Annotated in this window: 76 protein-coding genes, 6 tRNA genes, 1 other RNA gene and 1 pseudogene (1 of these 84 only partly in view); 44 read left to right on the forward strand and 40 right to left on the reverse strand. The window is 29.5% G+C overall.

Annotated features, from left to right (window positions below; translation table 11 throughout):
• Positions 1-417: 417 nt before the first annotated feature.
• On the reverse strand, positions 418-1,008 hold the full coding sequence (locus tag BMSBPS_RS01830) for a Yip1 family protein (RefSeq protein WP_022564724.1): 591 nt from the start codon (positions 1,006-1,008) through the stop codon (positions 418-420).
• Positions 1,009-1,166: 158 nt separating this feature from the next.
• Between BMSBPS_RS01830 and BMSBPS_RS01835 the strand changes: the two genes are divergently transcribed.
• On the forward strand, positions 1,167-1,742 hold the full coding sequence (locus BMSBPS_RS01835) for a DedA family protein (protein WP_046201123.1): 576 nt from the start codon (positions 1,167-1,169) through the stop codon (positions 1,740-1,742).
• Between the two features lie 364 nt (positions 1,743-2,106).
• On the opposite strand, the gene BMSBPS_RS01840 is transcribed toward BMSBPS_RS01835, so the two are convergent.
• The 4 genes from BMSBPS_RS01840 to uvrB form a co-directional block, all read right to left on the reverse strand.
• On the reverse strand, positions 2,107-2,493 hold the full coding sequence (locus BMSBPS_RS01840) for a YbhQ family protein (RefSeq protein WP_022564726.1): 387 nt from the start codon (positions 2,491-2,493) through the stop codon (positions 2,107-2,109).
• A 540-nt stretch (positions 2,494-3,033) separates the two neighbouring features.
• Positions 3,034-3,489 (reverse strand): molybdopterin synthase catalytic subunit MoaE, encoded by a 456-nt coding sequence (gene moaE / locus BMSBPS_RS01845; protein WP_022564727.1) that lies wholly within the window; start codon positions 3,487-3,489, stop codon positions 3,034-3,036.
• Between the two features lie 2 nt (positions 3,490-3,491).
• Complete coding sequence (gene moaD / locus BMSBPS_RS01850; RefSeq protein ID WP_022564728.1) at positions 3,492-3,737, reverse strand: molybdopterin synthase sulfur carrier subunit; 246 nt, start codon at positions 3,735-3,737, stop codon at positions 3,492-3,494.
• 1,528 nt (positions 3,738-5,265) lie between these two features.
• Positions 5,266-7,287 (reverse strand): excinuclease ABC subunit UvrB, encoded by a 2,022-nt coding sequence (gene uvrB / locus BMSBPS_RS01855; protein ID WP_022564729.1) that lies wholly within the window; start codon positions 7,285-7,287, stop codon positions 5,266-5,268.
• A gap of 3,118 nt (positions 7,288-10,405) precedes the next feature.
• Here uvrB and BMSBPS_RS01860 point away from each other — a divergent pair.
• Complete coding sequence (locus BMSBPS_RS01860; RefSeq protein ID WP_044170029.1) at positions 10,406-10,882, forward strand: kinase inhibitor; 477 nt, start codon at positions 10,406-10,408, stop codon at positions 10,880-10,882.
• Positions 10,883-10,894: 12 nt separating this feature from the next.
• On the opposite strand, the gene pgl is transcribed toward BMSBPS_RS01860, so the two are convergent.
• Complete coding sequence (pgl, locus tag BMSBPS_RS01865; RefSeq protein ID WP_022564732.1) at positions 10,895-11,902, reverse strand: 6-phosphogluconolactonase; 1,008 nt, start codon at positions 11,900-11,902, stop codon at positions 10,895-10,897.
• A 129-nt stretch (positions 11,903-12,031) separates the two neighbouring features.
• On the opposite strand from pgl, the gene gpmA reads away from it, so the two are divergent.
• A complete protein-coding gene (gene gpmA / locus BMSBPS_RS01870) occupies positions 12,032-12,736 on the forward strand; it encodes a 2,3-diphosphoglycerate-dependent phosphoglycerate mutase (protein ID WP_022564733.1) in 705 nt (234 codons plus the stop codon).
• 281 nt (positions 12,737-13,017) lie between these two features.
• Here the strand turns inward: gpmA and nadA are convergent, their stop codons facing one another.
• From nadA to sdhC, 12 genes are all read right to left on the reverse strand, one after another.
• Positions 13,018-14,064: a quinolinate synthase NadA gene (gene nadA, locus BMSBPS_RS01875; protein ID WP_022564734.1), complete on the reverse strand. Its 1,047-nt coding sequence runs from the start codon at positions 14,062-14,064 to the stop codon at positions 13,018-13,020.
• A 696-nt stretch (positions 14,065-14,760) separates the two neighbouring features.
• Positions 14,761-14,833, reverse strand: a tRNA-Lys gene (locus tag BMSBPS_RS01880).
• Positions 14,834-14,986: 153 nt separating this feature from the next.
• Positions 14,987-15,241, reverse strand: a complete 255-nt coding sequence (locus BMSBPS_RS04805) for a tetratricopeptide repeat protein (RefSeq protein WP_022564735.1) — start codon at positions 15,239-15,241, stop codon at positions 14,987-14,989.
• 90 nt (positions 15,242-15,331) lie between these two features.
• Positions 15,332-15,769 carry a tol-pal system YbgF family protein gene (locus tag BMSBPS_RS01890; protein WP_044170033.1) on the reverse strand — a complete coding sequence of 146 codons (438 nt, stop codon included), beginning with the start codon at positions 15,767-15,769 and terminating at the stop codon, positions 15,332-15,334.
• A gap of 4,232 nt (positions 15,770-20,001) precedes the next feature.
• Positions 20,002-20,892, reverse strand: coding sequence for a succinate--CoA ligase subunit alpha (sucD, locus tag BMSBPS_RS01895; RefSeq protein ID WP_022564738.1), 891 nt, complete (start codon positions 20,890-20,892; stop codon positions 20,002-20,004).
• A complete protein-coding gene (gene sucC, locus BMSBPS_RS01900; RefSeq protein WP_022564739.1) occupies positions 20,892-22,064 on the reverse strand; it encodes an ADP-forming succinate--CoA ligase subunit beta in 1,173 nt (390 codons plus the stop codon). The genes sucD and sucC overlap by 1 nt, the downstream gene beginning before the upstream one ends.
• 72 nt (positions 22,065-22,136) lie before the next feature.
• Positions 22,137-23,375, reverse strand: coding sequence for a 2-oxoglutarate dehydrogenase complex dihydrolipoyllysine-residue succinyltransferase (gene odhB, locus BMSBPS_RS01905; RefSeq protein ID WP_022564740.1), 1,239 nt, complete (start codon positions 23,373-23,375; stop codon positions 22,137-22,139).
• Between the two features lie 15 nt (positions 23,376-23,390).
• The gene (sucA, locus tag BMSBPS_RS01910) at positions 23,391-26,201 is read right to left on the reverse strand and encodes a 2-oxoglutarate dehydrogenase E1 component (protein ID WP_046201124.1); all 2,811 of its coding nucleotides are present in this window, start codon (positions 26,199-26,201) and stop codon (positions 23,391-23,393) included.
• A gap of 220 nt (positions 26,202-26,421) precedes the next feature.
• Positions 26,422-27,141, reverse strand: coding sequence for a succinate dehydrogenase iron-sulfur subunit (locus tag BMSBPS_RS01915; RefSeq protein WP_022564742.1), 720 nt, complete (start codon positions 27,139-27,141; stop codon positions 26,422-26,424).
• 18 nt (positions 27,142-27,159) lie between these two features.
• A complete protein-coding gene (gene sdhA / locus BMSBPS_RS01920) occupies positions 27,160-28,929 on the reverse strand; it encodes a succinate dehydrogenase flavoprotein subunit (RefSeq protein ID WP_046201125.1) in 1,770 nt (589 codons plus the stop codon).
• The gene (sdhD, locus tag BMSBPS_RS01925; protein ID WP_022564744.1) at positions 28,929-29,279 is read right to left on the reverse strand and encodes a succinate dehydrogenase, hydrophobic membrane anchor protein; all 351 of its coding nucleotides are present in this window, start codon (positions 29,277-29,279) and stop codon (positions 28,929-28,931) included. The genes sdhA and sdhD overlap by 1 nt, the downstream gene beginning before the upstream one ends.
• Positions 29,273-29,668: a succinate dehydrogenase cytochrome b556 subunit gene (gene sdhC, locus BMSBPS_RS01930; protein ID WP_070097430.1), complete on the reverse strand. Its 396-nt coding sequence runs from the start codon at positions 29,666-29,668 to the stop codon at positions 29,273-29,275. The genes sdhD and sdhC overlap by 7 nt, the downstream gene beginning before the upstream one ends.
• A 621-nt stretch (positions 29,669-30,289) precedes the next feature.
• Between sdhC and BMSBPS_RS01935 the strand changes: the two genes are divergently transcribed.
• Complete coding sequence (locus tag BMSBPS_RS01935; protein ID WP_022564746.1) at positions 30,290-31,576, forward strand: citrate synthase; 1,287 nt, start codon at positions 30,290-30,292, stop codon at positions 31,574-31,576.
• A gap of 462 nt (positions 31,577-32,038) precedes the next feature.
• Here BMSBPS_RS01935 and BMSBPS_RS01940 read toward each other — a convergent pair whose 3' ends face one another.
• Together BMSBPS_RS01940 and pgm are read right to left on the reverse strand one after the other, a co-directional pair.
• Positions 32,039-32,782, reverse strand: a complete 744-nt coding sequence (locus tag BMSBPS_RS01940) for a type 2 GTP cyclohydrolase I (protein WP_022564747.1) — start codon at positions 32,780-32,782, stop codon at positions 32,039-32,041.
• A gap of 1,130 nt (positions 32,783-33,912) precedes the next feature.
• The gene (pgm, locus tag BMSBPS_RS01945) at positions 33,913-35,556 is read right to left on the reverse strand and encodes a phosphoglucomutase (alpha-D-glucose-1,6-bisphosphate-dependent) (protein WP_022564748.1); all 1,644 of its coding nucleotides are present in this window, start codon (positions 35,554-35,556) and stop codon (positions 33,913-33,915) included.
• An 891-nt stretch (positions 35,557-36,447) separates the two neighbouring features.
• Here pgm and fldA point away from each other — a divergent pair.
• Positions 36,448-36,957, forward strand: a complete 510-nt coding sequence (fldA, locus tag BMSBPS_RS01950; RefSeq protein ID WP_046201126.1) for a flavodoxin FldA — start codon at positions 36,448-36,450, stop codon at positions 36,955-36,957.
• 259 nt (positions 36,958-37,216) lie between these two features.
• On the opposite strand, the gene glnS is transcribed toward fldA, so the two are convergent.
• Positions 37,217-38,878, reverse strand: coding sequence for a glutamine--tRNA ligase (gene glnS, locus BMSBPS_RS01955; protein WP_046201127.1), 1,662 nt, complete (start codon positions 38,876-38,878; stop codon positions 37,217-37,219).
• 2,181 nt (positions 38,879-41,059) lie between these two features.
• On the opposite strand from glnS, the gene asnB reads away from it, so the two are divergent.
• The 17 genes from asnB (at position 41,060) to lipA (ending at position 60,843) form a co-directional block, all read left to right on the forward strand.
• Positions 41,060-42,727 carry an asparagine synthase B gene (asnB, locus tag BMSBPS_RS01960; protein WP_046201128.1) on the forward strand — a complete coding sequence of 556 codons (1,668 nt, stop codon included), beginning with the start codon at positions 41,060-41,062 and terminating at the stop codon, positions 42,725-42,727.
• Positions 42,728-42,903: 176 nt separating this feature from the next.
• A tRNA-Met gene (locus tag BMSBPS_RS01965) sits at positions 42,904-42,977 on the forward strand.
• A 10-nt stretch (positions 42,978-42,987) separates the two neighbouring features.
• Positions 42,988-43,069 (forward strand) — tRNA-Leu (locus BMSBPS_RS01970).
• Between the two features lie 48 nt (positions 43,070-43,117).
• A tRNA-Gln gene (locus BMSBPS_RS01975) sits at positions 43,118-43,192 on the forward strand.
• 87 nt (positions 43,193-43,279) lie between these two features.
• A tRNA-Gln gene (locus BMSBPS_RS01980) sits at positions 43,280-43,351 on the forward strand.
• 604 nt (positions 43,352-43,955) lie between these two features.
• On the forward strand, positions 43,956-45,323 hold the full coding sequence (gene miaB, locus BMSBPS_RS01985; RefSeq protein WP_044170035.1) for a tRNA (N6-isopentenyl adenosine(37)-C2)-methylthiotransferase MiaB: 1,368 nt from the start codon (positions 43,956-43,958) through the stop codon (positions 45,321-45,323).
• Positions 45,324-45,801: 478 nt separating this feature from the next.
• Positions 45,802-46,263 (forward strand): rRNA maturation RNase YbeY, encoded by a 462-nt coding sequence (ybeY, locus tag BMSBPS_RS01990; protein WP_046201129.1) that lies wholly within the window; start codon positions 45,802-45,804, stop codon positions 46,261-46,263.
• 208 nt (positions 46,264-46,471) lie between these two features.
• A complete protein-coding gene (gene lnt, locus BMSBPS_RS01995) occupies positions 46,472-47,995 on the forward strand; it encodes an apolipoprotein N-acyltransferase (RefSeq protein ID WP_044170123.1) in 1,524 nt (507 codons plus the stop codon).
• Between the two features lie 574 nt (positions 47,996-48,569).
• Positions 48,570-51,164, forward strand: a complete 2,595-nt coding sequence (leuS, locus tag BMSBPS_RS02000; protein WP_046201130.1) for a leucine--tRNA ligase — start codon at positions 48,570-48,572, stop codon at positions 51,162-51,164.
• 15 nt (positions 51,165-51,179) lie between these two features.
• A complete protein-coding gene (gene lptE, locus BMSBPS_RS02005) occupies positions 51,180-51,698 on the forward strand; it encodes an LPS assembly lipoprotein LptE (protein ID WP_052331680.1) in 519 nt (172 codons plus the stop codon).
• Between the two features lie 101 nt (positions 51,699-51,799).
• Complete coding sequence (holA, locus tag BMSBPS_RS02010) at positions 51,800-52,831, forward strand: DNA polymerase III subunit delta (protein ID WP_046201131.1); 1,032 nt, start codon at positions 51,800-51,802, stop codon at positions 52,829-52,831.
• On the forward strand, positions 52,824-53,480 hold the full coding sequence (gene nadD / locus BMSBPS_RS02015; protein ID WP_022564760.1) for a nicotinate-nucleotide adenylyltransferase: 657 nt from the start codon (positions 52,824-52,826) through the stop codon (positions 53,478-53,480). The genes holA and nadD overlap by 8 nt, the downstream gene beginning before the upstream one ends.
• Positions 53,481-54,122: 642 nt before the next feature.
• Entirely contained in the window at positions 54,123-55,982 is a 1,860-nt protein-coding gene (gene mrdA / locus BMSBPS_RS02020) for a peptidoglycan DD-transpeptidase MrdA (RefSeq protein ID WP_046201132.1), read from the forward strand.
• 79 nt (positions 55,983-56,061) lie between these two features.
• Positions 56,062-57,177: a peptidoglycan glycosyltransferase MrdB gene (gene mrdB / locus BMSBPS_RS02025; RefSeq protein ID WP_022564763.1), complete on the forward strand. Its 1,116-nt coding sequence runs from the start codon at positions 56,062-56,064 to the stop codon at positions 57,175-57,177.
• A gap of 406 nt (positions 57,178-57,583) precedes the next feature.
• The gene (locus BMSBPS_RS02030) at positions 57,584-58,801 is read left to right on the forward strand and encodes a serine hydrolase (protein ID WP_022564764.1); all 1,218 of its coding nucleotides are present in this window, start codon (positions 57,584-57,586) and stop codon (positions 58,799-58,801) included.
• 305 nt (positions 58,802-59,106) lie between these two features.
• Positions 59,107-59,757 (forward strand): lipoyl(octanoyl) transferase LipB, encoded by a 651-nt coding sequence (gene lipB, locus BMSBPS_RS02035; RefSeq protein ID WP_046201133.1) that lies wholly within the window; start codon positions 59,107-59,109, stop codon positions 59,755-59,757.
• Positions 59,758-59,877: 120 nt separating this feature from the next.
• Positions 59,878-60,843, forward strand: a complete 966-nt coding sequence (lipA, locus tag BMSBPS_RS02040; RefSeq protein ID WP_046201134.1) for a lipoyl synthase — start codon at positions 59,878-59,880, stop codon at positions 60,841-60,843.
• A gap of 167 nt (positions 60,844-61,010) precedes the next feature.
• On the opposite strand, the gene cspE is transcribed toward lipA, so the two are convergent.
• Both cspE and BMSBPS_RS02050 read right to left on the reverse strand, forming a co-directional pair.
• The gene (cspE, locus tag BMSBPS_RS02045; RefSeq protein WP_022564767.1) at positions 61,011-61,220 is read right to left on the reverse strand and encodes a transcription antiterminator/RNA stability regulator CspE; all 210 of its coding nucleotides are present in this window, start codon (positions 61,218-61,220) and stop codon (positions 61,011-61,013) included.
• An 859-nt stretch (positions 61,221-62,079) separates the two neighbouring features.
• Positions 62,080-62,153, reverse strand: a tRNA-Arg gene (locus tag BMSBPS_RS02050).
• Positions 62,154-62,630: 477 nt separating this feature from the next.
• On the opposite strand from BMSBPS_RS02050, the gene folD reads away from it, so the two are divergent.
• Positions 62,631-63,494 carry a bifunctional methylenetetrahydrofolate dehydrogenase/methenyltetrahydrofolate cyclohydrolase FolD gene (gene folD / locus BMSBPS_RS02055; protein ID WP_022564768.1) on the forward strand — a complete coding sequence of 288 codons (864 nt, stop codon included), beginning with the start codon at positions 62,631-62,633 and terminating at the stop codon, positions 63,492-63,494.
• Between the two features lie 149 nt (positions 63,495-63,643).
• Here the strand turns inward: folD and cysS are convergent, their stop codons facing one another.
• A complete protein-coding gene (gene cysS / locus BMSBPS_RS02060) occupies positions 63,644-65,050 on the reverse strand; it encodes a cysteine--tRNA ligase (RefSeq protein WP_022564769.1) in 1,407 nt (468 codons plus the stop codon).
• An 829-nt stretch (positions 65,051-65,879) separates the two neighbouring features.
• On the opposite strand from cysS, the gene BMSBPS_RS02070 reads away from it, so the two are divergent.
• The gene (locus BMSBPS_RS02070; RefSeq protein WP_022564770.1) at positions 65,880-66,596 is read left to right on the forward strand and encodes a UDP-2,3-diacylglucosamine diphosphatase; all 717 of its coding nucleotides are present in this window, start codon (positions 65,880-65,882) and stop codon (positions 66,594-66,596) included.
• A gap of 1,434 nt (positions 66,597-68,030) precedes the next feature.
• Here the strand turns inward: BMSBPS_RS02070 and adk are convergent.
• The 4 genes from adk to dnaX all read right to left on the reverse strand — a co-directional run bounded on the left by adk (position 68,031) and on the right by dnaX (position 73,901).
• Positions 68,031-68,681 carry an adenylate kinase gene (gene adk, locus BMSBPS_RS02075; RefSeq protein ID WP_022564771.1) on the reverse strand — a complete coding sequence of 217 codons (651 nt, stop codon included), beginning with the start codon at positions 68,679-68,681 and terminating at the stop codon, positions 68,031-68,033.
• Between the two features lie 414 nt (positions 68,682-69,095).
• The gene (htpG, locus tag BMSBPS_RS02080) at positions 69,096-70,982 is read right to left on the reverse strand and encodes a molecular chaperone HtpG (protein WP_044170040.1); all 1,887 of its coding nucleotides are present in this window, start codon (positions 70,980-70,982) and stop codon (positions 69,096-69,098) included.
• Positions 70,983-71,597: 615 nt separating this feature from the next.
• Complete coding sequence (locus tag BMSBPS_RS02085; protein WP_022564773.1) at positions 71,598-71,903, reverse strand: YbaB/EbfC family nucleoid-associated protein; 306 nt, start codon at positions 71,901-71,903, stop codon at positions 71,598-71,600.
• An 81-nt stretch (positions 71,904-71,984) separates the two neighbouring features.
• The gene (gene dnaX / locus BMSBPS_RS02090) at positions 71,985-73,901 is read right to left on the reverse strand and encodes a DNA polymerase III subunit gamma/tau (protein WP_044170127.1); all 1,917 of its coding nucleotides are present in this window, start codon (positions 73,899-73,901) and stop codon (positions 71,985-71,987) included.
• A 1,522-nt stretch (positions 73,902-75,423) separates the two neighbouring features.
• On the opposite strand from dnaX, the gene ffs reads away from it, so the two are divergent.
• An RNA gene (gene ffs / locus BMSBPS_RS04535) (signal recognition particle sRNA small type) lies at positions 75,424-75,518 on the forward strand.
• Between the two features lie 45 nt (positions 75,519-75,563).
• On the opposite strand, the gene tomB is transcribed toward ffs, so the two are convergent.
• Entirely contained in the window at positions 75,564-75,905 is a 342-nt protein-coding gene (tomB, locus tag BMSBPS_RS02095) for an Hha toxicity modulator TomB (protein WP_022564775.1), read from the reverse strand.
• 1,186 nt (positions 75,906-77,091) lie between these two features.
• Here tomB and queC point away from each other — a divergent pair.
• Positions 77,092-77,817 carry a 7-cyano-7-deazaguanine synthase QueC gene (queC, locus tag BMSBPS_RS02100; RefSeq protein ID WP_022564776.1) on the forward strand — a complete coding sequence of 242 codons (726 nt, stop codon included), beginning with the start codon at positions 77,092-77,094 and terminating at the stop codon, positions 77,815-77,817.
• Positions 77,818-78,075: 258 nt separating this feature from the next.
• Here queC and lon read toward each other — a convergent pair whose 3' ends face one another.
• The 4 genes from lon to tig all read right to left on the reverse strand — a co-directional run bounded on the left by lon (position 78,076) and on the right by tig (position 84,306).
• Complete coding sequence (gene lon / locus BMSBPS_RS02105) at positions 78,076-80,412, reverse strand: endopeptidase La (RefSeq protein ID WP_022564777.1); 2,337 nt, start codon at positions 80,410-80,412, stop codon at positions 78,076-78,078.
• 182 nt (positions 80,413-80,594) lie between these two features.
• Positions 80,595-81,881 (reverse strand): ATP-dependent Clp protease ATP-binding subunit ClpX, encoded by a 1,287-nt coding sequence (gene clpX / locus BMSBPS_RS02110; RefSeq protein ID WP_022564778.1) that lies wholly within the window; start codon positions 81,879-81,881, stop codon positions 80,595-80,597.
• Positions 81,882-82,029: 148 nt separating this feature from the next.
• Complete coding sequence (gene clpP, locus BMSBPS_RS02115; RefSeq protein ID WP_022564779.1) at positions 82,030-82,653, reverse strand: ATP-dependent Clp endopeptidase proteolytic subunit ClpP; 624 nt, start codon at positions 82,651-82,653, stop codon at positions 82,030-82,032.
• Between the two features lie 321 nt (positions 82,654-82,974).
• The gene (gene tig / locus BMSBPS_RS02120; protein WP_046201135.1) at positions 82,975-84,306 is read right to left on the reverse strand and encodes a trigger factor; all 1,332 of its coding nucleotides are present in this window, start codon (positions 84,304-84,306) and stop codon (positions 82,975-82,977) included.
• 2,295 nt (positions 84,307-86,601) lie between these two features.
• Between tig and cyoA the strand changes: the two genes are divergently transcribed.
• The 6 genes from cyoA (at position 86,602) to BMSBPS_RS02150 (ending at position 92,837) form a co-directional block, all read left to right on the forward strand.
• Complete coding sequence (cyoA, locus tag BMSBPS_RS02125; RefSeq protein ID WP_022564782.1) at positions 86,602-87,459, forward strand: ubiquinol oxidase subunit II; 858 nt, start codon at positions 86,602-86,604, stop codon at positions 87,457-87,459.
• A gap of 76 nt (positions 87,460-87,535) precedes the next feature.
• Positions 87,536-89,518 carry a cytochrome o ubiquinol oxidase subunit I gene (gene cyoB / locus BMSBPS_RS02130; RefSeq protein WP_022564783.1) on the forward strand — a complete coding sequence of 661 codons (1,983 nt, stop codon included), beginning with the start codon at positions 87,536-87,538 and terminating at the stop codon, positions 89,516-89,518.
• Positions 89,518-90,114: a cytochrome o ubiquinol oxidase subunit III gene (gene cyoC / locus BMSBPS_RS02135; protein WP_022564784.1), complete on the forward strand. Its 597-nt coding sequence runs from the start codon at positions 89,518-89,520 to the stop codon at positions 90,112-90,114. The genes cyoB and cyoC overlap by 1 nt, the downstream gene beginning before the upstream one ends.
• Positions 90,111-90,440, forward strand: a complete 330-nt coding sequence (cyoD, locus tag BMSBPS_RS02140; RefSeq protein WP_022564785.1) for a cytochrome o ubiquinol oxidase subunit IV — start codon at positions 90,111-90,113, stop codon at positions 90,438-90,440. The genes cyoC and cyoD overlap by 4 nt, the downstream gene beginning before the upstream one ends.
• A 13-nt stretch (positions 90,441-90,453) precedes the next feature.
• Complete coding sequence (gene cyoE / locus BMSBPS_RS02145; RefSeq protein WP_022564786.1) at positions 90,454-91,347, forward strand: heme o synthase; 894 nt, start codon at positions 90,454-90,456, stop codon at positions 91,345-91,347.
• A 113-nt stretch (positions 91,348-91,460) separates the two neighbouring features.
• Positions 91,461-92,837, forward strand: coding sequence for an MFS transporter (locus BMSBPS_RS02150; protein WP_046201136.1), 1,377 nt, complete (start codon positions 91,461-91,463; stop codon positions 92,835-92,837).
• A gap of 507 nt (positions 92,838-93,344) precedes the next feature.
• Here BMSBPS_RS02150 and BMSBPS_RS02155 read toward each other — a convergent pair.
• Positions 93,345-93,836: a YajQ family cyclic di-GMP-binding protein gene (locus BMSBPS_RS02155; protein WP_022564788.1), complete on the reverse strand. Its 492-nt coding sequence runs from the start codon at positions 93,834-93,836 to the stop codon at positions 93,345-93,347.
• Positions 93,837-94,667: 831 nt separating this feature from the next.
• Here BMSBPS_RS02155 and brnQ point away from each other — a divergent pair.
• From brnQ to pgpA, 11 genes and pseudogenes are all read left to right on the forward strand, one after another.
• Positions 94,668-95,963, forward strand: coding sequence for a branched-chain amino acid transport system II carrier protein (gene brnQ / locus BMSBPS_RS02160; protein ID WP_022564789.1), 1,296 nt, complete (start codon positions 94,668-94,670; stop codon positions 95,961-95,963).
• A 359-nt stretch (positions 95,964-96,322) separates the two neighbouring features.
• Positions 96,323-97,390, forward strand: coding sequence for a tRNA preQ1(34) S-adenosylmethionine ribosyltransferase-isomerase QueA (queA, locus tag BMSBPS_RS02165; protein ID WP_022564790.1), 1,068 nt, complete (start codon positions 96,323-96,325; stop codon positions 97,388-97,390).
• A gap of 85 nt (positions 97,391-97,475) precedes the next feature.
• On the forward strand, positions 97,476-98,618 hold the full coding sequence (tgt, locus tag BMSBPS_RS02170; protein WP_022564791.1) for a tRNA guanosine(34) transglycosylase Tgt: 1,143 nt from the start codon (positions 97,476-97,478) through the stop codon (positions 98,616-98,618).
• 25 nt (positions 98,619-98,643) lie between these two features.
• Positions 98,644-98,976, forward strand: a complete 333-nt coding sequence (gene yajC / locus BMSBPS_RS02175; protein WP_022564792.1) for a preprotein translocase subunit YajC — start codon at positions 98,644-98,646, stop codon at positions 98,974-98,976.
• Positions 98,977-98,998: 22 nt separating this feature from the next.
• Positions 98,999-100,855 carry a protein translocase subunit SecD gene (secD, locus tag BMSBPS_RS02180; protein WP_022564793.1) on the forward strand — a complete coding sequence of 619 codons (1,857 nt, stop codon included), beginning with the start codon at positions 98,999-99,001 and terminating at the stop codon, positions 100,853-100,855.
• A gap of 19 nt (positions 100,856-100,874) precedes the next feature.
• A complete protein-coding gene (gene secF / locus BMSBPS_RS02185; RefSeq protein WP_022564794.1) occupies positions 100,875-101,828 on the forward strand; it encodes a protein translocase subunit SecF in 954 nt (317 codons plus the stop codon).
• A gap of 364 nt (positions 101,829-102,192) precedes the next feature.
• On the forward strand, positions 102,193-103,296 hold the full coding sequence (ribD, locus tag BMSBPS_RS02190) for a bifunctional diaminohydroxyphosphoribosylaminopyrimidine deaminase/5-amino-6-(5-phosphoribosylamino)uracil reductase RibD (RefSeq protein ID WP_022564795.1): 1,104 nt from the start codon (positions 102,193-102,195) through the stop codon (positions 103,294-103,296).
• 74 nt (positions 103,297-103,370) lie between these two features.
• Complete coding sequence (gene ribH, locus BMSBPS_RS02195) at positions 103,371-103,841, forward strand: 6,7-dimethyl-8-ribityllumazine synthase (protein WP_022564796.1); 471 nt, start codon at positions 103,371-103,373, stop codon at positions 103,839-103,841.
• Positions 103,842-103,867: 26 nt separating this feature from the next.
• Positions 103,868-104,285, forward strand: a pseudogene (gene nusB / locus BMSBPS_RS04690) (transcription antitermination protein NusB); the annotation flags it as partial.
• Between the two features lie 12 nt (positions 104,286-104,297).
• The gene (thiL, locus tag BMSBPS_RS02200; RefSeq protein WP_022564797.1) at positions 104,298-105,272 is read left to right on the forward strand and encodes a thiamine-phosphate kinase; all 975 of its coding nucleotides are present in this window, start codon (positions 104,298-104,300) and stop codon (positions 105,270-105,272) included.
• The gene (pgpA, locus tag BMSBPS_RS02205; protein WP_071880133.1) at positions 105,253-105,768 is read left to right on the forward strand and encodes a phosphatidylglycerophosphatase A; all 516 of its coding nucleotides are present in this window, start codon (positions 105,253-105,255) and stop codon (positions 105,766-105,768) included. Before thiL ends, pgpA begins: the two co-directional genes overlap by 20 nt.
• Positions 105,769-105,783: 15 nt before the next feature.
• On the opposite strand, the gene dxs is transcribed toward pgpA, so the two are convergent.
• The 3 genes from dxs to aroL form a co-directional block, all read right to left on the reverse strand.
• Positions 105,784-107,652, reverse strand: a complete 1,869-nt coding sequence (gene dxs, locus BMSBPS_RS02210) for a 1-deoxy-D-xylulose-5-phosphate synthase (protein ID WP_022564799.1) — start codon at positions 107,650-107,652, stop codon at positions 105,784-105,786.
• A gap of 21 nt (positions 107,653-107,673) precedes the next feature.
• On the reverse strand, positions 107,674-108,573 hold the full coding sequence (gene ispA / locus BMSBPS_RS02215; RefSeq protein ID WP_022564800.1) for a (2E,6E)-farnesyl diphosphate synthase: 900 nt from the start codon (positions 108,571-108,573) through the stop codon (positions 107,674-107,676).
• 1,271 nt (positions 108,574-109,844) lie between these two features.
• Positions 109,845-110,372: a shikimate kinase AroL gene (aroL, locus tag BMSBPS_RS02220; RefSeq protein ID WP_022564801.1), complete on the reverse strand. Its 528-nt coding sequence runs from the start codon at positions 110,370-110,372 to the stop codon at positions 109,845-109,847.
• 587 nt (positions 110,373-110,959) lie between these two features.
• Between aroL and proC the strand changes: the two genes are divergently transcribed.
• Positions 110,960-111,769: a pyrroline-5-carboxylate reductase gene (gene proC / locus BMSBPS_RS02225; protein ID WP_022564802.1), complete on the forward strand. Its 810-nt coding sequence runs from the start codon at positions 110,960-110,962 to the stop codon at positions 111,767-111,769.
• 586 nt (positions 111,770-112,355) lie between these two features.
• Here proC and crl read toward each other — a convergent pair.
• The 3 genes from crl to hpxK all read right to left on the reverse strand — a co-directional run.
• A complete protein-coding gene (gene crl / locus BMSBPS_RS02230; protein ID WP_022564803.1) occupies positions 112,356-112,751 on the reverse strand; it encodes a sigma factor-binding protein Crl in 396 nt (131 codons plus the stop codon).
• A gap of 1,033 nt (positions 112,752-113,784) precedes the next feature.
• Entirely contained in the window at positions 113,785-114,366 is a 582-nt protein-coding gene (gene lpcA, locus BMSBPS_RS02235) for a D-sedoheptulose 7-phosphate isomerase (protein ID WP_022564804.1), read from the reverse strand.
• A gap of 453 nt (positions 114,367-114,819) precedes the next feature.
• Positions 114,820-115,343, reverse strand: partial view of an allantoate amidohydrolase gene (gene hpxK / locus BMSBPS_RS02240; protein WP_046201138.1) — the final stretch only. 745 nt of this gene lie beyond the right edge of the window; only the last 524 of its 1,269 coding nucleotides appear in the window; the start codon falls outside the window, past its right edge; the stop codon is at positions 114,820-114,822.

Genomic DNA, 115,343 nt, shown 5'->3' on the forward strand with positions numbered 1-115,343 from the left:
TATTACATACATTAACAAATATATATCTTTGCTTAAGACAATATCTATAATTTTGCTTTTGAAACATATGAAAATAACAAGCATATCTAACATAACATGGTATAAATGCTATTTTAAATAGTTTATATTTTTAATATTTATCTAATAATCACAATTTTTATATATCAATTCTTGCTTATTAACATAAAGCAACATACCGATTTAGTGTGTAATTTTATAAATATTAAAGGAAACAATATGTTATTCTTTTATATAAGAATAACTATAATATTTTATCAAGGTATTATATCATGTAATACTTTCATAAAATCTTGAATAAGAAAATTTTTTTAAACTCAAAATTTACACTTTAGAAATTTAATCAATAAATAGAGTAAATTTTATTCGTTTTAAAAACTCAGTCATTAAAGTTATTACTCAAAATAATTTAGGTCCATATCCCCATAATAAAATAGTTAAACCTAGCAATATTTCAAGTATCAAAATTCCAATAGCTAACGTAGAACCAGAAAAACGTAAACTTTCTACACGATCAATGTTTAAAAATATTGGAATGCCAATATATAATAAATACCCAGTATGTACTAGACCTATTGACCCCACTAATAAACATAACCATACTAAAGGATATAAGGCTATTAATCCACTAAGCAATAACGGTGTAGCCACATAGCTTATAAATATATTGCATTGTTGCAATTTAGGAGGATTAGGATAATATTTTAATGCCATGCGGTAAATTAGTTGACCCATTAAAGCGATACCACCTAAAATGATTAGGTAAAAAATTATTCCTAAAATAAGAGCAGTTATCAATGCAATTTTTACATATTGTCCATCTGCTAAACTCCAACCATACTGTGTTGTACCAATAAAAGTACAAATTACCGGTATCGCTGCCATTAATAACATACAATAAGTATAATGATGCATAACACTTTCGTTTATTTGCTTAATTTCCCGTATTTTTTTAGTAGGATGTACGAATAAATTCCATATATAATGCATATAATCACTCCTAAATAAATATGCTATGTAAGCTAGTAAGATAAAAGATGACTAATACAGGTGACTTCTACTAAGATTAGAAGAGATTTATTATTTTTTTTGAGATATTAATTTAAAAAAACCCGCTATGTTGCGACTATCATATGGAGAAAAATGAGTTGCACCTTTATTTAAATGGACTAATAAGCCATTACGGTTATTTGTCACTCTTAATTGGATGCATTACCGAAGGGGAGACTTTCCTACTATTAGGTGGTTTGGCCGTACATGAAGGTCTGCTGCGCTTTAAAGGTGTTGTGTTAGCTGCAATGATTGGTGGGATTATTGGTGATCAACTGCTATTTTGGCTTGGTTATCGTTTCGGTACATGCATTTTACGCCGTTTTAGCAAATATCATCATACTATAACTAAAGTAAACGGGCTTATTCGAAAATGGCCGAGTCTTTTTATTATTGGTGTGCGTTTTATGTATGGATTTCGGATATTGGGACCAATTATTATTGGCACTAGCCGACTTAAACCATTGCGATTTTTTATACTTAATGTAATTGGTGCAGCATTATGGTCATTGATTTTTGTTACACTAGGATATTTTTCTGGAGAACTGATATTACCTTACTTATATAAGTTAGATAAACATTTTAACTACTTTCTTTGGCTAGGTATAGGGATAATAATTTTTTTGATAATACGCTATATTATTCGTTATTGTAATCATCACTATAATCGCTAAATAATTCGTTATGTGTTTCAGCACATTATTTATTATGATGCTTACTTTTTTAACAGCTAATTTAAATAAATTTAAAATTTAATATATTTAGATAGTTATATATAATTACTATTATTATATATAACTATCTTTCCTAAAAAGCAGTTGTTCATATAGAAAGGTAATAAATTATTTAAAATAAATAATATTTATGATGTGTGTTATATAAATGTAATAGCAATAAAAGCAAATCAAATTTTAAACTATTATTTAAATTTCTCATTTACAATTACTGAAATTAAAAAAGAAACTTCCATAAATTGATCTAGAATAAACCGTTAAACTAATTTTCGGTATATTCTTACAAGAATTTTTATTCTCTTTTTTAATGGTGTTCAATATATGAATTGGTTGTTTTAACAAAAATTGAAAACAAAGTTGGTCCTAGTAACATGACTAATCCAAAGAAAGAAATCAGTGCATAGTTGTGAATAAAACGAGATATCAAGAATAATATTAACATAGCTGTACTAAAATAGTAATTAGTAGTGACTTCTTCTAAAGAATCATTAATGCGACGAAGACGGATATTGTATTGTGAAATAATCATAATTATAAAAACTATAATATATGTTAATACTAATGTAATACCTACCTCAAATAGCAAATTATTTTTCCAACCTATAATAAATGCTATAATTACCGATAAACGAATTGACAAATATAAACAAGTTTTTCCTGTAATAATATAAATTAAATTAAACCATTTCACTTTATTTTCCTATTATATTCAATAATGAATGAGATGTTTTATGAAAAAACTTTTACCAGATTTGTCGTATAATTATACATCTATAATTTTATATTACAGATTTTTGACCTTTTATCAAAATATTTATTGATTTAAATGGTTAAATAATTTCCGACCTATATGATTTAATTTGATAATTTCGTACAGTATGAGAAAACGAATAAAATTTTAAATATATTATATATAGTTACTTTATATGTGTAGATATACAACATGTTAAATTAGCTAGAGAATATGCTACTATATCGATCATATTACTTTCTATAAACAGTAGCATATCGTGATTTCTTATATTCCTTTTATATACTATAAAATATATATCAAAAATAAGTAGTGTTTTATTAATATATAACTCAACTGCATTAGTTAATAATCATTTTGAAATCATAATCATCAAAACTTATCTTTAAGATAATCACACAGTGATTTGTAATGAAAATACAACAGTGTTTTAGAAAAAACAATTTAAATATTAATTAATCACAGTATTATATTAATATATTATTGCTGCCAACGTTCTAAAGATTGCTGATCGCTATGATTTACATCAAGCCAACGACCGCCGTCAACGGTTGTTTCATATTTCCAAAATGGCGCATACATTTTAAGATAATCAACAATAAATTGAATAGCTATAAAAGCACTACTTCGATGAGCGCTACTTAAACCAACAAATAAGATATCATCACCAGGAATAAACTTTCCAATTCTATGAATTACTGTAACTTTTTTCAATGTCCATCGCTTGCGTGCATTTGCTACTATTGATTCCAGTTCTTTCTCTGCCATTGATGCATAATGTTCTAGGGTTAAGGTGAAAACACTACTACCTAAATTGTAGCTACGTACTTTACCAATAAAAGTTACTACCGCACCATCGCTATTATTAGATGATAATAGTTTATATTCTTGAGAGATATTAAACGGTTCAGAACTAATCCAAATACGCGTGTCCATATTTAACCCCCAGTTACTGGCGGAAAAAATGCTATTTCATCACCTTCTTGAAGAGGATGGCACATTGGTACAAGTGTCTGATTGACGGATACTAGTACTTCGCTAGCTTCCAAAGCTATAGCCCAATTTTTACTTTTTTGAGATAACGCTTTTCTTAACTCAATAACATTATTATATTCTAGTGCTATGTCTAAAATACTGACACCAGTTAATTCGCGCACACGTGAGAAAAAAAGTACTCTAATCATATTATTGCTCCCTTTACATCTGTTAATTTACTAATATTTTTTACAAATCCAGTTTATCATATTGTCTTTTGGTAAATAAGCTTATGAATGAAATATTCATCGAATAATATTCTGAATTATTATGTAAATAATTGACAAAAATTATACTTTGATATTGTTTTTCGTTTATTTCTGTTAATTTAGAAAAGTTAATTATAGGATAAATAATTTCCACTTTAATTTTATAAAAAGTAAGAATTAGTAAAATAGATAAATTTTTTGTCTATCCAATTTTCTATTTAAGATAATCTAATCATGTTTTAATTTTAAAATATTTACGTTGAATACTATGTTATGTTTATTAACCAATATATATGTTAACAACACCACATATATCTCTATAACTTTTTATTAATTGTAATCTAATCAAATAACATTCATTTTTATATACAAAAAATTATTTTAAAATTTACAATCAAAAATCATCTTTACAACTTTGAAAATTGTTTATTTTAATAATAATTAATTAGATAACATTATTTAATTAGCCAAATAGCCTTAGATGATTTTCATTTAAAGTGATAGATCTTATCCATAACCTGTTGAAAATTATAATTCACTACCGACTATATTAGTAGAATAAATTAATTAGCTAGTACAAATGAATATAATATTATTTGTATTATATAAATTGTAAATCGATAAAATAATAATATTATAGTAAAAATTAGTATTATATCTCAATGTATAACTTCAATGTACAGCATGAAATACAACAGAGCATTAGAATCTAATTTTTAGGAAAATAAAATTTTTACATTTTTTCTGAATTATGTATGTTATTTCACGAAAATAAATACATATATAACGTATATGCTGTAGTTAATCAATTTTAGTAAAAATATTTTTTGTAACGTTTATAAACGAAATTATTAAAATCAGGGCCGTTTTTTTTAAATTTTAAGAAATAAATCGTATGTATAATATATCCATCATAAAGATACATTTCATATATGATAAAATTACAATATGTATGCTAAAGAGAAATGATGATTGAAAGCTTAAAGTATAGGAAACATGCGTTCTGTAGTACTGAGTAGTCACAATTTACTCGAATACATTATGTCTGCAATAGTATGATTATAATGACATCTAATTAGGTAGGCAACTATCACTTATAATTGAAGTTATACTGGCATAATTAGACGTTCAGAAAAAAATATTAACTAAAATGATTTGTAAACTTCATTAACTTTTTAATTATTTAATTAAATATTGATTATATTATTTGAAAATTTTTTTTGATAGAGCTAGTTTATTATAATTTAGATAACTTAATTTTGAAAAATTGAATTATCTTAGTAAGAATCTACTCAAATCAATCAATGTCATAAATAATTTAATAAGAGTAAATACATCATTAATTCTAATATCAGAATATCTTTCAATTAAAGAGTACCAAACGATAAATTCAAATTCAAATTATCAATGTAATTTGAATTTGAATTTATCGGAAAAAATTTTTACTACTGCTATAGTTATAAAATTTTTAAGTATTTTGAATCATAGTGCTACGTAACTTATACAATTGATCACGAATTCGTGCTGCTTCTTCAAATTCTAAATTTTTCGCATGTTTTTGCATTTTTTGTTCTAATTGGCGAATTTTTTTTTGTATTACCTGTGGTGTAAATGTTAGATAATTAATTGCTGTTTCTGGCATATCGAATAAGCACTGTATTCTCTTAGTGCGTGATTTTATTATATTATTACCGCACTTAAGAATATCAGTAATGTTTTTTTTAATACCTTTTGGTATTAGACCATGTTTTTGGTTATATTGTTTCTGTTTTTTTCGACGTCGTTCAGTTTCTGAAATAGCACGAAACATGGATGGTGTAACGCTATCCGCATAAAGAATAGCCTTTCCCTTTACATTACGTGCTGCACGACCAATTGTTTGAATCAAAGAACGCTCAGATCTCAAAAAACCTTCTTTGTCTGCATCTAATATTGCTACTAGTGAAACTTCTGGTATATCTAAACCTTCACGAAGAAGGTTAATTCCTACTAATACATCAAATTTACCTATACGAAAATCTCGAATTATCTCTACACGTTCTACAGTATCAATATCTGAATGTAAATAACGTACTTTTTTACCATTTTCTTCAAGATATTCAGTAAGATTTTCAGCCATACGTTTGGTCATGGTAGTTACTAATATACGTTCATTAAATTGAACTCGTTCACTAATTTCTGAAATTAAATCGTCTACCTGTGTTAAAATTGGACGAATTTCTAAAATAGGATCGAGCAGTCCTGTAGGACGTACAATTTGATTAATTACTTGACCATCAGATTTTTTAAGTTCATAATTGCCCGGTGTAGCAGAAATATAAATAGTTTGTAGCGATAATGCTTCAAATTCTTCAAATCGCAAAGGACGGTTATCTAATGCTGATGGTAAACGAAAACCATGTTCTACTAATGTTTCTTTACGTGCACGATCGCCACGATACATGCCAAAAATTTGTGGAATTGTAACATGTGATTCATCTATTACTAAAAGACCATCAGACGGTAAATAATCTAATAAAGTTGGTGGTGGTTGATTAGCGTGCCGTTTAGAAAAATAACAAGAATAATTTTCAATGCCTGAGCAATAACCAATTTCTTGCATCATTTCTAAATCGAATTGTGTGCGTTGTTTGATACGCTGGGCTTCTAAAAACTTATTACTTTTTCTAAATTCATCGCAACGTATTTGAAGATCTTCTTTGATTTTTTGTATTGCTTGTAACATATATACCCGCGGTGTTACATAATTATTTTTAGGATAAATAGTAAAACGTGCAATCAATGATTTTAACTGACCCGTGAAGGGATCGAATAATGATAAACGTTGTACCTGATCATCAAATAATTCAATACGCAATGCAACTGCATCTAATTCGGCAGGAAAAATATCAATCACTTCCCCACGTACACGAAACATACCTCGTTTGAAAGATTGATCATTGCGCACATATTGCAATTCAGCTAAATGGCCTAAAATGGTACGTTGATCAATAATCATACCATGCGATAGATGTAGGATCATCTTAAAATAAAGTTTTGGATCACCTAGACCATAAATTGCTGAAACAGATGCTATTATAATAACGTCACGACGTTCGAGTATTGCTTTAGTAGCTGACAAACGCATTTGCTCAATATGTTCGTTAACGGCAGTATCTTTTTCAATAAAAGTGTCGGAACTTGGAAGATATGCTTCAGGTTGATAGTAATCATAATAAGAAACAAAAAATTCTACTGCATTTTCTGGAAAAAATTCTTTCATTTCACCATACAACTGTGCTGCTAATGTTTTATTTGGTGCTATCAGTATTGCCGGCCTGTTAAGATCTGCAATAACATTAGCGATGGTAAAAGTCTTGCCGGATCCAGTAACTCCTAATAATGTTAGATGAGATACTCCATGTTTCAATTTTTCTTTCAAAGTGTTAATAGCTTTAGGTTGGTCTCCTGCAGGTTGGAAAGAGGAATTGAGTTTAAAAACTTTACTCATGATTTTACTGTTCCTCCTGAAGAAATTGTCAGGTTACATCTTTGATAATTATTTACTGTACTAATATTTTTATTATGATGGTTTACTGTTAACTAAATTTTCTAATGACAAGATAATCGTTTCATTCTGTAAAATATTTAATACATTAATAATCGCATAATTATAAGTATTTACAATATATAAAATTTTAATAACTTTTTATTTTAAAACAATAAATTTTATATACTTAGAATAAGTATAGCGTGAATAATTGTGATATCAAGTTATAAATTTATTATAAAGAAATGTAATTATACTACATCATAGTAATAAGAAATCGAAATAATAAGCTTCTAAGTGATCAATGTGCTATGGAATAATCTTAGTAAAATAAATTTTGATGATAAAATTCTGTTGATTGATGTGATAGGACTTACATATAAATTTTTTTAAAGAAAACTTAAGTGTATACATTACATATATGCAAGAATTTAGATATCCATTTTAAGATAGTAAATATGATTTATTTGACTTGTATGTTTATAAAACATACAGCGTTATATAATATGATTTCTTGTCTGAAAAGAGATAGTTCATTAACTAATTAGAGATCTAGTGAGTAAAGTGAATCGATATTATTATAGTAATTTAATATATGTCTGCATTTTTAAAATTGAATTTGTTCGGTGAGATAAGCAATGCTACTTAAAAAAGTATATAGATGAATGAATGTGCTTTACAATATGGGCTAAATGAAATTATGAAGCTGCTTATAAATATAATGGTATTTTTGTATAGTTTGAGAAATTAGCATAGTATGATATGATTAATACAGTCTAGTTTTAGCCATTTAACCGCTGTAGTACTAAAAACCGAGACTATCAGAATAATCTGAGCTGCATATTAGCTTTTAATGCATTTCCTTTACATGGATTGATAATTTTAATATATTGATTTCATGAAAGTATAATCATCGCTATAATATTGTAATATTGCTTTGCTGCTAAGGTAATTTTATAAAGTCAAGTTGACATAAACAGTGCTAATATAACGCATATTAATCATCAGTTCAATAGTCTAGTTTATTTAAGTTCTTTAGTATCATAAATAATCTTCTTAATTGGTAGAAAATAAAATAATTAGCTGTGCACATGGTAATTTTATTAGGTTTGTTTACAGTTAGTAATTTGTGATTGTAAAAATAGAGTTTGCAAAGGCAATAAAATACATTATTTACATTAATTCAACTATTTTATCAAGACTAGTAGAAAAATGGAACTTAGTTAGAGATCATGCATAAAAGTGTTATTATTATGATAAGATCAAATAGTTAAATGTCAATTTCATTCAAAACGGAGCATTGTTAATATTTACCAACATATTCATTAGTATATTTCTAGAATATATAAGTAAATTAGCTAATTGTACTAAATTTTTTGCATGGTATTGCATTATTTAAGTCAAACCAATTGTTACTTATACAACAAATATTGATTCCTACTTTAGGTAATTTATACAAGGTATCATATTATGTTTAGCTAAATTTTGCCATATTGAACGAACCTATACAAAAACTGCTTCTATCATCCATTGTGAACCTTTATAGTGCTGCTGCTTCTACTCACATATATTTCTCCATCTGAATATTGGTAAAATAACGAATTTTTTTGGAATATATTTATCTTTTTCAAGACCGACTTTTTTTATTTAAAATAACGTATTCATGTGTAGTTTACAATACAAAAATATTGGCAATATCTTTAAACATTCATTTAATAAAAGATTTATTAATTAACTTTTAGATTTATTCTATGTCCAAAATATGATTGATAGACTTATTCGATGAAAAAAGATTTATTATAACAGTAAATACCATTATAATGGTAACTCAATAATTTTAATAAAGATATTAATGTTTATTAAAATGATCTATAATTTAATCATGAGTAGATCTGACATACTATATACTTTCGCACATACTGCACAATCATTTTATGCTTTAGTAGCATCTAATAGAGATAGACTACGACTAGTACAGGAACGTGAATTTATACATAGTATGTTATGATAATAGGCTGAGCTATATATGGTAATAATTACTCTTGTCTAAATGCAGCACTGCAATTATCATTAACAAAATGTGCATATAATGTTTGAAGGTATTACATCCATGAGCAGTATCTTTAAGCTGTAAGTTTTTTACAATCACACTGAAATGTTTGAAAGCAGTATTTCTTTATAACTGTGATTCAATTGCATTTGAAGTGTCTATAAAAATTATATTATAACATTTGGTTATCAAGATTTTGTAAATGAAATAGAAATATTTGACATTCAGATCTTCAGATATAATAGTTATTCTGTTTCAGCAGTATAAATCAGTAATTTTAAAAATCTATGCATAACCATTGCTGTTATGTACCTGAATATTGTTTTGTCAACACATTACAAACGGTGCATTCAATGACATGTGGAATGAGAACAACTTTTCTTATTTAGGCGAAGAGTACTATTTTAGTAGCAGTATACTCTTTCTTAGAGCCGATTGTATAAAAGGCCAAATTGCTACTGTTCTATGATTTACATGATTTAAAATTAGCGCGAGCACGCTGCTATCATTGTAGTTTTTAATGATTATCAACAAAATAACACTAGCTTTATTTGAAATTATAGTAACACATCAGAGTTTTATCAATAATCCTCTAGTGTGTTTCAGAAATCATAGAAACCTAACCATTATTAATGAAGCATATTATTTAAAATCAGTTTTTCGCATTGAACATCAATTTTACAATGATTTTGATTGATTGCATTGCGTAACCATTCTTCAGTTTAAAACATATGCGAATTAACTTCAATCTATCTTACTGTAAAGAAAAATGACCTTGTATTAAAACATTTTTTATAGAATTTCATTTATGAATTAATCAGTTAGGTAAATTTATTTACCTAACATGATGATCTTAATTTCATTACTGTTCTTGAATGAAATTACAGAATTAACTAAAATTGTATCGAAGATCACTGGTTAATATTAAAAACATGTTCAATGCCAAATTTTAATTATATAAACATATACATTTTACTGCGATTTATGATAATATTAAGTATATAGTTTTTGTTGTAAAAGGTAGATAGAATGATTTTATTTAGCAATGACTTCAATGATGGGGAAAAAATGCCAGAACGGCACGTCTTTAAAGGCATGGGCTACACAGGTCAAAATGTATCACCTCATTTGGCATGGAATCATGTTCCAATAAATACTCAAAGTTTTGTTGTAACTTGTTATGATCCTGATGCACCAACAGGTTGTGGTTGGTGGCACTGGATAGTAGCAAATATTCCCTGTAAAATTAATTTTTTATTACAAAATTGCAGTTCTAACTCATCTCTTCTTCCAAAGGGTGCTATCCAAACACGAACTGATTTTGGACAGTCGAGATACGATGGTGCTGCGCCACCAAAAGGTGAATCACATCGTTATATTTTTACCGTACATGCATTAAATGTAGATAAAATAGCGGTAGACAATAACTCTAGTGGAGCAATGGTTGCTTTCAATGTACACTTCAATAAATTGGAAAGTGCGTCTATTACTGTAATTTATCCTTAAAGATATAAATATTTACTGTAACAAGTTATTTTTTAGTTCATGTATAACAATCCACATTGGTCCTTTTCCTACAAAGTAACGCATTATCGGAGTGAGTAAACCACATTTCTTAATTTTGTATACTTGAACATGGTTCGATTTCTGTCCCGCTAATAAGAGATACTGTCCTGTTTTATCAATGTTAAAACCACGAGGTTGCATTTCTGTTAATTGTAAACCAATTATTACTAACATTGCTCCATCTTTGAGAATGCGAAATGTAGTAATAATATTGTTAGTACGATCACAAGTATAAAGAAATTTTCCGTTTGGAGTAATATGTATATCTGATGCCCAACAAATATGAAAGTTTTTTGGCATCATATCTATTCTCTGTATACATTCAACGTATTTATCTAAATTATTTACACGCCATACAGTTACCGTGCTATCTAATTCATGTATGCAATAAACATAATTACCGTTTGGATGGAAAACTATATGACGTGGACCAGAACCTTTTATTGCACTTAAATATTTTTGTTTTTCCGATAGCAACATACCATTTGAATTTAATTGAAACATGTAAATTCGATCTTCCTTAAGTGCTGGGACAAACAACTTTTGATTAGTAGGATTAATTTGCACTGAATGGCATCCTAGTAAATTTCTAATTACTTGAATGGGTAATTGTGGTAATCCATTATGATCAATAGGATTAACACTAAGACAGCAATCATTATAAGAACTACAAAATAAATATTTTCCTTGACGATCGGTAGAAATATATGTTGGACTTCCTGGCAATGCTGCCTCACTAACTAAGCTCAAAGTTCCATCATCCGCAATACGGTAAGTTAATACGCAAAAATTTGGACGCATACCCATATATAAAAAATCTTTCGTTGGACTTACTACCATTGGTTGTATTTGACCATTAAAATTTAATATTTGTAATAATATTAATGTTCCATCTTTATGTAATGTCCAGGCATATACTTGATTGCTCTCCGGACTAGCAATATATACGACTTGCTTCATGCATTTTCCTTACATTTTATTTTTTTCTTTATAGATAGATACAACATGAACATAACAAGGATATAATGTATTCTAAATAGTAAATTTTATTATTTGTATGTTAATTATTTAATAATATGGAGTATATACATGTCTATAAATAAACTGGTTATTGTGAGGCACGGTGAAAGCTGTTGGAATAAAGAAGGACGCTTTACTGGATGGCATGATGTAGATCTATCTGATAAAGGTTGTATTGAAGCTAAAAATGTTGGTAATTTGCTTAAAAAGGAAGGCATGCATTTTCATTATGCTTATACTTCTGTTCTTAAACGCGCTATTCATACTTTATGGAATATATTATACGAACTAGATCAGACCTGGATACCGGTTGAGAAAACTTGGCGTTTAAATGAACGTCACTATGGCGCGCTACAAGGTTTAAATAAAGCAGACACAATTGCTAAATATGGAGAAAATCAGGTAAAAAGATGGCGCCGTAGCTTTCATTGTGTACCTCCCCATATGGATCGAAATGATGACTGTTTTCCAAAATATGATATTCGTTATCAAAGACTAACCGATACAGAATTACCAACTTCAGAAAGTCTAGCTATGACTGTTGATCGAATCATTCCATTATGGAATGGTAGCATTTTACCACGTATTAAACAAGGTGAACAGGTAATCATTGTTGCACATGGTAATTCATTGCGCGCATTGATAAAATATATCAGTAATATCAGCGAAACGGATATCGTACAATTGGATATTCCAACCGGCATGCCATGGATTTATGAATTTGATGAAAATTTTAAACCAATTACACATTACTATTTACAGGATAATAAATAAATATTATTAATAATAATAGTATTGATATATTAATATTACGGAATTAAATTAAAATACAATAACTTATATTTATTATGATTTAATCATTTTTATAAAACGACAGAATTCTCGTCTATATTTTTAGTTACCCTTTTTGTGCAAGCATATTACATTAATACGTATAAAATATTAATTTTTTCTTAATAATGTAAATTTATTATTGCGAGGTCTTTAAAAGAACATCAACATTAATTCATAACTAATGATAAATAAATTTTGAATTTTATTAAATTATAGTGTTATTACCTCATTGTTAATGATTGTGTGAAAGAGAGCATGCGATTTAGGGGTAGTAATGCTGCCTTGCATAATGCTGCATCAACATGAACTTCATGTGCATTGCCACCATGTTCCAATCCATTTGCCATATCTTTTAAATTATTCATAGCCATCCAGGGGCAGTGCGCACAACTGCGGCAAGTAGCTCCTTCTCCCATGGTAGGTGCTGCTAGCAATTTTTTATCTGGTACTACCTTCTGCATTTTGTAAAAAATACCTTGATCAGTGGCTATAATAAGTTGTGGATGGGACAAAGATTTTGCTGCTTGAATTAGTTGGCTAGTAGATCCTACTATGTTTGCAAGATCAATAATACCTTGTGGTGATTCTGGGTGCGCTAAAACGGCTGCTTTTGGATACAGTTTTTTCATGCGTTTCAATGCTTGGATTTTAAATTCTTCATGTACAATGCATGCTCCCTGCCAAGACAATATGTCTGCTCCTGTTTTTTTTTGAATATAATTGCCAAGATGACGATCTGGTGCCCATATAATCTTTTTTCCAATACTATCAAGATACTCGATTAATTTAACAGCAATGCTAGATGTAACTATCCAATCAGCACGTCCCTTGACAGCTACTGAAGTATTAGCATAAACCACTACAGTGCGATCGGCATGCATATCACAAAATCGACTAAATTCATTGATTGGACAACCTAAATCAAGGGAACATTCAGCATTTAAAGTTGACATTAGAACGGTTTTTTCGGGACTAAGTATTTTTGCTGTTTCGCCCATGAAACGTACGCCTGCTACCAATAGGTTAGGAGCCGAATGCATACTACCGAAACGTGCCATTTCCAAAGAATCTGCAACACATCCACCAGTTTCTTCAGCTAATGATTGAATATCGGGATCAGTGTAGTAGTGAGCTATAATTACGGCATTTTTCTTTTTTAATAGTACTTTAATTTTATTGCGCCAGTAAGCTTTCTCTTCTGTGCTAATAGATATTGGTTTTGGTGGAAAGTGACGATTTATACTTTTAAAATCGAAAGTCAAGTTCATGAGACAGCTCTCGTTGTATTATTGCAAATATTATTCAATTAAAAAATAAAGTAGTACAAAAACAATCATATTACCTTAAAGCTAAAATAAAATATCTAAATCATCTAAACATATTTTTTTATTTTAAACATTATATTCAATGTTTCGTCAAACCTTATTGATTTTTAATTTAATTATTAAAACTATTCTGGTAAATTGTATACATTAACATTAATTAAATTTAAAAATTAAAGTTAAATCATTACACTAAAATTCTTTAAAGAATAAATAATGATATTTTTATCAGAAAGATAAATTCTATTATGCAAAGCATAATAGAATTTGTTAACATTTTAAATATTAGTAATTAATACATTAAATGAAATTAATTTTACCAATTCTTATCTGAATAATATTTCAAATTTTTTCTAAAAAAATAAAAAAATTTTTTTAATATAAACAGTAATATTTTTTTTGTTAGTAAAAAGAGCTGTAAGTAAAATTTACGCAAATTTCTTTTTAAAGAGAGAACTCAACTAGATTGCTGTTTATTTACAATAAATAATAAAGTAAATTTATAAACTCACTGAATGTTATTCAGAAACTTAGGTTAAATAAAGGGAAGGATTACAAGTTAGATAATAATAATTAGTAATACTATTTATATACAATAGTAACGTTTCTATAACTACCTATACATTTTTAATAATGCAATAGTGGGTCGTGCAGGATTCGAACCTGCGACCAATTGATTAAAAGTCAACTGCTCTACCAACTGAGCTAACGACCCTTTTTAAGAAACTATACTAGTTTAGTTGAATTATTCACCAACTACAATATAAACTATAGGATACGAATTTGATCACTTTCATGCAACCTTTATTTTTATATTTTTTTAAGTTTAGGTAAAATTGAATTACGTAAATCAATTCATATGATCGTTCTATCCCTCTTTTTCGTATATTATGCATAATCTATCAAGAGATTTATAGGATAACTTAGCGAATTCGCTCTTAGGAAATCTTTTAATGACTTCCTGACATGCTGCCTTAGCTTTTTGAGTATCTTGCTTATGTTGCTTTATTAAAGCAATATTAAATACACATTCACAAACCTTAGAAGATTTAGGATATTTTTTTATTACTATAGTAGAAAAATAATAATCGGAATCTTCGTTATGACCTTTATTGAACAACAATTGACCGAGCTAATAATTTGAATCTGCCTGATAAGCAGAATGCGGATAATTTTTAATCCATTTCTTTAAATAATCAATTGTATCCTCATATTATTTTTTATTCACAATCCGATTAATAGCTGTATCATAACGACTGCTTGCACTATTAATTTTTAATAATGAATCCATAGTACGATTATTACTACAAACTAAGTCTTTAGTCTTTTCTATTATCAGGTTTCTATTATCTTGACCAGGTCTTTGATCCATTTTACTAGTAAGATTATTTAAAGTATTTATTTGTTGGCAGATTCTTTTTTGCTGAATAATGATTTGATTTAGTTCATAACGATTTTGTTGGATTTCTTCACGTAATATCTCGATATCACTTCCATTTTTAATACTTTTTTGATGTAATTTCTGTAACAACGAAGTTGCTGAATCAAAAACATGTTCAAGAATATTAAGACGTTGCTTAATTGAGTCTCTATCAATATTACTCTCTATTGCTTGAGCTCTAGTATTGCCAAAAATTAATATAACAATCATCAAAAATAATCTTAAAAAATTCAGTCTAACATCATGATTAAACATATAATACTCGTTATTAAATGATTACAGAACGTCGATTTTTAGTATTTATTTGATCATGCAGGCATATTACAGCAGATCTTTATTTCCCATATGATACTACAGATATTTAATCGCTAATTAACCTTAACTCTATCTATATATCTGAACTATATTAATACGTTAACTCTATTAGCATGCAACTTAAAGTAAGCATATTTAAATACCGCATTCATATGTATGAGAATAATATCTTTATAAAATGAATTGTTACGCACTAAAAGTACATGTCTATAGAATTTTAGGGTAATTAGATTGTAGATCATATTTGTTCAGACCGAAATAAATAATATTTTTTTGCATTTTATTAAAAAGTATTTTTTACTGAAGAACAGCATTATTATTCTGAGAAAAAGCACAATTGTAAATACCTGCATGGAGATGCATTTTAATTTAATCAATTCTACTACTCTTAATTTGAACTATAAACCCTCAGTTAATAAACTGTATGGCTACTATTATAGTCCTTAATATTTGTTTATTTATATATTTTACCCTATTCATTGTGAATATAGCGACTAAACAAGAAATTTAACATCTTGTATATTGTAAGCAATAAATACTTGAAACTCCCCCATTCGTTGAAAAAATTTAAAATAGACATTATTTTTCGTATCGCTATAAATTACCATTAATATTAGCAGAAAGACTTGGAGTCTTATTTTAAAGAGTGTCATTTACTCTTTGAATTAATACTGTTTGTAGATTTTTTTTAAAAAAATCTTAAATCTTTTTTTATGTCAATTATCATCATGATTTTCGATATCAACAAAAATTAGTATCTTGATTTTCTTATTTAACTAAATACATTAAAATACAACCACAATAATTAATGATATAACTTTGAAGTGCATAAGATCGATCAAAAATATATACCAAAAATTACTATTATGCACTAAGAGGATTAGTACTATTTATTGTATAACCTTTAATAAGTTGATGCATCTGATCTGAAATTAAAGATATGGTATATATATTTAAACTACTAGTGTTCGATAGTACTAATCATAATTTACGACTCTGTAGTTAAAATACTGCTTTACTATGTATGTATAACAAAGGAGATTAAAAACCTGAGGTATTGAATTGTCAATTAATGTTTCTATTACTTACTAATATTAATGCAAATTTTTTCATTTAAAGGTAAGTATGGTAATCTTTTTAATATCCGTAGATCAATCTGAGACAATATGGTGGGTTTTATAGAATAATGAATTATGTAGATTTTCACTATCATAATCGATAACGCAATTCATACGGTAACGTTTTGAGTATTATTTGTTTTACTATATCAACCATAGGTATGCACGCATGATGCTAGTTCAATATCTATTCATTTTTCAAATACTTCATTGTTAATAGTATTATGCAGATACTAAAATCATTTCTCGGTGATTTTAATAGATATTTAGTATCAATATATTGCTTCTATTAATACCAATATTTATTAATTTATAATAAACTTTACACAATGACTTGAATCAGGACTATTTATAAAAACTTAATTCATTCTAAACAGTAGGTGTGATCATGTGCTTTTTTATTCGGTTTTTTGGTACATTACTAATATTGATTGTACAAAATTTGTTAAATCATATAATTTATTTGAAATAATATTTGAGATATTTTGTATATTGCTTCATTGGATTATCGACTGAAATGATACTACAGCAATTAAAAGATTTGCATGTGTACTTTTCATAATTACGTACAAGCCATAATAAAACAATAACTCAAAATCACATAGGAGCATCTACTTGATTCATTCTTTGGTTTGTATTCCACACTATAATGATAGAAAATTTTAATAAGTAATTATACAATCTAATAATCATAATCTAGTTGAATTTATTTTACTTTACCTAGAAAGCATTAGTGCATTACCAAAAAAATTTTCACTTTTTATAAAGCTAGTTTTGGAATTTTAATTTCTTAGCCATTGCAATAACAAAGTGTATTCATTATATTGAATGCTGCATTTCTTTTTCTAGTTTTATTTTCATAAAATAGAAAATATTCAGATAACTTGCTATGTAAATTACAGTTCTTACTTCGATAAACATCCGTATTATAGAGTTGTTATTGAATTGTGATAGCAATTTTTCTAAGCTAAGAACTCATTGAGATTGCATTAAGTATATAAGATTGATATTTATAATTTTTATTATAATATACCACTACCACTTAGTTACATGACATATTAATTTTTTTATCTTTAAAAAGGAGTTAAGTAAATTTTTACAGGTATGTTGACTCAAGATCATCCATAATTTGTTTAATATTTTACATTTTTTGTCTTCATTAATGTTTTTTATAAACTATAAACTTCAACTTTATTTTTTTGTTAATTGTGATCTCTAAAATTTACTGAATGTTTAGTTAGTCTTTTATTACTACTACATATAAGTAATTTTTTGTTGAAAATTTTTAAAAATTAATTTTTAAAAATTGTGATTTTTTTATGTTTTCTGTTTTTTTCTTTTAATTACATAATACTTAATATTATCTTACAATGAAACTTTCAATAGTTACCTTTTTAATGACCTACTACTCTATCAAAAATTATGATTACCCATTATTGTTTTAACTTATTAATTTTTATATTGAATTTATCATGATTTTTCTCAGAAATATGCATTCAGAAAACGATTAAAATAATATCAGTTTTTGAATTTTTTATAAGTTAGCTCCGTTATTAATCGATAGTTAATTACATGAATTTTATATAGTATATGAACTACTAGAATCATTTCATCGATCATATGGCATGATTTTTGTAACGGCAATCCAGCAGATAGGCATTTTAAATTATATCGCTAGTGTTTTATACGATATCTATTAATGACCAACCTCTACCATTCTATAGATATTATTTTAATAATTATAGCTAGATGACGATTTTTAAAATCGGTATTTGATTTATGAGATTTTGGTAAATTCACTTTATACTGTGTGTAATATTTAGAATAATAGTTATAAATATCAATACAAGTATGCACAACTGCATCGAGTAATAGCATTATATTAATTTTTCATGCAATATAATGATGCTACGTCTAAATATTCTCACTATTTTAAACCATCTTAATTTACTGCCATGTGATCTGCTTAATTTATAAGATTTAATGATAATATGAAAACAATTATACATTCTTCTACAAAATTGTAATAGCTTTATTGTGAGTTATCCACACGTTGTCTTAGAAAAGGATAACAGCTATAATGTCAACAATAACTTTGAATAAATTAATAGCAATAAAAATGTTTGTCGTCGAAATTAGGAACTGTTATTGACACTATAATATGTTTTACATCTAGCATAGAAAAAACTATGTGCAATAAATACGACACATCCTATGTTTTGCTAACAAACTAATATACCTTCTAATTTAAATAATGGCACTAAGAAAAGAAATGTAGTTTTCTAAAAATTTTAGTTGACAATTAACAATTATACGTATAACTCATCTCGTTAATTTTAGTTTTACTGACCTATTTCGATTAACATATTTAAGATGAATAAATTCTATAAAAACTAAGTATAATATTTTTTAGCACCACTGAGTTTATTTTAGCACTTGGCCTTTTTAATATGATGTAGATAAATTAATTAGAGTAAATTTTACTTTTTTTCTAATTTTATTAATAGGTCAATGTGCATAAAACTAAAAATATTGACATAAGTAACTATTGAAACTTTATCACAAAATCAACTGACAATAATAAAATCAAAAGTCAAAATTGAGTTGTAGATGTATTATTCATGCTAACAATTACAATTTTTATTTCACTATCTGAAAGATTAAAAATTACTTTTGTTAATTATATTTCATCGAACAATGTTATCAACATCAGATGATAGATAAACTGGCTTTTGTCAGACTAGATATCCAAAATAGTCTATTCTCGTTAAGTTGATCTAAATAAATCAAAATATTAGATCATATTCAAAAAAAGATTTTCATTCAAGGTTTATCATTTCTGATGTTAGTACTTGGCAAAAGTAGTAATCATGCAAATCAAAAAATATAGGTATAGATAATAAAAGCATATTAAGTTCTAATAATGCAGTTATTGATTAAGTTGAATAAATTCTGGATACATCCTATTTTATATGATTAAAAGGTTAAACCTATTTAACATTAAAATAGTTAAAATTTAGATGATTCATGGAATAACATTATTTCTTTGACTGCTGTTCCAATATCACATAAATTATGAACAGTTTTTACACCAGCTTCTTCAAGAGCAGAAAATTTTTCCTCGGCAGTGCCTTGTATCCCTGAAATAATAGCACCTGCATGACCCATACGTTTTCCTTTCGGTGCAGTTACACCAGCAATATAGCTAACAACAGGTTTAGTGATGTGTTTTTTGATAAATTCAGCTGCTTCCTGTTCTGAACTACCACCAATTTCACCAATCATTACAATTACTTTAGTTTGTGTGTCATTTTGAAACATCTTTAAAATATCAATAAAATTAGAACCTAAAATTGGGTCACCTCCAATACCTACACATGTTGACTGACCATAACCCATATCTGTGATTTGTTTAACTGCTTCATAGGTTAAAGTACCTGAACGCGATACAATACCAATACTACCAACTTGATGAATATGGCCTGGCATAATACCAATTTTACATTGTCCTGGTGTTATTACACCAGGACAATTTGGACCAATCATTCTTACACCTGTTTCATCTAATTTTATCTTCGTAATTAGCATATCAAGTATTGGTATACCTTCTGTAATAGTAATAATTAACTTCATTCTTGCATCAATTGCTTCTAGAATGCTATCTTTGCAGAAGGGTGCAGGAACATATATCACTGTAGCGGTTGCGCCAGTCACTTCTATAGCTTCGCGAACAGTATTAAATATAGGTAGACCTAGGTGACTAGTACCACCTTTACCAGGCGTTACACCACCAACTAACTTTGTACCGTAAGCTAACGCTTGTTTAGAATGAAAAGTGCCTTGGTTACCACTAAAACCTTGGCAAATTACTTTGGTATTTTTATCAATTAAAATAGACATTATTTGCCTGCCTGAGCCGCTATGACGACACTTTGCACAGCATGTCTTAGATTAGTACAAGCAATGATATTTAGACCGCTATTTTCCAATTTTTTAGTCCCTATTTCAGCCTTATTACCTTCTAAACGTACTACTATCGGTACATTAATGCTGATTTCATTTACTGCAACAATGATACCTTCTGCAATTAGATCACAACGCACAATACCACCGAAAATATTAATAAATACTGCTTTTACAGTATGATCAGACATGATGATCTTAAAAGCTTCAGTAACGCGCTCTTTAGTTGTACTACCGCCAACATCGAGAAAATTGGCTGGTTGACCACCATAATATTTTATCATATCCATCGTACCCATTGCTAAACCAGCACCATTAACCATACAACCGATATTGCCTTTTAGTGCGACATAATGAAGATCTAACAGCATTGCGTGAGCTTCACGTGGATCTTGTTGACTGACATCAAACATTGTATGTAATTTAGGCTGACGAAATAACGCATTTTCATCCACACTTAATTTACCATCAAGACATATTAAATCACCTTTTTTCGTAGAGACCAAAGGGTTTATTTCTGCCATCATAAGATCACATTCTAAAAACATAATGGCTAATTTATTAAATATATTAGAGAATTTGATTATTTGTTGATGTGTAGTTAAACCCAATTTCAAGGCCATTGCTCTTCCCTGATATAATTGCACACCTGTTAATGGATCGAGCACTGTTTTATGAATTAAATGCGGAGTTTCTTCCGCTACTTTTTCAATTTCAACTCCGCCTTTAACTGAAGCCATCAAAATTACACGACGTGTGCTACAATCGATAACTGCACCAAGGTACAATTCCTGCTCAATATCTGTTACTGATTCAACTAATATCTTATTTACTAACTGACCAACAGTATTAGTTTGATAAGTGATCAGACGTTTACCTAACCAATTTTCACAAAATTTATAAAGTTCTTGTTGATTCTTAACAATTTTCACACCACCTGCTTTGCCACGACCACCTGCATGTACTTGACATTTTGCTACCCAAGGTGCTAAACCAATTTTTGAAGCTGCGTTTTCAGCTTCATGTATTGCAGTGCATATATAACTAACTGGTACTGGGATATCATACTGCTGAAACAATTGTTTCGCTTGGTATTCATGTAAATTCATGATGCTATCCATTCATATTTGAAAAATTAATAAAGATACAATACAACATAAAGATAGAACAATTGATGAAAATCAGATATCTAAAAGTAGACGTACTGGATCTTCTAACATTTCTTTCACAGTAACTAAGTAACCTACTGCTTCACGTCCATCTATTAGACGATGATCATAAGACAGAGCTAAATACATCATCGGTAATACAACTACCTCACCATTACGCGCTATAGGACGATCTTTAATAGCATGCATGCCCAAAATTGCGCTTTGCGGTGGATTAATAATAGGTGTTGACATCAACGAACCAAATACACCGCCGTTAGTTATAGTAAAGTTACCACCCGTTAACTCCTCTACAGTTAGCTTACCATTACGGCCTTTTATTGCTAACTCTTTAATTTTTTTTTCAACTTCAGCCATACTAAGTGCATCGATATTTTTTAACAAAGGTGTTACTAAACCACGCGGTGTAGAAACTGCTATATTTATATCGAAATAGTCATGATATACTATATCGTCACCATCAATCGATGCGTTTACTTCAGGAAAACGTCTTAACGCTTCTAATACTGCTTTAATATAAAATGACATAAACCCTAAACGTACTGCATAACGTTTTTCAAAGTTCTCACCGTACTGTTTACGTAAATCAATAATCGGTTGCATGTTAACTTCATTAAAAGTAGTCAACATTACAGTATTGTTTTTTGCTTCTAATAAACGTTCTGCTACGCGTTTGCGTAAACGCGTCATTGGCACACGTTTTTCTCTATCATAATTAGTTGATTGTTTGTCAGGAATGATAGGAATTGATATATTTTTATTAAGATTTTTTGATGAATCTATCAATCTTTTTTCTACATCTTCACGTGTAATCCGACCATCTAAGCCAGTACCTTCAATACAACTAACTTCAAGTTCATTTTCAGCAATGAAACGACGTACACCGGGACTTAACGTATCATTCATCTTCTGTTTGAGAAGATTATTATTAGAGCTCTCTTGAAAAATAGAATCTTTAAAAATTAATTCATTATCTGGAATTTTTTTTTCATTGCATTGTTTATGACTATCTATTTCTTTTAGCTGTCCTAGAATTTGACGAGAAGTGACGATAGTACCTTCTGTTTGTAGAATTACTTCTAATATTCCGTTAGCAGAAGCAGGCACTTCTAGTATTACCTTATCGGTTTCAATTTCAACGATGACTTCATCGCGTTCTATCAAATCGCCAGGTTGTTTGTGCCATTTTGCAACCGTTGCATCCGTTACAGATTCAGGTAAATCGGGAACAAGAATTTCTACGATATTCATTGGTTTTCCTTTTTATTAATCAAGCTTCAGCGCACTATTAACCAAGTCTTGCTGCTGTTTTTGATGTACGGACATGTACCCAACCGCTGGTGAAGCAGAAGCCTGACGACCTGCGTAACGCAGTGATGCACCAACTGGCAGCACCTCACGGAAATGATGCTGACTACAGTACCATGCCCCTTGATTCAGTGGTTCTTCTTGACACCAAAAGAAATCCTGAACATGACAATAGTTTTTTAAAATTTCTTTTATTGCCTTATGCGGAAATGGATAAAGTTGTTCAATACGTACAATAGCAATATTGATTTGCTTATTTTTACGACGTTCTTTTAATAGATCATAGTAAACTTTACCAGAGCATAAAACTACACGTTTGACTTCTTTTGGATTTAAACTATCCACCTCACCAATAGCCGGTTGAAACGTACTACTTGCTAACTCTTCTAAAGAAGAAACTGCTAATGGATGGCGCAACAACGATTTTGGCGACATAACAATTAATGGGCGACGCATTCTACGCAGTACTTGTCGACGTAAAATATGATATATTTGTGCTGGAGTAGATGGTATACAGACCTGTATATTCTGTTGTGCGCACAGTTGCAAATAACGTTCTAAACGAGCCGAAGAATGTTCTGGTCCCTGTCCTTCATAACCATGTGGCAATAACATCACTAGTCCACACATGCGTCCCCATTTCTGTTCACCAGAACTAATAAATTGATCAATTACTACCTGTGCTCCATTAGCAAAGTCACCAAATTGCGCCTCCCAAATAGTCAGTACTCGTGGTTCTGTCGTTGCATAACCATATTCAAATGCTAGCACTGCTTCTTCCGATAACATGGAATCCCATACTTTAAATTGACCCTGTGCACTATGAACATGATGTAATGGTGTATAGGTTTTACCATTTTTCTGATCATGGATTACTGCGTGACGATGGAAAAATGTGCCACGACTAGAGTCTTCACCAGATAAACGAATACTAATACCTTGATCTACTAAGCTAGCATAAGCTAGGTTTTCTGCGCCTCCCCAGTCAAATAATTTTTCACCTTTTGCCATTTCTTGACGATCTTTATAAATTTTAGCAACACGTAATTGCATTTCAACCGACTCTGGTACATAACTTATTCGCAATGCTAGTTCTTGTAAGTGCTGTAGTTGAAGCTTTGCCTCATAGTGCTCATTCCAATCGTGATTCAGATACGGCGACCAAGTACGAGATTGAAGTTTCGTTGAACGCCACTCAGGTACTACGCATTCACCTCTATCTAATCCGGTACGATAAAGGTTAACCATTTCAATAGTATCATGAAGTGTTACAATACCTTCTTTTACTAATTGATCGGCATAGATTATTCGAGGTGTTGGATGTTTTCTAATTTTTTCATACATCATCGGTTGTGTAGCAGTTGGCTCATCAGCTTCGTTATGACCGTGACGACGGTAACATACTAGATCAATAAAAATATCGCGTTTAAAAGTATTACGGTATTCCAATGCTAGACGAGTAATAAAAACAACTGATTCCGGATGATCAGCATTAACATGAAAAATAGGTGCTAAGACCATTTTGCCAATATCGGTACAGTAGAGTGTTGAACGAATATCTTTTAAATTAGAAGTAGTAAAGCCGATCTGGTTATTAATAACGATACGTATAGTACCACCAACTTCGTAACCGCGAGCTTGTGACATATTTAGTGTTTCTTGGACTACACCTTGACCAATTACCGCAGCATCTCCATGAATAGTAATAGGAAGCACTTCATTAGTGGTGTTATCTCCTATTAAACGATCCAAACGGGCTCGTACTGATCCCATTACCACCGGGCTAACAATTTCAAGATGAGAAGGATTGAAAGCTAGTACCATATGTACTAAACCATAACAAGTTTCAATATCTGAAGAGAAACCCATGTGATATTTTACGTCACCTGTACCCATGCACTCTTTATTGTTACCAGAAAATTCATCAAATAAATCTTGAGGTTTTTTACCTAATACATTTACTAATACGTTCAGGCGACCTCGATGTGCCATACCTAGTACTACTTCACGTGTACCATTTTGACCAGCGTAATGAATTATTGCACGTAACATAGGGATTAATGCATCCCCACCTTCTAAAGAAAAACGTTTTGCACCAGGGAATTTTGCGGCAAGATATTTTTCTAAACCTTCTGCAGCAGTCAGTTCTTTTAAAAAAGTTTTTTTTTGCTCGTTACTGAAACTAATATGATTCATTTCTGATTCAATTCGACGCTGGATCCAATGTTTTTCTTCAATATTATTAATGTGCATGTACTCTACACCGATGTAACCACAATAAACTTTTTTCAGTAATGCATAAAGATCATCCAGCTTCATAGTTTCTTTAGGAATGGCAAAAGAACCAACGCTAAAGCTTGTTTGAAAATCATTTTGATCTAAATCGTAATAAGCCGGATTAAGAGCTAATATGGTCTCTTGCTTCGAAAGACACAATGGATCAAGCTTAGCATTTTCATGACCACGTAGACGAAATGCATTAATTAGTTGTAATACTTTAACTTGTTTGAAATTAATTATTGGGTTAATAATTCTAGAAGAGCAGTATGTTGTGTTTTTAGCCAATCGACGAAAGTACTCACGCATGGTAGAATGAAACACTTCAGGTTTTACACTAGCAGCAGCAAGTTGTTGGAATATCACACGCCATACTGTATCAACAGATTCAGGATCGGTGAGAAATTCTTCATAGAGTTGCTCTATGTAAGATTGATTCGCGCCAGCTAGCCAGGAGGAGTCCAGCCAGAATTTCATCGCGCTGTTCTGCATTTTGATCCCTTAAGCATCATTTATGTTTTGAGGTTTTATTTTTTGCTAAAGTCGCGACTTGTTATGATAAGCATCAGCGATATTAACATTATTGCAATACGAGGTCGAACTACTTCTATCTATACATTACATTTTATAATTATTAAGGATGGTTTATACCGAATTTACAAGTTTTTTAAAAAAATAGGAATATCATTTTGATGAAACAATTTTTTTCTAATTAACATACTTCCTGTCGTACAAGGAGCGATTTAATTTTTCCAATAGCTTGTGCTGGATTAAGTCCTTTAGGACATACATTTACGCAATTCATAATACTATGGCAACGAAATACACTGAAAGCATCTTTGAGATTAGCCAAACGTGTTTGAGTTTCTGTATCGCGGCTATCGATTAGAAATCGATATGCAGTTAACAAGCCAGCTGGACCAATGAATTTATCTGGATTCCACCAAAAAGACGGGCAGGCAGTAGAACAACATGCACACAGAACACATTCGTAAAGGCCATCTAACTGTTTACGTTCATCAAGATTCTGTATATATTCTCTTACAGGTACATTTTCAGAATTATTCAATAGGAAAGGTTTAATCTTTTGATATTGAATATAAAATTTTTCCATATCAACTACAAGATCTCGAATAACTGGCAGTCCTGGTAAGGGACGTACCACAATTTTACGCTGACTATTTTTTATTGAACAAATTGGAGTAATACATGCTAAACCGTTTTTTCCATTTATATTTAGACCATCCGAACCACATACACCTTCTCGACAAGAACGACGAAAAGTTAATGTTGGATCCTTTTCTTTTAAACGAATCAATACTTCTAATAACATCATTTTACCATCATCGTCTACTTTTAAAATGAAATCCTGCATATATGGTTTGTCATCAAAACTCGGGTTATAACGATAAATAGATAATTGCAGTTCCATGATGACCTGCCTAATTGATTAATAAGTACGAATTTTTGGCGGAAAAGCCGCACGTAATTTTGGACTCATGTTTACTTTACGATTTATTACAATTTCAGTTTGTGGTATATAGAGACTATGACATAGCCAATTTTCATCATCGCGTTCAGGATAGTCAAAACGGCTATGTGCACCTCGACTTTCAGTACGAAAGTTAGCCGAAACAGCTGTGGCATATGCGGTTTCCATCAAATTATCTAATTCAAAACATTCAATGCGTTGAGTGTTAAAATCGCGCGAACGGTCGTCGAGCCGCGCCAATTTTAATCGTTTACGAATAGATTGTAATTCTTCTAAACCCTGTTTCATTGATTTGCCTTCACGAAAAACTGAAAAATTGTTTTGCATACATTTCTGAAGTGCCTTATAAACATTTATTGGATCTTCACCCGTAGTATTATTTTGCCAATGGTTAAAACGTTTTATAGCCGCATCAATTTCATCCAATGTTGCATTACGCAATGGTCCTTGTTCTTGAATACATTCCATTAAATGAATACCAGCTGCACGACCAAATACTACTAAATCTAACAGTGAATTACCACCAAGACGATTAGCGCCGTGTACTGATACACATGCCACTTCCCCTACTGCAAATAAGCCAGGTATTATTTCGTCCTCACCTTTTTGGTTCAGGCGTAATGCTTGACCAGTAATTTTAGTTGGAATACCTCCCATCATGTAATGACAAGTTGGAATAACAGGGATTGCTTCTTTAAGGGGATCGACATGGGCAAATGTACGAGATAGTTCTAAAATTCCTGGCAAACGAGATTCCAATATTTGAGAGCCAAGATGATCAAGTTTTAATTTAATATGTGGTCCCCATGGAGCATTATCAAAACCACGACCTTCTCGAATTTCGATCATCATTGAACGTGCTACCACATCACGACTCGCTAAATCTTTAGCATTAGGGGCATAACGTTCCATTAAACGTTCACCATATTTGTTTAATAGATAACCTCCTTCACCACGACAAGCTTCCGTTATAAGTATACCAATGCCTGCAATACCAGTTGGATGAAACTGCCACATTTCCATATCTTGTAAAGGTACACCTGCACGTAATGCCATACCTATACCATCACCAGTATTGATATGTGCATTGGTAGTAGATTGGTAAATACGACCAGCACCACCTGTTGCCAAAATCGTAGCCTTTGCTTTAAAATAGACTATCTCACTTGTTTCAATACAAATAGCAATGCAACCTACAATGGCGTGATCAACATTTTTTACTAGATCTAAAGCGTACCATTCTGAAAAAATAGTAGTTTTATTTTTTAAGTTTTGCTGATAGAGTGTATGCAATAAGGCATGTCCAGTACGATCTGCAACTGCTGCAGTTCGTGCTGCTTGCTCACCGCCAAAATTTTTAGATTGTCCACCAAAAGAACGCTGATACACTCGTCCATCTTGAAGACGAGAAAACGGCATGCCCATATGTTCTAATTCTAACACTGCTTCAGGACCAGTTTTACACATATATTCAATTGCATGCTGATCACCAATGTAATCAGAACCTTTAACTGTATCGTACATATGCCATTCCCAGTTATCATCATGGGTATTACCTAATGCAACTGTAATACCTCCCTGTGCCGATACAGTATGGGAACGAGTTGGAAACACTTTAGATAACAACGCACAATTATGACCTAATTGAGAAATCTGCAAAGCGGCACGCATACCTGCACCACCTGCTCCAATGACTATAGCATCAAATTCTCTGATTGAGAATCTCATTATATACCCCACACAACAATAACTCCATAAATTACATAGAATAATAAAATTATCATAATTATAAATTGTAATACTAAACGTATTGCAATTGGTTTTACATAATCAGTTAAAACTTGCCACATTCCAATCCAACCATGTAATAAAATTGCACATAATGTTAATAGAGTGAATATTTTAGTAAAATAATAAGCAAAAAATTTACACCAAATATTATATGTTAAAGGATACTTAATGATCAAAAATACCGTAATATATAAAATGTAAAAACTAATGAGAACCGCAGAAATGCGTAATAATAACCAATCATAGATGCCATTTCGCCCTAACGCAGAAGAAGCTTTACTTACCATATAATGACTCCAAAAAAAATTGAGAGCAGCACAGTCAAAGCAAAAACTACTTTTGCAGCACGCACTCCCACTATTAATGTTTCTGGCAAATAGCCAACATCCATCATTATATAACGAAAACCACTAATTACATGATATGCTAATATAGTTAGAATAGACCAAAGAATGAATTTCATGAAAAATCTATCTATAATACATGCGACTTGTCCAAAGCCTTTAGGAGAAGAAAGAGAAAGGTCCAATAACCAAAGCAGTACTCCTAAAGCAAAAAAAATACTTACGCCAGAAACACGATGTAAAATAGAAGATATGGCAGTAAGAGGGAAACGGATAGTTGTTAGATTCAAATTAACAGGTCTTTTTTTTTTCACAGTTTTACCTACACAAATCTTTTGATTTTGAAATCTTCCATTTTAGAATTACAATTAGTCTACAGTTTATTGGAGTCCACTGTAACTATTGCTGAAACAAAATGGCGGCATATATGCATACTACCTAATCATATCAATAAATTCAAAAATATTAGGCGACTTCTTGTTCTAGGATATTTGCACATTGAAAATGCAGTATAGAATTATCAATTCATGATTACAATTGCTTACTTATAATAATCAATTAATTACATTAAACTTAATAGTAATTCTTAATTATTTATTTTAGGACTAAATTATTTTAATTATTTAAATAAAAAGTAATTAATTTTAATAATTAAATAAATTTATTTAATAAAAATTGTAAAAATATGCTGTTCCTGAAGCTTAGATTATGTAAGATTACTTATGTGACAATATATAAGCTATAACATAACAGGTTTTTAAAATCTATACTGTATAATATATAATACCTTTACATTGTCAGTAGCTTGAAAATATCTTCCGCTCTGTAATTTTGGACGATATTTTTTAAGCAAAAAGTAATGCTATGAAATTTTAGTATTACTTAATTATTAAAATTTTTTCCAGTGTCTCAAATCCTTACATGCATGTTTAGAAGCGCTATGGAGACGAAAAATGACAGATAATAAAATCACTGTAAATTTACAAGATGACACTTTTCTTGAACTGAATGTAATACAAGGCACGCTAGGACCGGCTGTTATTGATGTGCGTCTACTCGGTTCTAAGGGTCTGTTCACTTTTGATCCCGGTTTTACTTCAACTGCATCATGTAAATCTAAAATTACTTTTATTAATGGCGATGAAGGAATTTTATTACATCGTGGTTTTCCTATTGACCAGTTAGCAATCCACTCTAACTATCTTGAAGTTTGTTACATTTTGCTTAATGGGGAATCACCTACTCAGATACAGTATGATGAATTTCGCACTACCGTTATTCGTCATACTATGATTCATGAACAAATTACTCGTCTATTCCATGGTTTTCGACGTGACTCACATCCTATGGCAGTAATGTGTGGCGTTACTGGTGCATTAGCAGCATTTTACCATGATTCCCTGGATGTCAAAATTAAAAGTCATCGCGAAACTGCAGCCTTTCGTTTACTTTCAAAAATGCCAACTATGGCTTCTATGTGCTATAAATACTTAATTGGTCAACCCTTTATATATCCGCGTAATGATCTTTCCTATGCGGCTAATTTTCTGTATATGATGTTTTCAACACCCTGTGAAGAGTATAAAGTGAATCCAGTACTAGAACGGGCAATGGATCGTATTTTAATATTGCATGCTGATCATGAACAAAATGCATCGACTTCTACTGTACGCACTGCTGGTTCTTCAGGTACTAACCCTTTTTCCTGTATCGCATCCGGTATTGCTTCACTATGGGGACCTGCACATGGCGGAGCTAATGAAGCCACATTACGTATGTTGGAAGAAATTAGAACTATAGAGCACATTCCAGAATTTATACGACGTGCTAAGGATAAAAATGATTCATTTCGGTTAATGGGTTTCGGACATCGTGTATACAAAAATTACGATCCTCGTGCAACTGTGATGCGTGAAACATGTCACGAAGTATTAAATGAACTAGGAATGAAAGATAATTTATTAGAAGTAGCAATGGAGTTGGAACATATTGCTTTGAATGATGCGTACTTTATCGAACGCAAGCTATATCCAAATGTGGATTTTTATTCTGGCATCATTTTAAAAGCAATAGGTATCCCATCTTCAATGTTTACAGTAATTTTTGCTATGGCACGCACGGTAGGCTGGATTGCGCATTGGAAAGAAATGCATGATGAAGGCATGAAGATCGCTCGACCTCGTCAGCTGTATACAGGTTACGCTAAACGTGATTTTCATTCAGTTTTAAAAAAATTGTAAAAAACAATCCATGAATATAAAGTCATATGATGATGAACATCATCTACAAAGTAGATAACTACCATACTAGCTGTAACTATAAATAGTCCGAGTCCGAATATTAGCTAGTTGTTTAATCTTTACTTGTATGCTAATGTTACAAACAGTCTGTGGCTTTATAAAAGGTAATTTAATTTCTAAAAACATAGGTTATATAAACACATGTAAGAAAGAAAAAAATAGAATAAGAAAATTATATATTTTATATGTAAAGGATAATAGACATAGACATTAATATATGTGAAGATCTAAAGATAATTACGCAAGCATAATAGTAGTGATTTTCTTGATTTTAAAATAATGCAAATATTGTAGAAGTACTGTTATATTATTATTCTGAAAGAATTTACTAGTAATGAGTATTGATACGATGTATTAATTCAATTCTTCTTGAATTGAATTGATTATAAATCTAACTTTATATTAGACAGGATTGTATATATCAATAAAGTTAATATCAAGGCTATAATGCTTTGCGAGCCATTCGCCTAATGCTTTAATACCACTCCGTTCAGTGGCATGGTGTCCAACCGCAAAAAAGTGCAATCCCTGCTCTCGTGCACTATGTATAGTCTGTTCTGAGACTTCACCAGTAATAAAAGCATCAACACCAAATTCAGCAGCATCATTGATAAAGTTTTGACCACTACCACTGCACCAAGCAACACGTTTAATTATAGCCGGTGCATTATCACTGCAATGAAGCGGTTTATGACCTAAACAATTAGTAATCATTTTAGCTAACGCTGAACCACTCAATGAGTTTATAAATTCCCCCCAAAGCACCAAAGGTAAAATATAACCTTTTACTTCAATGTTAAATAAGCGCGATAACTGTATATTATTACCAAATTCTGGATGTGCATCGAGAGGTAAATGCCAGCAGTATAAGTTAATATCATTTGAAAGCAGTGTACGGAGACGTTGACGTTTCATACCCTTAATGATCTGTGATTCTCCTTTCCAAAAATAGCCATGATGAACTAATACTCCATCAACATTATACTGTACTGCTTGATCTAATAAAGCTTGGCATGCAGTAACACCAGTTATAAGATTTTTTACTTCAGATCGACCTTCAACTTGTAAGCCATTTGGTGCATAATCTTTAAAAGAAATAGTGTTTAATTTTTTATTAACTATTTGTTCTAAATCTATATTTTTCATAAAATCCTCTTACAAAATACTCTGTTACAAATTTAGAATTTGTTAAGAATATTGAGATAAAAGACATATAATGTTACTAAGACTATGATACTCTAAGACTGTTGAAATATAATTTAATGATTATATTAATAAATAATATCATATTATTTAGTTAATTGCGATACGTTTCAATACATGCAATTATCAAGCTAAGTGATTAAATGAAAGTCTTTTAATTTTTGTAAAATAAATCTTAAATTATAAATTAGCTCTTAACTTATCTCTATATTATGAAAAACTCAAAAAAAGTAATATTATCTCTTGATTCACTTTAATATCACCATGAAAGAGCATTTTAAAATTTACAGATAAATATCTAATTTTCTAAAATAATTAAATAGTTAAAATTTAAAACGCTTTAATGTTTATTTATTATCAATGAATTTTGAATTGATAATATCTTTGAGTAATATTGCAAAATAAGGATTTAATAGAAATGTGAAAATTAAAATTATAATACATAAAGTCTATATTGAATGTATCATGAGTCTATATCAAATTTTATTGTATGTTTAAGACAAGTATTACATTGCTGCTACTAATTATCGAATAAAAATTTGATTTTTAAAATCTAAAGCATAGTGTAAAAAGTTCATTAACTTAAAAAATTAATTTCAATAGATTAATTTCATCAAATATTTATTTTAATAAATATTAATATTTTAAATTTTGATTATTTATATGATTTAAATAGATTAAATGATATTTGATACGACAGATTTTTATGTATTTATTAAAAATAAGAATATCTCATATAAAAAATTCAAATCACTTTAATTGAAAGGTAATATTTACAATTGCTATAATCTGTAATATAATTTCAGCATTACAAATTATATCAAAATATGTAAAATGGCTAATGTATACTCTAGATACGTTGCTTAAGGTATTTATAGAAGAAGAATTCTAGAAAATAGCTCTAATAATTTATTGGATCTTTCTTAGATTGTTCATAAATTTTATATAACATTCATGCTTATATTTTGAATTCAAGATGTATATGTTATAGTTATTGCATATTGAACGTATATAACGTGTATTTTTATCAGTAAATCATCTAATAGATAATAGAAATGTACTTTTTTAAAATTTTATGCAGTAGAATTCAGAACTTCATTAACAAAATTTTCTGCTTCTTTTTCAATCTGTTTACGGTGATCAGTATTTATAAAACTTTCAGAATATATTTTATAAGCATGTTCAGTGCCTGAAGGACGTACAACAAACCAACCATTGTTTGTTATTACTTTTAGACCATTGATTAAAATACCGTTTCCAGGAGCAGTGTTAATGGATGAAATAATTCGATCGCCAGCTAACATGTTCGTATTGAGCATGTCTGGTGAAAGTTTAGATAATAAAGCTTTTTGCTGTGCTGTTGCCCATACTTGAATACAATTATAGCTAGGTGAACCAAAGCGTCGTGATAATTCATCATAATGTTGTTGTGGATTTTTACCAGTTACTGCAGTAATTTCTAAAGCTAGCAGACACATTATAATACCATCTTTATCGGTTGACCAAGCAGAACCATCCAAACATAAAAATGAAGCACCTGCACTTTCTTCAGCTGCAAAACCAAAACTACCATCGAATAATCCATCAACAAACCATTTAAAACCTACCGGTACTTCTATTAACTTACGTCCTATGCTATTAACAACGCGATCAATCATTGTACTAGATACTAGCGTTTTACCTACACTAAGCTTTTTGCTCCACATTGGACGATTTTGAAATAAATAGTTAATTGCTACGGCTAAATAATGGTTTGGATTCATCAAACCAGCTTTTGTCACAATACCGTGTCTATCGTAATCTGGATCATTAGCAAAAGCTAAATCAAACTTATTACGATACGATAATAAATTGGCCATTGCATATTCAGATGAACAATCCATACGCACTAAACCATCTCTATCTAAATGCATAAATCGGAATGTCTGATCAATGCTACTATTAATAATAGTAATATCTAATTTATAATATTCAGCAATATATTGCCAATACGCTATACCAGCACCACCTAATGGATCGACTCCTATTTTCAATCCCGATTTTTGAGCAGCTGAAAAATCGATTACCTCTACTAAATTTTCTACATATGATTTCAGTAAATCTTTTTGGATAATATAGCCACTTGAAAATGCCTGAGCTAACGGTAAGGATTTAACTTCTTTTAATTCATCTTTTATCAATTGATTAGCACGATTTTCTATTAATTTAGTTATATATGAACTAGCAGGCCCACCATGTGGCAAATTATACTTCATACCTCCATCTTCAGGTGGGTTATGAGAAGAGGTGATAATAATACCATCAGCCTGTAAGTTACCTTGCTTATTATGTTCAATAATAGCATTGGAAATAGCTGGAGTAGGTGTATATTCATTGTGTTTCTGAAAAATAATATCAACTTTATTAGCCGCTAACACCCCTATCACTGAAAAAAAGGCTGGTTCAGACAATGCATGAGTATCTTTACCAACATAGCAAGGACCATCAATACCGTTTTTTTTTCTTTCTTCAACGATTGCTTGCGTAATCGCCAAAATATGTGCTTCATTAAAACTATGACGTCTTGCACTACCACGATGACCTGAAGTGCCAAATTGTACTACTTGTTCAGGATTACTTGCATCAGGTTTTAAAACGTAATATTGTGAAGTTAATTGTGCAACATTAATTAAATCGCTCTGCTGGGCGAGTTGACCAGCTCGAGGATGGTTGATCATTGTCGATTTTCCTTAAAAAATTTTAGCAATATTATAAATTTTATTTAATTAGTTGCTAAAATAACTATGTTAATGAAGGATAACTTACTCCAACATGCTAAAGTAAAATTTACTATAAATACCATGTTGTTTATCGGAGCAAAGATACTTAATCTAAACCATAGGATATGATTGTATTAATAACACATTATTCATATATATTGAAAATAGCGTATTACAAAAGTAAATATTTAAAATAGCTACATTCACTACTTATGATATGAAATTATTTATATAAAAATTTTTATCAGTATATAATAAATTATTTATATTGTTTTTACTAACTATAGATGGAATTTTATAAAGATAACCCTATTTATAATAAAAAAAATTATTATCTAACTTTCTAAAATTAGCTGAGAACTAAAAATATTACTTGATATTAGTATTTTAAATAAAAATGCTAAAAATTACTTTTCTAATAATCTCTAAGAATAAAAAATTTCTCGATCTAAAATAAGTTAGATGATAATTTTTATCTTAAAAGATAATTACTTGTTATAATCTTTTCTATTATATATTGTATTTTTTAATAGTTAATTAAAATATATTATATCATGAAAATTTGATATAACCAGCATATGCATGAATGTGCATTTTATTAAAATTAATTAATTAGTTATTTGTATCTATGGATTTTAAATAATTCTATTTTTTTAATTAAATAAACGCATACAGCATTAGTAGAAAATTTAAAATTCAATGTATAAAGAATTAGAAATCTTTATCGGACTATAAATATAAATTTAAAATATTTAATTTATATTTGTATTTATATTATTTAAATACTTCATGAGTATATATTTATTGTAATATTATATTATAATAAATAGCATTTAAGAGGTTACTAACATGGCAATTTTAGGTATCTTTTTTGGAAGTGATACAGGTAATACTGAAAAAATTGCAAAAAAGATTCAAATAAAGTTTGGAAAACATATAGCTGAATTATATGATATAGCAAAAAGTACTAAAGAGGATTTAGAATCTTTTAATATTTTATTATTTGGTATTCCGACATGGTATTATGGAGAAGCTCAATGCGATTGGGATGATTTTTTTCCAACTTTACGAAAAATAGACTTTAATGGTAAAAAAATAGCTTTATTTGGTTGTGGCGATCAAGAAGATTATGCAGAATATTTTTGTGATGCAATGGGAATTATACACGATATTATTAAACCAAGTGCAACATTGATAGGAAAATGGCCAACTAAAGGTTATTATTTTGAATCTTCTAAAGGTTTGGCAGATAAAAAACATTTTTTTGGTTTAGCGATTGATGAAGATAGACAGCCAGAATTAACTGATGCACGTATAGAAAAATGGGTTCAACAGCTCTCTCGAGAGCTTGATATATAACATATTATCAATAAATTTTTTAAATTATTTATGCAAACTGAAAATATTATATGCATAATAATATTTTCGTCTTGTAAGTACAGTTTCTTTTATATAAACATTTTCCTTGAAAAAAATAAAATGATTGTTAATCATATAGTTATATATGTCTATTTTAATCAGCGATATCTTACTACGATTACAATATTCCGAATACTGTACTTAATTTCATTTAAAAAAACCATGATAATATCACCGGATATTAATAAACAATCACACATCAATTTTTTTGAAAGGAATTACGTAAGGTAACTGTACGGTTGAAGACTAGATTTAAGTTATTAGAAAGTACACTATCGACACAAAAATAACCTTCTCGTTCAAACTGATAAGTAACCATTGCTACAGCATTCTTTAACATTGGCTCAACAAACCCTCTTTTAATTTCTAAAGAATTTAGATTAATCGTACTCAAAAAATTCTCATTGCTATCGGGATTAGCAACATTAAATAAATTATTATATAAACGAAATTCCGCAGAAAGTGCATGTTCCATGGAAACCCAATGAATGACACCTTTTACTTTGTGGCCATCGGCCGGATCTTTGCCTAATGTATCTAAATCACAAACACAATAGATGGCAGTAATATTGCCATCTTGATCTTTTACTATACGTTCAGCACGAATAATATAGGCATTTCGTAGTCTTATTTCTTTACCTAAGCGCAAGCGTTTATATTGTTTATTTGCTTTTTCGCGAAAGTCAGCCCGATCAATCCATAATTTTCGACTAAATGGTACGGATCGTGTTCCCATGTTTGAAATATTAGGATGATTAGGCATATTCAGCATTTCCTTATAACCAATTGGCAAATTTTCAAGTATTACTATTACAGGATCTAATACAGCCATTGCTCGAGGTGAAGTTTTATTCAGATCATCGCGAATACAAGATTCTAATAATGCCATTTGCACTAAATTATCTTGTTTAGTTATACCTATACGACGACAAAACTCACGAATAGATGTAGGAGTATAACCACGACGACGTAACCCAGAAATAGTTAGCATGCGTGGATCATCCCAACTTTCAACAATCCCTTTATCAACTAATTGAGTTAATTTTCGCTTTGATAATAACCCATATTCTAAATTTAAACGAGAAAATTCATACTGCTGTGGATGTTTAGAAATAGTGATGTTATTTAAAATCCAATTATATAATTGCCGATTATCTTGAAATTCAAGAGTACAAAACGAATGCGTAATACCTTCAATTGCATCAGAAATACAATGAGTAAAATCGTACATTGGGTAAATGCACCATTGATTATCTGTTTGATGATGTTTAGCAAATTTGATCCGATACAATACTGGATCTCGCATTACAATAAATTTCGAATTCATATCAATTTTAGCTCGCAGACAAGCTTTACTTTGTTCGAAATCTCCATTGCGCATACTTTGAAATAGTTTTAAATTTTCTTGTATGGTACGATCGCGATATGGACTATTTTTACCCGGTTTACTTAAGGTACCACGATATTTACGAATTTCTTCTACGGAAAGTTCATCTACATATGCTAATCCTTTATTAATTAATTCAATAGCATAATTAAATAATTGTTCAAAATAATCCGAAGAGTAGCGAATTTTTCCATTCCATTTAAAACCTAACCATTGTACATCATGTTCAATGGATCGAATAAACTCTCTATTCTCTTTAACAGGATTAGTATCATCAAAACGTAAGTTACATTGCCCTTGATAATCTTGTGCTATGCCAAAGTTTAAACAAATTGATTTTGCATGGCCTAAATGAAGATAACCATTAGGTTCAGGTGGAAAACGAGTGTGTATACTGTTATACTTGCCACTTGCTAAATCTTGTTCAACAATTTGACGAATAAAATTAGTTGGACTAGCTGTATTTTCAGTCATCTCACGATCCTTAATAAATAGAGATTAGCAAGTATTATAAATCCGAACAATACAAAAAATATATCAAGATTAATCCGATTAATTTAGATAAAAAATTATAGAACTAAATGAATAGTATGGCCTATTTAATACATAATATGAAGAATAAAATCATCTAGCTCTATTTGTACAAGTAGGAAAAACTCTTATTGGTTAAATTTTTTCGTTATTAGAATACCAAAACTATTTCATTATGAATGAAGCATATTTAAATCTTAATAATTTTAATATATTATTTTAAACGAAAACATTGCTCAATTTGCTATATATATATTAACAAATGTGATCAATTGTATTTTGTATTTATAAAATAAGATTTTATAATATATATTATATACATGAAAAAAACAATATCTATTGATATTTTATAGATCAAGTTATTATTTTTCTAAAACTTTTAAATATAATAGTGATTTGTTTTGAAATAACATTTGATCCATCAAACATTGTTGATAAATTATAAAAATTTTATTTTTTTGTATTTAATTATTAATTTGAAATATTAACTGAAATGATTTTTCAAAACTCACTACATATATTTTATTTTAAATTTAAAATACAATATTATTTTATTGTATACTTTTTTCAATTTATTAATTATTTTTCTATTAAAATTTAAACATCTAGCGGTTTACCTTTTATTATAAAACATAATGTTTTATTCTTATTAAAAAATATACAATCAATAAAACAGATTTATATCGAATATAAATTTATTTAATAGACGTACTTATCAAGAAGGTATTAATATAATTTACAATTCAATAAGATAGCCGATTTTAATAATAATTAAATATTTCATTATTCTAAAACACACTTATTAATTCAGTTGATTTTAAAATAAATATTTTTAATCATAAATTTTGTCTAAAAACCTTAAAGGTTATTATAAATAATAGCAATCAATTAGTTTAAAATAAGATATTATTAACATTAATTTTTTTAATAAAGAATTATATTCATAATTCGCTGATTTATAAATGTTCATATAATAATAAATTTATTTTATAATTTTTCACATCTCTAAATTTCTTATATGAATTTTCATAAAATTTATTTTTTAATTAATAAAATGAAATATTTAATATATAAAATACATAATTTATCAATATTGATTATTCAAGTAATTACAATATTAACAGTATGTATTTTGTTCTATATAAATTGATTAAACATAAAAACTGTTAAAATATTGGGTTAATGATAAAAAACTGTTGATTAACATCCATACAAAATTTAAACATTACAAAATATTAGATGGTATTCTCATCACTCGTTTATTTATATACAATTCTTATAAATAATACTGAACTTATTTTTCTAAACAGATTAATAGTATAATTAATTTTTTAAGATTATTGTAATAATTTAAATGAAGAAAATGCTAACATTTATCAAATAGATAATATTATTGCTCTAGTTAATTTAAAATATATAGTAATTTTTATAAAAAATTAATTTATTTCTTCTATACAGATAGGTTTATTTAATATGTATAAGTTAGTTTTAAAAAATTCATTTAAATCATATTTGATAATATGACATAGAATCATAATTCTTTTATTTTTAAAAATTAAGAGTATAGATATAGTTCATATATACTAACAACTTTTAAAAACGAATTCTTTTATATTCGCTAATGACTTATATTAAATTTAAATAATATTTATAACTTAAAAATTAAGTATTCATTATGCTACTCTTTGATTTAAAAATTTTTTTAGCTAAAATGCTACAAGATTAAAGTTAAATTTAAACTCGAATAATATTTCTTTTAATTGGATTTTTTAAAAATTATTGCGAGTATTACGATGAAAATTTTAACTAAATATTCATTATTATAAATATTTTTATAAATTTAATATTATTAATGATTTTAAAAAAACGAGTATACATTGACTAATTAGTCAAATAGATTTCTTACTGCTATGATAATAATTAATATTAGAATATCTCTCTTTAATAGAGACAGTTTGAATTGTTAACAAAAAAAATTAACAAATATTTTTTCCTAGATAAATATGCATTTCGATGGTACTAATTATATTGATGAACGGAATTTTTTATTATTTTAAATAGCAAAACGTACTAGATAAAATAAAAGAATAAAATTCTCTTAAGAAAAAATTTCAGGAGTTGGTTATGTGTTCTATTTTTGGTATATTAGATCTAAAAACTGATCCTATTGAGCTACGCAATAAAGCACTGCAATGTTCAAGACTCATGCGACACCGTGGCCCAGATTGGTCTGGAATATACATAGATAATTACGTAATATTAGCCCATCAACGTTTGTCAATTATTGATGTAGATAGTGGCGCGCAACCTCTTTACAACGTCGACCAAACCCATGTGCTAGCGGTAAACGGAGAAATCTATAACCATGAAGAAATACGCACACAATTGAGCAAAAAATATGTATTTCAAACTGGTTCTGATTGCGAAGTTATTCTAGCATTATACCAAGAGAAAGATATTAATTTCCTAGATGACCTACAAGGTATGTTTGCCTTTATTTTGTGGGATAAATTAAAAAAAAAGTATCTTATTGGCAGAGATCATATTGGTATCGTTCCACTCTATATGGGCAAAGATAAACATGATCACACTTATATAGCTTCTGAGATGAAAGCACTTATACCAGTATGCGAAACCATCAGCGAATTTCCGCCTGGTAGTTATCTGTCTAGTAATGATGGCAAACTTCACTGCTATTGGCAACGTAATTGGATGGCATACTCTGCTGTATCAGATAATTTAACAAATATTTCTTCATTAAAAATCGCATTAGAAGAAGCAGTACAAAGTCATCTAATGTCTGATGTACCTTATGGTGTACTGTTATCTGGTGGTCTTGATTCTTCAATTATTTGTGCTATTAGTAAGCGTTATGCTTATAAATCGCTTAAAAATCAATTGAATAAATTTCCTTTAAAGCCAGAATTGCACTCTTTTTCTGTAGGTTTAGCAGAATCTCCAGATTTAAAAGAAGCAAAATTTGTTGCAGATTATTTAGATACCGTACACCACGAAATACATTTTACTATTCAAGAAGGGTTAAATGTAATCCGTGATGTGATTTATCATATTGAAACATATGATGTAACTACAATTCGTGCTTCAATACCAATGTATTTAATGTCGCGTAAAATTAAAGAAATGGGCATTAAAATGGTTTTATCAGGAGAAGGTGCAGATGAAGTATTTGGTGGTTATCTATATTTTCATAAAGCGCCCAATGCTAAAGAATTCCACGAAGAAAATATACGAAAATTGCTCGCATTACATATGTATGATTGTGTTCGTGCTAATAAAGCAATGTCAGCTTTTGGAGTAGAAGCACGAGTACCTTTTTTAGATAAAAAATTTCTAGATGTTGCTATGAATATTAATCCAAAAGATAAAATGTGTGGTGATAATGGAAAAATAGAGAAATATATTCTTCGTCAATGTTTTGCTTCGTATTTACCAGAAAAAGTAGTATGGCGTCAAAAAGAGCAATTTTCCGACGGAGTTGGTTATAGTTGGATTGATAGTCTAAAAGAAATAGCAGATAAAAAAGTGAGCCAAGAGCAATTAGATAATGCATATCGCCATTATCCTTATAATTTGCCAAAAACAAAAGAAGCATACTTATATCGACAAATTTTTGAAGAATTTTTTCCTTTACCTAGTGCACTAGAATGTATTCCTGGTGGTCCATCTGTCGCATGCTCATCTACAAAAGCTATAGATTGGGATGAGTCCTTTAAAATTAAAGATGATCCGTCAGGTCGAGTGTTAAATATTCATAAATTTGCTTATAAGTAAATTTTATGATTAAATTTTTATAACATCAGTAGGTTATAGATAAATTTCTATTTTAGAAAAATGATATAATATTATGTAATGTAGTAAGAAAATAGTAAAAAATGGTTGACGATATAATTTGTAATACGCATAATATGCCTGTAAGATTTATTTAAAATGCATAATATAGCCAAAATGGCTACGTAGCTCAGATGGTTAGAGCACATCACTCATAATGATGAGGTCACAGGTTCAAGTCCCGTCGTAGCCATCAGTATTTTGCGGGAGTGGCGAAATAGGTAGACGCACCAGATTTAGGTTCTGGCGCCGTAAGGTATGCGAGTTCAAGTCTCGCCTTCCGCATCCGCTAAAAACATATTTATGGATGTTTAATATTTAAATTAAAAATATTGGGGTATAGCCAAGAGGTAAGGCACCGGTTTTTGATACCGGCATTCCCTGGTTCGAATCCAGGTACCCCAGCCATGTCTAACTGAAAATAATAAAAATTTATTCAAATAATTATTTCATATTTTTTATAGATTCAATTGGATTTTAATCGATCATCAATTTTGGGATGTTGCCAAGAGGTAAGGCGCCGGATTCTGATTCCGGTATTCCAGGGTTCGAATCCCTGCATCCCAGAAAAAATAATTTAATTTATTTAAACATTTAAAATTCTATTCGTCTCTTTGCTATAATTGTTAAAAGAAAACTTACAGTTTTAATTTAAGATAAAACATTAATTGTCATTATATCACGATATATTATATTCTTGTGTTTAATGCATTCATGAAATTATTTTACAAGCCAAGGTTAATAACGAAAGAGCAGAATGCAATTGATATTTTTAAACATTACATGTAAAAGATTACTAATAATTCAATGCCAGAAACAAACAGTACGTCTATAAAAATAATAGCTCTTATTTAATATGCTAAAAATTTAATAGATCAATATTGAGTCATTACTCTTAATGAGATAGTATCTTACTATATTGTATCTGTTTATTTTTTTTACAAAATATAATTTGTTATCTAATTTTATTACATAACATGTATTAAGCTTGGTTTTATTTTAAAGTATTACCATAATAAAATATATCTTTTTAGATAATACCTCTTAAATACAAATTCCCCTTTGTGTTGTTCAATTAGTAGCGCTGAAATCAGTATACTCTAATTACGATAACATTATAAAATGCACTATAATTTAGCGTTAGATATAATAATTACATTTACTAATTTTTATGAAAAAAAAATTACATATTAAAACATGGGGTTGTCAGATGAATGAATATGATTCATCTAAAATAGCTGATTTACTAAGCGATACCCATGATTTTTCCTTAACAGATATAGCTGAAGAGGCAGATGTTCTATTACTTAATACTTGTTCTATCCGTGAAAAAGCACAAGAAAAAGTTTTTCATCAGTTAGGCCGTTGGAAAAATCTTAAGAAACATAATTCTAAGTTAATCATAGGAGTTGGCGGTTGTGTAGCTAGTCAAGAAGGTATGCAAATTCGACAACGTGCAAATTATGTTGATATTATATTTGGACCACAAACGCTACATCGCTTGCCAAATATGATCGATGCAGTAGATTCTAGAAGAATACCGATTATTGATATTAGTTTTCCAGAACTTGAAAAGTTTGATTACTTACCTATGACACGTATAGAAAATCCAACTGCATTTGTATCAATCATGGAAGGCTGTAACAAATATTGTACTTTTTGTATAGTCCCTTATACTCGCGGTGAGGAAATAAGTCGTCCCTGCGACGATATTTTATTTGAAATTTCTCATCTTGCAAACCAAGGTGTACGAGAGGTAAATTTACTTGGACAAAATGTAAATGCTTATCGTGGAATCACTTTTGAAGGTAAAATCTGTACTTTTTCTGAACTATTGCGTTTAATTTCAATGATTGATGGCATCGATCGCATTCGATTTACTACTAGTCATCCAATGGAATTCACAGATGATCTTATTGATGTTTACAAAGATACGCCAAAACTTGTTAGCTTTCTACATTTACCAGTACAAAGTGGATCTGACCGTATTCTGACATTGATGAAACGTTCGTATACTGTAACAGAGTATAAGCAAATAATCAGAAAACTACAGGCTATTCGCCCAAATATTCAGATTAGTTCAGATTTTATCATCGGTTTTCCTACTGAAAGTCAGCAAGATTTCGAAAAAACTTTAAAATTAGTTAAAGAAATTAATTTTGATATGAGTTTTAGTTTTATCTACTCACAACGCCCTGGTACTCCAGCAGCTGATATATCGGATAACATACCTATAGAAGAAAAAAAAGAGCGTCTCAGTATTCTTCAAAATCATATTAATCAGCAAGCGTTACAATGGAGTCGTCGTATGCTTGGTACAACGCAACGTCTTCTAGTAGAAGGCCCATCAAGTAAAAATACAATAGAATTAACCGGTCGCACTGTTAATAATCGCATAGTGAAATTTAAAGGTTCTATTAATATGATAGGGACATTCGTTGACGTAAAAATAACTGATGTTTATGGACATACCTTATATGGTGTACTTCTTTGTAATGAAAATAAGATAGCTCATCATATTGCTGGAAATCATGCTTAATATTTAAAATTTAAAAAAAGAAAATTAACCATATGATTTTTCACTATTGCAAGTATTTTGAATATTTATCTTCAAATTCGATAAAAAAAAACTATTTAGTTATAATAGTACGATATTTTAGCAAAAATATTTAATAATATTTTTTTGAAGTGCATTTATATAACATCATGCAATAAACATGCATCATACATAAACAATAACCCATGTGTTGTATTTGAGGTTTATTTGTTGAAAAGCATATATTGTTATATTTAAGACATCAAATCTAATAGCTTAGGTATGGTATTAGATTGTGTATTTTTATCATGAAGATATCCATCAATCTTTATCATAATTGAATATTCTTAACATATTAAATCAAAAAGCATTTTTGTATTCTACTTTTTAGATTTGCAATTGAATCAATACATGAAGATGTAAGCATAATATAGAAAATTACGATATAGAAAATCTTTTATAAAAATATGGAAAAATTTCAGTGAGTATGATTATTCTGGATTTACAGTTAGTTTGCTCTAACGTAAATAATCTACCTAATATAATTAAGTTCCAATATTGGTTAGAGCTAGTTGCTAAGCTATTTAAAGTGAAAGGTGAAGTAACCGTTCGTATAGTAGATGAAGAAGAGAGTCAAACATTAAACTTTTTATATCGTGGTATTAATAAACCCACTAATGTACTATCTTTTCCTTTTGAATCTTCCCCTTACATTCAAATTCCGCTATTGGGTGATCTGATCATTTGTAGTTCTATAGTAAAATGTCAAGCATTTGAAAATAATAAACGAAATGAAGAATATTGGGCTCATATAGTCATACATGGAATGCTACATTTACTTGGATATAAACATTTCAAAAAAAAGCAAGCAAAAAAAATGGAGCGCTTAGAAATTAAAATCATGCATATGCTTGGTTATTCAAATCCCTATTTATTTCATTAAATCATATAAAATACCAACATACAGTTAATTAAAATCAAATTCTTTCAATAAATTAAAGATGATTAAATAATTCTAAAAACTTAAATATTCAAATTACTTTATGACCATTTAAAATGAAATACAAATTTAGTATCGCTAATAACCATTACATATTTTAGACTTAAATCAATAAGGGAATCTAATTGACGTGTGTCAAAATAAAAAAATAATGATATTAAGCTCTTTTTTTTCTTTACGTCAATCATATTTAGTATTAGCGTTAATATATGGCGTTATTGGCACATTATCTTTCTCTCCTTACAATTTTTGGCCTGCTGCATTAATATCGCTATTTGGTCTACAGACCTTATTATTAAATAAACATTTTATTCAAACTTCCGCTATTGGTTTTATATGGGGCATTGGATTATTTTTTAGCGGTATTAACTGGATTTATATCAGTATTGCTAATTTCGGGAGGATGCCAACAGCAATTAATATTTTTATAGTAATGCTATTAATATCCTATTTATCATTTTATCCAATGTTATTTGCTATTCTTATGAATTGCTTTTGGCCGTATCCTTCTTTATGTCGTTTTTCACTAGCAGCACCAGCATTATGGCACATAACAGAATTTTCACGCAGCTACATACTTACTGGTTTTCCATGGTTACAATTTGGATATAGTCAAATTGATGGTCCGTTAAAAGGATTAGCGCCATTGGCAGGTGTAGAAGCTATTACTTTTTTATTAATGATAATAACAGGTTTATTTGCCCATGCTTTTTACAATCGTGCGTTAAAGAGCGCTATGGCAGCTATCACTATAATTTTTATTTGTCAATGGAGTATAAAACTACGATGGTATCAATCTATACCAGAACATAGTATAAATATAGCTATAATACAGGGCAATATTCCTCAGTCAATAAAATGGGATACTAAACAACTGATTCATACATTAAATATCTATACTTCATATACTCATCGGTGGATGGATAAAGTATCTATTATTATCTGGCCCGAATCGGCTATTACTGATTTAGAAAGCAATCAACAGCCATTTTTGCACGCACTAGATCATGAGTTACGTGCTCATGGTAGTGCACTAGTTACTGGTATTATTGATTCAGATATTGAGCATAATAATTGTCGTAATTATAATTCGTTAATTGTATTAGGTGATACAGAATCGTATAGTTATCACAATCAAAATCGTTATCAAAAAAATCATTTAGTTCCATTTGGTGAATTTATGCCTCAAGAAAAATTACTACGTTATTTAGCTCCTTTTTTTAATTTTCCTATGTCGTCATTTAGCCATGGCAATTATCTGCAAAGACCATTAAGAATTGCTGGATATAATTTTACTTGTTCAATTTGTTATGAAATTATATTAGGTGAACAAATACGAGAGAATTTACATCCTGACACAAACTGCTTGCTAACGATTTCTAATGATGCTTGGTTCGGTCGATCCATTGGTCCATGGCAACATTTTCAGATGGCTCGCATGCGAGCACTAGAATTAGGCCGTCCGCTCTTATGTGCTACTAATAACGGTATTTCTGCTGTAATAAATGCGAATGGAAATGTAGAAAAAATGATTCCGCCTTTTACACGTCAGGTGCTTAATAGCAAAGTTACGTTCACAACTGGTCAAACGCCGTATTCTAAATTTGGTGTGCGTCCAGTATGGTTATGCACATTGATCAACCTGATTATAGCAAATATAGGACGTCGTAAGTAATCAATAGTAAAATATATAATAAAATATATAACCTATTGATTTAATATATGTTATATAATAACATCGTTATTTGATAAAAATATTATTTATTGCTAAAAATAAAATCCAAATCAATATATTATGAGCTTGTATTATATGAATGAAGCGTATTTCATCTATAATACTTACATTAAAATACATTATTTGAATAACAGAATTTAAATTCTTTGAAAATTCAGTTAAAAGTTTATGTTTATTAAGCCATTGATTATAAATAAATTATTTAACTTTTCAGTAGTTGTATGAGGATAATATCAATATGTCTAATTTAATTAAATATATTAATTTGCAATTGATATTACTAAAAAATAAAAATTTCAAATTAAGCAAATTATTATTGTAATGGAAATTTTACTCATGGGGTTACATAATAAACATTAAATTAAAATTGTAGTGATTATATTATAATATATGATTATTATGATAATAACAGTACAATTGAATTACATATTGCATCAAAATATCTTTCATAATCAACATGATAATTATGTTATATTATTACCAATAAACTCAATTAGAAATATAGGCAACACTTATGCAAGAGGAATACTGCCCACAAGAAATAGAATTTCATGTTCAAAGATACTGGGAAGAAAACAATACTTTTCAAGCAATTAAAAAGGAAAAAAAAGAAAAATACTACTGTCTTTCAATGTTACCTTATCCCTCTGGTCGTTTACATATGGGACACGTACGGAATTATACAATAGGAGATGTAATTTCTCGTTATCAACGCTTACTTGGAAAAAATGTTCTTCAGCCAATTGGTTGGGATGCATTTGGTTTACCTGCAGAAAGTGCTGCTCTTAAAAACAACACTACACCGGCTAGCTGGACTTATGACAATATTGAATATATGAAAACACAGCTTAAAATGCTAGGTTTTGGATATGATTGGAATCGTGAGATCATAACTTGTAAACCAGAATATTACCGTTGGGAACAATGGTTTTTTACTAAATTATACCAAAAAGGTCTTGTATATAAAAAAACTGCTTCCGTTAATTGGTGTAAAAATGACCAGACTGTACTAGCTAATGAGCAAGTAATTAACGGTTGTTGCTGGCGCTGCGATAGTAAAGTTGAACGTAAACAAATCCCGCAATGGTTTATAAAAATTACTGATTATGCAGAACAGCTTTTAAATGATCTTGACACACTTAAAGATTGGCCAAAACAGGTAAAAACGATGCAGCGCAACTGGATAGGCCGATCTGAAGGTATAGAAATTGTATTTAATATAGCAAATTATCAATATGGTCAAGAGAAAATTACTGTCTATACAACACGTCCTGATACTTTTATGGGCATCAGTTATTTAGCAATAGCATCAGATCACCCGTTATCGATCAAAATTTCAACGACTAATTCTAAAATATTAAACTTTATTAATGAATGTCGAGCTATTAAACTTTCTGAAGCTAATATAGTAACAATGGAAAAAAGAGGAATAGATACTAATCTTTATTCTATGCATCCTTTTACCGGGGATCCCATCCCCATATGGATTGCAAACTTTGTTATTAAGGAATATGGTACAGGAGCAGTAATGGCAGTTCCAGCGCATGATAATCAGGACTGGGAATTTGCAATTAAATATAAACTAAATATTAAACCAGTCATACTCAAACTAGATGGGACAGAACCAGATGTTAATAAATCAGCAATGATCGAAAAAGGTATATTATTTAATTCAGGAGAATACAATGGTCTAAGTCATCAAGCAGCTTGCGAAGCCATTACTAACAAACTCATTAATAAAGGTATTGGTATACGTAAAGTAAATTATCGTCTGCGTGATTGGTGTATTTCTCGTCAACGCTATTGGGGTTCACCTATTCCAATGGTTACTCTAAAAGATGGTACTGTACAACCTATTTCAGAAAACCAATTACCTATCATTTTACCAGAAAATGTAGTAATGACCGATATTGTAAGTCCTATTAAATCCGACTCGAAATGGGCAGATACTACTATAAATGGAAAACCAGCGCTGCGTGAAACTGATACTTTTGATACTTTTATGGAATCATCATGGTATTACGCGCGTTATACTTGCCCGCATTATAATAAAGGTATGTTAGATCCACAAGAAACAAACTATTGGCTACCAATCGATCAATATATAGGCGGTAGTGAACATGCTATTATGCATTTAATGTATTTTCGTTTTTATCACAAATTACTAAGAGATTCAGGACTAGTGAGCTGCGATGAACCTGCAAGGCGCTTATTATGTCAAGGGATGGTATTGGCAGATGCATTTTATTATGTTGGTATTAATGGTGAACGAAATTGGATTTCTCCAGTTGAAGTAAACATTGAACGCAATAAGAAAGGAGATATTTTGAAAGCCACTGATACTCAAGGTCGAAAACTGATATATGCTGGTTTAAATAAAATGTCAAAATCAAAAAATAATGGAATCGATCCAGAATTAATGGTAAAACGTTACGGTGCAGATACTGTTCGACTTTTCATAATGTTTGCCTCTCCGGTAGAAATGACGCTAGAATGGAAAGAATCAGGTGTTGAAGGTGTTCATCGTTTTTTAAAACGTCTTTGGAAACTAGTTTATAAACATGTCAATAGTGGATTTCCAATCATAGGATTAGATGTAAATAATTTAAATAACGAACAAAAAATCTTACGAAGAAATCTACATAAAACTATTCTTAAAGTAACAGATGACATTGATCGACGTCAAATTTTTAATACTGCTATTGCTGCAATTATGGAGTTAGTAAACAAACTACATCGTGCTCCAAAGGATACAATCCAAGATCACGCATTGTTGCAAGAAGCACTTATAGCAGTAGTTTGTTTACTGTATCCTTTCACTCCTCATGCAAGCTACATTATGTGGAAAGCATTAGGTGGAACAGGTACTATTGATGATACTAGTTGGCCAGTAGTTGATAAACAAGCTACTATGGAAAATTGCGTGCAGGTAATAATTCAAGTGAATAGTAAGGTTCGTGGAAAAATTATTATTACATCAGATTTAACAAAAGAACAATTACAACGACTTGCTTTGCAAGAATATTCGATAGCAAAACATCTAAGAGGTCTGACTATTCGTAGAATAATTTATATTCCTCATAAATTACTGAATTTAGTCGCCAGTTAATTTTACAAGAAACTCATGCGGCAAATAATCATTAAAATATGTATGCTGATAGCAATCAGTATTAATATGACAGGATGTAGTTTTAGTCTAGATAATATTATGTTACCTATCTCTACTAGAATAGACACTATAATAGTTAAGAGCGATGATCCATATGGTCGCTTAGTACGCCATGTATGTAAAAAACTATTAAATAATAATATTAAAGTAACTGAATATAATAACACGATCAATAATAAATATCCGATACTAACTCTTGGAGCAGAAAAAGATGATACTAATCCGATATCTATATTTATTAATGGAAATGTAGCTGAATATTTTAAGATCATCAGAGTTGATGCGCAACTTTTTTTACCAAGTAAGGGAACTTATCCGTTTGAAATAATTGTTGGCCGTTCTTTCTTTAATACTCCAAATGTTGCAATAGTAAATGATAGTGAACAATATGCTATTATAGAAGAAATGTATGAATGCATTGCTGAAAAGTTATTACGTAAATTATATTTACTCATACATCCAACTATAAAATAAGAAATTTTTTGAAAAAATACATTTTTCAATGATCTATAAAATTTAGAACTCACCTATATACTAATATCACTTAATTATTTTATCTAGCTATTACGTAAGTAATGATTACAATCTATTCTGAAGAGCTTAAAAAACAACTTAGCCAAAAATTATTCTCATGTTATTTTCTGATTGGAAATGAATCACTGTTAATTCAAGAAAGCATTGATATGATCGTATTTTATGCATTAAATTACGGTTTTGAAGAACATTTAAGAATTACATTAAATCTACAAACAGACTGGGATATGCTATTTTTTAAATTTCAGTCATTAAATTTATTTAACCAACGCACAATATTAACACTTCAATTCCCTATAAATGGACTAAATCGAACTATATCAGAACAATTAGTAAAACTTACTAGCTTATTACATAATGATATATTATTATTGTTAAATATTAACAAGCTTAGCAAAAAACAAGAAAATACTATTTGGTTTAAAAAACTCAGCACTCAAGCTGTATTAGTTTTTTGTCATCCCCCTGAACCTACTGAATTGTTTCATTGGATAATGAAACGTATAAAAAAAATGGGACTGGTTATAGAAGATTCTGCAGTAAAGTTACTTTGTTACTTGTATGAAGGCAATTTACTGGGTCTATCAGTAGTTTTAACACATTTATCACTACTGTGGCCAAATAAAACCTTGACTATAAAAGAAATAAAAAATGTAGCAAATAATACTGAAAATTTTACTCCATTTGACTGGATTAATGCAATCCTAGAAGGACAAAGCAAAAAAACGTTATTGATTTTGTATTACTTGAAAAAAGAAAATATTGAAATTGTACTTTTATTCCGTATCTTGCAACAAGATTTATTAACACTCTTATATTTAAAACGAAATAAAAATAAACAATCTCTGTTTAAACGTATGGAGTTACATAATGTTTGGAAAAATCGTCGCAGTGCTTTTATTAAAGCATTACAGCGTCTTAATTACTTTCAATTACAAAAAGCCATACATTTACTCGCACAATTAGAATTAAGTTTAAAACAGCACTCTAATCAAAATTTTTGGCTAGAATTAGAAAAATTATCACTTATTTTATGTCACGGTGATTTTCCAATGAGTTTTACAAATGACTGAACTTTATACAGTATTTGGCGGTACTTTTGATCCAATACATTATGGACATTTACGTACTTTAGAAGCTCTAGCAAAGCAAGTTGGTTTGAAAAAAATCACGCTATTACCTAATAATATACCTCCCAATCGTGCTAAACCACACGCTACTGCACATCAACGTCTTAATATGTTGCGATTTGCTATTGAACATCACCCGCTGTTTGAAATCGATACGCGTCAATTAAGACATGAAATACCGTCTTGGACAGTTAGCACATTAGAACAATTACGTATTGAACAAGGTGTTAAACAACCTATTGGTTTTATTATTGGTCAGGATTGTTTATTAAATTTAACCACCTGGTACCGTTGGCAAGATTTGCTATCGCTATGTCACTTATTAGTATGTCAACGACCTGGTTACGCTATTCCAATGCATACGCCAAAAATGCAGAAGTGGTTAGAAAAACATCTTATAACTGACTCTAATATACAACAGCTATTCAGTATACCATCAGGTCATATTTGGCTATTCAAAAATTTTCTCATTAATATTTCTTCTACAGAAATTCGTCGACTCTTTTATCAGGGAGTATCAGTATCTTCTTATTCCAATATGCTCCCTTATAGAGTTATTGATTATATCCATAGTGTTAACTTATATCGGTGATTAAAAAATCATTAGATTTTTTTCTAATGTGTAATGATACATCATGATTTAATATATATCCAATATTGTTAACAGTTTATCACTTTAAAAATTAAAATAAATTTAAAAACATTTAATATATTCAATACATTTTATATTAAAATGGCCATTGCTTACAATTTTGCATATGCGTTATTAACATATAAAATATAATCATGTATAAAAATATCTAATAGGTCATTATAGGGATATATATAGCAAACATATTTTTTTAATTATTCATAATCTATTTTATGTATTTAAAAAAGTCTGTTAAAAATTTAAATTTCTTCTGAAATTATACTTTCATAATATTTCTACTATTTTTTTATTAAAAAAATGTAAAATTATTTCTTTTTGAGATACTAAAAAAGAGATATAGATTTATAGAGATCAATGATTCAAGTAACTGAAGTGATTATTATATAATGATTTAATATGTATAAATAAAATAACTATGCCGATTTATTAGTCGATAGAACCACTTTGTAATGTTCTTACTGTTTAAGTATATATCTGTATGAAATAAATATTGTAAAAATAAAAAACAGCTCTATTTCTAATTTACCATAATAATATTATGTTATACGATTTAAAATCATATAACCTTACATAAAAAACTATATGAAACTACAGAGAAATTCCTTTCGAAATTATAGTGTTGAACAAAAAATTTTTATCAGTAGAACGTTGCTTTCTTTTATTGTGATTTTCGTTCTTTCTAGTATTTTAATAATTAATTTTTATTATTTACAAATTTTGCAATATAATCATTATAATTCCAAATCTAATGAAAATCGCATAAGAGTCGTTTCTATAGCGCCAAACCGTGGTATCATTTTTGATAGGAATGGTGTACCTCTGGCTCTGAATCATACTGTATATCAAGCTGAATTAGTTCTTAAAAAGAAAAATACTTTTAAGCAAACTTTGATAGATCTGCGACCAATATTAGATCTGACAGATAATGATATTGAAGTTTTTAAAAAAAAGTACAAAAGCTCACATATTATCACTTCGGTTCCGATCAAAAAAAATTTGAATAATACTCAAATAGCACGTTTTGCTGTTAATCAACATCGTTTCCCAGAAGTAGAAATAAAAAGTTATCAATACCGTTATTACCCATATAAAAAATCTATGAGTCATATAGTTGGTTACGTATCTAAAATTAACAATCGTGATGTAATACGTCTTAGTCAAGAGGGGAAATGGCCTAATTATATATGTACTCAAGCGATTGGTAAAATAGGAATCGAAAGTTATTATGAAGATATTCTTCATGGAAAAAGTGGATATGAAGAAATTGAAGTAAACAATCGCGGTCATGTCATACGACATTTATATAAGCAAGCCGCAAAATCTGGACGTGATATTTATTTAACAATTGATTTTAAGCTTCAAAAATATATTGAACAACTGCTGACGAAAAACTCTGCAGCAGTAGTCGTTAGTGATCCACGCAACGGTGAAATTTTAGCACTAGTATCCACACCAGGCTATGACCCAAATTTATTTGTTGAAGGTATTTCTAAAAAGACCTATCAAGCTTTATTAAATAATAAAAATCATCCTTTTTATAACCGTGTATTACAAGCAGCTTATCCGCCCGCTTCAACTGTTAAACCTTATATTGCTGTTTCAGCGCTGAATGCAGGAATAATTAATTCTAATACTACTCTCTTCGATCCTGGTTGGTGGCAATTACCTGGTTCCGTAAAACGATATCGTGATTGGAAAAAATGGGGACATGGACGTGTAAATCTGAAAAAATCTTTGGAAGAATCTGTGGATACTTTTTTCTATCAACTTGCATATGATATAGGTATTGATCGATTATCTAAATGGATGAATAAGTTTGGGTATGGTCAACGTACTGGAATTGATTTGCCACAAGAAAGTACAGGCAATATGCCAACTCGTGCATGGAAAATGAAACGTTTTAAACAACCGTGGTATCAAGGTGATACTATTTCAGTAGGCATTGGTCAGGGTTACTGGACTGCTACACCTATACAAATGAATAATGCCATGATGATTTTAATTAATAATGGTGCAACAAAAGTCCCTCACGTGCTTCGTGCTACTCGCAAAAAAAAAACTTTAATACCTTATTGTCCATTATTAACATATTGCTCATTGAATAACATCCCCTCTAATTATTGGGAAATTGTAAAAGATGGTATGTACGGTGTAGCAAACCGCCCTAATGGTACTGCATATAAAAGTTTTTTTGATGCAGATTATAAAATCGCTGCTAAATCTGGTACAGCACAAATTTTTAGTTTAAAAGAAAATGAAACCTATAATGCACATAAAGTTGATACACGGCTCCGCGACCATAAATTAATGACAGCCTTTGCACCTTATAGTAAGCCATGTGTTGCTGTGACTATAATTTTAGAAAATGCTGATACACACTCAATAATAGTAGCCCATATGATGCGACAAATTCTTGATCATATACTTTTAAGTAAGAAATAGTAAAAATTCAATAAAATGACATCATGGTTTTTTCTAACTATATAAAGTTATTTTTAAATATAGCAGAGCAAAAATAAACATGCCTATAAATAATATTCACGAAAAATCGATATGGATGCGTATTCATATCGATCCAATATTTATCTCAATAATTATTACTCTACTCATATATAGCATGATTATTACCTGGAGTGCTAGCGGACAAAATCTTTATATGATGCAAAGAAAGACTATTCAAATTATAACGGGACTAGTAATTATGCTTGCAATATCGCAATTACCGCCACGCATATATGAAAATTGGGCGCCGTATCTTTATACGCTCTGTATTATACTACTAATAACAGTTGATGCTTTTGGTCATATTAGTAAGGGTGCACGAAGATGGCTAGATGTAGGGTTAATACGTTTTCAGCCGTCAGAACTTGCTAAAATTGTTGTACCACTTATGGTCTCACGATTTATTAATCGACATGTCTGTCCGCCTACCACAAAAAATACCTGGATTACTTTAATTATTATTTTTATACCCGTACTATTAGTAGCTGCACAGCCTGATTTAGGTACTGCAGTATTGATTACTGCCTCTGGCTTATTTGTGTTGTTTTTGTCTGGTATAAGTTGGAAAATGATCAGTATCACTTTGATTCTATGTGCTGTTTTTTCTCCTATATTATGGTTTTTTTTTATGCAAGACTATCAACGTGATCGAGTAATAATGTTACTGAATGCCGAAAGTGATCCACTTGGTGCTGGATATCATATTATTCAGTCTAAGATTGCTATTGGTTCAGGTGGACTGTTTGGAAAAGGCTGGTTGCACGGGACACAAGTACAGTTAGATTTTTTGCCCGAATGTCATACTGACTTTATATTGTCCGTATTAGCTGAAGAATTTGGATTAGTAGGTGTATTACTTATCTTATTGCTTTATATACTATTAATTATACGAGGTATGATTATGGCAACATGTGCACAAACAACTTTTGGGCGTGTTATGATAGGTAATCTAATGCTAATCTTATTCGTTTATATATTCGTTAATATGGGTATGGTAAGTGGTATTTTACCCGTAGTTGGTATACCTTTACCATTAATGAGCTATGGTGGTTCAGCTTTAATTATGCTAATGACAGGTTTTGGAATTATTATGTCTATTCATACTCATCCCAAGATGTTATCTAAAAATATTTAAATACTTTACTACATGCTATTTAGTTTAATTTTGCTAAAACAATGTAAATCAGAGGCGGTAATATTTATTTATTAGACTGATAAAATTAAACATTGATCGATCTGATGAATTAGAAAAGGAATTTCTAAATATTAAATACAGCATACATTATAATTGTAATATTCATATATTTATATATTGTGTAATAGTAATTTATTAAGCATTAGTGCCGGAAATTCTATCAATTTTATTAAAAATATTAAATTGAATATATATATTTTAGAATCTAGTACAGGCTGGGTAATAATTTTTCTGGGTTTGAATCATTCAAATAATTTAAGTAATGAACTTCACTACTAAAGTAAATTATTTATCTATTGGATAAACAGAAAATGTATCTTAACTTTATGGATATGTTAATTTAAACATGAATATTTTAAAAGCTTTTCTTTTTTTTAAATACTTAACAATAATACTGATTACTATTTCTTTTAGCTGTATGACTTGTGCAGACGTTGTAAACTTTAATGCTATGACCATTTTGCCATATAAACCAAGTATCCACGCTCCCGCTTATGTACTGATAGATTATAATTCTGGTGCAATCTTAGCAGAACATAATTCAGATGTAAGACGTAATCCTGCTAGTTTAACGAAAATGATGACGAGTTATATTGTTGGACTAGCAGTTAAGGCAGGCAAAATTCATCAAAACGATATAGTAACTATAGGAAAAGATGCTTGGGCCACTGGCAATCCTATCTTTAAAGGCTCATCGCTGATGTTTTTAAAACCAGGTGATCAAGTTTTAATTTCCCAGTTAAGACGTGGTATTGTACTTCAATCTGGTAATGATGCATGTGTAGCAATAGCCGATTACATCGCCGGTGATCAAAATGCATTTGTTAAATTGATGAATAACTATGCTAGTATATTAGGGTTAAAAAATACTCGTTTTCAGACGGTGCATGGTTTAGACACACAGGATCAGTATAGTTCAGCACACGATATGGCACTGATTGGACAAGCATTGATTCGTGATGTACCCGATGAATACGCCATTTATAATGAAAAAGTATTTACTTTTAATCATATTCGACAAATAAATCGTAATGGTCTCCTTTGGGATAATAGCATTCATGCTGATGGTATTAAAACTGGTCACACTAATGCAGCAGGATTTAACCTTGTTGCTTCAGCAAAAAATAAAAATATGCGCTTAATTTCATCTGTACTAGGGGCTAATACTTATAAAATTCGTGAAACAGAAACAAAAAAATTGCTGACTTGGGGATTTCGATCTTTTGAAACAGTAATAGCTCTAAAATCGGAAAAGGAATTTACTTCAGAAACGGTGTGGTTTGGCAAAGACAATCATGTTTCATTAGGTGTACAAAAAGATACTTATATAACTATACCGCGTGGTAGAATAAACGATTTAAAAGCTCAGTATATTTTAAATAGCACTAAACCACTATTTGCACCATTAAAAAAATATCAGGTTATAGGAAATATTAAGTTTCAGTTAGATGGAAAAATAATTCAAGAACGTCCATTAGTCATATTGAATACAGTTCAAAAAAGTTGGTTTATTAATCGCATAATAGATTATATTCATCTAACATGTCGTAATCTTTTCTTTTAAATATTAAAATACTATTTTTTTTGCATATCATATAATATGCTTAATAAAAATACATCAAATAACGCAATTATTCAAAAAAACAATATTATATGTGTAGTCGCAGTATGGAAAATATAAGAAGCAGAAAAGGTAATTATTATACATACATACTATTTTTATTGCCATTAAAATAACTTAGGTTGAGTACATTGAAATATTATATAAACAATAAAAAAATATCAAAATCATAGAGATGATTTATATCATAAACTTCTTAACTAATTAATAATTATTAATATTCTAACAATATTTATTGAGATTTTCACGTGTTACACCAGAAATTAATTGTTCGTCAACTCAATAAAGTTGAATGGTCATTAGTATCTGATGCTATGCATCAATTTACTGATTGGCGTAATAAAACTACTAAAGATGAAGTTTGGCTAGTAGAACATGATCCAATATTTACACAAGGACAAGCTGGTAAAATGGAACATGTCCTAAAATTAGGCAATATTCCAGTACTACAAAGTGATCGTGGTGGACAAATTACTTATCATGGACCTGGTCAGCAATTAATGTATGTACTGATAGACCTTAGGCGTCGTAAAATGGCCATACACGAACTGATAGCAGCATTAGAAAATACTATAGTTGCTACATTAAAAGATTACGGTATTATCGCAAATAAAAAAACAAATTCGCCAGGTGTATATGTAGGCAAAGATAAAATCTGTTCACTAGGATTGCGTGTACGTAAAGGGTGTTCTTTACATGGTTTAGCATTTAATATTTCTATGGATTTGAGCCCATTTAAATTTATTAATCCATGTGGTTACGCAGGAATGCATATGGTCCAACTCAGCGAATTTCGCTCTGATATAACCTTGCCTGACGTTCAATCAAAACTTTTACATCATTTTTCTAAATTAACTGGCTTTAATCAAATCACTTGGTCTAAAGAAACGGTTTTTTAAAGTATATGATACATATATACTAACCGATGAAATGTGTTTGCTTTAGCTTTTAAAGTCTTAAATATTTTATTTTTAAATCTAAGCATTTTAAAGCTCAAGTTTTAACGGAAATTATAATATATGAATAAATTAATTCAGATAAAATACGATACTAACACATCTCAGCATAATAAAAAATCAATTATTACAGAAAAAATTATTTTCAATAAACATAAAAAATTTTTAAGTAAACCAGAATGGATTAAAATCAAGTTACCTATATATAGCAAAAGAATTCAAGAAATTAAAGCTAAAATGCGCAAAAACAACTTGTATTCAATATGTGAAGAGGCTTGTTGTCCTAACTTAAATCAATGTTTTAATCGTGGCACTGCTACTTTTATGATTTTAGGAACAGTTTGTACACGTTGTTGTCCATTCTGTAATGTAACTCATGGTCGTCCAAACCTTCCTAACGCTAAAGAACCAATACAGTTAGCTCAAACTATCTGCGATATGACACTACAATATGTAGTATTAACTTCAGTTAATCGTGATGATTTACATGACGGAGGCGCACAACATTTTGCCAATTGCATTATTGCAATACATCAAAGGAACCCGTTAATTAAAATCGAGATACTTGTGCCTGATTTTCGTGGTTGTATGAATCGTGCTTTAAAAATTTTTGATACCACACCCCCAGATGTATTCAACCACAATTTAGAAAACGTGCCTCGTCTATATCGACAGGTACGTCCTGGTGCTAATTATAAGCTATCACTAAAATTACTGCAATGTTTTAAAGAGCTTCATCCAGAACTCCCTACTAAATCAGGCTTAATGGTCGGTTTAGGCGAAACAAATGATGAAATCATTGAAGTAATGAATGATTTACGTAAGCATGGTGTTACTATGTTAACTATAGGACAATATTTACAACCAAGTGATTACCATTTACCAGTACAGCGCTATGTCAAACCTGATGAATTTAATAAAATGCAAGAAAAGGCTATGGAAATGGGCTTTACATATGCTGCTTGCGGACCATTTGTTCGTTCTTCATATAACGCAGATCTGCAAATTAAGGGTTTGGAAATTAAATAATTCCGTTAAGAAAGCATAGTTTTTAAACAGATTTACATGTCATAAAATTGAATATCACAGTACTAGAATTAGAAAATTAATCCTTACTTATATAATTAACGTAGAAATCATTATTAGAAAATAAAAAACCCACTGTTAAGTGGGTTTTCAAAATGCTGACTGTTAACTTATAGAGCAGTAACGTTAGCAGCAGACGGACCTTTTGCGCCATCAGTAATTTCAAACTCAACGCGCTGACCTTCAACTAAAGTTTTAAAGCCATTGCTCTGAATAGCAGAAAAATGTACAAAAACATCTTTGCTACCATCTTCTGGAGTTATGAAACCGAACCCTTTAGATTCGTTAAACCATTTAACGTTACCTTTAATTTTGGACATCTGTTATTACCTTTACATGAAAAAAACACTGAACTGTGTCAATGCTTAGTACAGCAAGTATAGTCACGTTTGTCCAGTAATAATTAGCAAAAAAGTGATAAATATCGATTTTTTTTATCTTATCCAAACTTTATAAGCCTTTGTGCTATTAACAATGAAATCTTTACTAACTAATAATACAATAACAAACTTTTATCTATAGTTTATTAGCGATACTGAACTGTATGTAAAATATATTTTCTATAAGAATGGATAAATGATAATTTACTATGTTTTTTATATAGCTTGTAGCAAGTTGAACATGTCTGATCTCTAATACATAGACTAATTTTTTCTTTTAAAAAAAATTATAGACAACTCTTTTCTTTGTTGATGATTGGGTTGTTTGCATTCCATGAAAATTATTTTTTATTAAAAATAATAGTAAACTAACATCAAATATTTAGTAGTGATATTACAAAATCTAATGATTTAAATTTTAAAAGTAACATATACATCTTATTCTAAGACAAAAGCTAAAAATAAAATTCCTAATTTAATTTTTTGAAAAAACAATAAAAATATATTTTTGATCATATGAATCTGATATGATCAGATTATTTATCTGGTGTAATCTAATGATTAATTATATTAATTTTAATAGAGCAAAGATCTAATATAATCAACATCATTTGAATAAAAAAATGTTAAATATCTGATTAAAACACATTATATTTAAATTAATATGTTACTTTTAAATAAACACATCAACTTATAAAATATTACTAATGATGCTTTATATTAACATCGATGAATGTAGCTATTAATTATTTTAATTGAAGTGTAATATAAATCTTAATATCATTTTGATATTAAGAAATACGCCCTACAGGATTCGAACCTGTGACCTGCGGCTTAGAAGGCCGATGCTCTATCCAACTGAGCTAAGGGCGTCAAGTGCATTAATGAGATAAAAATTAAAAATTTAAAATACATAAACCATAATATTTATCTCAGTGATTAAATAAATTTGATAAAACTAAACATTTAATAAAGTTCAATGAAAGATTCTATTAGAAATAATAATTCAATGCAGTATTAATAATAATATCATAAACTATATTAATTTTTAGCTTTAATTGTTCAAATAAATACTAGAACCTAACCTACTCTATGCATATTACCATAATAAATATACCTACTAAAATATTTACGTATATATTAAAATGCATTAACACAGTTTTTGTGTGAACAAGTTGAGCTAATGATATAATATAACATTATATCATTAGCTATAATAATTAAAAGCAATAATAAGAAATAACTATGATGATATGCATACACAATTGCTGCTTATGAGTACAATATGAAGTTTGCTTAAAATAAGCTTTTCTTTTATTTAATTTTTTTAAAGGTTAATTACATAATTTAATGTCAGCAAAAATTATTGACGGAAAAACAATTGCACATCAAGTATGTCTTTCAGTTGCCAAAAAAGTACAAAAACGTATAAAATTAGGTCAACGTATACCAGGATTAGCAGTCATTTTAGTAGGCGATAATCCAGCTTCACAAATTTATGTTGCTAATAAACGCCGTGTTTGCAATGAAGTTGGTTTTTTTTCAGAATTATACACTCTGTCTACTACCAATGAAAATAAACTATTAAGTTTAATTGATGAATTAAATAATAACAGTACAATCGACGGCATTTTAGTTCAATTGCCTTTACCTAGCGGTATTGATCATACCAAAGTCCTGGAACGTATTTTACCTGACAAAGATGTTGATGGTTTTCATCCTTACAATGTTGGACGACTTTGTCAGCGCGTTCCTAAATTGCGTCCCTGTACACCCCGTGGTATTATTACATTGCTAGAGCATTATAAGATCAATACTTACGGTTTAAACGCTGTAGTAGTAGGCGCATCAAATATTGTTGGTAGACCGATGAGTATGGAATTGCTTTTAGCGGGCTGCACTACTACTGTTACACATCGTTTTACTAAAAATCTACACTACCATGTTAAACATGCTGATTTATTAATAGTAGCTGTAGGCAAGGCAGGATTTATTCCAGGACATTGGATTAAAGTAGGCGCTATTGTTGTCGATGTGGGTATTAATCGTTTAAAAATTGGTAAAATAGTGGGTGATGTTGATTTCGATACAGCAGCTAAATTAGCTTCATATATTACACCAGTTCCAGGTGGTGTTGGGCCTATGACAGTTGCTATGTTAATTCAGAATACATTATTGGCATGCGAAACCTATCATGATTTAAAAAATAAATAATACTATATTTTAAAATTCAATATTCATATTTGGTATAAATTTTAAAAATTTCAATCGATATCTTATTGATTTTTTTATAAAAACAATCATTGTAATAATTAAGTTTCAGTATGATTTATAAATCAATAAAAATCTTAATTATTTATTGATTACGATTGTATATAATGCCATGTTGTTGTACCATGCACATCGTCTTCTAATACTATACCTAACTTATACAAATCATCACGTATTTCATCAGCTTTTTTCCAGTTTTTCACCCTACGAGCATGAGTGCGCATTTTAATAGATTGTTCAATTTCTACTATTTGTTGGTTATTTTTATTAGGGCAAGCATTTTTCAAAAATCGTTCCGGATCTTTCTGAAGAATACCTAGTATATTAGCTAATTGACGTAGTTTTACTGATATAGCATTAACTAAAGCCGTATCTTTCGCTTTTAATTGATTTAATGTATGAGCCATATCAAAAAGTACTGAGTAAGCTTCTGGTATGTTAAAATCATCATTCATTGCAATGCAAAAACGTGTTTCAAATTTTTTAGATATAGAAGTAGTAGTTTCGACACTGAAATCAGCATGACGTAGTGCTATATACAAGCGTTTTAGTGCAGAATATGCTTGATTAAGATTCTTTTCACAATAATTCAGTCCACTGCGATAGTGAGCAGACATTAGAAAATAACGGATAGTTTCTGCATCATAATGCGATAATATATCGCGGATGGTAAAAAAATTACCAATCGATTTTGACATTTTTTCATGATTTAGCATGACCATACCTGTGTGCATCCAATACGTTGCATATCTTTCTGTACATGCACAAGTAGACTGTGCTATTTCATTTTCATGGTGAGGAAAGATTAAATCTGTACCACCACCGTGAATATCAAAGCAGCTATTAAATTGTTTAAAAGTCATTGCTGAACATTCGATATGCCAGCCAGGACGGCCTTTTCCCCAAGGTGAATTCCAAGATGGTTCATAGATTTTATTCGAGATTTTCCATAGTACAAAATCTGCTAGATTACGTTTGAAATTTGATGTTTTTGCGCGTATGCCAACACGTAATTGATCTAATTTTTGACCTGATAAAAGACCATACTTTTTATTACTTGATATATTAAACATAACATCACCATTATTTGCAATATAAGCATGACCACGCTTAAGTAACATGCTAACTAAAGCAATAATTTCCTGTATATGATCTGTAGCACGTGGTTCGCTGTCAGGGGGTAAAATATTTAATTCAGCGAAATCCTTATGCATTTCCTCTATCATTCGATTGGTTAATCTTGTAATACTTTCTCCATTTTCATGAGCACGTTTAATGATTTTATCATCAATATCGGTAATGTTACGTACATATTTTAGTTTATATCCTAAATAACGTAAATAGCGTGCTACCACATCAAATGTTATAAAAGTACGCATATGACCAATGTGACACAAATCGTACACTGTAACACCACATACATACATACTAATTTCAGTATTATCAATAGGTTTAAATATTTCTTTTTGTCGACTTAACGTATTATAAATCTTCAGCATAGCAAGAACCCATGTCGCATTTTATACAATTGATATAATTTTGAAATTTAATATAACAAAGTATATTATTTTATAATTTGAACAGAATTGATATATTACATTAATATCATTTTTTGATTCACAATAAATAAGGCAATAATTTAAAATTATTGAATAAATTTTATCAGTTATTGATATCATTGTCAGTTTCAATCAAAATAATGATTTATATATTGAATATATCTAATACCTAATTAAAAAAGAGCTATGAGAATTTTTGCCATTCATAATTATCAATTGTACAGTAATTATTACGTTAAGGAATTTCTTAAACTTTTGATATTTTATTTTTTTAAATAATGTTTTTTAATTGCAATCAATCATTCTATAACTTAAATAGCAATTCTAGGTCTAGTATGAAACACAAAAACACTAAATATAAATTTAATAATAAAGTTCTTTCACAGACGTGCATGAAACTACAAAATTTTACTACTTCTTCTACTCAAACCCTTGTATGCATTATATTGTTAAATAATTATATGCATTATATAGCACAAAATCAGAAAAAATTTTATTGTATGACCACTAATAAAGTTTCTATAATAATATATAGAATACATATAAGATACCGTTTAAAAAAAAACAGTAGAAACTCTTTCCAAGATACCTTTATTATTTTAGCAGTAGCTTGTAATCAACTATGCACATTACAAATTGTATATTTTTTTATCAAAATTAAAGATAATTTAAATCTAAATTTATACAAAAGCTATTTACGACGTAGTAGAAATTATCTCTTTATTAAATTACCTAAAATTATACAGATCATTATAGTTAGTAAATAGTAATGTCGCGCACACTATTTATTGCAGATATACATTTATCTCATAAAGAACCAGCAGTGACTGCCGTTTTTTTGCATTTTTTAGAAACTGAAGCACAACAATGCGATGCCCTTTATCTTCTTGGAGACCTATTTGAAGTATGGCTTGGAGATGATCATTCAAATTTTTTGATACAAAAAATTGCTGATAGACTTAAAGCATTAAAAGTACCGAAATTTTTTATTCATGGAAATCGTGATTTTTTGTTAGGACAACGTTTTGCTTGTGCCAGTGGAATGGTACTTTTGCCTGAAGAACAAGTATTGACATTATATGGTCAACGTATATTGATTATGCATGGCGATACCTTATGCACTGATGATGCGAGCTATCAGCACTTTCGCTCTACAGTACATAAACGTTGGTTACAACGTTTATTTCTTATATTGCCTGTTTATTTGCGAGGACAAATAACCGCATTAGTTCGAGCTAGTAGTAAACAGGTTAATCAAAATAAGTCGATAAGCGTTATGGACGTTAATCAACAAACTGTAGAAGATGTTATGATTCACCAACAAGTTAATATGTTAATTCACGGGCATACTCATCGTCCTGCTATTCATAACTTTAATCTACAAGGTAAAAGTGTACAACGTGCAGTACTAGGAGCCTGGTATCAAAGTATATCAGTAATTCAACTTGATTCAAATGGTATTCAACTTATAGAATTACCATTCTAATAGATCTCCTCTGTATTATTGGTTCTTTAATTTTACAAAATTTAGTGTTCTAGAATCTTATATAATTTTCTTTAATCATTTTTTTTACTTAATTTTGAATGATTAAAAGAGCATTATACATATAAAATGTAATATCACGTCAATTTGTATAATTATTATACATGCATTCAAAAATCATTAGAAAAAAAGAAATTTTATGAAAATATTATAAATTATTTTAATATACCGTTCAAATTTAAAATAATTTATATCTATTATGCCAGATAAACTCTCTAGTTTCATAACAATAATTATTAAAAAAAATCTTCAAGTCATTATCGTGAATATCTAAAAATTTACTATCTCTAAATAGTATAGTAATTAAACCTTATTAATAATAGTATCTACCGGATTATACAGATACTACATGGCTACTCTTTTTGTATATTTAATGATTAGAAAAAATAATTACTAAAACCACAGTGTTTTTGATTGTATAAATTTAAGTGCTAAAAAATAACATACTAGCAATGTAACTAATATATTAGAATAAGAATGAACTGAGAAAAGATAAAAAATAGATTCTAAACAAGAATAAAGACTTTAATTCATACTTTACAATGACTAACTAACTCAATATTATTAAATGCAGGTAGCTATTTTAGTTCTAGACTTGAATTCTATTCCCTAATCTATGTGTAATGAAATTATTATTACTGTTAAGATGGAATATTAGAAACCGACGATATTAATTAGAACGATAGCATCAGAATACAAAATCCATAAACTGAGGTATTTTAAAATTATTACTGATCATTTAACACATAAAACTGTTTAAGAATTTTAATTGATAGCTATCTGTAATAGTTATTACTTCATTAATCAAATTACACAATTGAATATTAAAATTAGGATGATAAGAATTGAAAATTGTAAAAATATTCTAGATATTATTAGATCATGATGAAATTATATTTATATAGTAATAAAAATATTTTTTAGAATTACTAATAATCAATTATTTCTTTATTTTTTATATAACAGTACATTCTGAACAGAAAATAGGTCTTCTATTAATTCATTGAAAATACATTTTCAATACATGTAATTATTTAATTTAATTAAATATTATTTATAAGTCATATTAAATTTTACTGCTTAATACACTAAGTAGTTATTTTGTTACAGTAAAGACGATAAATCATTTCAAATTTTAAATTTAAAAAATTTGGCAATTGGTTTAAAGTGAAGGAAATTAAAATATAGAAAATAATTGACTTGCAATTATAGACATATAGTTAAGTTATATAGTAGGCAGAAAATATCACATTTTATATCGTCTAATTAGAGCTTAATTTGCTTCATTATGAAAATATATTAAATATTAATTACTTCTACTTGATTATTAAGAAACATCTTTATTAAGATTAATAGAAATTAAATTTATTCAAGCATTTATCTATTTGATAAAATCTTAATTAGCTGCTTACTCACATCAGCAACTTGAGCAGTAGCATCTATCTTGAAATATTTAATAAGTCCTTCTTTTGCTTTCTTATTATAATAATCAATTAAAGATGCAGTTAATTGATGATATTCCAATAAGCGCTTACGTATAATATCTTCTTGATCATCTCTGCGTGTAATAAGATTTTCTCCTGTCAGATCATCTTTACCTTCTATTTTTGGGGGATTATATTTAACGTGATAGATACGTCCAGATATCTCATGCACACGACGTCCCATGATGCGATCTACAATGCATTTGTCTGGCGCAAAAAATTCTAATACATAATCAATATTAATGTTTGCTTCTTTTATAGCATCGGCCTGCACGATAGTACGTGGAAAACCATCTAGTTGAAAACCATTTTTACAATCTTTTTCAAAAAGACGTTTTTTAACTAATGTAATTACTAAGTCATCTGTTACTAGGGTACCATTGTTAATAATAGCCTTTACGGTCTTCCCAAAATTACTAGATGTCTTTGCTACTGCACGCAACATTTCACCCGTTGAAATATGTGGAATACCATACTGTTTCATAAGGAATTGCGCCTGAGTACCTTTACCTGTACCTGGTGCCCCCAGCAAAATAATACGCATGATTTTTATTCCTCTTAGAACTAGCAACATTGATATGAATTAACATTCCAAATACTATAACCTTATATGTTATAAGCTTATTGTCAATAGCGATTATATTGAGAATAACATGCAGTTTATACTATTAAAAATACGAAAATGATAAGTATATATGTTTAGTAGTAAAAATTACTAGTTCAAAATAAGAAAAAATGTAATTTATGAAAGAGCTTAATATATTGACATTTTACTTTATCAGTATATTTTTTGTTGTGCATACAATAAACATCTAATCGAAAATATATGAAAATTATTATCCTAGTCTATTATTGTTTTAAAAAGTGAGTATTTCAAGTAAACTAAAAGAAAAAACCGGGCAGCTGTTGAAAAAGCGCCCGTACAGGCTTAGTAAATCATATTAAAAATCTTCCGGTTTTATTTGACGAGTGACTTGATTAATAATCCATTCATACGATGTATAAACTGGTTAGGATCTTCCAGTGTGCCTCGTTCAGCTAACAAAGCTTGATCAAATAACAATTCAATCCATTCAGAAAATAATTTTTCGTCTTCAATTTCAGTTACACGTTTTATCAGTAGATGCTGTGGATTAATTTCAAAAATATATTTAACTTCTGGCACATTTTGACCGGCCGCTGTAAAAAGCTTTGCCATTTGTGTACTCATTTCATTAGAATCTGTAGTTAAAATTGCCGGTGTGTCAGTTAATCGATTCGTTAAGCGTACTTCTTTAACACGATTATTTAATAGGTTTTTTAAACGCTCAATAAACGGACCGAATGCTTTTTCTGTTTCTTTCTGTTCTATTGTTTTTTCATCAGTTAATTTATTAAGTGATTCATCTTCTTTGCTAACTGATTGGAAGGTCTTACCATGAAAGTTGATAAGATAATTCATCATCCATTCGTCAATTCGATCGAAGCACAATAGCACTTCAATATTTTTTTTTCGAAAAAATTCCAAATGCGGGCTACTTTTTGCCGCAGCAAAACTATCAGCGGTAATATAATAAATTTTATCTTGATCCTTTTGCATACGATGAAGATAATCATCTAGAGAAACAGATTGTTTAGTATCTGCACTATAGGTAGTAGAAAAACGCAATAACTTAGCAAGTATCTGTTGATTTGCCTGATCTGTAGCTGGACCTTCTTTTAGAATTAACCCGAATTCTTTCCAGAATTGATCATATTTTTCTTGATCATCCTTTGCTAGTTTTTCCAACATTTGTAGACTACGTTTAGTTAATGATGTGCGCAAGTTCTGCGTAATGCGACTATCTTGTAAAATTTCGCGCGATACATTGAGAGGCAAATCATTAGAATCTACTAAACCTCGAACAAATCGCAGATAATTCGGCATAAATTGTTCAACATTATCCATAATAAAAACACGTTGAACGTACAATTTGAGCCCTTGTTTACTATCACGATTCCATGCATCAAATGGAGCTTTTGACGGAATATACAATAAACTTGTATATTCTTGCGTCCCTTCCACATGATTATGACTCCAAGTTATTGGATCACTAGAATCATGTGTAATGTATTTGTAAAATTCTTTATATTCTGTGTCGTTAATTTCGGCTTTATTGCGTTTCCACAGCGCTGTAGCTTTATTAATTTTTTCCCATTTAAAAAGGTTATTTTTTTCATCTTTAGTTTCGATTTCAATTGGTAAAGCAATATGATCAGAATATTTACTAATCACTTTACGTACATACCATTCATCGAGAAAATCATCTTCTCCTTCACGAAAGTAAAGTGTAATTTCCGTTCCACGATTAATTTTTTCAATATCTGCTAAAGTATACTCTCCTTCACCTGTTGATTCCCAATATACACCTTCATTAATTTTTGCACCAGCAGCACGAGTTAATAAAGTAACTTTATAGGCTACAATAAATGCTGAATAAAAACCAACTCCGAACTGACCAATCAAATGGTTATTTTTTAACTGCTCTCCACTCATTGATTTTAGAAAGGCTTTAGTGCCTGATTTTGCAATAGTACCAAGATTTTCAATTACTTCATTTCGATACATTCCAATTCCGTTGTCAGTCAGTGTTAGTGTACGTTTTTCTTTATTAATTGCAATACGTACATATAAATCACTATTACCTTCAAACAACTCAGGTTTTGACAGAGCACAAAAACGCAATTTATCAGCAGCATCAGCAGCATTAGAAACCAATTCTCTCAGGAAAATCTCTTTATTTGAATAAAGGGAATGGACCATCAGATGTAGAAGCTGTTTGACTTCTGACTGAAAACCACGCGTCTCTTCTCCTCTCATAGTTATTATTGCCTCACGAGAATGCGGTTGATCGGATATCGAAAGAACATGGGGATGAAGAAAAAAATTTCAAGCTTTTATGCCTAATAACACTTATTAGGTATAAAAATTTAATTTTCGTCTTTCATTTAATATTAGTGAGTACTAACTATGGCATTAAAACTATTTCAGTGATTTACTACATATAATTTATATCTGTACTACAAATTACCTATATATTACATTACTTACAATTCAATTTGACTATTATATAAAATTGATTTTTACAACATAAAATATACTAATATTTTTTTAAATCATTGATAATATTTAATTTTAAAATCATAATAGTATAAAATGTTATCAGCGATTAAGTAATTCAGATATAGATACATTTTGGCCATCTTATTCAAGAATTGCATATTTTACTATCTTTTATGAAATTAAAGTTAACCTCAATGCCATTTTTTTATATCATGATTATGTATATAATCTAGATGCTTAATGTATAATCAGTCAGTATAGACTATAGACTGCGCTAATATATTATATTGCATTAAGTTAGGATTAAAGTTCCATTTAACAATATTGTTTTTTGATATTATCAATGAACTTTCTTATGTCATTGACTTTTATAAAAAATTAAAATCCTGATATAGTTGCATATTTTAACATTTTTTCTTTCTGTATTTCTTCAATACGTCTTATAACGTCGTTAAATGCTGCTGCAATTAAATCCTCCAAGATTTCTTTATCTTCTTCTAAAAGACTAGGATCGATTTTAATACGTTTACAGCTATAAGTACCATTTAGAGTTACTTTAACTAATCCAGCACCGGACTCACCTGTTACCTCTATAGCGGAAATTTCTTTTTGAACCTTAGTCATTTTATCTTGTATCTGCTGCGTTTGCTTCATTAAATTACCTAATCCGTCTTTACTAAACATTGTTCTCTCCTAAAAAGAGCATTATCTATAGCAGGTTGGTATATTACTATAACTTATATACTAAAATAATTTGCCCTATAATCATAGCGGTCTAACACTGTTTTGATCTAGATCTGCATCAAAGAATTTTCGTAATGTTTGGATATGAGTATCATTTTCTATTGATTGACGCGCTATTGCTAATTTTTCTTCATAAAGCATGTGATACAATTCCATTGGTGTTAGTACTGTTAAATCATCATCTTGGATGATATTACATTCTAGGAATTGATTATCCGTTTTCTTTCTTAAAGCATTTTGTATTATCTGACATGTATTTTCAGTGTTTAAATATTGCTTATGACTTCGCAAATGTAATATTATCTTGTTTTCAGCAGTTTCTTTCCAAGCGTTTAGAAGCAGTTGCTGAATTAGTTTAGGTAAGTTTAGTTTCACTATCTCTGTTGCCCAGGGATCGCGTTGTTTTACTTCTTGCACTATATTTTTTGATAATTCAAATTTTTTCTCATCATCTGGTATAGTGAGCGAATAGTTTGGTATTACCTTAGTATCCTCTACACTACCTAATTGCTCGGAGTTAATTTGAATTTTTGTCTTGCTATCATTGATGATAGTTGAACAAGGGTTTTCCAATCTTTTTAAATCTATTGGTAAAATAGAATTTATTATTAGTTTGTCCTTTTTTTTGTTCGTCTGTTTTAACAATTGCGTCCTTGCTTCTAATAGCTCTTTCGTTGATTTAGGTAAATTATCTGTTAAATTGGATAATTTCGCATCATCTTTTTTTATTAATATTCGATTATCAGGTGAATCTACATATGATTTTTCTAAAATAATGCTTTTAGATTCATTAAGTTGCAATTCTAATTTACTAGTTAACTCTGAAGATAAAATAGGTTGAGCAATTTTTGGTTTTGGATGAAATGCTAATGCACGTAGTAACGTCATCTCTACACCTAGACGTCGAGTTGGTGCCAATGATAAATCTTTACGGCCCATTAAAATTGTTTGATAATAAAGTTGTACATCAGTAGTAGGCAAAAACCGTGCTAAAGTATGTAAACGATCTGTGTATTTAATATCATGATCTTCTAAATATCTTGGCAGAAATTGCACCATGGCAATACAGTGCAGTAAACGTAATATTTCTATCAATAATGTTTCCCACTCTACTCCTTTTAAAGCAGCTTGATCAAGTAAAAGCATCATTTGTTCACCTTGACCGTTTGCTAAAGCTTCAATTAATGCTAATGCTTGCTCATCATCTAATATGCCAAGCATTTGCAATACAGTAACATATAAAACACTTCCTTGTCCCATTACAATAGCTTGGTCAGTCAAACTTAATGCGTCACGCATACTACCATTAGAAGCACGTGCTAGTAAATATAACGCTTGATCGTCAAATTCAATTTTTTCCTGTCTTAATATGTATTTCAATTGAAGGTGAATTTGTTTAGTATTAAGTACATGAAGATGTAAATGCATACAACGTGAACGAACTGTAATTGGTAATTTATGTGAATCTGTAGTAACTAGTAACAATTTAACATGTGTCGGTGGTTCTTCAATAGTTTTTAATAATGCATTAAAACTTTGGCGAGATAACATATGTACTTCATCTATTAAGTACACTTTAAATCGTCCATACGTCGGTGTATACTGCATATTATCCAATAGATCTCGCGTATCTTCTACTTTAGTGCGGGATGCTGCATCAATCTCGATGAAATCTACAAAGCGTGCTTGCTCAAATTCACGACAGCTATTACATTGTGCGCATGGTGTAGCAGTAATACCTGTTTCACAATTAAAGCATTTTGCTAGTAAACGGGCGATTGAGGTTTTTCCTATACCGTGGGTACCAGAAAAAAGATATGCATGATGTAAACGTTTTAATGCTAAACTATTACATAATGTAGTGATGATATGTTGTTGCCCAATAACTTCAGAAAAGGTTTTAGGACGCCATTTTCGCGCTAATACTATATAATTAATATTCACTTTGATCCAATTAGTTTATTGATTTTGCTAAATTATGTTCATAAATTATCAGAGTACTATATTAAAAATAATAAAACAGTATTTGAATTTTATGTTAACTATTTTAAAATATTGACAATATATTTTGTTCTAGCAGGTAGATCTTTATAAACGATTTAATGTATTCAATATAGTTTGAAGTAACATGAGTGATGTCTATTTAAATTAATTAAATTTACTATATGATCATAAAATACATTGTAGTTTTCTATCTATTTTCAATTTTCATTACAACCACATTGTTTAAACTACCCATTATGATGGTTAGTAGATCATTGAATATCTGATATCCTAGTAAATTGAATAAATTTCTTAAGAAAATGAAATTGTTAAAAACTATTTTCATAACTATATATTTTATAAAAATTGTTCACAAAATATTAAATTTGTAATTATAGATGAAATATTCATTTTAAACTTAATATAAAATATTTACTAAAATGGAAACGATGTATTTTTATTGATACGATTGTTTTGCTATTTTGTCAAAACTTTGCTATAATTGTTGCTGTAAATAAAATTACTTAAACGAGTTTTTTAAAATTATGATAAGTTTGAATGATGTAAATTTATTTATATGAATGTTGACTGATTTTTTATTTAATAATGCTGAACTTACAAATTTTATATAAATAATTTATAAGTTGGATGTTATATAATTGCTACTTGAATTGTAGGATAGTTCTAGCCTGTTTTACCATACTAAAATTGCTGTTTTGTTAAATTATTTTACAATTGTAAGCTATAAGATAATCACGAGTATCATTCTCTTTATACTGATAACTAGTAAAATTAAATAAAGATTTATAATCAACACAGATAGATATTATTATAAAATAATATAAAAGTTGATTAATCAATGACTCAATCTACATTAGATAGTTAATACTATTATTAGGTATTTATATAAATTTTCTATTCTAAATAGAATAAACAACTTACATTCAATTTTATATCAATTTTCTAATTTACTAACTATAAAAACTTTATATGTAAGTATATATTTTAATATATAAAATTTATATAGAATTGACAAGATTTCTTTTTCTACAAAAGTTTTTCTCAATTTAAATTCAGATTGATTTAAATTAATTTACATGACAATTATTTTTATAAAAATTTTAAAGTGCGATGTACTCGAAATAGAGATAGTAAGATATTTTGCATAGTAACATTTATCACATATGTAAAAATTTATTAAATTTCAGTATATTAAGACGGTTCCTTGGCCAATTTAATAATGTAAATATTTTGATAGAATTTATTTCTAGATGATTTAATGTGATAAAAAAATGAAAAATATTCTTATAGATAAGATAGTTAACATTAGCACATTAAAAATATTTTTTACTTTATAGATTTTACCCTGGGCAAGTAATGATATTTTGAATTATTATTTTATTGATAGCTTGAAATTATTAGGTACGTATAGCACAATACGAACGTAAAATAATAACTATAGATCAATGGAGGTCTCTATTGGTTGTTCTGCAACGTGATCTTGTAAATTCGGTCAGGTCTGGAAAGAAGCAGCCGTAGCAAGTAAGCGTGTGCTGAAATTAGCTAAAAAGACCTCCTCTTTAAAAATGCAAAAAATTTCAAAAAAAAACAAACACATTATTTAACAAATGATATAAATAAATGTTTTGCTGATTTTTTCCAACTTTTAATATCTTGAGTATTAATTACATAATTGCTAAACAACATGAAGGTATCGTCAAGATATTCATCGGCTTGTATGACTAGCTTTTCATCTTCAAGATGCTTGATCTTATAATTCATTATGAAATAAGAAATATATTCAATTAATTCATTAATGCTTTTATTTTTTCTTGAAGCAGGATCATTAACCCATCCACTATAGATACCTTGTAAGTTTGCTATACATTCAGAAAATAAATGTTCGCATAAAAATTTGAGTTGCACTATGTCATGTCGCTTAGGTGAGTATTCATCCATTTGCTTGATCCGTTATTCAAACTTTTGTGTTGGCATTATAACATTTATGTACTAGTACATAAATGTTATAATGCAGCGAACTTTCTCGTATAACTTTTTTATTAGAATTATACAAATTGCACTAAAATATATTTATAAAGAGAAAATAAAATTATATATTTATGTAAAGATAATATCTCGTAATAATAAATAGATTGTTTTAATCTACCTCTACCATATGATATATTTTTGATAATACAAATTTTCTCTAAAAAAGAGATATGTAATTTAAAGGTAAAATCAATATTTTTACACAAAAGATTATCGAAATATCCTTATTAATATTTTATAATAATTATTTATATTCAATTTTTTTGTAATTTATACCCTAATTATGTTTAGCTAAGTTAAGTAGCATATTTATTGTTTCAATCTAATTAATTATTAAAGTTCTATATAAAATATAGTCGTATAGTTGTCATATAGCTGAATAACTGAAAAGAAATTACTATAGTAATCATTTAGGTAACTGACTGCATCTTAATATGAAGACTCAGTATACTACTAGTAATAATAAAATTATAATAGTATAAAAATCGTATACTAAATATTACAAGCATTATCAATTTCTAATATTTATAGTATACATACTATATTCTAGATAATCTCTACATAATAAATAAAATCAAAAATTAATAAATGTCTTTATTCTGATAACTATTCTATTAATTAATATAAAAATAAACTTAGAATGCAAACCTAGTAGAGGATTTTTGTGTACTTTTTTTAAAAAATATTTAAAATAAAAATTAAGTTTTTATTAAATAATTAATTATATTAAGAATCACTTAACATGATTAATTATTTAAAGAGGTAAAACAGCTTATATTATAACTGTGTCAATGAAAGTAAAAAATTTTGATTACCGTAATACTATATATGGATTATGCAATCTATAACATTCCTTATCTGACTTTAGAATTTTTTTATTATTAAATAAACTTCTATTAACTTTCTGGCTACTCTAGATCTACCATTATAGTAAAATCATAACATGATAATACCAAATAACTATTTAGATTTTAAAAAGATCTATTCTACAAGCCAAATAAATCCGTAATTTAAATTTTAAAATAATAATCGTAATTATTAATTTCAATACTATAAAATAGTATACTAATTTTAAATATTAAAATATAGGTGATAGATGATCAATATAAGAAAAAAAACAAAACAAGCTGTTGTATTATTTAGTGGAGGACAAGATTCTACTACCTGTTTAATCCAGGCGTGTCAGTTTTATAATAAAGTATATTGTATTACTTTTGATTATAATCAACGACATCGACAAGAGATTAAAGTAGCCATGAGATTAGCAAAACATTTGGGCATACAAGAACATAAAATATTAGATATAACTATACTTAATGAATTAACCATTAGTAGTTTAACTCGTTTTAATATCCCTATACCAAATTATAAATTCAATACTACCTGTCTTCCGAGTACATTTGTTCCAGGACGAAATATTTTATTTTTAACTATATCGGCAATTTATGCCTATACAATAGGAGCAGAAAGCGTGATTGCAGGCATATCCGAAAACGATTTTTTAAATTATCCGGACTGTCGTAAGGAATTTATAAATCTTTTTGGCAATGCTATAAATTTAGGCATGGAACGTAATATCAATTTTGAAATGCCTCTTATGTCATTGAATAAAGCAGAAACTTGGGCATTAGCTGATTATTTTCAACAATTACAATTAATAAGATTGGAAACTTTAACTTGTTATAACGGTATAAAAGGTGATGGTTGTGGTAACTGTTCTGCTTGTTATGCGCGTGCATCTGGTTTAGCTGATTATGAGGCTAATCGCTCTAATATAATGAAAGAAATGAAAAAAAAGTGTTTTTTAAAAAATGTATTATGAAAACAATACATTTAACAAGCTATTTCATTAAATCAAATTATAATTCACTTAAATTTAAAACTAGCAAAAATTTTTCTTTAATCTTAAACAAATATGTCTATCTGTAAATCAAACTCACTAATTCAATTAAATTCATTTGTTTTTTGAATTCTGCTTTATTCAAAAAGCTACTACTCCACATACAGACACCCTGCAGCTAACCAAAAATAAAGGAGAGCTGTCAAGAAATGTCATAAATTCTTATGTTTAAAATATTAATTAATGTATCCAAGACAAAGTCTCTATTGAAAAACTAAGTACCTCTTCAATGCATTTTACTGGGTATATTTCAAGATTGGCAACGACATTCTTCGGAATTTCTTCTAAATCTCGCTTATTGTCAATAGGAATTAATACTTTTTTAATTCCTCCGCGATGTGCAGCTAATAATTTTTCTTTGAGACCACCGATAGGCAAAATTTGACCACACAATGTAATTTCTCCTGTCATGGCTATATCAGAACGCACTGGACTGCAAGTTAAACAAGAGACAAGCGCAGTACACATAGCAATGCCAGCACTAGGGCCATCTTTTGGAGTTGCACCTTCTGGTACATGTACATGAATATCACGATTTTCATAAAAATCTACTTTAATGCCTAACTTTTCTGCACGTGCACGCACCACTGTGACGGCTGCTTGTATAGATTCCTGCATCACTTCACCTAAACAACCTGTATAAGTTAACTTCCCTTTTCCTGGTAAACAAGCAGCTTCAATAGTTAACAAATCACCTCCTACTTCCGTCCAGGCTAGACCAGTTACTTGACCTACTCGGTTATCACTATTTGCACGACCATAATCAAAACGTTGCACTCCAAGAAAATTTTTGAGATTTTCAGAATCAATACTAATATTTGTTTTTGTTTTATCCATTAATAATGCTTTAACTGATTTTCGACATAACTTTGAAAGTTCACGTTCTAAACTACGTACACCAGCTTCGCGAGTATAATAACGAATTATACTAATAATAGCACTATCATCAATATTTATCTCATGTGCTTTTAGGGCATTACGTTGAATTTGTTTTGGCAGAAGATGTTGTTTAGCGATATTCATTTTTTCATTTTCTGTATAACCTGAAATACGAATAACTTCCATACGATCTAATAACGGTAAAGGTATATTCATAGAATTGGATGTCGCTACAAACATTACATCAGATAGATCATAATCAACTTCTAAATAGTGATCGTTAAATGCAACGTTTTGTTCAGGATCTAAAACTTCTAGTAAAGCTGAAGCTGGATCACCTCGCATATCGGAAGACATTTTATCAATCTCATCTAATAAAAATAATGGATTTTTTACTGCGACCTTTGCCATTTTCTGTATTAATTTTCCCGGCATTGAACCGATATAAGTACGTCTGTGACCACGAATTTCTGCTTCATCACGCATACCACCTAACGCCATACGTACGTATTTACGTCCAGTTGCTTTAGCAATGGATTGTCCAAGAGAAGTTTTACCTACCCCTGGAGGTCCAACAAGACAAAGAATAGGACCTCTAATTTTACTTATACGATTTTGTACGGCAAGATACTCGAGTATACGATCTTTGACGCTTTCAAGACCATAATGGTCAGTATCAAGTCTGTATTGCGCTTTGCATAAATCTTTTTTTAATTTACTGCGTGAAGACCATGGCACCTGAAGCATCCAGTCAATATAACTTCTTACTACAGTAGCTTCTGCTGACATAGGCGGCATCATTTTTAATTTTTGTAATTCAGATTCTGTTTTTTCATGTGCTTCAACTGACATTTTTGCCATATCAATTTTTCGTTTGAGAGCTTCATATTCGTCTGGAGTTTCATCCATTTCTCCTAACTCTCTTTGAATAGCCTTCATTTGTTCATTGAGATAATATTCTCGTTGGCTTTTCTCCATTTGTTTTTTTACACGGTTACGAATCCGCTTTTCAACTTGAAGCAGATCAATTTCTGATTCCATCATTGCCATAAGATATTCTAAACGCTCATTAACATCAGCCATTTCCATGACTGATTGTTTATCTGCTAACTTTAATGGCATATGTGCAGCTACAGTATCTGCTAAGCGAGCAGCATCATCGATGCTATTTAAAGATGTTAATACCTCAGGTGGTATTTTTTTATTTAGTTTAATATAACCTTCAAATTGATTAATAGCAGTGCGTACTAATACTTCTTGTTCACGTTCTTCAATTTCATTTGTAATCAAGTATTCAGCTTGGGCAATAAAATGATCACCATTATCTACTAAAGTTTTTATACGTGCACGCTGTAATCCTTCTACTAAGACTTTCACTGTACCATCAGGTAGCTTTAACATTTGTAAAACCGATGCTACTGTTCCTACAGAAAAGAGATCATTTATACTAGGATCATCCTTTGCAGCTTCTCTTTGTGCCACTAGGAAAATCTTTTTATCATGTTCCATCGCAATTTCAAGGCATCGAATCGATTTTTCTCGACCAACAAACAATGGAATAACCATATGTGGATACACCACCACATCACGCAGTGGTAATACAGGAATTTCAATACATTCAGAATGCTCAAGATTCATAGAGCTCTCTCTTTATTTCTAATATCGCCAGAAATCATGGGAACCACGTAAAAATAAAAAAAACAAACCATTGAAGATGCATAATGCCAATTATATAGGGATATTTATATGACATTCAATTCGCTTACATTAGACAAAAATAACGAAAGCACTTTGTTATTTTTTTAATATACAAATATAATTTATTGATTTATTTGTTCATTAGAAACTAACACTTCATTTGTGCTATAAACTAACATAGGTCCAGATTTACCACTAATAACAGTCTCATCAATCACTACTGTGTCAACACCTTCTATAGAAGGAAGATCATACATTATTTCTAATAAAATAGCTTCAACGATAGATCGCAGGCCACGTGCACCTGTTTTACGCAGGTTAGCTTTTCTAGCAATCATTTTCAATGCTTCATCACGAAACTCTAATTTTACGCCTTCTAAATTAAATAATACTTGATATTGTTTGATTAGTGAATTTTTTGGTTGAGATAAAATTTGAATCAACGATTCTTCATTGAGTTCGCTTAAAGTAGTCACTACTGGTAAACGACCTATAAATTCTGGGATCAAACCAAATTTAATTAAATCTTCCGGTTCAACCAATGAAAGTAATTTGCCTTGGCTTGATTTTTGTGCTTGTTTTATTACAGTTGCACTAAAACCGATTCCAGATCCTGTTTCGACGCGTTGAGAAATTATTTTATCTAAACCATCAAAAGCTCCTCCACAAATGAATAAAATTTTAGAAGTATCAACCTGTAAAAATTCTTGTTGTGGATGTTTACGTCCGCCCTGTGGAGGAACAGCAGCTACGGTGCCTTCAATAAGTTTTAAAAGTGCTTGTTGAACACCCTCTCCTGAAACATCACGCGTAATTGATGGATTATCTGATTTTCTAGAGATTTTATCTATTTCATCTATATAAATAATTCCATGCTGTGCTTTCTTTACATCATAATCGCATTTTTGGAGTAGTTTTTGAAGAATACTTTCAACATCTTCGCCCACGTAACCAGCCTCTGTTAGAGTTGTCGCATCAGCAATAGTAAACGGTACACCCAAAAGACGTGCTAATGTTTCTGCAAGAAGGGTCTTACCACTACCAGTGGGCCCAATAAGCAGGATATTACTTTTTCCTAATTCAACATCACTACTGCTTTTATCTGCGTTACATAGGCGTTTATAGTGATTATAAACTGCTACCGCCAGTACTTTTTTCGCGTTTTCTTGACCAATAATATACTCATCAAGATGACGGCGAATTTGATGTGGAGTGCGTAAAAGGCTGCGCTGACGATCTGACACAGTGTCCTTAATCTCTTGGCTAATAATGTCATTACATAAATCAACACACTCGGCGCAAATATATACCGACGGACCTGCAATAAGCTTATGAACTTCATGTTGATTCTTTCCGCAAAAAGAACAACATAATAATATCTCGGTATCGACTTTGCACTTATCTGTCATCAGCTAACCTCTTTTATTCCTCAAATCGAATGTAGGTATTATTTATTGTAACGAAGATCTAATAAATAAGAATCATTGTTTACTAATAATATAATTGATCTAGGATAATTTATTTGACTAATGATTTGTTAAAAAATCTAGATATTTTTTATTGACGCTGCACTAAAATAGAGTCAACCAACCCATAATCTACGGCTTCTTTAGCTGAAAGAAAACGATCACGTTCAGTATCATGTTCAACCTGCTCCAAAGATTTGCCAGTATGCTCAGCAAGTAACTCGTTCATACGCTGCTTTACTTTTAGAATTTCTCGTGCATGAATTTCAATATCAGTTGCTTGGCCATGGTAGCCACCTAATGGTTGATGAATCATTACACGTGAATTAGGCAAACAAAAACGTTTACCTTGTGTACCTGAAGCTAGCAGAAATGCACTCATTGAACAAGCTTGCCCCATACAAATTGTACTAACATCTGGTTTAATAAATTTCATAGTGTCATAAATAGACATACCAGAGGTAATAACACCACCTGGTGAATTAATATATATATATATATCTTTTTCAGGATTTTCAGCTTCTAAAAATAATATTTGTGCAACAATTAAGTTTGCCATATAATCTTCGATTTGACCAGTTAAGAAAATCACTCTTTCTTTCAGCAAACGTGAATAAATGTCGTAAGAACGTTCACCCCGTGAAGTTTGCTCTACTACCATCGGTATCAGTGCCATATACGGTGTAGTAAAATCACGATCGCCGACATGTGCCATTATACGCTCCTCATCATGCTTAATTAATAATTTTTTAAAGATTATAAGAAATTAATTTTAAATATAATTATTTTTATTGACTCTTTTTACACTTAAAGTATACCAATAAAATAATTTAATTATTTCAATAGATTTTATATTTTAATATCTTATTTCACTTAAAATACATTCTGTAATAGCATGATATATAAACCGAAAATAATTTTCACTAAAAATTTTTCTGTACACTATAATTATGAATAATTATGCAATATAAATAATCTTTAATTAAGAGAATACAATAATAATCTCAAAAATTATTAATATCCTAAAATAAAAATATTAAGCGAATGAAACAAACTGATTCTCATAAGTATGGTGATAAATTAATTCATTAAATTTAAAAGGTTTTTCTGTAATTTTAGCTTTTGTGATTACAGCTTCGATTGCTAACTCTTCTAAAACTATATTACGAATATTATTCATTAGCTCCTTTTTTTTAAAGTATAAAGCAATTACTTGATTTGGGTTTTCATATGCTGAAGCTATTTCTATTATTAATGCTCTTACACGATTTTCATCAACCTTTAAGTTATGAGTACGAATAATTTCTTGCAACAATAAAGCTACACTAACGCGATACTTTGCTTGATTTGCAATTAGTTCATCGGATGATGTATTAAATAATTGTTTTTTTTTATTATCAGAATATTCTGTTGATTGTTGATTATATATTATATTAATTTCTTTTTTAACCAGTGCTGTTGGAACATCAATACTATGATTATCTATTAACGCTTTCATTACCTGCGACTTTAATCGAGCATATATAGCTCTTTTCAATTCACGCTCCATGTTTTTTCGTATTTCAGCACGCAATTCAATTATAGAACCATTCTTTATTCCAATATGCTTAACAAATTCTTCATTTAATTTTGGTAAAGTATACGTTTCAACTTTTTTTAGAAAAATGTTAAAGGTAGCATTCTTATTTTGTAAATTTTTCACATGGTAATTAAATGGAAATTTAACATCGATAGTAAATTTTTCACCTGGTTTGTGATTAATGATATTTTCTGCAAGTCCTGGTATCATACAACCTTGCTCTATTACCAAAACAAAATTATTAGCTTGACTACCTTCAAATTTTGATCCTTCTGCTAACCCATTGAAATCGATAGTTACACGATCTCTGATAGATGCAACATTATTCGTTTCACTCCAAATTGCTTTTTGTTTCTGTAAGATATTTAAGACAATATCAATATCCATATCAGTTATTTCAACAACTGGTTTTTCTAATTCGATAGAATCTAAACATTTTAATGTAATTTCTGGATATACTTCAAATTCAACTGTATAAGTAAAATCTGTGCCTTTTTGATATTTACTAGGTATATAATTCGGAGGGCCTGCTAAATTAATTTTTTCTTTAATAATGGTATCAGTGAATATACGTTCCATAAGATCATTTAAAGTGTTTTGATGAACTACAGTGCCGCATCTCTGTGCAATGATGTCTATTGGTGCTTTCCCTTTGCGAAAACCATCAACATGAACTTTTTTTGCTGCTTTGACTAGTTCTTTTTTTACTGCTTTTTCAATATGGTCTGCTGTTACAGTAACTGTAATCCTACGCCCTAATCCTTGAGTAGTTTCTATTAACACTGTCATTTCATTACCTCAAACATGTGTATACGGTTTACTGTAGAGATATTTATTAACCTGATACATGCAATCTAAAGAATCGATATAAAATTCTGTAATTAAAAAAATTGAATTTGTATTTAAAAATTCGAGTTCATTGTCTTAATTAGAGAAAATTTTCAGTATATATACTAAGATTATAAGAATATAGCTAGAATTGAGGGTATAAACTTATTAGTGTGTTATTGATACCATTTTTTTAAATTTAATTTAATTTTAATAAAGCAATTTATAAAAATATCATTAATACAATTGATTTTTAAAGATAATCTTTAAGAAGAACATTGAATTATATTACTTTGTAATAATTTGACTATCATTTGCATAATAAAAAAGTGAATTTTATTCAAAAATCATTTAGAAATTTACAAAAAAATCATAATTCTCAATTATTTAAAAATTATTCTAAATAAACCTAGATAAATAAATTCAAAACGATCAAATAGATAATTGTATAATTGAGTATTATAGCCAAAGCCCTTTTACGACTCTTTAATTTAGCACAGATGAATTTTTAAATATTCAAACATACTTTATTAAATGGCGACATAAATTTTTTTAATTAATTTAGGAAATGTTTTAGTTTTCTTTTAACTAGCAATTGCTAGCATAGATGAAATGTTTTAAAAAATCCAGTATATGCATGTAAAATGCAAAATATTTATATTTACATACAATGATATTTTTTCTGTGAATTTTTCATTATAGTTCTATATCATACATAGTATATGTATATATTAAATTCTACAATTTATTCAATTTAATCAAATTCTCAATATTAAGGATATTATTGTTTAATATGAGTAGTTTTAACTAAATATTCTAGAATAACTTATAGAATATAGATAAAGTTTAATAGTTAGTGAACCAAATATTCCTTAACAATCTATAGTATGCTATAAAATTTTTTAAAAAATCATCTCTTTTACGTAATGCATTATTTTAAATGTACAAACTTAAAAAGTGTTTCATAATTTTGAGAACATACGCAGTATAAATAATATGTGTTGCAACATGACTAAAATTGTCTTTTATTATTATTTATATAAATTTAGAAATAAAATTAAATAAATGAACTTCATATTAAAATTCTTAAAATTTTGAAGATATTTCTTTAGAACGAAATGCTCAAGATTACAAAAACAATTTATTAAATGGTGAAGCTACATTATCGTGAAATAGCATAGAATAATTTTTTACATAATTTCATTAAAGAATAACGATGAATTAAGTGATAAAAATAAATACTTCAAGATGAATACTGTAAAATAACAAAAATTATTTATATGATACGAAAATATAGTACTTAAATATATTAAGTAATACGTTGTTAAAATTTCTTAATTTAATTTACCCTACAAATTTTTATTATTTACAGAAATAGTAAAATACTAAATATGCTTAATAAGCATAGCAAAGTTATTTAAAAAACTACAATTGTAATATGATTATTTATTTGAGTTTATTATTTTGATTTTCCAGTATATATTTAAGCATAATTTATTATCAAGCTGAGTGTAGTTCTAAGAGTAATTTTCTAGGAAAGACAGTTTATAGTATCAACATTTTTTTATGTAACACATAAAAATAAATTTATTGAATATAAATTTATTTTTATGAACATATAAAAATAAAAGTAAGTATTTCAATTGATGTTTTCTATAATAAATTCTTGAAACTAGATTGCACATTTGTTACCATGAGCAATTGAAATTCATAATGAATAATATTTGGATTATATTTAAATAGATTTAATATAACATTTGACATTATTTATATAATGATATTATAAGATGATAACAAAATTTTTGTATAAAAACATAAATTTTATAGATTATATAGTAATAATTAAATAATAATTTTTCCACTAAACCTATCATAAAAAATATTTTTTAATTATAAATTATCTTTACTTCATATAAACTAAATATAAAATATATGTATTGATTTTGAAAAAAATAAATGTAGAAAAACATTTCAGATTTTACGAAATACGAATACTCATAAATTTTAATTTATCATGTATTAAATAAATATTTCTTTGTTTTAATAAACATATGTTATGTATATTAAATGCAAAATAGCATTACCTAGCAACTCTTCAACATAATACAAATAATATATTTATATAATATTAACAGCACGTTATATTGAAAAAGTGTTCTCTATAGTTCTAAACAGATTTATAATATGCAAACTTTTCTGTAAAAGGTGCCCTCACTTAAAACGACAATAGTCTCTTTTAATTACTGAGGTTATTAAATGAAAGTTATTAAACATATAAAATATTTATCGTCTTTTTCAATAATTACAGTAAATACTATATTATTAAGTGGCTGTGATAGTGCTCTGCTAAATCCAAAGGGGCAGATTGCAATTGAACAACGTTCATTGATTTTAACAGCTTTTGGTTTAATGCTGATTGTAGTCATTCCTGCAATATTGATGGCTATTTTATTTTCTTGGAAATACCGTGCAAGTAATCCAAACGCAAAGTATAGTCCTAATTGGTCACATTCAAATAAAATAGAAGCTATTGTCTGGATTATTCCTATTCTAATTATCTTATTTTTAGGCATTATGACTTGGAAATCCACACATATATTAGAACCTAGTAAATCACTAGTACATGAAGTTAATCCAGTTGATATTGATGTGGTAGCCTTAGATTGGAAATGGTTATTTATTTATCCTAAATTCCGTATTGCAACCATTAACCAAATAGCTTTCCCAACAAATACTCCAGTAAACTTTAATATTACATCAAATTCTGTCATGAATTCCTTTTTTATCCCTACATTAGGCAGTCAAATTTATGCTATGGCAGGCATGCAAACTAAATTGCATCTTATTGCTAATAAACCTGGGATTTTTAATGGTTTTTCTTCAAATTTTAGTGGTCGTGGTTTCTCTGGTATGAAATTCAAAGCAATTGCAACCAAAAATAAGATTGATTTTCAAAAATGGATTTCCAAAGTTAGAGAATCTGCTCATAGGCTCATGAATATGAATGATTTTGAAAAACTTGCATTGCCAAGTGAAAATCATCCAGTAGAATATTTCTCTATAGCAAACCCTGATCTTTTCAAACAAATTATTAAAAAATTTATAATGCAATAAAACATTATATAGACCTTCAATTAGTGTATGGATATATAAGTGACACCGTTTCCGCGAAAATTGAGGAAAAAATGCAATGTTGGGAAAATTAACACTGGATGCGATTCCTTACCATGAACCCATTATTATGGTTACGATTGTTGGTATTATGATTACAAGTTTAGTAATGGTCAGTATTATTACTTATTTTGGTAAATGGAAGTATCTTTGGTCTGAATGGTTGACGTCTGTAGATCACAAAAAGCTTGGTATTATGTACATCATCATTGCATTAATCATGCTACTGCGAGGATTCGCAGATGCTATAATGATGCGTACACAACAAGTCATGGCATCTGCTAAGGGAATGGGTATTTTACCTCCCCATCACTACGATCAAATTTTCACTGCTCATGGTGTCATTATGATCTTCTTTGTAGCAATGCCCTTAGTAATAGGCTTAATGAATATTATAGTACCTTTACAAATTGGAGCCCGCGATGTTGCATTCCCTTTCCTCAATAACGTAAGTTTCTGGTTTACTATGATAGGTGTTATTTTAGTAAATCTTTCATTAGGTATTGGTGAGTTTGCACAGACTGGATGGTTAGCTTATCCGCCACTTTCAGGCAAGCAATATAGTCCTGGTGTTGGTGTTGATTACTGGATATGGAGTCTGCAATTAGCAGGTATTGGTACTACATTGACAGGTATTAATTTCTTTGTAACTATTCTTAAAATGCGTGCTCCAGGTATGAATTTGTTTAAAATGCCAGTATTTAGCTGGACTGCACTTTGTACAAATGTTTTAATTATCATTGCGTTTCCGGTATTAACTGTAACATTAGCATTGCTCACACTAGATCGTTACCTCGGCTTCCATTTTTTTACTAGTAATCTAGGTGGTAATATGATGATGTACGTCAACTTAATCTGGGTATGGGGCCATCCAGAAGTATATATACTTGTTCTTCCTGCATTCGGTATTTTCTCTGAAGTTACTGCTACGTTTTCTAAGAAACGTTTATTTGGTTATACTTCTTTAGTATGGGCAACTATTGCTATTACAATACTTTCGTTTATTGTATGGTTACACCATTTTTTTACTATGGGAGCAGGTGCAAATGTCAATGCTTTCTTTGGTATTATGACTATGATTATCGCAATTCCTACTGGAGTTAAGATTTTCAATTGGTTATTTACTTTATATCAAGGTCGCATTCAATTTCATTCAGCAATGTTATGGACTATTGGTTTTTTAGTATCTTTCTCTATTGGTGGTATGAGTGGTGTTCTTTTAGCTATTCCTGGTGCAGATTTTGTACTTCATAATAGTTTGTTTTTAATAGCACACTTTCATAATGTCATTATTGGAGGAGTCGTTTTTGGATGCATGGCCGGAATAACCTATTGGTTTCCAAAAGCATTTGGTTTTACTTTAAATGAAATTTGGGGAAAACGAGCTTTTTATTGTTGGATCATTGGGTTTTTTATAGCTTTTATGCCGTTGTACGCTCTGGGTTTCATGGGAATGACTCGTCGACTCAGCCAAAATATTGATCCAGAATTTCATTCTTTATTAGTTATTGCTGCAATTGGTGCTGGATTGATTGGATGTGGTATTTTATGCCAATTAATCATGTTTTATTTTTCTATAAAAGATCGCCATGAACACCGAGATTTAACAGGTGATCCTTGGGGTGGACGTACGCTAGAATGGGCAACTTCTTCACCTCCGCCGTTTTACAATTTTGCTATTATTCCATATGTTGACGATCGCGATGCATTTTGGTCAATTAAAGAAAAAGGGCTGTCATATCAAAAACCGAAAAAATATGAAAATATTCATATGCCAAAGAATAGTAAAGCAGGATTCTTTATAGGTATGTTTGGTACTATTTTAGGCTTTTCGTTAATTTGGTACATCTGGTGGTTAGCAGTATTATCATTTATAGGCATGATTGCAACCTGGATTATAAAAAGTTTTGATGAAGATATTGATTACTATATACAAGCAGATGATATTGCAAACATAGAAAATGAACATTTTAATCAAATTAAAACAGCAGGTTTGAAATAATGTCTAATGAAACTGTCATACAAAAACATTTTTATGATCCAGAAGCTAATAAAATTTTTGGTTTTTGGATTTACCTAATGAGTGATTGTATTATCTTTGCAACTTTGTTTGCAACTTATATGGTAATGGTTCATAACACTGCGTTCGGTCCAATAGCCAAGGAAATTTTTAAACTGCCATTTGTCTTTTTAGAGACCATGATTTTGTTATTGAGTTCTATTATTTATGGTATGGCAGTAATTGCTATGGATAGGCAAAATAAGATTTTAGTTGTAACGTGGCTTATTTTAACCGGTATTTTAGGTTCTGCATTTATTATCATGGAACTGTATGAATTTTATCATCTTATTATGAATAATTGCGGTCCTAATCGCAGTGGTTTTTTATCTGCGTTTTTTACTTTAGTTGGTGTTCATGGTTTACATGTCAGCTCTGGTTTAATTTGGATGGCAGTATTAATATTGCAAATTATTAAACGTGGACTGACTAAGATTAACTGTACGCGCATCATATGTCTCAGCATGTTTTGGCATTTTTTAGATATAATTTGGATCTTTGTGTTCAGTGTTGTTTATTTGATAGGGACCATGCAATGAATCATTCTATTAAAAGATGTGGTGCATCTCAGGGTCGTCTAACATCTTATATAGTTGGTTTTATTTTTTCTATTATTCTAACTATTATCCCATTTTGGATAGTAATTTATCGCAACATGTCTTACAGTAATACTATATATATAATTGTAGTATGTGCAGTAATGCAAATGTTAGTTCATTTGATTTATTTCTTGCATTTAGATGTAAGATCTGAGGGTGGTTGGAATATGATAGCGATTGTTTTTTCAATAATTATTGTTACTATTCTAATAGTTGGCTCATTATGGATTATGCATCATCTAAACTATAATATGATGATTCACTAAAGAGTTATTCATAATGATTAGATATTATCTAACAATTATAAAACCAAAAATTGTTTTAGGAAATTTAATTTCTGTGGTTGGTGGTTTTTTATTAGCTTCAAGAGGTAACATAAATTACTCGCTGCTGTTTTTTGCTCTTATTTCAGTATGTTTTATTATTGCATCAGGCTGTGTTTTTAACAATATTATTGATCGTGATATTGATATCAAGATGCACAGAACGCAGAGTCGTATTTTAGTTAAGGGTCTACTCTCAATCAAACATAGTTTAATTTATGCAATTGTATTAGGTATTACTGGTTGTGCATTATTATATTATAAAGTAAACGCACTAAGTATGTGCTTAGCAATTATAGCTTTTGTAGTATATGTTGTTATTTATAGTCTTTATATGAAGCGTCACTCAGTTTACAGTACATTAATTGGTAGTTTATCTGGTGCTATGCCGCCTGTTATTGGTTATTGTGCAGTAACTAATGAATTTGATTGTGCTGCACTAATTTTACAGTTTATTTTTAGTGTTTGGCAAATACCACATTCTTACTCAGTTGCTATTTATAATTTTAAAGATTATCAAATTGCAAAGATTGCGGTTTTACCAGTCGTGAAAGGAATTTCAGTAGCAAAAAATCATATAATTGTATACATTTTAGTATTCGTAATTTCTACACCTATGTTGACTATAAGTGGCTATACTGGTTATAAATATCTTTTAGTTGTCACTGCTGTAAGTATAGGTTGGTTTGTAATATCATTGTTGGGTTATAAAACATCAAACCACAGACTTTGGTCATACAGAATATTCGTTTTTTCCATTATTGTAATTACAATATTTAGTATAATGATATCGATAGATTTTATAACTCCGATATCTTTTAAAAATATTATAACTTACAATTATCAATAATCTAACCTATATAACTATGAATTAAAGAGGGCGCGAAAATTGCGCCCTCTTTAATTGTAAAATCGATCTTTGAAATATTATTCAATACAGCAATAAAATTTACAGGGGTTGAAATGAACAATGATAATCAAATGACCCATATAGAGCGTCGTGCTATATGGGGTTTAAGTACTATATTTTTCTTACGCATGTTAGGAATGTTCATGGTTTTACCTGTAATAACTACATATGGAATAAAACTAAAAGGTGCCAACGAATATTTAATCGGTTTAGCTATTGGAATTTATGGATTCACTCAAGCAGTATTTCAAATTCCTTTTGGATTGCTTTCGGATCGTATCGGTCGTAAGCCATTAATAATTATTGGTTTAATACTATTTGTTATTGGTAGCATAATCGCTGCAGTAAAAAATTCAATTTGGGGTATTATTATAGGTCGTGCATTACAAGGATGTGGCGCTATTTCCTGTGTCATTATGGCGTTGCTGTCAGATTTAGTACGAGAGCAAAATCGTACTAAAGCTATGAGTTTTATTGGCGTAAGTTTCGGTATCACTTTTTTTATAGCAATGATTATTGGTCCAATAATTACAGATAAATATGGTCTTCAAACATTATTTTGGATAATCGCTATTCTCTCTAGTTGCGCAATTTTGATTATCCTCTTTCTAGTTCCTCACACATCAAATCACATTTTAAATCGTGAATGCGGCATTGTAACGAATAGCATTTCAAAAGTTTTAAAAAATAAAAAATTGCTAAAACTAAATATTAATATTTTTTATTTACATATTTTATTAATTTCAACTTTTGTAACATTACCTTCTCAATTAGAAAAAAATGGCTTTCCAGCAACATTACATTGGAAAATATACTTACTAACCATGTTAATAGCTTTTATTATTGCAATGCCCTTTATTATTTACTCTGAAACTAAACGTTGTATCAAAAAAGTATTAATTAGTTGCATTGGAATAATGATAATTTCGCAAACTTTATTTTGGATTTCAGAACTTCATGTTAATATCATATTAATTGCAATAGAATTATTTTTCTTCTCTTTTAATGTAATAGAAGCCATATTACCTTCATTAATCAGCAAAGAGTCACCAGTAGGTTATAAAGGTACGGCAATGGGTATTTATTCTACTAGTCAATTTCTTGGTGCGGCTATTGGTGGAAGCATAGGTGGTTGGATTTATGAACACTTTGATACATACACTGTCTTTTTATTCAACAGTCTTATCGCAATACCTTGGTTTTTTATTAGTTTATCAATGAAAGAACCTCCTTATGTTAGTAGTCTACGCATTACATTAAGCAACTCAATGCTTGTTGCTATTACTAATTTACAAAATTATTTAACAACACAGCCAGGTGTAAAAACCGTACTTATTATCCCAGAAGAAAAATCTGCATACGTTAAAATAGATAATACATTAACAAATCGTGCTATATTAGAAGAAAAATTAAGTAATTTTTGTGTCTGAAAAGAACTCTTTTTGAATACAAATATACTGACGTGTAATTATATACAATTGTTAGATCATACTAACTAAACTATACACACATAATAGAAATTAATTTGAATTAAGTTTAATAAACGCATTATTATTTTACATAGATTTAATATTTATCACATAAATCTATTTATGATAATCAAAAAACTATTTACTAAACATATTAAATAATTTCAAAAAAAATTCTGCTGCCTAACAAATCTCTTTATTTTACTATGAAATAATATATTTTTTAAAAATTAACATTAAAGATAAAATTTAAAATAGTTTTATAACAAAGTAATAACCAATTATCGTTTAATAATTAAATTGTTTTTTATGGAGGTATGTTAAAACGAATTATTATCATTCGAATAGTTAGTGTAAAGCTGGATATTATACATATATCGTGTGTTTTATCTAACTACAACAAGCTAAAAAATATATTTTAAGATTGTAACACTAATTAAATAAATTTATAAAAATATGATTATATTATCAATCTCGAAAATTTTTAAACTGAAAAGGTTGATTAAAATCATGATTACGCACTAAAATTATCACACGTTGTAATATATCACGAGATTTTCCAATTATGCGCAATTCATTTCCTTGAATCTGAAATTGTACTTTTAATTTGCTTTTTTTAATTACTTTTAATAAATCTTTAGCGACATCTCTATCAATACCATTTTTTAATTTTACTTGCATTATACAAAGTTTACCGTTATAGTTTACTTCTTTAGCAATTTCAATAGCTTTTGTTTCAATTCCACGCTTTATTAAATTTTCCCTTAAAATATTTACCAATTGCCCAATCTGAAAATTAGATTCACTAGTAATTTTAATTATCTCCTCTTTTTCATTTAATTCAATATTGGCAATTACATTACGAAAATCAAAACGAATTGAAACTTCACGATTAGCATTCTCGACGGCATTACGTACTTGCTGGAGTTCAATTTCCGATACAATATCGAAAGATGGCATCCTTTTTTCTCCTAACGCTAAAATGGCATACGCAATACATGATTTTATGAAAATTTCAATCTAACATATCTACTTGAAATTAGATTAAATCGTAACAAGCAAGATATAAAAACTTATATCTAAAACGTATGCTCATAAATATTATTGTATAAAAAATTAATTAAGATGCATGATGAATCCATTGATCTTGGATCAATTTTTTAAAAAAAAAGTATTATATTTACATATATACAATGCATTATTTAATTTAATCAAATTCTTATAACAACAAAACAATAAAATTTTTCTCAATTTAAAATTTGCTTAGTTTTATCGTGCTTAAAATGTACTAATTTTAATAGAATTATACTACATTATTGATGAACGTATTATAAATCATGCACAATTAAATACGGCATAGTGTATAGAGTTTATATATAACTTTAACAATAGTCTTTAATATTATACATTAATTAAGCTAGCTAGTACTTTTAGAAATTTTAATTATGTAAACAAAAATATGTCATTAATTAAAAACATTTGACTCAAAAATTGAATAACATAACATCAAATATATTGAAATTATTTTGTATATTTTTTTATTCATCTTCTATTGATTTTTTCATAAAAAATATTTTAATTTTAACATTATCTATTTTGTTGTTATTGTTCTATATAAAAGTTATTTTAATGCACATTTAAATTAAACTTAATTGAGTTTATAAATAAAAATATTTTTATTGTATTCATTTGATCAACTAAATATTTTATACATAATCATATGTGTCACTCTTAAATAAAAATTAACCTAACCTCTACTATAACATTTACTTATAGGCAGTACAAAACGTTATGATACATCGTTTAAAATTAAAAGACATACTTGCCCTAGGTTTTATGACTTTTGCTCTATTTGTTGGAGCAGGTAATATTATTTTCCCACCCATGATTGGAATACAATCTGGTGAACATATGTGGTTAGCTGGATTTGGATTTATGATTAGTGCTGTAGGCTTACCAGTAATGACGATTATAGCTGTAGCACGTGCAGGAGGTGGTATCGAAAAACTAAGCTTACCTATCGGTAAAACTGCTGGTTTATTTTTAGCAATACTTTGCTATTTAGCAATTGGTCCATTTTTTGCTACACCGCGAACTGCTTCTGTATCTTTTGAAGTAGGTCTCGCTCCATTAACTGGTAATACTCCAATACCACTTTTTATTTATAGCGTAATCTACTTTTGTATAGTTATTATAATTTCCCTCTATCCAGGTAAATTACTAGATACTGTTGGACACTTTTTAGCTCCGTTAAAAATTAGCGCATTAACTCTCTTATGCATTACGGTACTATTCTGGCCGACTGGTAAGATTTATTTAGCAACTGTCGATTATCAATCATCAGCTTTTTCTAATGGTTTTTTAAACGGTTACCTCACCATGGATACATTAGGTGCATTAGTATTTGGTATTGTCATTGTGAATGCCGCACGTTCACGTGGTGTGCAAGATGCAATTCTATTAACACGTTATACTATATGGGCTGGACTAATTTCTGGCATAGGATTAACGTTGGTCTATATCAGTTTATTTAAACTCGGTTCTGGTAGTAGTAACATTGTTTCTCAAAATGCAAATGGTGCTGAAATTTTGAATGCGTACGTACAACAAAACTTTGGAAGTATAGGTGCTTTTTTTCTAGCAGCATTAATTTCTGTAGCTTGCATGGTAACTGCGGTAGGTTTAACATGTTCTTGTGCACAGTTTTTTTCACAATATGTTCCATTATCCTATAAAACTCTAGTATATGTCATGAGCATTAGCTCTACATTGATATCTAATTTCGGCTTGAATCATTTAATTCAAATTTCCATTCCAGTATTGACTGCCATTTATCCACCATGTATTGTATTAGTAATACTTAGTTTCACATTAAGATGGTGGAATAAAAACACGCGTATTATTATACCTACCATGTTGATTAGTCTCATCTTTGGTATTTTAGATGCTATCAAAACTACGAAATTTAAACCATTAGTATTTTTAATTAATGAATATTTTCCTCTTGCAGACCAAGAAATTGCTTGGTTGATACCATCGCTGATAACATTCTCAATTACTGCATTTATTGATCGTGTAAAAGGCTAATAAACTAAATTATATTTTGAAAATTATATTTAAAGCACAGAACTCCGTAGTTCGAATATAATTTGATATATAATATCTACAAATCTCAATATATAAACTGTGCACTATTTAATGATATGCAAAATTATAAGTATTACCATTATAAATATAGATAGTAAACATATTAAGATAATTTAATACCTTACTATACATTGCGCATAATAGAGCTACTATGCTTAGTATAGATCTTTAATCAAAATGTAAATAACCTGTGTCATATACTCTAATCGTATATTATTTTTTTGCGATATGCGCAATTAAATTTAAATATACTTAATAGATTACATGAAATTTGCTTACAGAATATAAGGATCATAATTATGCATGTCTGTCATTTTAATTTTCAATTACCAAAATATTTAATTGCACAGTATCCGAAGACAAAACGCAGTAGCTGCCGATTATTATCGTTAGATGGCAATAGTGGTACTCTAATGCATGGTATATTTACTGATATATTGGATAAAATAAATCCGGGTGATTTATTAATATTTAATAATACACGTGTTATTCCAGCTCGCATTTATGGTCGTAAAATTAGCGGTGGCAAAATTGAAATATTAGTTGAACGTATACTAGACGATAGACGCATTCTTGCCCATGTACGAACTTCTACTAAAACATTAAAGCCCGGTGCAATATTATTAATGGGTGAAAAGAATAATGTTATAGGTACAATACTATCATATTATAATGCGTTATTTGAAATAATCTTTGAAAGTGACTTTACTGTTTTGGACATTTTAAATAGCATTGGCCATATACCATTACCACCATATATTAATCGTCCAGATGAAACAATCGATTATGAACTATATCAAACGGTATATAGCACTCGTCTTGGTGCAGTAGCTGCCCCAACTGCTGGACTTCATTTTGATCAACCGTTAATAGATGCGCTAAAAAAGAAAGGTGTAGAAATAGCATTTGTGACATTACACATAGGAGCTGGTACTTTCAAAAAATTAAAAATTACTAATATCACGGAACATATAATGCATACCGAATATGTAGAAGTATCACAAGAAACAGTAAATGCAGTTATAGCTTGCAAAACACGAGGCAATAAAGTCATTGCTATAGGGACTACATCTGTTCGTTCTTTAGAGAGCGCTGCAACAAATTGCAAAGATACGTTAATTGCACCATTTATCGGACATACACAGATATTTATTTATCCAAGCTATCAATATAAAGTGATCGATACATTAATTACTAACTTCCATTTACCGCAATCGACATTAATTATGCTAGTATCAGCTTTTGCTGGTTATCAGAATACTATGCGAGCATATCGTACTGCAATTATAGAACGGTATCGCTTCTTTAGCTATGGAGATGCAATGTATATAACACATAATCCACAAGCGCCTGACGAACATTTCTAAAAAATTTAGTCAATAAATGACGATATAATAAATAGGCATCTGATTTTGTTTGCACTAATTTTTATATGCCATGCATGGAGCGTATATGAAATTTGAATTAGATAATACCGATGGATATGGACGTCGAGGTCGTCTGATTTTTAATTGCGGTATTGTAGATACTCCAGTTTTTATAGCAGTAGCTACATATGGTTCGGTCAAAAGCATCTCTCCTGAAGAATTAGAAAATAGTGGAACAAAAATCATTCTTGGGAACACTTTTCATTTATGGCTACGTCCAGGCGAAAAAACTATAAAATTGCATGGTGGCTTGCACGATTTCATGCACTGGAAGGGACCTATACTAACCGATTCAGGAGGATTTCAGATATTTAGCTTAAATACTATATCTCAAGTTAATGAAGCTGGTGTACACTTTCGTAATCCTATTAATGGGGATACAGTTTTTCTAGATCCCGAAAAATCGATGGAAATTCAACATAATTTGAATTCTAATATAGTCATGATTCTTGATGAATGTATACCATATCAAACTAATTGGCAACACGCGAAAAATTCCATGGAAATGTCATTACGTTGGGCAAAACGTAGCCGAGAACACTTTGATTATCTAAATAATAAAAACACATTATTTGGTATTATTCAAGGAAGTGTCTACACAGATCTACGTGATATTTCACTTAAAGGTTTGCTAAAAATTGGTTTTGATGGATACGCTATAGGCGGATTAGCTGTTGGTGAACCAAAAGAGCATATGCATAAAATTTTAGATTTTATTTGTCCTAAAATGCCTTATAATAAACCACGTTATTTAATGGGTGTAGGTAAACCAGAAGATTTAATAGAAGGCGTGCGTCGTGGAATTGATATGTTTGACTGTGTGATGCCAACACGCAATGCACGTAACGGACATCTCTTTGTTACTAATGGTGTAGTAAAAATTCGTAATTCTAAATATAAATATGACCTCTCACCACTTGATTATCAATGTGATTGTTATACATGTTGTCATTATACTCGTGCTTATTTACATCATCTTGATCGTTGTAATGAGATGCTAGGTGCACGCTTAAATACTATTCATAATCTTCGTTATTATCAGCGTTTAATGATAGGTTTGCGTGAAGCTATTGAAAAGAAAAGATTACAAAACTTTATTAACACATTTTATCAACAAAGACGAATAAATATAAATAATTTGAACAAAGTTCCATCGTCAAGCAATTGATAATTGATTGTATGAGGAAAAAATAATGAGATTTTTTATTTCTGACGCTATAGCTTCAGAAGGTACCCTATCGCAGGGAAGTCCTTATTCTATAGCTGTTATGTTATTGACTTTTATAATAATTTTTTATTTTATGATATTGCGTCCACAACAGAAACGTGCTAAAGAGCATAAAAATCTGATGAATTCTATTTCAAAGGGAAATGAGGTATTAACTAACGGTGGTTTAGTAGGTTACGTGACTAAAATAGATGAAACTGGTTATATTACAATTGCTTTAAATACTACTACTGAAGTAATAATTAAACGTGATTTTATAACTGCAATTTTACCAAAAGGTACAATCAAAGCTTTATAATTTTTTCCAGAAGGACTATTCCGTGTTAAACCACTCTTCTTTTTGGAAGAATATCAAGTATATTATGCTAATCACTGTAATTGTTATTGGTTCTGTTTATGCACTGCCTAATTTTTATGGAGATAATCCAGCTGTGCAAATTACTGGTGTACGTGGAGGTTCTATTAATGAAAAAACTGTAAAAAAAATTCAAGATATATTGCACCAATGTAATATTTCCAGTAAATCAATTCTCTTAGAGAATAATATTATTATAGCCCGTTTTTCTAATATAGATCTACAGCTAAATGCTTATGAAGCTATTCTTAAAGGACTTGCAAATAATTATATTGTAGCAATGAACTTAGTACCATCTACTCCTAAATGGCTAAAAGCATTATACGCGAACCCTATAAAACTTGGTCTAGATTTACGTGGTGGTGTGCATTTTCTGATGGAAGTAGATATGGATGCTGTACTACATAAATTACAGGAAAAAAAAATTGATAGTTTATGTAGTGATTTGCGTAATAAAAATATTATCTACAAAAAAATTAAAAAAACTTCTAGCTCTGTTATAGAAATAGATATGTGCGATCGCAAACATCGTGATATGGCTATTAACTATTTACAACCACGTCATATTGATTTAGTAATTACTAGCAATAGTAACTCTAGTCTTCGTGCAGTAATGCGAGATAAACATTTAAATGAAATTTACGAGTCTGCAATGCAGCAAAATATTAATATTTTACGTAACCGTGTAAATAAACTAGGTATAGCAGAACCATTAGTACAACGTCAAGGTTTTAACCAAATAGTAATAGAACTACCAGGTATCCAAGACATTGCACATGCTAAAGAAATTATTGGCGCAACTGCTACATTAGAATTTCGACTAGTTAATACTGATATTCTTTTAAAAGATACGAATAATATTCATATTCCGAATGATTCAGAAATGAAGCACATGAATACAGGTGAAACAGTTGCAGTATATAAACATATAATTTTAACTGGAGATCATATTACAGACTCTACAGCTAGCAGAGATGAATACAACAGGCCGCAGGTAAATATTTCGCTTGATAACGCAGGTGGTAAAATTATATCGGACTTTACTAAAGACAATATTGGAAAACTGATGGCTACTTTGTTTGTAGAATATAAAAATACTGGTAAAAAAGATGAAAAAGGCCACTCTATTTTAGAAAAACAAGAAGAAATAATCAATATAGCTAATATTCAATCACGCCTTAACAATTATTTTTGTATTACTGGGATTAAAACTCATAAAGAAGCGCATCAACTCTCACTGTTACTACGTGCTGGTGCATTAATTGCACCAATCCATATTGTTGAAGAACGCATTATTGGACCTAGCATGGGTCAACAAAATATTCAACAAGGTTTTCAAGCTTGTCTTTGGAGTTTAGTCTTTTGTATTATTTTTATACTTTTATTTTATAAAAAATTTGGTCTTATTGCTATCAATGCATTGTTTTGTAACTTAATTCTCATTATTGGGATCATGTCAATATTACCAGGAGTTACTCTTACCATGCCGGGTATTGCTGGGATCGTGTTAACATTAACAGTAGCAGTAGATGCTAATGTATTGATTAATGAACGCATTAAAGAGGAATTACGTAGTGGTTGTTCAATACAATGGGCTATTCATCAAGGTTACAAAGGTGCACTATCCAGTATAGTCGATGCTAATCTTACTACGCTTATTAAAGCTCTTATTCTTTATATCGTTGGTACTAGCTCAGTAAGAGGATTTGCTATTACTACAGCCATTGGTATAGTTACTTCGATGTTTACAGCTATTATCGGTACGCATGCTATTGTTGACTTGCTGTACAGAAAAAAAAGAATTAATAAACTGTCTATCTAAAACTAAAGGATAAGTTTGTGTGGAACAGGAATATTGTATTGAACAATTAAATAATAGGTACAAAGTTATTGATTTTATGAAATCTAGTACATTAGCTTTTATTAGTTCTACTGTATTAGTTATAATATCTATAACTATTATGAATTTCAAAGGTTTTAATTGGGGGATAGATTTTACTGGTGGCACAATTATTGAAATCAGATTAAAAAAGACTATTAATTTAAAATCTCTGCGTGAAACTTTAGCAAAAGTAGGATTCCATGAATTGCTAGTTCAGCGATTTGGTAATAGCCATGATATAATATTACGTATACCTCCAGTTCATAAACTCGCTACTCAAGAACTAGGTAGTAAGATAGTATCCGTTATTAAAAATACGTTCCATCAAAATGCTATTATTAAACGCATTGAATTTGTAGGACCAAGCGTAGGTAGTGACCTTATACAAACTGCCGCTCTAGCACTAATGTCAGCATTAATTGCCATTTTAATATATATCAGTTATCGTTTTGAATGGCGCTTAGCATGTAGCATAGTTTTAGCATTAATACATGATATAATAATTAATTGTGGTATTTTATCATTTTGTCATATTGAACTTGATCTGACCACTTTAGCATCACTTATGTCAGTGATTAGTTATTCGTTAAATGATAAAATCGTGATTTCAGATCGTATTCGTGAAAATTTTCGCAAAATTAATTCTAGTTTTTCTTATAATATTATTAATATATCCCTAACTCAAACATTAAATCGCACTTTAATTACATCAATTACTACTTTATTGATAATTCTAATTTTATTTATCTTTGGAGGTGTTTTATTAAAAAGTTTTTCTCTGACTATGTTCATTGGGGTGGTCATTGGAACTATTTCATCTATTTATATTTCTTCTGCATTAGTATTAAAATTAGGCATCAAACGTGAGCATTTGTTAATACAGTCAATAGAAAAAGAGGGTCTTAATAATTAACTATACCAACTGCTGTAGTGAATGCAACTAAAATATATTTATTTAATCCACGATATTTAGTTGAATGAATAAAGTTTACTTATGTTTATGTTAAAAATAAACACTGATTTTAATAAAAATTAACAGATATTTAAGCTAATAAAAAGTATTTTAGAGATACATTTGAAGAAATATACCATAAATAATAATCTCACTTAATGTAGACTCAAACATATACGTGCTCTTTAGAAACATAAATTTTCTAATAAAATTATTAGTAAACTAATAATGAAAACTGAAATTTAATAAGCAGCTTAATGTTAGTATATATATTAAAGATATTAGTAATTTTTGTAACAACATCGCTCGACTATAGGACTGAGTTATGACTGATGAACAGTATATGACACGAGCTATAGAACTAGCTTGGCGTGGACGGTTTACTACTATGCCTAACCCTAATGTAGGTTGTGTAATTGTGAATAAAGGTAAAATTGTTGGTGAAGGTTGGCATCATTATAGAGGGTTACCACATGCTGAAATAAATGCGTTACGTATGGCAGGAGATCAAGCAAAAGGTTCAACTGTATACGTTACACTTGAACCTTGTTCCCATTACGGACATATGGCACCTTGTTGCAATGCACTAATAGATGCCGGTGTAACACGTGTGGTAGCAGCAATACAAGATCCTAATCCACAAGTAGCTGGAGGTGGATTGTATCGCTTACAGCAAGCAGGCATTGAAGTTAAGCATGGTATATGTATTGATGCTGCAGAGCGACTAAACCGTGGTTTTCTAAAACGAATGCGAACTGGTTTTCCATTTATCCAGCTTAAGCTTGCTGCATCGATCGATGGTCGTACTGCAATGGCAAATGGTGAAAGTCAATGGATTACTTCATGCGCAGCACGACGTGATGTCCAAATTTTACGTGCTCAAAGTTCGGCCATTCTTACGAGTGCTATCACAGTATTAGCGGACGATCCGTTACTAACGGTACGTTGGCAAGAATTAGATCACACTGTATGTCAATACTTAGACAAGCATCATCTACGTCAACCAGTACGGATGATAATCGATACACAGGGACGCATAACATCAAAAAATCGTCTCATTAAGCAACCAGGTGAAACTTGGTTAATTCGCACAAAAACTTATCGGCAAGACTGGCCGAAAAATGTTATAGAAATGGTATTGCCAAAATGTAATCGAACAGTAGATCTAATTACATTAATGTTAATGCTTGGTCAATGTGAAATTAACAGTGTTTTAGTAGAAGCTGGTGCGTCATTATCGGGTGCTTTATTAAGTGCAGAATTAATAGATGAGTTAATTGTCTATCTAGCACCAAAATTATTAGGAAGCGATGCACGCAGCTTGTGTGTTTTACCGGGCTTAGAACATTTATCTGACGTGCGTTCTTTAAGTTTCAATAATGTATGCATGATAGGAAAAGATCTACGTGTAACTCTGAATGTACGCTAAACAACTAAATCAACCTTCAGTTAATATTATTCAAACATAAAAAGTATTATTAATAATATAGAGATACGTATATTATGAAAGTTATCGAAGCTAATGTTTCTACCCCTGATGCTAATATCGCTATAGTAATTTCACGTTTTAATAGTTTTATTACTAAAAATCTGTTAGATGGCGCGCTGAATACTTTAAAGCGAATAGGCCAGGTAAAAGAAGAAAATATAACAGTAATTTGGGTGCCGGGTGCGTATGAATTACCATTTATTATACATGTTTTAGCAAAAACTAAGAAATACGATGGTATCGTAGCATTAGGTGCTCTTATTCGTGGCAGCACTGCGCATTTTGAATATATTGCAAATGTTGTAAGTACAGGTATTTTTAATATTACATTAAATAGTGAAATTCCTGTCACTTTTGGTGTACTAACTAGTGACAACCTGGAGCAAGCAATTGAACGAGCTGGAACTAAATTAGGTAATAAGGGTTCTGAAGCCGCCCTTACTGCACTGGAAATGATTAATATATTAAAATCTATTAAAGCATAATTAGTTTCTAAAGGAAGTGGAATTTTGTGAATCCTGCTGTGCGTCGTCGCGCATTGTTAATGCGTTGTCCAAACATCATTTTCTCGGCAGTCATCTAATAATGATATTGCTCATATAGAATCTAATTATTAGATAAAACAGTATGTTAAATACGTCATTATTTATTTTCTTGAGTTATTATTTGGTATAGTAACTAATAGTGCATTCTTGGATAACTTGATTAAGCCTTACCTTTGACCTCATTCGGAAAGATTCGGTCAAATAGAAAAAGCCATCTTGCGTATCTCACTCTATAAATTAAGAAAACGTGCGCTGATATTACTTATAAAATTGCTATAAAATGAAGGAATCCAATTAGAAAAAGTATGTGGTGCTCAGGGGAGTGATAAATTCGTTAACGGTTTATTAGATAAAGTAGCCATAAGAATTAGAATTAACGAAAAAGAAAAAAGAATTATGTCATACAGTGAATTTGAAATAATTGCACGTTATTTTAATCGTTTCAGTAGTTCACGTTACAATGTAGAAAAAGGAATAGGTGATGATTGTGCTTTACTTAACATTCCAGAACAACAGACTCTGACTATTAGTATAGACACATTAGTAGAAAATGTACATTTTTTCGTCGATATGCATCCTACTGATCTAGCCTATAAGGCTCTAGCAGTCAATTTGAGCGATGTAGCAGCAATGGGTGCTAGTCCAGCCTGGGTTACCTTATCCATAACTCTTGAAAGAATTAATGAAACTTGGTTAGAACTATTTAGTACTAGCCTATTTAAAACTCTCGATGATTATAATATACAATTAATCGGAGGTGATACCACGCATGGCCCATTGAGTTTAACGATTGGAATTTATGGTTTAGTACCAGTTGGTTTTTCACTGAAACGATCAGGTGCCAATTTAGGAGACTGTATCTTTGTAACAGGAACGTTAGGGGATAGTGCAGCAGGTTTATCATTACTACGAAAACAGTACTATGTAAGAGATTTAATAGTATATGATACATTAATCAAACGCCATTTAAGACCAGTGCCTCGAATTTCGCAAGGTCAGGCATTACGTAATCTGGCAACATCCGCTATTGATCTTTCTGATGGATTACTATCTGATCTAACACATCTATTAACTGCAAGTAAAGTTGGTGCATGTCTAAATTTAGAAGCATTACCCCTTTCGATAGAACTTCAAAATAACTTTGAATCAAAACAAGCTCTCATTTGGGCACTAAGTGGAGGTGAAGATTATGAGCTATGCTTTACTGTATCAGAAATAAATCGTAACATAGTAGCGACAGTAATGAATTCTTTTGGTATACCTTGTACCTGTATTGGAAAAATAATAACAGAATCTGAGGGTTTAGTTCTGCTTAACAACGGAAAACCAATAGAATTTAATAATAAAGGATTTGATCATTTTAATGTATAAAAAAAATTTCGCTAAAAAATCTTTTCGTTTTTTTTATTATTTAGTGGCAATTGGATTTGGCAGTGGTTTAAGTCCAATCATACCAGGAACTATAGGTTCACTATGTGCAATTCCGTTATGGTGGTTAATGACTTTTTTGTCATTGAAAATTTATTACCTAATAATTTTTCTGAGTATTTGTATAGGGATATACCTTTGTCATCATACTACAAATGATATAGGAATACATGATCATCCTAGTATTGTTTGGGACGAATTTATAGGAATGTGGATTACACTAATAGGAGTTCCTTCAATAACATGGCAATGGATATTAATCGGTTTTGTAATTTTCCGTATTTTTGATTTTTGGAAACCTTGGCCTATTTATTGGTTTGATCGAAATGTACATGGTGGCATGGGAGTTATAATTGACGATATTGTTGCAGGTACTGTTTCAGCCATAATTTTACATGGTTTAGCCTATTATTCTATGGATAATAATATTATTATATAAATTAGAAAAAATTTTTTACTGCGCTAACCATGCTATAATTTTTTGCTGAATGCCATTTGCATCTAATTTATAATCGCTGCGTATTTCTTGTTGTGTACCTGAAGGAATAAATTCATCTGGTAAACCAAGATTAAGCACTAGTACCGGTAAACGTTTTTCCATTACTAATTCATTGACACCACTACCAGCACCGCCTTTAATGACACCTTCTTCTAGAGTAATGAAAGCTTCATGATTAAAAGATAGTTCAATAATTAGAGATTCATCCAAAGGTTTAACAAATCTCATATCTACTAAAGTAGCATTAAGCGTATTGGCAACAAAAGTAGCTTCCGATAGCAAAGTACCAAAATTCAATATTGCTAACTTTTCACCATAGCGTTTTATATTGCCTTTTCCGAGCTGGAGACGTTCTAATGGTTTCAAAATAGTACCAATACCACTGCCACGTGGATAACGTACTGCGCTTGGACCTTCTTTATAATGATATCCAGTATATAACATCTGACGACATTCATTTTCATCACTAGGTGTCATAATAATCATACCTGGTATGCAACGTAAATAAGCAAGATCAAATGCTCCCTGATGAGTTTGTCCATCTGCACCAACAATACCACCACGATCAATAGCAAAAAGCACTGGTAATTTTTGAATAGCTACATCATGAATTACTTGATCATAAGCACGTTGCAAAAAAGTAGAGTAGATTGCTACAATCGGTTTGTAACCACCAATTGCTATACCAGCGGCAAAAGTAACAGCATGCTGTTCTGCAATGGCTACGTCAAAATACTGTGTAGGATAGTTTCGTGAAAAATTCACCATACCAGAACCTTCACGCATTGCCGGTGTTATAGCTATTAGACACGGATCAATAGCTGCTATTTCATTTAGCCAATTACCAAAAATTTCTGAATAGCTTGGTGCTCTTGATTTGTTAGCTGGTAGTACACCATGGGAAAGGTCAAATTTTGGTACTGCATGCCAAGTAATCGGATCTTGTTCCGCTGGGGCATAACCTTTACCTTTTTGAGTAATAATATGTAAGAATTGAGAACCTTTTAAATTTCGCATATTTTTTAAAGTAGAAACTAACATTAATATATCATGTCCATCCACCGGACCAATATAGTTAAATCCTAGCTCTTCGAATAATGTACAAGGGGGTACTACTATGCCTTTTAAATGTTCTTCAATGCGTTTTAGAAGCTGCTTAATTGGTGGTAATTTATTGAATACACGTTTACCACTTTCTCGTAAACAAGAATAAGTTTTTCCTGAAAGAATTTGAGCCAGACGATTACTCAGTGCGCCAACATTTTCAGATATGGACATTTCGTTATCATTGAGAATTACTAACATATCTGGTTGAATATCACCAGCGTGATTCATGGCTTCAAAAGCCATACCAGCTGTTATTGCCCCATCACCAATAACGCACACGGTACGACGTCCTTTACCTTCACGTTGAGCAGTAATGGCCATTCCAAGGCCAGCACTAATAGAAGTAGACGAATGACCTACACTTAATATGTCATATTCGCTTTCACCACGCCAAGGAAATGGGTGCAAACCATTTTTCTGGCGTATCGTTCCAATAAGATCACGACGGCCAGTTAAGATTTTATGTGGATAAGCCTGATGCCCCACATCCCACACTAAACGATCAAATGGAGTATTATAAACATAATGTAATGCAACTGTTATCTCTACTACCCCAAGACCAGAAGCAAAATGTCCAGAAGATCGACTGACACTATCTAATAGATAACAACGAAGTTCATCACAAAGTTTCAAAAGTTTTTCTTCAGGTAGTAAACGTAATTCTTGAACCGTACCTGCTAATGCTAATGTTGGATATTTTGCAATATCAAAATTCATGGTGCGCTCATTGTATGAAAGTTATTTATTGCGTTTAATGATGAAGTTAGCTACTGCTTTTAATGTAGTAGTATTATAAGACTGCTGTGCCAATACATCTAATGCATCTAATGCCTCTTGGCATAAATCATAAGCTTTTTTACGTGCTTTATGTAAACCCATTAATGTTGGATAAGTATTTTTTTGTAATTTCTGATCAGTACCTTTCGTTTTACCTAATACCGCAGTGTTACTAGTAATATCGAGAATATCATCCTGTACTTGAAAGGCTAATCCTATAGCATTAGCGTAGGAATCTAATGTCAGTAATATAGCACGACCACGATTCCCAGCGGCAAGTGCTCCAAGCCGAACTGCAGCGCGTATTAAAGCACCAGTTTTATATCGATGAATTTGTTCTAAATTAATTAAATTAATGCATTTACCTCCTGATTCTAAATCTAAAGCTTGACCTCCGCACATACCATTTATGCCACTAGCCTGTGCTAGTTCAGTAATCATTGCAAGGCGTGTTTCAGTATTTACACCAGCCATTGGTTGATTAGCTAATGTTGAAAATGCTAATGTCTGCAAGGCATCACCGGCAAGAATTGCGATGTCTTCACCATATTTGATATGACAGGTCGGCTCATCACGTCGTAATACTTGTCCATCCATTGCTGGTAAATCATCATGAATTAAGGAATAGGCATGCATAAATTCTACAGCAGCTGCAGGTGTATCCAAAATATCTGAATTAACTTTTATCATTTCGCCAGTAGCATACACAAGCAAAGGTCTTAGTCGTTTACCACCTAACAACGTTCCATATCGTACGGCATTGACTAAAGAAGAATTTTGAAAAGGAAGTGAATTTATTAAATGATTTAATGTCAGATTAATTCGCTTACAATAGACATTCGTAAATTCGGCGAAATCCATCAGTTATGTTCCAACTAAAAAATAAGAAAGTACCATATTTTGATCATGAATGAATAATTTCCTTAAATACTGTTTTATTTTTACATGAGATTTAATCTTTTTGAATGCTATCTATGATGGTACTTAATACTTAATTTACTATATTAAAGATAAATAATAATATTTTAGATTATTAAAAAATTTTTTATATTTATATTACATTTTAAAACTTTTTTATTAGTTAACTATTTTTATATTAATGACTTATGATTTATTAGAAATTAATTGTTTGCAGTTAATAGCATTAATTTTAATGTACTACAGGTAAATTCCAGTTAATATATAGAGGATACATAAACTTTCAAATAAAACTAAACATATTCAGTAATATGATATTTATTAGTTAAATATTTTTATCTTTACGTATTAAATACAAGTTTTAATCAAAAAATAATACATGTAGAACGTCGTTTTATCTTACTTTAACATTGATTTATTAGTTCATAACAGTAAAAAGTTTTCATGATTTTATTAATTTTTATGTTTAATACTAATCGAGAAAATTGGCATCAACATCAATTAATCAACAATAGCAGTAATTTTATAATATCATATTCTTCAAATAAATTTAAAATTATGTCTTTATGTATCAATACTTATTTTTATATTTAACCGAACAAATAATTTTTTTATTTTATGTAATATAATTATCAGTGTTAATTTATTAATGGATCATCAGTACTGTTTATTAAAAAATAAAGTCGAAAAATAGTATCCATGATAGTATTAAAAGTTAAATTTATGATATAAATCATTTGAATCTTTGGATGCATCAATAAACAAAACAAAAATTGTTAATATATAAATCATATCAGTATAAACAATACATACTAAAGTATTAACACAGGAATATAATCAATATATAAAAAAGATTTGCAAAATTTATATGAAAATAACGAATTGAATTCATTATTCTCTGCGTGTTAATAGCAATTTTTGCATCTAACGCTTCACATTTGATTTTATATTATTGCTCACTAAGGTATTATACCCTGGATCATCCGTGTGTAATTCATACCGCCGCATGATATGAAAGTATTTCCGCTTCACCTTTTTAACAACAATAATACGCGTTCTTCAAGGATATGATGGTCTAGTAGTTGAGATATAGTTTTTCTTTTTTATTAATCCAATATATGCAATGTTAGCAATTATTTTATAAAATATTAGACTTGATTTTACAAAAATTAGATTCAGAAAGGTTTGTCATAGCACTAAAAAAATTTGTTGACTCATATTGTATTATTATTTAAATCAAGTAAATCTAGAATTTGTTTTATTATGTATGTTGGTGATTGCGTAGCATCCACTTGATAGTGTGAAGTTTGGTAGTATAATTCCATTCGTTGATGTAAAACATCATCTATTTCTTCAGTAATGGTACGGCCTGTTAACGTAGGACGTTGTGCTAGATTTGGCTCGTTTTTTAGTCTTTCACCTAAAATAACAGATGATGCATTCAACCAAATAACCTTACCGTTTTGACGCATAAAATCGCAATTTTTTTCTGATAGAACAATACCACCGCCAGTAGCTACTACTGTTGATAACGCAGTTACTGCACGAAGAGCATGCATTTCGCGCAAACGAAATGCATGCCACCCCTCATTTTTAATAATTTCTGCAATATTACAATGAGTTATAATTTGTATATAATGATCTGTATCCTTAAATTCATAATTTAATGTTTTTGATAAAATTTTACCAATTGTAGTTTTTCCACAACCTCGTGCTCCGATCAGATAGATAGGTAATGACATGATACATAAAGCCTCTACTGTTTTATCGGTATGCATATATGCTAACATTATAATGTAATTTATAGAAAAAATCCTACATTATAAATATGATTTTTACAATCAACATTTACTATCATACATTGAATATATAGCCGCTATTTTCTAATACGTAATATAAGTATAATTTTTATATTAACATGAAAAATCATTTAAGTATTTTAAACTTACTTAAGATCCTTTTTGTCACCATTATCTTTATCTGTAATTAAATATTATTAATATATGCTAATATTCATTCTGAATCAAATAGTACTACTATTTTAATCTATTGATCTCACTTAGATCAACTTTATGCTTTTTAATATTTTCTAATGTATATCTCATTAAAAAATAGTAAACTATTAAATATTTTTAATTCAAAGTATTTTAAGAACAAAGGATAGTACAAGATATATATGATAGTCATAAAAAAATCAAAACTAATCCTACTGAAATACGAATCTAATTTATACAAATTACTTCATTGATATGCTCTAAAACGATCAACAAATCAAATAAGTATTTTAACTTATATAAAATTCATAAAAATATTTTAAGGATTTCACTAAATGTTAGAAAAAAAAATTGGATTTATAGGCGGTGGCAATATGGCAAAAACTATTATTTCTGCACTAGTAAAGAATTCAAATATCATTCCTACTAATATTTGGGTATACGATCGTAAATTAGATACTAATAAAAAAATTTCACAACAATATGGTATCACTGCTGCAGAAACTGCGAATAGCCTAGCAAGTGAAGTTGATATACTACTAGGTACTGTTAAACCTAATATAATCCTAAATGTTTTTAAAAATTTATCTAATAATTTAAAAAAAAATACATTAATAGTTTCAATTGCGCCAGGTGTAACACTTAAGGCCCTTGCTTCAGTATTGGGTAAAAAATGCAAAATTATTCGCATCATGCCAAATATTCCGTTACTAATTAACCAAGGTATGATTTCGGTCACACCTAATAAAATGGTGGAAAAAAAAGAAGTAAATGAAATTATTGAAATTTTTGAAAAATTTGGTAAAACTGAAATTGTTAGTGAAGATTTAATTCATACAGTAGTAGGTATCAGTGCTTCAGCGCCAGCATATGTATTTATGTTTATCGAAGCTATGGCTGATGCGGCAGTATTAGGCGGTATGCCACGCGATCAGGCATACCGATTTGCTGTTCAAACTGTACAAGGGTCCGCACAGATGATTGTAGAAACTGGTAAACATCCGGGCGAATTGAAAGATATAGTATGCTCGCCTGCTGGAACTACCATTACAGCAGTAAAAGTATTAGAAGAACAAGGTTTTCGTGCAGCAGTAATTAAAGCAATTCAGCAATGTATAGCCAAATCCGAAACTCTTACTCAATAAAAATTAGTATTATAATTTGTTATTTAAGTAATTGTATAAGAAAGAATTATTATTCTAGGATGTTTTTTCAATGAGTAAAAATATCTTTTTTTAAGTAATTTAATCGGAAAATTTTATGAATATTATTTTCAAAGGCAACATAAATATTTATGAGAAATATATTATATATAATCCTATTAATAATAAATTCTTGTATATATAATATAACCTGTTTTATATACTACTAATCACTAGATAAACTGTTTTTGCATTGTCATAAAATGATGATTTATCAAGCAATTTAATGTGATAGATTTAGTAAAAACCGATTAATTAATCTGTACAAGACAAGACCTATTTAAACAAAAAAGAACTAACGCTATGATACAATCACAATACTACATTGATAGTATAATATGACCTTAAGATTCTAAAATATAATTTTGATATCTCAAATAGTTATCCTCTTATTTGATTAAAGGAAAATTTCGACATAAATTGTTATTTTCCATATTTCTGTATTATTTAAAACAAAATCTTTATAACATAATAACATTAGAACTGAAAAATTATATTTAAACGATCAATATTATTGATATGCAATATGTTATGAAACAGTAATTTTAATTAACTCATCCTTAAAACCAATCGCTGGTTTAAGATCTATGTTTAACTCTTTTAAAGTAGCTTGTAAACGCATATAAAAATTAAGAAGTGTACTTTTTACTTTTTCATTGTTTTCTTTTCCCTGAATCAAACTGACACTCCAATTGCCATTTTTATCAAACAAGCCAAAATAGTATTCATATGAAAAATGATCTTGCTGTACGTGTAAATTGAGCCACCATCCCCAGAATTCACGACTCTCTGGTGAAGGTTTCACACTAACGCAAACAGCCAAACAATCGAAAAAAAAGCTAGTTTCCTCACATTTTGTTTCGCGGATGTATGGACCTAGTTCAGTAAAACGTTTCAGTAACTGGGCATAAGAACCGCTTATCATGATGCTCACTCTCCCTTAAATACATTACATAAACATATTTTAAACAAAGTTATCTATTTTAATTGATCATTATTAGTAGAATATTTCCGATTTTACTTATCTTCAAAGCTACTAGTAAAATATTTTCTAATTTCAAAATTACTGTCAATTTAATAAGGATCTTTGATTCAATTTATAAAAAAAACAAGAAAATTTTAGGTATACAAAAGCAAATTATATGTGTAAATTTATGTTTTTTTTAGATGTTCTATGTTTTAGAATTATGTAAAATAATAAAAATATTAATTTTAGAGTCAATGAATTTTCAATAAATAGTTAAATTTACATATGTTTAAGTCTGAATTACCTATATCATGATCTATTTTAAAATAAACAATACATTTATACGTTAAAAAACATGTATTCAGTTTCGCGAAAATAGAGCAAATATTTGCATTTCGAATTCAAAATTTTATCCTTGTATTAGTTATAAAAATTAATATAATAACCAAGAAACTAATATTTGATTGACATCATAATTAAAATATAGATATTAAAAACACCACAGTATAAATTTTAGTATAGATTATCTTTGTGTATGCTTTGTAAGCACTAATTTTTAACTAATTTCGTGAACAGACTTTTCGTTATTAGTTTAATATGAGTAATAACGTATTATATTCAGAAAATATTTTTAAAATTTTAGCAATTAAAAATTTATTTTAAAATAAAAAATCAACAAAATTGATATACAAGAAATTATATATTCATAAATAACATACTGTTATTAATTTTATACATAAATAACAAATTTTTTCTTCTTATCTACAATTGCTACTAAATTAATTACGTTTTAAAAACTTGTATAGACAATTCAAAAATTTTTTTGATGATAAACATCATAGAGCAAAAAGTGCGAAAAGATCATTATCTAAACTAATAAAAAATTTAACTTATTAATAAATTAATAAGTTAACTATCAATTTAATAAAATTAAATATTTTTTTCAAAATACAATATGTATAAAATGTTATTAAAAATGATTAAGCATAGATTATGATCTTGCCATTTCTTTTTCAATCAAGAGAACAAGAATATGAATTATTTTAATGTGAATTTCCTGGATGCGATCCGGATAACCAAAATATGGTACACAAATTTCAATATCTGCAGTACCAGCTATTTTCCCGCTATCATTACCCGTTAGAGTAATAATTTTCATATTCTTCGAACGTGCTACTTCAATCGCTTTAATTATGTTATTTGAGTTTCCTGAAGTTGATAAGGCTAATAATACATCACCATCATTTGCTAGAGATTGAATATAACGTGCAAAAATATATTCATAACCAAAATCATTACTCACGCAAGAAATATGACTAACATCAGAAATAGCAATAGCGGGATAACCAATACGATCATTACGATAACATCCAGTTAATTCTTCAGCAAAATGCATAGCATCACAATGTGAACCACCGTTACCACATGCAAACACCTTATTACCTGCTTTAAAGCTATCAGATAGTAATAATGCCGCATTGTTAATCTTAAAAAGATTTCCTTGATCTTTTATAAAGAAACTAAGTGTATCAGCTGCTTCATTAAATTGCGATCTAATAATATCCTGATACATTATAATTTCCTTTAAAGAAAATTTAGTTCTTCGAGTTTAATAGAACTATGAAGAATTTCAAGTATTTTAATAAAACAAATTTTTCGTTTATTTATTAAATAGTTAAATTAATTCTATAATATTTTAGAATAGGATGCTTTAAAATACTAATGCGGCAATAGCATATCTCAGATTTAAACGATATTGCTAAGTAATACTATTATATTTGAGTATAAATTTTTGTAAATAAAAATTTAGATTGCAATACTTATCTAATTTATTCAATTCACTTAAGATAAAAAATATACTGATAAATTTTTTGTGCTGTAAAGCTTTTTTTTCAAAAAACGCCAAAATGGCAACAATAAATAGAAGAGTTCATACAATTATAAATAATCTATTTATATTTTGTTAAATGTATAATACAACGTATTATACATACAATGTATATTACTAAAATAATGAGATATTAATTTAGTCTAACTTCGTACTTAAATTATATACAGCTTGTAAATATGCTTTTATACCTAATGACACATCGTCAGTTTGAACCATTTCTGTAGGATGATGACTAATGCCCCGATAATTACGTATAAACAGCATACCAACAGGCCAACGTTCTGCTATAGCAATAGCATCGTGACCTGCACCACTTGGTATTTGTATGGTAGAACCTTGAATATTTTCTATTACTTGATTCAAAATCTGCTGCAAAGGCACATCACAATGCGTTACAGGCATACGGTAGTATTCAATTTGCCTAAATTTTAGCTTACGCTTTAATGCAATGTTTTCTGCTTTAGCTAAAAGTATAGAAAGTAAATAATCGATCGCATTGTCTTGTGGTCCACGGATGTCAAGCGTTAGATTTACTTTACCAGGAATGACATTTGCAGCTCCTGGAAAACAGTTAATTTTACCTACAGTTGCTACTAGTTTTTGATTCATTTTAGAGGTGGTACGTTCAATAAATACTACCCATTCTGCTGCTGCTACTA

Origin of the sequence: Candidatus Pantoea carbekii (genome assembly GCF_000971765.1) — a bacterium.
Taxonomy (GTDB): Bacteria; Pseudomonadota; Gammaproteobacteria; order Enterobacterales; family Enterobacteriaceae; genus Pantoea_A; species Pantoea_A carbekii.

Bases quoted from the DNA above. Each gene is read 5' to 3' on its own strand.
- BMSBPS_RS01830 (WP_022564724.1), bottom strand. From the start codon at position 1,008: ATGCATTATATATGGAATTTATTCGTACATCCTACTAAAAAAATACGG.
- moaE (WP_022564727.1), bottom strand. From the start codon at position 3,489: ATGGACACGCGTATTTGGATTAGTTCTGAACCGTTTAATATCTCTCAA.
- moaD (WP_022564728.1), bottom strand. From the start codon at position 3,737: ATGATTAGAGTACTTTTTTTCTCACGTGTGCGCGAATTAACTGGTGTC.
- uvrB (WP_022564729.1), bottom strand. From the start codon at position 7,287: ATGAGTAAAGTTTTTAAACTCAATTCCTCTTTCCAACCTGCAGGAGAC.
- BMSBPS_RS01860 (WP_044170029.1), top strand. From the start codon at position 10,406: ATGATTTTATTTAGCAATGACTTCAATGATGGGGAAAAAATGCCAGAA.
- pgl (WP_022564732.1), bottom strand. From the start codon at position 11,902: ATGAAGCAAGTCGTATATATTGCTAGTCCGGAGAGCAATCAAGTATAT.
- gpmA (WP_022564733.1), top strand. From the start codon at position 12,032: ATGTCTATAAATAAACTGGTTATTGTGAGGCACGGTGAAAGCTGTTGG.
- nadA (WP_022564734.1), bottom strand. From the start codon at position 14,064: ATGAACTTGACTTTCGATTTTAAAAGTATAAATCGTCACTTTCCACCA.
- BMSBPS_RS01890 (WP_044170033.1), bottom strand. From the start codon at position 15,769: ATGATTGTTATATTAATTTTTGGCAATACTAGAGCTCAAGCAATAGAG.
- sucD (WP_022564738.1), bottom strand. From the start codon at position 20,892: ATGTCTATTTTAATTGATAAAAATACCAAAGTAATTTGCCAAGGTTTT.
- sucC (WP_022564739.1), bottom strand. From the start codon at position 22,064: ATGAATTTACATGAATACCAAGCGAAACAATTGTTTCAGCAGTATGAT.
- odhB (WP_022564740.1), bottom strand. From the start codon at position 23,375: ATGAATATCGTAGAAATTCTTGTTCCCGATTTACCTGAATCTGTAACG.
- sucA (WP_046201124.1), bottom strand. From the start codon at position 26,201: ATGCAGAACAGCGCGATGAAATTCTGGCTGGACTCCTCCTGGCTAGCT.
- BMSBPS_RS01915 (WP_022564742.1), bottom strand. From the start codon at position 27,141: ATGGAACTGCAATTATCTATTTATCGTTATAACCCGAGTTTTGATGAC.
- sdhA (WP_046201125.1), bottom strand. From the start codon at position 28,929: ATGAGATTCTCAATCAGAGAATTTGATGCTATAGTCATTGGAGCAGGT.
- sdhD (WP_022564744.1), bottom strand. From the start codon at position 29,279: ATGGTAAGTAAAGCTTCTTCTGCGTTAGGGCGAAATGGCATCTATGAT.
- BMSBPS_RS01935 (WP_022564746.1), top strand. From the start codon at position 30,290: ATGACAGATAATAAAATCACTGTAAATTTACAAGATGACACTTTTCTT.
- BMSBPS_RS01940 (WP_022564747.1), bottom strand. From the start codon at position 32,782: ATGAAAAATATAGATTTAGAACAAATAGTTAATAAAAAATTAAACACT.
- pgm (WP_022564748.1), bottom strand. From the start codon at position 35,556: ATGATCAACCATCCTCGAGCTGGTCAACTCGCCCAGCAGAGCGATTTA.
- fldA (WP_046201126.1), top strand. From the start codon at position 36,448: ATGGCAATTTTAGGTATCTTTTTTGGAAGTGATACAGGTAATACTGAA.
- glnS (WP_046201127.1), bottom strand. From the start codon at position 38,878: ATGACTGAAAATACAGCTAGTCCAACTAATTTTATTCGTCAAATTGTT.
- asnB (WP_046201128.1), top strand. From the start codon at position 41,060: ATGTGTTCTATTTTTGGTATATTAGATCTAAAAACTGATCCTATTGAG.
- miaB (WP_044170035.1), top strand. From the start codon at position 43,956: ATGAAAAAAAAATTACATATTAAAACATGGGGTTGTCAGATGAATGAA.
- lnt (WP_044170123.1), top strand. From the start codon at position 46,472: ATGATATTAAGCTCTTTTTTTTCTTTACGTCAATCATATTTAGTATTA.
- leuS (WP_046201130.1), top strand. From the start codon at position 48,570: ATGCAAGAGGAATACTGCCCACAAGAAATAGAATTTCATGTTCAAAGA.
- lptE (WP_052331680.1), top strand. From the start codon at position 51,180: ATGCGGCAAATAATCATTAAAATATGTATGCTGATAGCAATCAGTATT.
- holA (WP_046201131.1), top strand. From the start codon at position 51,800: ATGATTACAATCTATTCTGAAGAGCTTAAAAAACAACTTAGCCAAAAA.
- nadD (WP_022564760.1), top strand. From the start codon at position 52,824: ATGACTGAACTTTATACAGTATTTGGCGGTACTTTTGATCCAATACAT.
- mrdA (WP_046201132.1), top strand. From the start codon at position 54,123: ATGAAACTACAGAGAAATTCCTTTCGAAATTATAGTGTTGAACAAAAA.
- mrdB (WP_022564763.1), top strand. From the start codon at position 56,062: ATGCCTATAAATAATATTCACGAAAAATCGATATGGATGCGTATTCAT.
- BMSBPS_RS02030 (WP_022564764.1), top strand. From the start codon at position 57,584: ATGAATATTTTAAAAGCTTTTCTTTTTTTTAAATACTTAACAATAATA.
- lipA (WP_046201134.1), top strand. From the start codon at position 59,878: ATGAATAAATTAATTCAGATAAAATACGATACTAACACATCTCAGCAT.
- cspE (WP_022564767.1), bottom strand. From the start codon at position 61,220: ATGTCCAAAATTAAAGGTAACGTTAAATGGTTTAACGAATCTAAAGGG.
- folD (WP_022564768.1), top strand. From the start codon at position 62,631: ATGTCAGCAAAAATTATTGACGGAAAAACAATTGCACATCAAGTATGT.
- cysS (WP_022564769.1), bottom strand. From the start codon at position 65,050: ATGCTGAAGATTTATAATACGTTAAGTCGACAAAAAGAAATATTTAAA.
- BMSBPS_RS02070 (WP_022564770.1), top strand. From the start codon at position 65,880: ATGTCGCGCACACTATTTATTGCAGATATACATTTATCTCATAAAGAA.
- adk (WP_022564771.1), bottom strand. From the start codon at position 68,681: ATGCGTATTATTTTGCTGGGGGCACCAGGTACAGGTAAAGGTACTCAG.
- BMSBPS_RS02085 (WP_022564773.1), bottom strand. From the start codon at position 71,903: ATGTTTAGTAAAGACGGATTAGGTAATTTAATGAAGCAAACGCAGCAG.
- tomB (WP_022564775.1), bottom strand. From the start codon at position 75,905: ATGGATGAATACTCACCTAAGCGACATGACATAGTGCAACTCAAATTT.
- queC (WP_022564776.1), top strand. From the start codon at position 77,092: ATGATCAATATAAGAAAAAAAACAAAACAAGCTGTTGTATTATTTAGT.
- lon (WP_022564777.1), bottom strand. From the start codon at position 80,412: ATGAATCTTGAGCATTCTGAATGTATTGAAATTCCTGTATTACCACTG.
- clpX (WP_022564778.1), bottom strand. From the start codon at position 81,881: ATGACAGATAAGTGCAAAGTCGATACCGAGATATTATTATGTTGTTCT.
- clpP (WP_022564779.1), bottom strand. From the start codon at position 82,653: ATGGCACATGTCGGCGATCGTGATTTTACTACACCGTATATGGCACTG.
- tig (WP_046201135.1), bottom strand. From the start codon at position 84,306: ATGACAGTGTTAATAGAAACTACTCAAGGATTAGGGCGTAGGATTACA.
- cyoA (WP_022564782.1), top strand. From the start codon at position 86,602: ATGAAAGTTATTAAACATATAAAATATTTATCGTCTTTTTCAATAATT.
- cyoB (WP_022564783.1), top strand. From the start codon at position 87,536: ATGTTGGGAAAATTAACACTGGATGCGATTCCTTACCATGAACCCATT.
- cyoC (WP_022564784.1), top strand. From the start codon at position 89,518: ATGTCTAATGAAACTGTCATACAAAAACATTTTTATGATCCAGAAGCT.
- cyoD (WP_022564785.1), top strand. From the start codon at position 90,111: ATGAATCATTCTATTAAAAGATGTGGTGCATCTCAGGGTCGTCTAACA.
- cyoE (WP_022564786.1), top strand. From the start codon at position 90,454: ATGATTAGATATTATCTAACAATTATAAAACCAAAAATTGTTTTAGGA.
- BMSBPS_RS02150 (WP_046201136.1), top strand. From the start codon at position 91,461: ATGAACAATGATAATCAAATGACCCATATAGAGCGTCGTGCTATATGG.
- BMSBPS_RS02155 (WP_022564788.1), bottom strand. From the start codon at position 93,836: ATGCCATCTTTCGATATTGTATCGGAAATTGAACTCCAGCAAGTACGT.
- brnQ (WP_022564789.1), top strand. From the start codon at position 94,668: ATGATACATCGTTTAAAATTAAAAGACATACTTGCCCTAGGTTTTATG.
- queA (WP_022564790.1), top strand. From the start codon at position 96,323: ATGCATGTCTGTCATTTTAATTTTCAATTACCAAAATATTTAATTGCA.
- tgt (WP_022564791.1), top strand. From the start codon at position 97,476: ATGAAATTTGAATTAGATAATACCGATGGATATGGACGTCGAGGTCGT.
- yajC (WP_022564792.1), top strand. From the start codon at position 98,644: ATGAGATTTTTTATTTCTGACGCTATAGCTTCAGAAGGTACCCTATCG.
- ribD (WP_022564795.1), top strand. From the start codon at position 102,193: ATGACTGATGAACAGTATATGACACGAGCTATAGAACTAGCTTGGCGT.
- ribH (WP_022564796.1), top strand. From the start codon at position 103,371: ATGAAAGTTATCGAAGCTAATGTTTCTACCCCTGATGCTAATATCGCT.
- thiL (WP_022564797.1), top strand. From the start codon at position 104,298: ATGTCATACAGTGAATTTGAAATAATTGCACGTTATTTTAATCGTTTC.
- dxs (WP_022564799.1), bottom strand. From the start codon at position 107,652: ATGAATTTTGATATTGCAAAATATCCAACATTAGCATTAGCAGGTACG.
- ispA (WP_022564800.1), bottom strand. From the start codon at position 108,573: ATGGATTTCGCCGAATTTACGAATGTCTATTGTAAGCGAATTAATCTG.
- aroL (WP_022564801.1), bottom strand. From the start codon at position 110,372: ATGTCATTACCTATCTATCTGATCGGAGCACGAGGTTGTGGAAAAACT.
- proC (WP_022564802.1), top strand. From the start codon at position 110,960: ATGTTAGAAAAAAAAATTGGATTTATAGGCGGTGGCAATATGGCAAAA.
- crl (WP_022564803.1), bottom strand. From the start codon at position 112,751: ATGATAAGCGGTTCTTATGCCCAGTTACTGAAACGTTTTACTGAACTA.
- lpcA (WP_022564804.1), bottom strand. From the start codon at position 114,366: ATGTATCAGGATATTATTAGATCGCAATTTAATGAAGCAGCTGATACA.